The organism is Pseudomonas cremoricolorata, assembly GCF_000759535.1.
In the GTDB taxonomy this organism is placed as follows: domain Bacteria; phylum Pseudomonadota; class Gammaproteobacteria; order Pseudomonadales; family Pseudomonadaceae; genus Aquipseudomonas; species Aquipseudomonas cremoricolorata_A.
In genome coordinates this window covers 3,087,575-3,202,917 of sequence record NZ_CP009455.1, presented here as the reverse complement: position 1 = coordinate 3,202,917, position 115,343 = coordinate 3,087,575, and the positions used below count along the sequence as shown (strand labels likewise).

Sequence of the window (115,343 nt, the reverse complement as noted above, 5' to 3'; positions counted from 1 at the left end):
CTGGCTCTGTCGATCCCAGCGCTGCACCTTGAACGGGCCGCTGCCGACCGGGGATTCACAGTTTTCATCACGGCTGCGCTGCAACGCCGTCGGCGATTGCATGCCGAGAAAGCCTTGGGCGAGCACTTCGAGAAACGCGGCGTAGGGCGTGGCCAGGATCACTTCGGCGGTGTAGTCGTCGATGATCCGCGTATCGCGGTACTGGCGGATGTAACCACCGGCGGTGCTGGACTGGGTCTTGGGATTGACGATGTGCTCGAGGTTGGCCTTGACCGCTTGGGCATTGAACGGCGTGCCGTCGGTGAACTTCACGTCGCGGCGAAGGTGGAAGGTGTAGCGCAGGCCATCGTCGGACACCTGCCAGTGCGTCGCCAGCCATGGGCCGATCTGCCCCTCGCTGTTCATCGACACCAGCGAGTCGAGGTACTGCAGGCCGACGAACACCTGGGGCATGTCGCCGGCCACGTGCGGATCGAGGCAGGTGGGTTCACGGTCAGTGGCGTACACCAGGGTGCCGCCGTGGATCGGCTCGGCGCTGTGCTGGGCCTGTTGCTCGGCGCGCTCGCAGCCCAGCAGGGCCAGCGCGGCGCCGAGTGGAATCAGAAGAGAAGGAATACGGTTCAAGGGCGCTCCTGCAATGACTGGGCTTCGACAGGGTCATTGCAGGACCCGTGCCGTTTTCAACTGTTTGATTTCGTTGGGGTTTGCTGGACTTTGGCTGGTGACGCCGAGGCAAACTGTCGAGCGACTGTTGCTCACGCAACAGTTGCCCTGCGGCAGTGGCGCTTGAGGATCACGGCGAAGGGTTGGGCAAACGTCGATGCACCGCTGCAAGCGCCTCCAGCACCTCATCGCTCAGCTCAACCTCGAGTGCGCTGAGGTTTTCCTGCAACTGCGCAAGGCGGGTCTGCCCGGTGATGGCGCTGGCCACGAACGGTTGGCGAATGACGAACGCCAAGGCCAGTTGCGCCGGGGTCAAGCCATGGGCGTTGGCGATGTCGACGTAGTCGGCGATGGCCTGCTGGGCCTGTTCGCTGCCATAACGGTTGAAGGTGCGGTACACCGAGGTCAGGCGTGCGCCTTCGGGCTGCGCACCGTTGAGGTATTTGCCGGTGAGGCTGCCAAAGGCCAGCGGCGAATAGGCCAGCAGGCTGACGCCCTCGCGGTGAGTGAATTCCGAGAGGCCGTTTTCATAGGTGCGATTGAGCAGGCTGTAGGGGTTCTGGATGCTGGCGATGCGTGGCAGCCCACGCTCCTGGCTATGGCGCAGAAACTGCGCGACGCCCCAAGGAGTTTCGTTGGACACGCCGATGTGGCGGATCTTGCCGGCCTTGACCTGTTCGTCGAGCACCGCCAGGGTCTCGTCGATGGTGGCGGTCTGCGGGTGGTCGTCGATGTAGGGGTAGTCGCGGGCGCCGAAGAAGTTGCTGGCACGGTCCGGCCAGTGCAACTGGTAGAGGTCGAGGTAGTCGGTTTGCAGCCGGCGCAAGCTGCCGTCCAGGGCTGCAATGATGTTCTTGCGGTCGTGGTGGCTCAGGCCATCACGGATGTGCGTCTGGCTGCCTGGCTCACGGGCTGGACCGGCGATCTTGCTGGCCAGCAGCAGTTGATCTCGCCGGCCACGGGCGGCCAGCCAGGTACCGAGGTAGCGTTCGGTGGTGGTCCAGGTTTCAGCGCGGGTGGGCGTGGGATACATCTCGGCGGTGTCGATGAAGTTGACCCCGGCCGCCACGGCGGCATCGAGTTGCTGGTGGGCGTCCTGTTCGCTGTTCTGGTGGCCCCAGGTCATGGTGCCGAGGCTGAGCAGGCTGACGTTGAGGTCGGTGTGGCCGAGTGGGCGGTAGCGCATGGTATCGGGCGTCCTTGAGGTGTTCTGGAAGTGGCGAAGCGGCACTGGCGATCAAACGGCGCGTGCCGTGCGTTGCCGAGCTTCGCTGAACTGATTGACGGCCTTGGGCAGGCCGAGGTGTTCGCGCAGAGTGCTGCCGCTGTACTCACGGCGGAACACGCCGCGTTCTTGCAACAGCGGCACCACCTCTTCGACGAATACCCGGGCACCGGAGGGGAACATGTCGGGCATGATGTTGAAGCCGTCGCCGGCACCTGCGAGGAACCACTCGGTGAGGGTGTCGGCCACCTGCTCCGGCGTGCCGACCGCCAGCCGGTGGCCCACCAGAATGCGCCGCGACAATTGGCGGATGCTGAGGTTTTCCCGCCGCGCCAGGTTCAACTGAGCTTCGAGAAAGCCTTGCGAACCGCGCTCGAATTCGGCCACCGCGCCGATCCGCTGCCAGGGCAGCGGCGCGTCCGGGTCCAGTTCACTGGCATCGATGCCGATGCGCCCGGCCACCTGCTGTAGCAGGCCATGCTCGCCATGCCAGGCATTGAGCTCATCGAAGCGGGCGTGGGCTTCAGCCTCGGTGCTGCCGATCACCGTCGACAGCCCCGGCATGATCTTCAGGTGCTGCGGATCACGGCCCCAGGCGCGGGCACGGGCTTTCATCTCCTGGTAGAAGGCCTGACCGTCGGCCAGGGTGGTCTGGGTGGTGAAAATCGCATCGGCGAAGCGCGAACCCAGCGCCTTGCCACCTTCCGACGACCCAGCCTGCACCAGCACCGGTCGACCCTGGGGCGAGCGCGGCAGGTTGAGCGGGCCTTTGACCTGAAAATGCTTGCCGACGAAATCCAGCGTGTGCACCTTGCCAGGGTCGGCGAAGCGTCCGCTGCTGCGATCACCGATCACCGCGTCTTCTTCCCAGCTGTCCCACAGTTTCAAGGTCACGTCGACGAACTCTTCGGCGCGCCCGTAGCGATCGACATGCAGCGGCGCACCGCTGAGGCCGAAGTTCTGTGCAGCGGCATCGGCGGCGTTGGTGACGATGTTCCACGCCGCGCGCCCGCCGCTGATGTGGTCGAGCGAGGCGATACGCCGGGCCAGGTTGAACGGCTCGTTGTAGGTGCTCGAGCAGGTGGCGATCACCCCGATGCGCTCGGTGGCCGCAGCGACGGCGGTGAGCAGCACGGTCGGCTCCAGCCGCCCGCCCGGCTGCGCGGCGACATCCGGTGGCAGCGCCGGGCCGTCGGCAAGGAAGATCGCGTCCAGACAGCCGCGTTCAGACAACCGCGCGATATCGCGGTAGTAGTTGACGTCGATGTAGGCATCGAGCGCCGCCTCGCCCTGGCGCCAGGCGCCGGAATGCGAGCCGAAGCCGAGGATGTTCATGCCAAGACTCATTTGTTTGGTGGTCATGTCAGGCTCCTGATCAGACTGCGCTGGCTTCATCGCCGCTGCCCTGGCCTTCGCTGGCCGCGGCATGGCGGGCACGCCAGGCCTGGGCCGGGCTGATGCCATTGAGGTAGTAGTCGCCCAGCGCCTGCTCGCGGTAGATCGCCGGGTTGTGCGAGGCCAATGTGCGGGCATTGCGCCAGTGACGGTCGAGGCGGCGGCTGTTGCTGGTGGCCGAGGCGCCGCCCACTTCGAACAGCAAGGTGCTAGCCTCCAGCACTTGGGCCAGGACGATCTGCTGGGCCTGGAAGGTGTGGATTTCCGCATCGGTGTACAGCTGCTCTGGCACCTCGCCCTGCTGGCCGGCCTCGAACACCACTTGCAGGCTCTGCGCAACCGCCGCGACCTGCGCCTGGGCAGAGAACGCCAGGCTCGACAGCCGACCGATCACCGCCTGCACCAGCGGATCGTCGCTGGGCCGCGACTGCCCCGGCACGCCGAATGCGCGGGTCCGTCCCCGGACGAAGGCCACCGCATCGGCCAGCACCGCATGGGCGATCCCGGCCAGGGTGGCCAGATGCACCGCCTGGTAGAAGGCTGTGAGGTACGACTCGGCGCGCAACTCGCCCTTGGCGAAGCGCCGCAGCACATGCTCCGCCGGCACCGCGACCTGTTCGAAGCGGGTGGTGCCGCTGCCGGTCAGGCGCTGGCCGAAGCCATCCCAGTCATCGATGCGCTGCACGCCTGAGGCGGTGGTCGGCACTGCCAGGCTGACGAAGCCCTCGCCATGGTTGGCCACCGCCGCCACCCAGTCGGCGTACAAGGTGCCGGTGCAGTAGTACTTCTCGCCATTGAGGCGGTAGCCGTCGGCGCTGTCGCTCAACTGCACGGTGTTGCGGGTGCTGTCGCTGCGCTCGGCCATGGCCGCGCCCCACAGCTCGCCGGCAGTCACGCGGGCGAACCAGTAGTCCTGCGAGGCGCTGTCGTTGCTCGCCAGGCGGCCTTCGACGAAGCCGAAGTGGGCGCGAAAGATCTGCGGCAGGTTGGAGTCGGCCTGGCCCAGGCGCTGCAACTGGCGCAGCAACTGCGGCAGGCTGGCGCCCAGGCCGCCATGGCTGCGCGGCACGCGCAACGCGCCGAAACCTGCGTCGCGCAACCACGCCACCGGTTCATGGGCCAGGCTGCGCTGTTGTTCGCGGGCCACAGCGCCTTCGGCGATAAGCGCATGAATCGGCGCGAAGCGAGCGTCGAGTTCGGCGTCGGTGAGAGGGGGTGAAGTCATAAAAGGTCCTTTCGAGTCGGCTCGGGAAGCGTGATGAGGCTGCTCGAAGGGCTATTGCAGGGGGCGTGCCAGGCGTTTGGCCGCCTGTTTGCAGGGGATGGCGCTGCTTGAGGTTGTGCCGGCCAGGCAAACTGTTCGACCGCTGTTGCAACGCCAACAGTGTGCGCAGTGCACAGCGCCGAGGGTGCTGCGCAGACCTCGCCTGACTGGGTCACCTGCGTAGCTGTTGCAGCGGCAACAGTGACGCAACAAAACGTCGTGTTATTGCCATTGCATCAGGCCCTGGCACACCGCTTTGCGCGGCTTCGACGGGCTGCGGCCAGTGGCACGGAAACTGCTCTGACCGTTCATGGCAGGCCTGACTATTCCCATAGAACGCCGAGGACCTACGATGACTTTGAAGGAATATGACAATGCGTGCGATCCATCCCCACCCCCTGCGCGTGGCCATCCGCCACGCCGCCCTGGCCACCGCCGCCGCAGCCTGGCTCACCCCGGCCACCCTGCTCGCTGCTGACCAGACCCTCGGTACGGTCACGGTACAAGCGGCCAAGCAAACTGAAGTGCAGAACGCCGCCAGTGCCCTGGCCGAAGTGCCGGGCGGCACCAGCGTGGTCGACAGCGAAGAAGTGGCCAAGGGCCGCACCGCGACCCTGCAAGACACCCTCGCCTACCAGCCCGGCGTGTTCGTGCAGTCCACCGGCGGCAACGATGCGGCGAAGATTTCCATCCGCGGTTCGGGCGCCAACACCGCGCCGGGCTATTTCCGCGAAGGCATCAAGTTTCTCTTCGACGGCCTGCCACTGACCGGCCCCGGCGGCACGCCCTACGAGTTGCTCAATGCCAGCGGGGTCAACTACAGCGAGATCCTGCGCGGCGCCAACGCTTTCAAGTATGGCGCGCTGACCCTGGGCGGGGCGGTGAACTTCGTCAACCACAGCGGTTACAGCGCCCCCGGCCTGCGCGTGCGTGCCGAGGCCGGCAGCTATCGCTATCAGAAGCAGAGCATCAGCTACGGCGGCGTCGAGGGCGGGCTGGATTACTACCTGCAAGCCGACAACTACCGCAACCAGGGCTATCGCGAGCACAGCCTGTCGCAGAGTTCGGGCATCGTCGCCAACGCCGGCTACCGCTTCAGCCCCAAGCTTGAAACGCGACTGCTGCTGCGCTACCGCGACGAAGTGCACAACGACCCCAGTGCCACCACCCTCGACGCGGCCCTCAAGCACCCGCGCCGAGCCAGCGCCACCGCCGTCACCAGCGGCGCCGGCGCGCGCCGGCCAGGTACGATCTGGTTGGGCAGCAAGACCACCTACACCTTCGATGACGATGCGCGGCTGACCGTCGGCCTGACCTACCATGACTATCGCCACACCAATAACCCACGCAGCCCGAGCAACCCCAGCTATTGGGACTGGCACGACCTGGGCCTGCTGCTGAGCTACGACCGTATCGACCAACTGTTCGGTCGCGAAAGCCGCAGCAGCATCGCCTTCACCTCGACCCAGCACCTGCGCGGCGGGGTCAACTCGGCCAACGACGACAAGCAAACCTTGAAGCAGGTCGACTACAAGGATTCGTTCGACCGGGTGATCTCGCTGGGCAACGATTTCAACCTGGTCGACAGGCTGTGGCTGACCAGCGGCGTGTCGTTCATCAATGTGCGGCGCAAGGTCGACATCGACCGCGCGGTCAACCCCAACACCACCGACTTCCCGCAGCACGTCGACTACGACAACTGGAGCGCCGCACCGCGCCTCGGCCTGCGCTACGAGCTCAATCCCAACCTGCAACTGTTCACCAACTTCAGCCGCAGCATCGACCCGCCAGCGTCATGGGAATATTCCGGCTCCGGCCCGACCCTGGCCTACGCCCGGCCATTGGTGGAGCAGAAAGGCAACACCTTCGAGGTCGGCATCAAGGGCTCGCACGGCATTTTCGACGGCAGTCTGGCGTTGTACCGCTCGTGGCTGCGTGACGAGCTGCTGAACGTGCAACTGATTCCCGCCACCGGCAACTCCGTCGCGGTGACCGGGGCCTTCAACGCGTCGCCGACCATTCACCAGGGCGTCGAGGCTGGCCTCAACACCCGTCTGTGGGAAAACGACCAGGGTGATCAGGTGCGCTGGCGTCAGGTGTATACCTACAACGACTTCTACTACCGCCACGATGAAACCTTCGGCAATAACCAACTGCCCGGTGTGCCCAAGCACATCTACCAGGGTGAGGTGCAGTACCAGCACCACAGCGGCTGGTACACCGGCATCAACACCCAGTCCGCCTCGCGTACCTCGGTGGACTACGCCAACAGCCTGTACGCACCGTCCTACACCATATGGGGTGCGAACGTTGGCTATGAGGCGCCTAAAGGCAACTGGAAAGTCTCGCTGGATCTGAAGAACCTGGCCAACAAGGCGTATGTCACCGCCGTCACGCCGGTCTATAACGCCCGTGGCCAGGATACGGCCTCGTTCTGGCCTGGGGATGGGATTGGCGCCTACGTGGGGATCGAAGCTCGCTATTGAGTAGCCCCCTCCCGCCCACGTTCAAGAAAGGACCGCAGTGCGGTCCTTTTGTCTTGCTGCAGACCCGCCCGTAACGGCTAGCCCGAGTTCACCCAACTATCAGAAATCCACCGAAGCGCTGAGCGACAAGGTACGCGGAGCACCCAGCACCAGGTAGTTCTGGCCGGGGTAACCGCCGGTTGAAGCCCAGTAGTCGCGGCCTGCGACGTTGTCCAGGCGCGCACGCAGGGTCACGTCCTTGTCATCGACCTTGAAGCCGTAGCGTGCGCCGAGGTCCAGGCGTGTCCACGATGGAATGTCGAGCGTGTTGGCGGTGTTCACATACTGACGCCCGGTGTAGATGACTCGGCTGGTCAAGGTCAGGCCGTCGACACCCGGCACGTCCCACTCGCCGCCGATATTGGCCTGGACCTTGGGCACACCGATCGCCCGGTTGCCGTCGTCCACGCCGTTCTGGGTCTTGGTCAGCTTGGCATCGAGCAAGGTCACCCCGCCCAGCAGGCGCACGCCCTGGGTCGGCTCGCCGAACATCGACAGCTCGACGCCGCGGTTACGTTGCTCGCCGCCATCCTTGAACACCAGGTTGTCGACGATGGCCACCGGTTTGCGCGTTTCAAACACCGCCAGGCTGCCGCCCAGGCCACCGCCGTCATACTTGAGGCCCAATTCGGTCTGCTTGGCGACGTAGGGGGCGAGTGAGGCGCCTGGGTTGAGGATTGGCGCGGTGGAGCCATCCGGCAGTGTCGTAGTGGCCCCGGCGGTATCGCCCTTGGTCAGGCCCTCGATGTAGTTGCCGTAGACCGACCACCGCTCATCCAACTGATAGACCACGCCGGCAACCGGGGTGGTCTCGTAGCGGTTGTACTTGGAGGTCTTGTTGCCGGTTTCATAGTTGTAGCCGGTCACGTCAAGGCCCTGACGACGCGCGCCCAGAGTGACCTGCAGCTGGTCGTCGAAGAAGCCCAGGGTATCGGCGATGGCGAGGCTTTGGGTGTGGGTGCGGGCAACAATTTTAGGGTCGGACAGCGATCCACTGAAGCTCACATTATCGGGTTTGGCAAAACCAACCGGGTTGTACAGATCATCGGTGAAGCCGCCGAAGTTACCGGCCCAGGCATTGCGCTCCTTGGTGTCGTACATCGACCCGGAAACCACCCACTGATGAGAGACAGGCCCGGTTCGCACGTTGTAGCGCATACCGACTTCTCCCGTGGTGACAGTGTCTTCGCGGTAGTTGTCGAAGCGGTTGGCTCGGGTTACGCCCGCAGCGTCGGACGACGGGTTGGCCAGCACGTTCTTCTCTTCGCCCTTGCGCATGCCGACGGCAGCCCAAGTGGTGACCGCGTCGGTAAGGTCGTACTCGGCGCGCAGCGTGCCGAATGCCTGTTTCTCCTTCGAGTAGGTCCACGACTGGCCGTAGTTCTTGTCGGCATCGGGTGGGCTAGGCACCCCACCACGCGGCGTCACGCTCGGCTGCGGCGTATCGATGAAGTGGTACTGCTGGCCAATGTCACCCGACAAACGCAGCCGATCACCCTGGTAGTCCAAACCCAACGCGAACATATCCAGGTTGCGGTCCTGATCTTCCACCGCCGTCTCGCCACCGCGCTTGGCGGCATTGACCCGTACTCCGAAACGATCACCTTCGCCAAAGCGCCGCGCCACGTCCGCCGACACCGTGCCGAAGCCACGGTTTTCCGCACCGACAGTCAGGCGCGTCAACGGCTCATTGGGCGCTCGCTTGGGCAGAATGTTGATTGCCCCACCGATGCCGGTGCCACCCGGCGCCGCACCATTGAGGAAGGCACTGGCGCCGCGGAACACCTCGACCCGCTCGATGAACTCCGCCGCAACGTACTGCCGAGGCAGCAATCCGTACAAACCGTTGTAGGCAATGTCATCGGAGTACAGCGGAAAACCGCGCACTACGTACAGCTCCTGGAAATTGCCGAAGCCCCGCGCCGTGCGCACCGACGGGTCGTTCTGCAAGATGTCCGCAACGCTGTGCGCCTGCTGGTCCTGAATCAGCTGGTGGGTGTACGACGTCGACGTGAACGGCGTCTCCATGTAGTCCTTGTTGCCCAGAATACCGACCCGCCCACCGCGAGCGACCTGCCCGCCCTCGTACTCCGGCACCAGCCCGTCGCGCGACGCATCGGCACTGGCCGAAATCGCCGTTTCCTCCAGTTCCATCACCACCCCACTACCCTGACCGACCGCTTGCGCTTCTTCCACCGGAATCTCCAGCCCCGCCTGCGCCGACAGCACCTGCGGCGAGCTGAAGCTGGCGATCAGCCCGATAGGCAACCAGATGGAAGTCAGAGCGTTCTTGCGAAGAAAGTGGGGAGTGGGCATGGGCAGACCTGTTTATCGTTATGAACACGCGCCCCGGCGAGCGCAGAGCAGAGAACCCGCATCATAGCGAATAGGAATCTTTCTCGTATTGTTTTTATTTTCGTTATGTGTACCACCGCGCCGCCGCCTACAACAGCCCGACGCAACCTAAGCCAGCTCCGGTATAGAGGAACGCCGTCTGATCAGTCGCCAACCCGCCCAAGGCGAAACCGATGGCTGTGGGTATGAGCGTGATGGCTATGTTGGCGAAGGGCTTTCTCGGTTCCATGGCCGTTGGATACCTCTTGTCTGCGGGCATGATTGAACCCTAGAACCAAGTTGTTCCCAGAGAGAAATCCGTTTGGGACAGAGAGCTCGGGGCGCTGCATTTCGCCCCCCAAAAACGCAAAAACCCCTGATTGCTCAGGGGTTTGAATGTGGCGGAAGCGTAGAGATTCGAACTCTAGGATAGTTGCCCATCGACGGTTTTCAAGACCGTTGCCTTAAACCACTCGGCCACGCTTCCAGCTGTTTTGCGGGCGCCATCATACCGTAACGAAACACGCTGTCAAACTCTCTATGTCGCCCCCGAGAGCGGCTCTGGTATGCTCATGCGACTATTTGTTACAAACCCCTCAGTTGTGAACCACAGGAGTTGCGCCATGCGCGAACAGGATTACGCCGTACACGGCCAGCAGATCGAGCAGCAGGAGGTCAGCAAAGTCCTGCGTAACACCTACAGCCTGCTGGCGCTCACCCTCGCCTTCAGCGGCATCATGGCCTTCGTGGCCCAACAGATGCGTGTCGGCTACCCGAACGTTTTCGTGGTGCTCATCGGCTTCTATGGCTTGTTCTTTCTCACCGCCAAGCTTCGCGACTCGGTCTGGGGTCTGGTGTCGACCTTCGCCCTCACCGGCTTCATGGGCTTTATCCTCGGCCCGATCCTCAACCGTTACCTGGGCATGTCCGGTGGCGCTGAAGTGGTCAGCTCGGCCTTCGCCATGACGGCGCTGGTGTTCGGCGGTCTGTCCGCGTACGTGCTTATCAGCCGCAAGGACATGAGCTTCCTGAGCGGCTTCATTACCGCCGGCTTCTTCGTCCTGCTGGGCGCCGTGGTCGCCAGCTTCTTCTTCCAGATCAGCGGCCTGCAGTTGGCCATCAGCGCTGGGTTCGTGCTGTTCTCGTCGGTCTGCATCCTGTTCCAGACCAGCGCGATCATCCATGGCGGTGAACGTAACTACATCATGGCGACGATCAGCCTCTATGTATCGATCTACAACCTGTTCGTCAGCCTGCTGCAACTGTTTGGTCTGATGGGCCGTGACGACTAAGCCCTGACTACACAGCTCCCAGAAAGCCCGCCCCATGGCGGGCTTTTTAATGGGCGTGGAAAACAGCCCAAGCGTGCTGTACTACCGCAATCACGTGCCGGGCCTTAGAATGCGATCCTTTTTTCAGCAGCGGCAGCACGTCCATGAGTTCACAGCACGACCCACACCCGTCGCCCCGCCCCCATGACCTGGTTCTGGGCCTGGAAGACAAGCCAAGGCCTCTGATCGGCCTGCTCGCCGCGCTGCAGCATTTGCTCGCGATCATCGTTCCGATCGTCACGCCGGGGCTGTTGATCTGCCAGGCGCTTGGTGTGTCGACGCGCGATACCAACCTGATCGTTTCAATGTCGCTGGTTATCTCCGGCATCGCCACCTACGTGCAGTGCAAGCGCTTCGGACCATTCGGCGCCGGGCTGCTGATCGTGCAAGGCACCAGCTTCAACTTCGTAGGCCCGCTGATCGCTGGCGGTTCGCTGATGGTCACGCAAGGCACTCCGGTAGAGGCGGTGATGGCAGCGATCTTCGGCGTGGTGATTGCCGGATCGTTCATCGAAATGGGCGTGTCACGCATCCTTCCCTTCATCAAACGTCTGATCACACCGCTGGTGACCGGCATCGTCGTACTAATGATCGGACTCACGCTGATCAAAGTCGGGCTGATCAGCATGGGCGGCGGCTTCTCGGCCATGGCCAATGGCACCTTCGCCAACGGCGAAAACCTGCTGCTGTCTGGCGTGGTGCTGGCCATCATTGTGCTGCTCAATCGCATCGCGATCGTCTGGCTGCGCAGCTGCGCAATCGTCATTGCGCTGGCAGTGGGCTACGCGCTGGCCGGCTACCTGGGCCGGCTCGACTTCACCGGCATGCACGAGGCGGCGCTGTTCCAGGTGCCGACGCCGTTGCATTTCGGTCTCGGTTTCTCTTGGGCGCTGTTCATTCCCATGTTGGTCATCTACCTGGTGACCTCGCTTGAAGCCATCGGCGACGTCACCGCGACCAGCAAAGTCTCGCAGCAGCCAGTCGAAGGCCCGCTGTGGATGAAGCGGATCAAGGGTGGCGTGCTGGTCAACGGCGCCAACTCGCTGCTCGCCGGCCTGTTCAATACCTTCCCCAGCTCGATCTTTGCGCAGAACAACGGCGTCATTCAGCTGACCGGCATCGCCAGTCGGCACATCGGTATCTGGATTGCCGCGATGTTGGTGCTGCTTGGCTTGTTCCCAAGCGTTGCCGGGGTGATCCAGGCAGTGCCGGAACCCGTTTTGGGCGGTGCGGCGATGGTGATGTTCGGTGCGGTGGCCGCTTCAGGGATCAATATCCTGGCCAGCACCACCCTCGATCGCCGCGCCCTGCTGATCATCGCGGTCTCGCTGGCCTTGGGCCTTGGCGTCGCACAGGTGCCTGAATTCCTTGCGCACATGCCCTCGGCTGTTCGCGCCGTGCTCGAATCAGGCGTGGCCACCGGCGGTATCTGTGCCGTGGTGCTGAACTGGTTCCTGCCTGACAGCGCCGCGAAAGGCTGACCCTCAGCGCCTGGCCTGGACTGCCGCGGTAGGCATTTTGCTCTATCATGGCGGCAGTCCATTTCCAGAGTCGCCCATGAAATTCGCTATTGCGGTTTTTTCTCCCGCCCATGCGCCCTCCTCCAGGCGCGCCCTGCGTTTCGCTGAAGCCGCGATACAGTCCGGGCATCAGGTGGCCAGGCTGTTCTTTTACCAGGACGGCGTGCATAGCGCTTCGGCGAACATCGTCACGCCGCAGGATGAGGTGGACATCGCCGCCCAGTGGCGGTCGTTCGTCGAACAGCATCAGCTCGATGCAGTGGTGTGTATCGCCGCTGGCTTGCGTCGGGGCGTGTTGAATCAGGAGGAAGCCACGCGCCACGAGCGCCCCGCCGCCAACCTGAGCTCGCCCTGGGATCTGTCTGGCCTGGGCCAGTTGCACGAGGCTGCACAACTGGCCGATCGCCTGATCTGTTTCGGAGGTGATTGACATGTCCAAGTCGATGCTGATCATCAGCCGGCGCAGTCCGTGGAGCGGACCCAGCGCGCGTGAAGCGCTGGATATCGCCCTCGCCGGCGGAGCCTTCGATCTGCAGGTGGGCATGCTGTTTCTCGATGACGGCGTGTTGCAACTGACCGAGGATCAACGACCCGCGTTGCTCGAGCAGAAGAACCTCGGGGCCAACCTGCAAGCTCTGCCACTGTTTGGCGTGGATGCACTGTTCGCCTGCGCGACCAGCCTGACGCAGCGCGGGCTGAGCGAGACAAATCTGACCCTGCCTGTCGAAGTACTGGACGACGCGGCCCTGCGTAGCCTGATCGGGCGCTTCGACCATTTGGTGACCCTCTGATGAGCACGTTGCACGTCATTTCCCATTCCCCTTTTGCAGATGATCGTCTCGACAGTTGCCTGCGTCTGCTGGCCAGTGACGACGCTCTGCTGTTGTGCGGCGACGCTGTCAATGCCTTGCGCGCGGGTAGCCCTGTAGAGGCTCGCCTACGCGGTGCAGATTTGCAGCAACGCCTGTTCGTACTGGCCGAGGACGTCCAGGCACGTGCGATTCACAGCGAACTGGCGCAGGCGCTCGACTACATCGCCTTCGTCGAACTGACCCTGAAGTACGACAAGGTCAATTCATGGCTATGACAGTGCCAGCGAGTGACGACCCGGCCATCGCGCTGGACAAGGATGGGTTTCTGGTCAACCTCTCGGACTGGTCAGAGCCCGTTGCGCAATGGCTTGCGCAGCGCGACGGGGTAACGCTTGGCGCCGATCACTGGGAAGTGCTCACTGCGCTCAGGGCATTCTACGATCAGTACCAGCTGTCGCCCGCTACCCGGCCATTGATCAAGTACCTGGCCCTCACACTAGGGCCGGAAAAAGGTAACAGCGCGCATCTTAACCGCCTGTTCAACGGCACTCCTGCCAAGCTCGCCGCCAAGTTCGCCGGCCTTCCGAAACCGACCAACTGCATATGACCGATGTGAAGCCCCTGACCCTGACGACACCCAGCGAACACCCCTTCGCCGAGTTCATTCGTATTCTCGGCAAAGGCAAGCGCGGTGCGCGCGGCTTGACCCAGGAAGAAGCGCGTGCGGCCATGCTGGCGTTACTTGCAGGCAAGGTCGAAGAGGCTCAACTGGGTGCCTTCCTGATGTTGCTGCGGCACAAGGAAGAAACCCCGGAAGAACTTGCCGGGTTTACCCAAGCAGTGCGTCAGCACATCGGTGCCCCGACGATTAAAGTGGATATCGACTGGCCGAGCTATGCCGGCAAGAAACGTCATCTGCCGTGGTACTTGCTGGCGGCCAAGTGCCTGGCAGCCAACGGTGTACGAATTCTCATGCATGGCGGTGGCGCGCACACCGCTGGCAGGCTGTACACCGAGCAGTTGCTGGATCTGCTGTCGATTCCTCTGTGCCGCAGCTGGCAGGCAGTCGCAAGCGGCCTGGAGCAACATGGCCTGGTGTTCTTCCCCTTGCAAGACTGGGCTGCACCTCTGCAGCATATGATCGATCTACGCAATACTCTGGGTTTGCGCTCGCCTATTCATTCGCTGGCACGAGTGCTCAACCCGCTGGCAGCCCACTGCAGCCTACAAAGCATCTTCCACCCCGGCTATCAGGCCGTGCATCGCGAGGCCAGCCGCCTGCTTGGAGACCACGCCATCGTCGTCAAAGGCGATGGTGGCGAGATCGAAATCAACCCCGACGTGATCAGCCACCTGTACGGAGCCAGCGAGGGCCAGGCATGGGACGAATCCTGGCCAGCACTCAGCGAGCAGCGGCACGTCAAGCCCGCCAGCCTGCAGCCAGATCACCTACTGGATGTCTGGCGGGGTCATGCCGAGGACAGCTACGGCGAACTGGCGGTAGTGGCAACGATGGCTTTGGCATTGCGCGGTCTCGGCAAATCCCATGATGAGGGCTTTGCCATCGCCCGGCAGTACTGGTCCGCACGCCAACGTATCGAGTAAACCGATCAGAACGACCCAACCTTTACGCTATTGAGTCGAACATCGACTTCTAAACTGAGCTCCAATGACCGTTAACACGTATTCAGGAGTCGAAGATGGGTCTTTTGATCGAAGGCCGCTGGCATGACCAGTGGTATGAAAGCGATGAAGACGGCGCGTTCAAACGCGAGCAGGCACAGCGCCGCGACACGCTGCCCAAGGCTGAAGCGGGCCGCTATCACTTGTATGTTTCACTGGCCTGCCCTTGGGCTCACCGAGCGCTGATCATGCGTGAACTCAAGGGCCTTGCACCACTGATCGATGTTTCCGTGGTCAGTTGGCTGATGGCCGAACATGGCTGGACATTCGATCAACAACAAGGCTCAACGGGCGATCGTCTCGATGGGCTGCAGTACTTGCATGAGCGCTACACACGCGACGATCCGACCTACACCGGACGAGTGACGGTGCCGGTACTGTGGGACAAACACGAGCAACGCATCATCAACAACGAGTCGGCAGAGATCATCCGCATTTTCAACAGTGCCTTCGACGACCTGACCGGAAATCGCCTCGATTTCTACCCGCAAGCGCTGCGTACAACCATCGACTCGCTCAATGAGCGGATCTACCCGGCAGTCAACAACGGTGTCTACCGCGCGGGGTTTGCAACGACTCAGAAGGCCTATGAAGCGGCGTTTGACGATGTATTCGGCGAACTGGACGCTCTCGAAGCGCATCTGCAGCAATCTCGCTACCTGGCCGGCGAATACCTGACTGAAGCCGACGTGCGTCTGTTCACTACCTTGATTCGCTTCGATGCCGTCTACCATGGCCACTTCAAATGCAATCTGCGACGGATTGCCGACTACCCCAACCTGTCCAACTGGCTGCGCGAGCTCTACCAATGGCCGGGCGTTGCGCAGACCGTCGATTTTGAACACATCCAGAAGCACTACTACCTGAGCCACACCACCATCAACCCGAACGGTATCGTGCCCAAGGGGCCTGCGCAGAACTTCAACGCCACGCATGATCGTGAACGGCTACCTGGCCGGGGTATCTGGCATGCCAAGTAGACGAGCAGCTTTGCCCTCGCAACCGAACAGGGGCGCTTGAACCATGCATCTCTAGGGGCTTTTGCTGTGTCGTGTGTTGTGGCCGCTGTGCATTGTGCTGGGCCTGGGCGCCTGCGCCTCTCACCACGACACTCATTCGATGATGGTCAACGTGGTAGGTATCGATACGCTGCCAGGCGACGATCTGGAACTGAGGCTGGCGGTAAAGTTACGCGTTCAAAACCCTAACGACGCACCAGTGCAGTATCGAGGGGTCGCATTGAATCTGGACGTGAACGGACGGCCTTTCGCGACTGGGGTCAGCAAGCGCACGGGTGCAATTGGGGGTTACAGCGAACAAGTCATCTCTGTGCCGATGAGCGTGAGTGCATTCAGCATGCTCCGGCAGGCCTTGGCCGTGAATGACTTGCTGTCGCTCGAAGGGCTGCCTTACTCATTGCGCGGCAAGCTTGCAGATGGCCTATTTGGCACCACGCGCTTTCACGATGAAGGAATACTGGATTTCAAGGGCCCAACGCCACCTTGAGAGGGTCAGCGCTTGTTCGCTGCGGCCATCATTTTGTTCACTTCCAGGCGTACGAGACTTGCGTATTCGTGGGGATTGAGCGCATCCAGCTCACCTCGGACCCATTCGGCCCACTTGCCCTTGCGCCTGGACTTTTCTGAGATCAGACGCGAAGCCTCAGCTTTTGCCTTGCCGAGGTTACTTTGCCAAAAGGTGAACAGCCGCGATTTCTCCGCCTCGATCTGTGCGCGTTCGACATAGGGCATGTTGGCGAGATTGAAGCTCATGGGTGTAGGTCCTGCGGTGAAGAATTCGCGGCCATTTTACACAGCCGTTCGCGGTTCTATGCGACTGATTGCAACTTTCAAGCGGGCGTGGCATCAATCACTAATACCATTCAAACCAAGAGGACGTCTCAATGGCCAGGAAATCCACTGCGCAAACCGAAAGCGAGCAAATCAAGGATCAGGTTTTCAGCGACCTGCAATCGCTGATCGAGGAGTCAGAAAAACTGCTGACTCAAAGCGCTTCTCTGGTAGGTGAGGAAGCTGAAACCCTGCGCAGCCAGATCAGCGCAAAGCTGCGCGAAGCCCGCGATGCAGCGGGGAACCTGCGTAGCAAGGCACAGCCTGTGGTTGAAGCCACCCAAGACTACATCGGCGGACATCCGTGGCAGACCGTTGCCATTTCTGCAGGTTTCGGCTTGGTCGTTGGCCTGCTGCTGGGCCGCCGCTCTTAAATAGCGACGTGACAGGTGCCGCATGACCGCGTCATGCGGCCTTGGCCATCGGAATACCGCTGTGAAACCGCAGCTCTTGATCTGGAGAACTGATCAACTCTGCCTCTGCCTCACGAACTCTCCCGATCACTCTATCAATGTCGTCTCGCTCACCGTAGCGCTCAGCCAGCTTGAGATAACCTTGGTAGTGCCTAGCTTCGCTCTTCAACAAACCGTGATAGAACTTTGCTAGGTCCTCATCCAAGTGGGGTACCAATGCCGCGAAGCGCTCACAGCTACGTGCCTCAATGAATGCACCGACAATCAAGGTATCGACCAACTTGACCGGCTCATGCGCCCTGACGAGCTTTCTCAAGCCTGATGCGTATCGCCCTGCAGATACCGGACGCAGTGAAAGACCTCGACGCTTCATAATGCGCAACACCTGCTCATGATGGACCAGCTCTTCTCTGGCAAGACGCGACATCATGTTGATCAAGTCGAGATGACCGTTGTATTTCGCAATCAGACTGAGCGCAGTGCTGGCCGCTTTGAACTCGCAATTCTTATGATCAATGAGCAGCGTTTCCTGGTCAGCAAGGGCAGCCTCGATCCAGGCATGCGGCGTTGCGCAGCCAAGAAAAGCATCGATTTCAGGGGTCAGGGACATGGTTCTCACAATCACTCGGAACTCTACAAGCCGGTGATTATACCTGCCAGCTTTCTCGATCATAGCCTCGCCCGGCAGTAATGGCACAGAAGCTCGTGCGTAAAAGAAGAGAACCAGAAAAGACAAAACCCCTACCTGCTTGCGCAGATAGGGGTTTTGCGAAATGAATCTTGACGATGACCTACTCTCACATGGGGAAACCCCACACTACCATCGGCGATGCATCGTTTCACTGCTGAGTTCGGGATGGGATCAGGTGGTTCCAATGCTCTATGGTCGTCAAGAAATTCGGTAGCCGGTGCGTTCTGAGAACGTGCCAGCGCATTCGGATATGTGATGTCTGTGAGCTGCGAATTTTCGGTTTCAGCGTCTTCACCACCACAATCTGCGTTGCAGATTGCTTGGGTGTTATATGGTCAAGCCTCACGGGCAATTAGTATGGGTTAGCTCAACGCCTCACAGCGCTTACACACCCCACCTATCAACGTCGTAGTCTTCGACGGCCCTTCAGGGGATTCAAGATCCCAGTGAGATCTCATCTTGAGGCAAGTTTCCCGCTTAGATGCTTTCAGCGGTTATCTCTTCCGAACATAGCTACCCGGCAATGCCACTGGCGTGACAACCGGAACACCAGAGGTTCGTCCACTCCGGTCCTCTCGTACTAGGAGCAGCCCCTCTCAAATCTCAAACGTCCACGGCAGATAGGGACCGAACTGTCTCACGACGTTCTAAACCCAGCTCGCGTACCACTTTAAATGGCGAACAGCCATACCCTTGGGACCGGCTTCAGCCCCAGGATGTGATGAGCCGACATCGAGGTGCCAAACACCGCCGTCGATATGAACTCTTGGGCGGTATCAGCCTGTTATCCCCGGAGTACCTTTTATCCGTTGAGCGATGGCCCTTCCATACAGAACCACCGGATCACTAAGACCTACTTTCGTACCTGCTCGACGTGTGGGTCTCGCAGTCAAGCGCGCTTTTGCCTTTATACTCTACGACCGATTTCCGACCGGTCTGAGCGCACCTTCGTACTCCTCCGTTACTCTTTGGGAGGAGACCGCCCCAGTCAAACTACCCACCATACACTGTCCTCGATCCGGATGACGGACCTGAGTTAGAACCTCAAAGTTGCCAGGGTGGTATTTCAAGGATGGCTCCATGAGAACTGGCGTCCCCACTTCAAAGCCTCCCACCTATCCTACACAAGCAAATTCAAAGTCCAGTGCAAAGCTATAGTAAAGGTTCACGGGGTCTTTCCGTCTAGCCGCGGATACACTGCATCTTCACAGCGATTTCAATTTCACTGAGTCTCGGGTGGAGACAGCGCCGCCATCGTTACGCCATTCGTGCAGGTCGGAACTTACCCGACAAGGAATTTCGCTACCTTAGGACCGTTATAGTTACGGCCGCCGTTTACCGGGGCTTCGATCAAGAGCTTCGCTTGCGCTAACCCCATCAATTAACCTTCCGGCACCGGGCAGGCGTCACACCCTATACGTCCACTTTCGTGTTTGCAGAGTGCTGTGTTTTTAATAAACAGTCGCAGCGGCCTGGTATCTTCGACCGGCATGAGCTTACGGAGCAAGTCCTTCACCCTCACCGGCGCACCTTCTCCCGAAGTTACGGTGCCATTTTGCCTAGTTCCTTCACCCGAGTTCTCTCAAGCGCCTTGGTATTCTCTACCCAACCACCTGTGTCGGTTTGGGGTACGGTTCCCGATTGTCTGAAGCTTAGGAGCTTTTCTTGGAAGCATGGCATCAACCACTTCGTCGCCTAAAGGCAACTCGTCATCAGCTCTCGGCCTTGAGATCCCGGATTTGCCTAAGATCTCAGCCTACCACCTTAAACTTGGACAACCAACGCCAAGCTGGCCTAGCCTTCTCCGTCCCTCCATCGCAACAATCGGAAGTACAGGAATATTAACCTGTTTTCCATCGACTACGCTTTTCAGCCTCGCCTTAGGGACCGACTAACCCTGCGTCGATTAACGTTGCGCAGGAAACCTTGGTCTTTCGGCGTGCGAGTTTTTCACTCGCATTGTCGTTACTCATGTCAGCATTCGCACTTCTGATACCTCCAGCAAGCTTCTCAACTCACCTTCACAGGCTTACAGAACGCTCCTCTACCGCATCACCAGAGGTGATACCCGTAGCTTCGGTGCATGGTTTGAGCCCCGTTACATCTTCCGCGCAGGCCGACTCGACTAGTGAGCTATTACGCTTTCTTTAAAGGATGGCTGCTTCTAAGCCAACCTCCTAGCTGTCTAAGCCTTCCCACATCGTTTCCCACTTAACCATGACTTTGGGACCTTAGCTGACGGTCTGGGTTGTTTCCCTTTTCACGACGGACGTTAGCACCCGCCGTGTGTCTCCCATGCTCGGCACTTGTAGGTATTCGGAGTTTGCATCGGTTTGGTAAGTCGGGATGACCCCCTAGCCGAAACAGTGCTCTACCCCCTACAGTGATACATGAGGCGCTACCTAAATAGCTTTCGAGGAGAACCAGCTATCTCCGAGCTTGATTAGCCTTTCACTCCGATCCACAGGTCATCCGCTAACTTTTCAACGGTAGTCGGTTCGGTCCTCCAGTCAGTGTTACCTAACCTTCAACCTGCCCATGGATAGATCGCCCGGTTTCGGGTCTATACCCAGCGACTAAACGCCCTATTAAGACTCGCTTTCGCTACGCCTCCCCTATTCGGTTAAGCTCGCCACTGAATATAAGTCGCTGACCCATTATACAAAAGGTACGCAGTCACCTAACAAAGTAGGCTCCCACTGCTTGTACGCATACGGTTTCAGGTTCTATTTCACTCCCCTCTCCGGGGTTCTTTTCGCCTTTCCCTCACGGTACTGGTTCACTATCGGTCAGTCAGTAGTATTTAGCCTTGGAGGATGGTCCCCCCATATTCAGACAAAGTTTCTCGTGCTCCGTCCTACTCGATTTCACCGCCAAGAGATTTTCGTGTACGGGGCTATCACCCACTATGGCCGCACTTTCCAGAGCGTTCCACTAATCTCAAACCGGCTTAAGGGCTGGTCCCCGTTCGCTCGCCACTACTAAGGGAATCTCGGTTGATTTCTATTCCTCAGGGTACTTAGATGTTTCAGTTCCCCTGGTTCGCTTCTTGCACCTATGTATTCAGTACAAGATACCTAGGTTATCCTAGGTGGGTTCCCCCATTCAGAGATCTCTGGATCACAGTCTGTTTGCCGACTCCCCAAAGCTTTTCGCAGGCTACCACGTCTTTCATCGCCTCTGACTGCCAAGGCATCCACCGTATGCGCTTCTTCACTTGACCATATAACCCCAAGCAATCTGGTTATACTGTGAAGACGACATTCGCCGAAAATTCGCGTGCTCAAGGAGCACTCACAAATTTTACCTTAGCCTGATCCACCAGCAGTGAAACTGGTGTTCAGTCTATTTCTATCACATATCCGAATTTTTAAAGAACGATCTGACAAAAGTCAGAAATCAACATTCACTTCACTCGCTACCCGAGTGGAATGTTCATTTCTGTATTCTGAACAGTGCGACGATCAAGCGTACACTTCAGCAAAAGGTGGTGGAGCCAAGCGGGATCGAACCGCTGACCTCCTGCGTGCAAGGCAGGCGCTCTCCCAGCTGAGCTATGGCCCCGTATCTCTAGGCTGCACCATGAAATGGTAGGTCTGGGCAGATTTGAACTGCCGACCTCACCCTTATCAGGGGTGCGCTCTAACCAACTGAGCTACAGACCTATAACAGGGTCGCGTTACAGCATCGTCTTCGTACAAAGAATCAAGCAATTCGTGTGGGAGCTCATCAGCAGGCTGATGTCTTCGATTAAGGAGGTGATCCAGCCGCAGGTTCCCCTACGGCTACCTTGTTACGACTTCACCCCAGTCATGAATCACACCGTGGTAACCGTCCCCCCGAAGGTTAGACTAGCTACTTCTGGTGCAACCCACTCCCATGGTGTGACGGGCGGTGTGTACAAGGCCCGGGAACGTATTCACCGCGACATTCTGATTCGCGATTACTAGCGATTCCGACTTCACGCAGTCGAGTTGCAGACTGCGATCCGGACTACGATCGGTTTTGTGAGATTAGCTCCACCTCGCGGCTTGGCAACCCTCTGTACCGACCATTGTAGCACGTGTGTAGCCCAGGCCGTAAGGGCCATGATGACTTGACGTCATCCCCACCTTCCTCCGGTTTGTCACCGGCAGTCTCCTTAGAGTGCCCACCATAACGTGCTGGTAACTAAGGACAAGGGTTGCGCTCGTTACGGGACTTAACCCAACATCTCACGACACGAGCTGACGACAGCCATGCAGCACCTGTGTCAGAGTTCCCGAAGGCACCTATCCATCTCTGGAAAGTTCTCTGCATGTCAAGGCCTGGTAAGGTTCTTCGCGTTGCTTCGAATTAAACCACATGCTCCACCGCTTGTGCGGGCCCCCGTCAATTCATTTGAGTTTTAACCTTGCGGCCGTACTCCCCAGGCGGTCAACTTAATGCGTTAGCTGCGCCACTAAAATCTCAAGGATTCCAACGGCTAGTTGACATCGTTTACGGCGTGGACTACCAGGGTATCTAATCCTGTTTGCTCCCCACGCTTTCGCACCTCAGTGTCAGTATCAGTCCAGGTGGTCGCCTTCGCCACTGGTGTTCCTTCCTATATCTACGCATTTCACCGCTACACAGGAAATTCCACCACCCTCTACCATACTCTAGCTTGCCAGTTTTGGATGCAGTTCCCAGGTTGAGCCCGGGGCTTTCACATCCAACTTAACAAACCACCTACGCGCGCTTTACGCCCAGTAATTCCGATTAACGCTTGCACCCTCTGTATTACCGCGGCTGCTGGCACAGAGTTAGCCGGTGCTTATTCTGTCGGTAACGTCAAAACAACCAGGTATTCGCTGATTGCCCTTCCTCCCAACTTAAAGTGCTTTACAATCCGAAGACCTTCTTCACACACGCGGCATGGCTGGATCAGGCTTTCGCCCATTGTCCAATATTCCCCACTGCTGCCTCCCGTAGGAGTCTGGACCGTGTCTCAGTTCCAGTGTGACTGATCATCCTCTCAGACCAGTTACGGATCGTCGCCTTGGTGAGCCATTACCTCACCAACAAGCTAATCCGACCTAGGCTCATCTGATAGCGCAAGGCCCGAAGGTCCCCTGCTTTCTCCCGTAGGACGTATGCGGTATTAGCGTCCCTTTCGAGACGTTGTCCCCCACTACCAGGCAGATTCCTAGGCATTACTCACCCGTCCGCCGCTGAATCGAAGAGCAAGCTCTTCTCATCCGCTCGACTTGCATGTGTTAGGCCTGCCGCCAGCGTTCAATCTGAGCCATGATCAAACTCTTCAGTTCAATACTGCTTGGGTTTTTAAGAAACCCTAAACTTGGCTCAGCAATCTCAAATGACTATGTGATTTCTCGCATGGCCACTTGTGATGCTGATAATCTATGCGACGATCAGTCCGTACTCACAAGCACCCACACGAATTGCTTGATTCAATTTGTTAAAGAGCGTTTGGTTAAGAGCCTTTCGTCTCAACCGAGGCGCGCATTCTACGCTTTCCTCTAAGTCTGTCAAGCGTTTATTTCGAAGTATTTTGCGAGAATCTCGTTCAACTTCAAACACTTGGCTCGCTGCGATCACTCGTAGCGGGAGGCGAATCATACAGCGTTAAACACCGCTGTCAACCACCTTTTTCACCGCTGCCGATCAGCAGATCGAAGCACCTCCAGCACTGCCAGAACATCTAACTCATTGAAACTCAAGGAGTTTTCCGTTCCGTTTGCCCCGGAAGTGGTGCGCAGTATAAAGAGATTCAGAGAAGGGTCAAGCACTTATTTGCACATCAAGCGTTTGAGCTCGTCGTCCCTATCCGGCGTGGATGCCACTTGAGTGCTTGAGTGACATTGCGCACTATAATGCGCACTCAATTCCAATGGACTGCCCACCCGCAATGAATACCTACACGCGCAACCTGACCAGCATGCTGTTTCCGGTCGGCTTGCTACTAATAGCGATGATTTCGATCCAGTCGGGGGCCTCCCTGGCCAAGAGCCTGTTTCCCCTGGTTGGCGCTCAGGGCACCACTGCGCTGCGACTGATCTTTGCCAGCATCATCATGGTTGTCCTGTTAAGGCCCTGGCGAGCGCGAATGGACCGTGCAGCCCTGCGCAGCGTCATTATTTATGGGATGGCCCTGGGTGGAATGAACCTGATGTTCTATATGTCAGTCAGAACGATCCCGCTCGGCATCGCGGTAGCGCTCGAATTCACCGGCCCCTTGGCAGTCGCCTTGCTTGGCTCCCGGCGCGCTCTGGACTTTGTATGGATCGTCCTGGCAATCATGGGCCTGTTGCTGCTTGTGCCATTGGGCAATTCTACAGCTGCGGTCGACCCTGTCGGAGCCTGCTATGCATTGGCCGCCGGCGCCTGCTGGGCACTGTATATATTGTATGGACAGAAAGCCGGCGCCGAGCACGGGGTACAGACCGCTGCCCTGGGTGTAGTGATCGCCGCCCTCTTCATCGCTCCGGTTGGCATCGTGCATGCAGGTACTGCGCTCCTCAATCCAATACTCATACCGGCTGCTCTGGGTATTGCCGTACTGTCCACGGCCCTGCCTTACAGCCTCGAAATGATCGCCCTGACGCGCTTGCCTGCGCGCACCTTCGGCACACTCATGAGCATGGAGCCTGTCATCGCAGCATTGTCCGGACTGATTTTTCTGAGCGAAATGCTGACCAACATCCAATGGCTGGCAATCCTGGCCATCATCACCGCCTCGGTAGGCGCCACCTTGACGATGAAGCGCCAAGGACCAGCGCCCGTCCCGGCAGATTGAGGTGAGAATCGTTTACTTCTGAAACAAAACCTTTGTCTCAACCAGGAGCCTGTCTTAAGCTGTCTGCCACTCGAAACACCTCAGGCTGTACGGAGCGCGGCCTTAGTTGCAGCTCGATTACACGCGCTGCGATCACCATAACCTGGGCCGATGCGCGGTCAGTATTAAGGACAGGAATGAAACGTCTGATGCTCATCCTGGCCATCCTGGCTATAGCTGGGTGTGCCGCCACTGCAAAAACCGAAGTGAAACGAGGCAAGAAAGGGCTGCACATAAATTGCTCCGGCCTTTCTTCCTCCTGGGACAAGTGCTATGACAGGGCGCAAACCGCCTGCAGCAGCAAAGGCTACCGGGTGGTGGCACGCTCCGGTGAGGCCGACGGCGAGCCGGGTGATTACCTGTTTGGCATCAATCCCGCCGGGTATACCAGCCGCAGCATGATCGTCATCTGCAAGTAATCGATGAAAAGGCAGCCATGCGCTGCCTTGTATCTGGCTGTACTAGACCTGCTGCGTGTTTCGCTCAAGCCACACCAGTGCGTCACGCTCCAGCAGCGGTGCAAGACGCTGGAATACCTCTCGGTGATAGTCGTTCAACCAGGCTTTTTCGCGGGCATCGAGCATCTCTATCATCAGGCATCTGATATCGATGGGGCACAGCGTGAGCGTTTCGAAGTCGAGGAAAGTGCCAAAATCGCCCGTTCCAGCGTTTCGCGTAGCCACCAGGTTCTCGATTCTCACGCCCCACCTTCCTGGACGATAAGTGCCCGGCTCGATCGAGGTGATCATCCCCGGATGCATCACCGTCTGCTCTGTGGCACTCGCCCGAAATGCAATGCTCTGCGGCCCTTCATGGACATTGAGGAAGTAGCCCACGCCGTGCCCAGTCCCATGACCGTAGTCGACCATTTCCGACCATAGCGGCGCCCGCGCAATGGCATCGAGCATCGGCGAGCGAATACCTTTGGGGAAGCGCGCGCGAGACAAAGCGATCATTCCCTTCAAGACTCGCGTGCAGTCCTGCCTTTGCTCGATACCGGGGGTGCCCACGGCCACCATGCGAGTGATGTCGGTAGTACCGCCCAGGTATTGACCGCCAGAATCCACCAACAGCAGCCCATCGCCCTCGATGACTGCATGGGACTGCGGCGTCGCGCGGTAATGGGGCATGGCGCCGTTGCTATTGAATGCTGCGATCGTTGCGAAACTGGGGGACACGAACCCCTCGCGCCGAGCGCGGGCAGCGGTGATCTGCTCGTCCACGGTCAGTTCAGTGATCGTGTCTTTGCCTTGGTGGGACTCGAACCAGGCAAAGAACTCGCACAGCGCAGCACCATCCTGCTCCATCACATGGCGAACGTGCTTGAGATCCTGCTCGGACTTGCAGGCCTTAGCGAGTACTACTGGACTGACGCCTTCGACCAGCACTACGCCGCCGGCCAGATGCTCGATCAGGCCGGCGGTGACCCGGCCTGGATCGATCAACAGGCGCACGCCTTGGCGCACCTGCCCGAGCACCTCGGAAACAGCCTCGTAATCACGCAATTCCACACCATCGCCTTCCAGTGCGCGGCGTAGCGGGTCAGCGATCTTGCGCCTGTCGACGAACAACGTCGCGCGGTGCTCTTCGACGAGCAGAAACGCCAGGAACAAGGGGTTATAGGCAATATCACTGCCGCGAAGATTCAACAGCCAGGCGATATCATCGAGCGCAGCGATCAGATGCGCATCACTGCCTGTCTCGCGCAGACCGTCACGCAGTGCATCGAGCTTCTGGTTACGTTTGAGACTCACATACGGCGCCGCGTGCTCATAGACAGGTGCTGCGGGTAGCGCAGGCCGATCGGACCAGACCTCAGCGAACAGGTCGACATGGGTAGACAACGTGATATCGCGCTTGCGCAATTGCCCGGTGAGCCAGCGCGCCGTCGTCACAGCGAGGACTTGACCGTCGACGCCGACCACCCCTCCCTGCGGCACATGGTCGACCAGCCACTGAGGGGCATCCGGCTGATCCTGGCCTGCCTTGACCAGCTCGATACCGCTACCCCCGAGCTCGGATGCAGCCTGCTCCCAATAGCGACTATCGACCCAGAGACCTGCGAAATCCGCGGTCACGACCAGCGTACCGACCGATCCATGAAAGCCCGACAGCCACTGACGGGTCTGCCAGTGTCCAGGCAGATACTCGGAGAGATGGGGATCGGCGGAAGGCACAAGCAGCGCGTCGATCGTTTCTCGCAGCATGACGCTACGCACCTGCTGGAGACGCTGGGGCACCGTTGACGAGACAGACGACTGATTGTTCATGCACACTCCGACTACGATTTGATCAAGCGCCCTACTCTAGCAGCGCAGAGCACGCGGATACCTCATAGCGGGTGGCTAATGCTTAATAAAGCAGATTCAACAGCACTTAGCGTAATTTCCTACAGAAGTGCCCCACACTGAAAACCTGCGGCACCGCTTCAAGCGCTTCTCAAATCACCACATTGCGTACGAAACGCACCACGGACGGGTCGGCATTCCAGTAGCTGTAACGGCAATTACTGGCGAAGACGTAGAATTCTCCGGCAAGCACTCGCCGCTCGATATCCTCGATGACCAATGTCAGGCAACCTTCTGCGACATAGATCTGCTCACTCCAACCTTCGGCATCGGCTTCGCTGAAATAGCGCTCACCTGGCTCGAGTCGCCACTCCCATAGTTCGACCTCACGCGTAGCCTGACTCGCACCCAACAGCAGCGCCCGACTGCCAGGCGACTGGCCGGCCCAGGCCAGTTCATTGATCCGGCTCAGATCTCGCTGATCGGGTGCCTGCACCAATCGACTGAAAGGCACCGCGAGAGCCGTTGCGATCAAGTCCAGCGTGGCAAGGCTGACGTTTTTCTCTCCCGCTTCGATGGCTACCAGCATGCGTCGACTCACCCCTGAACGCTCCGATAGCGCAGATTGGCTGAATCCTGAGTCGATACGCAGTTGGCGGATATTGTGGCTGACGTGCTGCAGGACGGACCCTGAACGCTCGGAATGTCTGTGCATCGAATCACCCATCGATTGATAGTGCGCAGTATACTGCGCATCTCGCGGCGAGTGTCCGCCGCCCTTTTTCGAGCCTGCAACACCATGACCGCCAATACAAACCCCGGCCGCCTGGACGTGACGTTCAGGATAAGCAGAGCTGAATGCGTGCTGCTGTTCATCACCATGTTATGGGGAGGCACGTTTCTGCTGGTGCACAACGTCATGAGCATCAGCGGCCCGATGTTTTTCGTGGGGCTGAGGTTCGCCACCGCCGCGTTGTTCGTCGGCCTACTGTGCATGCGCAGCCTGCCGCATCTGACGATGACAGAGCTCAAGGCCGGCATGTTGATCGGTATCACCATCATGCTTGGTTACGGCCTTCAGACCATGGGCCTGCAGACCATCAGCAGCAGCCAGTCGGCATTCATCACTGCGCTCTACGTGCCCTTCGTACCGCTTTTGCAATGGTTGGTGCTGGGACGCCGTCCAGGTCTGATGCCAAGCCTTGGAATCGCCGTGGCGTTCGTGGGGCTGGTATTGCTGGCAGGGCCTGACGGCGGCATGCTCAACCTCAACCATGGCGAAATGGTCACCTTGATCAGCGCCGTCGCGATCGCCGCCGAGATCATTTTGATCAGCCGCTATGCCGGTCGTGTTGACGTGCGCCGCGTCACCGTCGTGCAACTGGCCACCGCCTCGCTGCTGTCATTTCTAATGATGCTGCCGACCCAGGAGTCGATACCGCAATGGTCGACGCTGCTGGTGGCGAGCGCAATTGGTCTGGGCGCGATGAGCGCAGTCATTCAAGTAGCGATGAATTGGGCGCAGCGTTCTGTGTCACCCACACGCGCGACGTTGATCTATGCCGGAGAGCCGGTGTGGGCAGGCGTCGTTGGACGCATTGCCGGCGAGCGCCTGCCCGGCATCGCCCTGATTGGAGCGGTGCTGATCGTACTGGCAGTGATCATAAGCGAGCTGAAGTTAAGCCGGCGTGCTACGGCCAAATGCATTGAACCCAGCCAACTGAGTGGTGACAAAAAGTAGCAGCAATCCCGTCCTGCTGATGCCAATCCGTAAAGAAATGTCATAAAAAATCATTGGGTTGCCGTCGTTTTGTAGGATTCTGCGACAGGTTACGTGTTGGTTATCAACAATCCGGCACGTATTATTCCGTGCAAACTCCTGCCGATTGGAACGCTATGTCTTTGATAGTGCTATTGCTTCTGCCCTTCATGGGCAGTTGCCTGGCGGCTGTCCTGCCGCACAACGCGCGCAACGCCGAGTCCATTCTGGCGGGGCTCGTTGCCTTGGCCGGTACCGTCCAGGTAGCGCTCCTGTATCCGCAGATTGCGGACGGCGGCGTCATTCGGGAGGAGTTTCTCTGGCTGCCGAGCCTGGGCCTGAACCTGGTGCTGCGCATGGATGGCTTCGCCTGGTTGTTCAGCCTGCTGGTTCTGGGCATCGGCACGCTGGTTTCGCTCTACGCCCGCTACTACATGTCGCCGCAAGATCCCGTGCCACGGTTCTTCGCATTCTTCCTGGCCTTTATGGGTGCCATGCTCGGCGTGGTGATCTCGGGCAATCTCATCCAGTTGGTATTCTTCTGGGAGCTCACCAGCCTGTTCTCGTTCCTGCTCATCGGCTACTGGCACCACCGTAGCGATGCGCGTCGCGGCGCCTACATGGCGCTGATGGTCACCGGCGCGGGTGGCTTGTGCCTGCTGTTCGGCGCGCTATTGCTGGGTCACGTGGTCGGCAGCTACGACCTGGACGATGTGCTGGCAGCGGGCGAGGTGATCCGCCAGCACGCGCTATACCCGGTATTGCTGCCCTTGATTCTGATCGGCGCGTTGAGCAAGAGTGCGCAATTCCCGTTTCATTTCTGGCTGCCACATGCCATGGCAGCACCCACTCCGGTCTCCGCCTACCTGCACTCGGCGACCATGGTCAAAGCCGGAGTATTCCTGCTGGCACGACTCTGGCCGGTGCTCTCAGGCAGTGAAGAATGGTTCTGGATCGTTGGAGGCGCAGGCGCGTGTACGCTACTGCTGGGCGCGTTCGCCGCCATGTTCCAGAACGATCTCAAAGGTCTGCTGGCGTATTCGACCATCAGCCATCTGGGCCTGATCACCCTGTTGCTCGGGCTCAATAGCCCGCTGGCGGCCGTTGCGGCAGTGTTCCATATCCTCAATCACGCGACTTTCAAGGCGTCGCTGTTCATGGCAGCAGGCATCATTGACCACGAAAGCGGCACCCGCGACATCCGGCGCCTGAGCGGGCTGATTCGCCTCGTACCCTACACCGCTACGCTGGCCATGGTTGCCAGCGCCTCGATGGCCGGTGTGCCGCTGATGAACGGATTCATTTCCAAGGAAATGTTCTTCGCAGAAACGGTATTCATCACCTCCAGCGCGTGGGTGGAAATCACGCTGCCGGTAATCGCAACGCTGGCCGGCACGTTCAGTGTGGCCTATGCCCTGCGCTTCACGGTCGACGTGTTCTTCGGACCGCCCGCCCAGGATCTGCCGCACACGCCTCACGAGCCGCCGCGCTGGATGCGCGCCCCTGTCGAATTGCTGGTACTGACCTGTCTGGTGGTGGGGATTTTCCCCGCTCAGTCGGTCGGGCCACTGCTTGCCGCTGCTGCGCTACCGGTGGTCGGCGGCACGTTGCCGGAGTATAGCCTGGCCATCTGGCATGGCTGGAACGCACCGATGATCATGAGCCTGGTGGCGATGTCGGGCGGTGTGGTGCTCTACCTGCTGCTGCGCAAACAATTACGGCGAGGCCGCTTCCCCTGCCCTCCCCTGATCGGACGTCTCGATGGCAAGCGCATGTTCGAGCAAGGTCAGGTACGGCTGATGTTGATGGCACGACGTATCGAGGAGTTGATGACCACTCGGCGCCTGCAAACGCAACTGTTCATGCTGGTCGTCGCCGCGTTTCTCGCGGGCCTGACGCCCATGCTCTACAGCGGCCTGACGTGGGGTGAGCGGCCGAAGATTCCAGGGTCCGGCGTGTTCGTCGCGCTGTGGCTGATCGCCATTGCCTGCGCCATCGGCGCTGCCTGGCAAGCCAAGTATCACCGGCTGGCAGCGCTGATCATGGTCAGCGTATGCGGCCTGATGACCTGCATCACCTTCGTCTGGTTCTCGGCACCGGATCTGGCCCTGACCCAGCTCGTGGTCGAGGTGGTCACCACCGTGCTGATTCTGCTGGGCCTGCGATGGTTGCCACGACGCCTCGAGGGGGTCTCGCCTCTGCCCGGCAGCCTGGATAGAGCCCGCATACGCCGCCTGCGTGACCTGGTACTGGCGATACTGGTCGGAACCGGCATGGCAGTGCTTTCGTATGCCATGCTGACACGGCCGACGCCGAACGTGATTTCCTCGTTCTACCTCAGCCGTGCGCTGCCGGAAGGTGGCGGCACCAATGTCGTCAACGTGATGCTGGTGGACTTCCGCGGCTTCGATACGCTGGGGGAAATCACCGTGCTGGTGGCCGTGGCGCTGACCGTGTTCGCCCTGCTGCGGCGCTTCCGCCCCCCCAAGGAGAGCATGCAGCCACCCTCGCAGCAGCGCAGGCTGGCACCAGATGTCATCACTGACCTGGTCAACCCACGGCATTCTGCCGATACCGCACTGGGCTTCATGATGGTACCGGCGGTGCTGGTGCGTCTGTTGCTGCCTATGGCCCTGCTGGTGTCGATGTATCTGTTCATGCGCGGACACAATCAGCCCGGAGGCGGGTTCGTCGCCGGGCTGGTCATGTCGGTGGCATTCATCCTGCAGTACATGGTTGCCGGCACCCAGTGGGTGGAAGCCCAGATGAGCCTGCGACCGTTGCGCTGGATGGGAACCGGCCTGCTGTTCGCCACCCTGACCGGGGTCGGGGCGATGGTGATGGGCTATCCGTTCCTGACCACGCATACGGCTCACCTGCACCTGCCGATCCTGGGCGATCTGCACGTGGCCAGCGCGCTGTTGTTCGACGTCGGCGTATTCAGCGTGGTGGTCGGATCGACCTTGCTGATTCTTACCGCACTAGCTCACCAGTCGGTGCGCGCGTACCGCCCTGGCGGCCCCGCCAAAACCAGCCAAGCAGGAGCCGCCTGATGGAAGAAGTCATTGCTGTCGCTATCGGCGTGCTTGCCGCATCGGGGGTGTGGCTCATCCTGCGCCCCCGCACCTACCAGGTGATCATGGGCCTGTGTCTGCTGTCGTACGGCGTCAACCTGTTCATTTTCAGCATGGGCAGCCTGTTCATCGGCAAGGAACCGATCATCAAGGATGGCGTTCCACAAGACCTGCTCAACTACACCGATCCCTTGCCGCAGGCACTGGTGCTCACTGCCATCGTCATCAGCTTCGCCATGACCGCGCTGTTTCTGGTGGTGATGCTGGCCTCACGCGGCATTACCGGGACCGACCATGTCGATGGTCGGGAGCGTGACGAATGATCGGCATGAACCAGATGATCGTCCTGCCGATTCTCCTGCCGCTGCTGACCGCGGCGCTGATGCTGATGCTCGGCGAGAAACATCGGCAACTCAAGGCGCGTCTCAATCTGTTGTCCAGCACCCTGGGGCTGGGCATTGCCGTCGCCCTGCTGCTTTGGGTCAGGAGCCAGGGTGCCGCCGAATCGATCGGTGTGTATCTCCCAGGCAACTGGCCTGCGCCTTTCGGCATCGTCCTGGTACTCGATCACCTGTCTGCGCTCTTGCTGACACTCACCGGGGTAATCGGCGTAAGCGCGCTGCTGTTCGCACGAGCGCGTTGGGCCAATGCCGGGGCCAGCTTCCACGCCTTGTTCCAGGTGCAACTGATGGGGCTGTACGGTGCGTTCCTGACCGCCGACCTGTTCAACCTGTTCGTGTTCTTCGAGGTGCTGCTGGCTGCGTCATATGGCCTGCTGCTGCATGGTTCAGGAAGGGCACGGGTTAAGGCCGGCCTGCACTACATCGCCATCAACCTGTTCGCATCGTCACTGTTCCTGGTCGGCGCAGCCATGCTCTATGGCGTGACTGGCACGCTGAACATGGCCGACCTGGCATTGAAGATCCCACTGGTACCGGAGGCAGACCGCGGACTGCTTCACGCCGGCGCCGCCATTCTGGCGATGGCGTTTCTGGCCAAAGCGGGTATCTGGCCGCTGAACTTCTGGCTGGTACCTGCGTATTCATCGGCCAGCGCCCCGGTCGCCGCACTGTTCGCCATCATGACCAAGGTGGGTCTGTACGCGACACTGCGCTTGTGGACCCTGCTGTTCTCCGGCCAGGCGGGTGCATCGGCGCATTTCGGCGGGCAGTGGCTGATCTACGGGGGACTGGTAACGCTGGCGGTAGCCGCCGTATCGATCCTGGCCGCACAGCGTCTTGAACGTATGGCGGCGCTGAGCATCCTGGTCTCGGCCGGCACTCTGCTGGCAGCCATAGGTTTCGGCCAGCCGATCCTCACCGGCGCTGCGCTGTTCTACCTGGTCAGTTCAACCCTGGCACTCAGCGCGCTGTTCTTGCTGGCCGAACTCATCGAACGTTCGCGCTCAGCCAATGAACAGCCCCTCTACGAAGAGGAAGACGCACTCCCTTCACCGCTCGAGTCGCTGCATCCCCCAAAAGGCATCAACCTGGACGATCAGCAAAAGGTCGTGGTCGGCCAGATCATTCCGTGGACCATGGCCTTTCTTGGCCTGAGCTTCATCGCCTGCGCATTGCTCATCATCGGCATGCCGCCGCTCTCAGGCTTCATCGGCAAGCTCAGCCTGATCAGCGCCCTGTTCAACCCTCTCGGACTGGGTGTGGAACCGGAGCAACCGCTGTCGGCGGCCGGGTGGACACTGGTCACCCTGCTGATTCTTTCCGGGATGGCGTCACTCATTGCCTTCGGCCGAGTGGGCATCCAGCGCTTCTGGAAACCCGAGGAGCGTCCCTCACCGCTGCTGCGACGCTACGAGTACCTGCCCATCGTCATCCTGCTGGGCTTGTGCCTGATCCTGAGCGTGAAGGCCGAACCGCTGTTGCGTTATACCCAGGACACCGCAGCAAGCCTGCAAACACCTGAGCGCTACATCCAGGCCGTGCTGTCCAGCCGTCCCCTGCCAGGCCCTACTACGCAGCCTGTGGAGGTGCAGCCATGAGCCGTGTATTCCCCGCCCCGTTGCTGTCGCTGGCGCTGTTCGTCCTGTGGTTGCTGCTCAACCTCTCACTGAGCGCCGGAAACATTCTCCTGGCGGCCATCCTGGCGATACTCGCCCCGTTGCTGCTGGCGCCGCTGCGCCCTCAACACGCCCACGTGAGGCGTCCCTGGGTGATCGTCAAACTCATCGGCAGGGTCGGTCTCGATGTGCTGCGCTCGAACCTGCAGGTGGCCGCCGGTGTACTGGCGTGTGGCGTGCGCCCTCCGCGCTCGGCCTTCGTGCATATTCCCCTCGACCTGCGTGACGCCCATGGACTGGCGGCGCTCTCGATGATTACCACGGTCGTACCAGGCACCGTATGGTCGGAGCTGGCGCTGGACCGCAGCACATTGCTGCTGCATGTCTTTGACCTGGATGATCAGGCCGCCTTCATCGAGCATTTCAAGCGCGTCTATGAGCGTCCATTGATGGAGATTTTCGAATGACAGGACTGCTTGCCAACGCCGTACTCGCCAGTCTGTTCATCCTCATCATCGCCATGGCCCTGGCCCTGGTGCGACTGTTTCGCGGCCCCTCGGCGCAGGATCGGGTGCTAGCGCTCGACTACCTGTACATTCTGGGCATGTTGATGATGTTGGTGCTGGGCATCCGCTACGCCAGCGACACGTACTTCGAAGGGGCGCTGCTGATTGCCCTGTTCGGCTTCGTCGGATCGTTTGCCCTGGCCAAATTCCTGTTGCGTGGCGAGGTGATCGAATGACCCAGACCCTACCTTTCTGGCTCGAGCTGACCACCGCCGCCCTGCTCTTGGCCGGCAGCCTCTTCGCCATGCTGGGCGCGCTGGGGCTGGTGCGCCTGAAGGACTACTTTCAACGCATGCACCCCCCCGCGCTGGCCTCGACCCTGGGTGCCTGGTGTGTGGCGCTGGCGTCTATCCTGTACTTTTCCTGGCTCAAGCAAAGCCCGGTGCTGCACGCCTGGCTGATTCCGATTCTGCTGTCGATCACCGTTCCGGTGACCACCCTGTTGCTGGCCAGGGCCGCGCTGTTTCGCAAACGTGCAGCCGGTGAGGAGGTCCCGGAAGAGGTCAGTGGCCGCGACGGCGGCAATTAATCCTGGTGCCCAGCCAGGCGCTGCAACTCACGCCGAACCATGGCGGCGAAAGCTGCAGGGGTCAGTTGATACAACTGACCCGCTACCCAGTCGAGCCAGGCGCCGCGCAGCTCATCTCGGCGCGCCAACCATTGCTCTGCCAGCGCGGTGGCCTGGCGCTGGTGCTGCATATGAAACGCAGCGCGTCCTGACGGAGCATCTGCAGGGTCACTCATTCGCTGGCCTTGAAGGTGGTCATCTCGCCCTTGCGCCACTTCGCGACCTTGCCGGTAACCGCCTTGAGCAGCTTGCCCAGGCCCTCGGTGATCTGCTCCTGCGCCGCGAATACGAGCATCACGCTATTACCGTCGCGCAGCACCAGACCATCACCTTGCGGTACTGACACGAAGGCGTAATCGCCAATATCGTAGACATTGAATTTCAGATCCCGGAAACGCACTTCCAGTTTGCCGCCCTCCCGGCTGGGCAGTACGGCGGCTCGAAAGTGGTCACCGACCTTTAGCTCCAGATGCTGTTTGTCATCTACCACCAGTGCGCTTTGCAGATCGATTTCGGCCATGTACAGACCCTCGGGGTTCTGCTCGGTCACGTACACGAAGCGCCCCTGAAACAACCTGACCATTCTGGCGCGCACATCGCCCAGAACGAACAGCGCGTGGGTATCCAAACTACTGACTGCCAATGAACGAATCCTCGAGACGGTTCTAGCCAACCTGGCGATGCACCCACGCATCCGCCAAAGGGCCGAACTTCATAATGAAGTGTGGAAGACTACTGATCCCTGTCTATAGCGTCAGTCGAAGTCGACGACGCATCTCGCAAGAATGATTACATCCTCACGCAAGCCTCTTCCTAAAATAGGGCCTTGGAGTTTTTCTATCAGGAAGAAGCGCAATGTCTGACAACATACCGGTCAGGAAAGATGCGATAGATGTGCCCCGCTTCAGGCAGTAACCGCCCGGGGCATTCATTCATCCGTTGCAGGGGAACGAATATGCACGAAAACAGCGAAAGTCGTCGAGAGGTTCGAGACTTTTCTTACAACCCACATGGAAAAGCCTTGCCGCAGTTCATAGTAGTTCCTGCGGGTATCGAGTTTTTCCACATCACGGAGCAGGCCACTGGCCGGGTCAAGGGCTTTCGTCGCCGGCACTTGGACGCGTGCCTGTTGGCACGCGCTCTGGAGTGCTGAGCAGTACCCACCCGGCGCGCGTAGCCCAGTCCTCCAAAACGCAAAAGCCCCAGAGTTCGCGCTCCGGGGCTTTTGTCAACGCAGGCGCTTCAGACCTGACGCAAATGACGATCCAACTGCTCGTGGCGCTCTTGGGCTTCGATGCAGTACTTGGTCGTCGGGCTGATCAGCAGACGTTGCAGACCGATCGGCTCACCACTGTCATCGCACCAGCCGAAACTTTCGTCGCCGATGCGGCCCAGGGCCATTTCCAGCTGTGGCAGCAGGCGCTGGTCGCGTTCGATGGCGTTGACCAGCCAGTGCCGCTCCTCCTCGACCGACGCGACGTCGGCGGGGTCGGAAGGGGTATCGAGGCTCTCGATGGTATCGCGGCTGAGTTGGATACGCTCGTGGGTTTCAACTTTCATCGCTTGCAGCAGCGACGTGAAGAATGCGAGCTGATCGGCATTCATGTAGTCATCGGCCGACATGGCCAGTAACTGTTCCTTGGTCATCGACTTCTCTATGAAAAAAGGTGCATTTGGGCGATTCGGATGTCGCGGGCGACGGGCGCCCGTGACGGAATTCTTCAAGCGCCAATCCGGCACTCTTTTGCAGGGGGCGGCAGTCTAAGGTGCCACGTCGCAGTGGGCAACCTAAATGAACGCCAATTGGCGGATTTGCCCACTCTCTCGGCCGGGCGGCAAGCACTCAGCCCAACAGCTGACTCAACACCGCACGCAGTTTGCCGGGTTTGACCGGTTTATTCAGCAAAGGGGCCATCAGGGCTTGAATGGCGCGCTGGCTCTGTTCGCTGCGATCGGCAGTGATCATCACGGCGGGGATAGGACAGGCAAAGTGGCTGCGCAGTTCACGCACCACATCGCATCCCGTGCGTCCGTGGTCCAGATGGTAATCGGCCAGCACCAGCTCCGGGGGCACGCCGTCGAGCGCTTCGAGCGCTTCATCGAGGTCGGTGGCCGTGAGCACCTGGCAGCCCCACTGGGACAACAGCGCGGCCATGCTCAGGCGAATGCTTAGCTCATTGTCCAATACCAGCAGACGCCGCCCCGGCAGCGGGTCACCGAGCAAAGGCGCAGGCAGCAGGTTCAAGCGCTGTGACGCAGGCTCACTGGAGAGCGGAATATCGATGGCGAACACCGAGCCACGCCCTGGCCACGAGCGCACTGTCACCGCACAGTGCAGGATACGTGCGATACGCTCGACGATGGCCAGCCCCAGCCCAACCCCTTTGCGGTCTGCTGCGCGCCCGACATCCAGTTGGTTGAACTCGAGAAAAATCGCCTGCAAGCGATGCGAGGCGATCCCCAGCCCGCTGTCCCACACCTCGATGCGCACCTGCGTGCCGCGCCGGCGCCAGCCCAGTAGCACCCCGCCGCGCTGGGTGTAACGGCAAGCGTTGCTGAGAAAGTTGCGCAGAATGCGCGTCAACAGGCGCAGATCGGTTTGCAGCACCGCCTGCCCACCCCTGACCCGCAGTGTCAGGCCGGCGGCTTCGGCCACAGGCTGGAATTCCGACGCCAACGGCAGCAGCACCTCATCGAGCCGGTACAAGTCCAGATCAGGGGTGATGCTGGCCTGATCCAGTCGGGAAATATCCAGCAGGTCAGTCAGCAGATCTTCGGCGCCTTCCAGTGCCTGCTGGGCACGCTCAACCAGCAACTGCTCGGCCGTCGCCAGGTGCCGTTCGCGTAGGGTCGAAATCAGCAGACGCGCGGCATTGAGCGGTTGCAGCAGATCATGGCTGGCAGCGGCCAGGTACTTGTCCTTGCTAAGGTTGGCCGCCTGCGCGGCGTCGCGCGCCTCGATCAGCTCGTTGGTGCGCTCGGCCACGCGCTGTTCGAGCTGGTCATTGAGCTGCTGCAAGCGCGCCTGGGCCTGCTTGCGTTCGGTGATGTCGGCGACGAAGCCCTCGACCACACCCGGCTCATCCGGTCGCATCAGCAGGTTCATCAACACGTCCAGGCAACTGCCGTCGCGCCGGCGCAAGCGCGTCTCGTAACCGAGCAAGGCCTGCTCACGCTGCAGTACCTCGACGATGGCCGACAACTCGGCGGCGCCCCCTTCGAACAAGCGACCCGCCAGTTCGGTGCGGGAAAACATCACCGCCAGCGGATCACGGTACCCAAGCATGCGCGCCAGGGCCGGGTTGGCCGCGCGCATGCCGTCGGCGACGCTGGCCTGAAAAATGCCATGCACGGCGTGTTCGAACAGCCACTTGTAGCGATTGCGCTCGGCTTCCAGCTCCTCCAGCCGCACGGCCAGTTCCGGATAGTGGCTCTTGCGAACGGTATGGTTGGAAAGCCCCAGCAACCCGGCCAAGGCATCTGCGCTGGGCTCAGAGGGCCTCGCCATACACCACCTCGACATCACGCAGGCTCGAGCTGCGTGGGTTGGTGAGGATGCACGGATCGCCCATGGCATGGCGCGACAGGAACGGAATATCGCTGCTGCCCACCCCATGCAGGCCGAGGGTTTCGTGGAAGCCCACCGCTCGCTTCAAGGCGATCAGGTGTTCGACCAGACGCTGGCGCACCTGATTGTGAGTCAGGCCACGGCAATCGATGCCCAAGGTCTGGGCAATCAGTTTGAAGCGGTCGGGCGCTGCGCTGTAGTTGAACGCCACCACGTGCTCGACCAGTACCGCATTGCACAGGCCATGGGGCAGATCGAGAAAGCCGCCAAGGCTGTGGGACATGGCGTGCACGGCACCCAGGATGGCATTGGAGAAGGCAAGTCCTGCCTGCATGCTGCCCAGCATGACCTTTTCCCGCAGGGCGATATCAGCCGGGTTGGCGATCATCTCCACCAGGTTACCGTTGATCAGGCGCATGGCCTCCAGCGCGTGGGGATCGGTCAGCGGTCCATGGCCAGTAGAGACGAATGCCTCGATGGCATGCACCAGCGCGTCGATGCCCGTGCAGGCGGAGAGGAACGGGTCCATGCTCAACGTGGTTTGCGGATCGATCAACGACACGTCAGGCACCACCGCCTTGCTGACGATGGAGAACTTCATGCGCTCCTGCTGATTGGACAGAATGACGAACTGCGAGACATCGGCCGAGGTACCGGCCGTGGTGGGAATCAGAATCAGCGGAGGGCTCGGCACACGGATGGTATCGACGCCTTCGAACTCGAGAATGTGCCGACCATGGGCGACCACGATGCCAATGCCCTTGGCGCAGTCCATGGGACTTCCGCCGCCGACTGCAACGATGACATCGCACTGCTCGCTGCGATAACGCTCGGCCCCGGCCATGACCTCCTCGATGCGCGGGTTGGGCGACACGGTGCTGTACAGGCAGTAGTCGATGCCTTGGCCTTGCAGACTGCGCTCGACGTCCGCGACCCACCCGGCAGCGGTGACGCCTGGGTCGCTGACCAGCAACACCTTGCGCGCGCCGAAGGTGCGTGCGTAATTGGCAACATGGTGTCGGCAGCCGGCGCCAAAGATGATTTCCGGTGAAACGAACTTACGCAGCAGACTCAGATTCGCGCTCATGCGACGCCTTTTATTGTTGTTCTGTCCTTGTGAGCGTCAGCCTAAATCATCTCCAGCGCTTTGCAATCAGACCTTGGCGGGGGGCGAACCGTCACACGGCTCGCCCTGAGCCCGTGCTCAACGATTGGCGAAGTACATCGTCACTTCAAAGCCGATACGCAAATCGGTGAAGGCCGGTTTTTTCCACATGGTCTTGTCCTCCGAAGCTACCGCGACGGTGCGGTAGCAACAGTGATACACCTTTGGCGCGCTGCTGGCTTTGCTACTTTGGCACTGCCAAGTCCAATAGCCAGAACGGTTGCACAGATGCCACTTTGCGGGCTCATGAAGCCAGTCGAGGACTCAAGGCCGGTCCGTAATCGGTAGCGTCAACCGATAGCTCGGCCCCAGCTGTCACCTGTCCTTGAAGTGCGCCTGGCGTTTGGCGATGAACGCAGCCATGCCTTCCTTCTGGTCCTGGGTGGCGAACGCCGCATGGAACACGCGACGCTCAAAACGCACACCTTCGCTGAGGGTCACTTCGAAGGCGCGGTTGACGCTTTCCTTGACCATCATGCTCACCGGAATCGACTTGCTGGCAATGCTGGCAGCCACCTTGAGCGCCTCTTCGAGCAGTTGCTCCGCCGGAACGATACGGGCAACGAGCCCGGCACGTTCGGCTTCCTCGGCCCCCATCAAGCGGCCAGTCAGGCACAGTTCCATGGCCTTGGCCTTGCCCACCGCCCGAGTCAGACGCTGGGTACCGCCCATACCTGGCAAGACGCCCAGATTGATTTCCGGCTGGCCGAACTTGGCCGTATCGGCAGCGAGAATGAAGTCGCACATCATCGCTAGCTCACAGCCCCCCCCCAGGGCGAACCCCGACACGGCGGCGATGATCGGCTTGCGCCGACTGGCGATACGGTCGGCATCGCTGAACAAGTCTTCGGTGTAGATCTGCGGATACCCGAGCTCGGCCATCTCCTTGATGTCGGCGCCGGCAGCAAAGGCTTTGGCTGAACCTGTGAGCACCACGCAGCCGATCTGTGGATCGCGCTCAAGCTGATCGAGGGCCTGATTGATTTCAGACACGATCTGCGCATTCAGCGCATTGAGTGCCTGCGGGCGGTTCAAGGTGATCAGGCCGACTTTGCCGTGGATGTCCAACAGAATGCTTTCGAATGCCATGGGAACTCCTTCAGAGATTGCGCGCAATGACCATGCGCTGAATGTCGCTGGTGCCTTCGTAGATCTGGCAGACCCGCACGTCGCGGTAGATGCGCTCTAGCGGGAAGTCGCTCAGATAGCCATATCCGCCAAGGGTCTGCAAGGCATCGGAACACACCTGCTCGGCCATTTCCGAGGCGAACAGCTTGGCCATCGACGCCTCGATCAGTGCAGGTTTTCCAGCATCGCGCAGCGCGGCGGCGTGCAGCACCATTTGCCGCGCCACGGCGATGCGGGTGGCCATGTCGGCCAGCCGAAAAGCCACGGCCTGGTGCTCGATCAGTATCTTGCCGAAGCTCTGCCGCTCGCGGGCGTAATCGCGCGCCACCTCGAAGGCGGCACGCGCCATGCCCACTGACTGCGCAGCGATGCCGATCCGCCCGCCTTCCAGGTTGGCCAGTGCGATGCGATAACCCTCGCCCTCCTCGCCCAGACGGTAGGCCAGTGGCACGCGTACGTCATCGAAATGGATCTGACAGGTATCGGAAGCATGCTGGCCGAGCTTGTCTTCGACCCTGACCACCTGATACCCCGGCGTGTCGGTGGGCACGATGAAGGCGCTGATGCCGCGCTTGCCGGCCTCGGGCTCGGTGACCGCGAACACGATGACCACGCCGGCGCTTTGCCCCGAGGTAATGAACTGCTTGCTGCCATTGAGCACATAGTGATCGCCGTCGCGCCGGGCGCGGGTCTTCAGGCTACTGGCATCGGAGCCGGCCTGCGGTTCGGTGAGGGCGAAGGCGCCCAGCATGGCACCAGTGGCCAGCGGGGTCAGAAACTGCGCCTTTTGCGCGTCACTGCCAAAGCGCAGGATCGGCACGCAGCCGACCGAGTTGTGCACGCTCATGATGGTCGAACAGGCGCCATCGCCTGCGGCGATCTCTTCCAGGGCCATGGCGTAGGCTACATAGCCAGTGTCACTGCCGCCCCACTGCTCGGGAATCAGCATGCCGAACAGGCCCAGTTCGGCCATCTCATCGATGGCTTCGCGGGGGAAGCGATGCGCTTTGTCCCACTGCTCGGCAAACGGTCTGAGGCGTTCCTGAGCGAAGCTGCGTACGGCATCGGCAATCTGTTGTTGTTCGTCGCTGACCAGCATGGCTCACCTCTTCACAGGCATTGAAGGGCAACGGCAGTGGCCTCGCCACCGCCGATGCAGATCGCCGCGACCCCGCGGCGCAGGTTGCGTTGACGCAGCGCGGCGATCAGCGTGACCAGAATCCGCGCCCCCGAAGCGCCAATAGGATGGCCCAGCGCGCAGGCGCCGCCGTTGACGTTGACCTTGTCGTGGGGCAGCTGCAGCTGCTTCATCGCGGCCAGCGTGACCACGGCGAAGGCTTCGTTGATTTCGAACAGATCGACCTGATCGAGGCTCCAGCCGGTGCGCTGCATGAGTTTTTCGATGGCGCCAATGGGTGCGGTGGGGAACAGCGCCGGTTGGTCGGCGAACGCCGCGTGGCCGTGAATCACTGCCAGCGGCTTGAGGCCGCGGCGCTCAGCTTCGGAGCGTCGCATCAGCAGCAAGGCTGCAGCGCCATCGGAAATGGAGCTGGCATTGGCCGCGGTCACCGTACCACCGTCGCGGAAAGCCGGGCGCAGCTGCGGGATTTTATCCAGGCGCGCTTTGGGCGGTTGCTCGTCATCGCTGACCATACGGGTCTGGCGGGCTTCGGTGACCTGCACCGGGACGATCTCGTCGGCGAAGCGCCCTTCGCTGATGGCCAACTGCGCGCGGGTCAGTGAGGCAATGGCGAAATCGTCCTGATCCTGACGACTGAAGTCATGGGCCTGGGCACAGTCTTCGGCGAAGGTGCCCATCAGGCGGCCCTTGTCGTAGGCATCTTCCAGGCCGTCGAGAAACATGTGATCGAGCACCTGGCCGTGGCCCATGCGGTAACCCGCGCGGGCCTTTTCCAACAGGTAGGGCGCGTTGCTCATGCTTTCCATGCCGCCGGCGACCACCACGTCGGCAGAGCCTGCCAGCAGCAGGTCGTGGGCGAGGATCAGCGCCTCCATGCCCGAGCCACACATCTTGTTCAGGGTGGTACAGGTGGTTTGCGCCGCAAGTCCGGCGCCCAGCGCAGCCTGCCGCGCAGGTGCCTGACCGAGCCCTGCGGACAGCACACAGCCGAACAGCACCTGATCGACCGCCTCTGGCTCGACGCCACCGCGCTCGAGCGCAGCGCCGATGGCGGCAGCACCCAGTTGCGGAGCACTGAGGGATTTGAGCTCGCCCTGCAGGCCGCCCATGGGCGTGCGCACGGCGCTGACGATGACGATAGGGTCGCTAGCGAGGGTCATGGGAGTGTCCTTGATTATTTGGCGGCCATGCGCAAGGCGCCGTCGAGACGGATCACCTCACCATTGAGCATGCTGTTTTCGATGATGTGTCGCGCCAGCGCGGCGTATTCTTCCGGGCGGCCCAGACGCGGCGGGAACGGCACACCGGCCGCCAGCGAGCTGCGCACCTCTTCGCTCATGCCGGCCATCATCGGGGTTTCAAAAATACCCGGGGCGATGGTCATGACGCGGATGCCGAAACGCGCCAGTTCCCGCGCCACGGGCAAGGTCATGCTGGCGACGGCGCCTTTGGACGCCGAATAGGCAGCCTGGCCGATTTGCCCGTCGAAGGCGGCGACCGACGCAGTATTGATGATGACGCCGCGCTCGCCACCCCCATCGGCGCTGCCTTCGGCCATGGCTGCGGCGGCCAGGCGCAACAGGTTGAAGCTGCCGATCAAATTGACGTTGATCATCCGCGTGAAGCTAGCCAGCGCATGCGGGCCTTGCTTGCCGAGGACCTTTTCGCCGGCGACGATGCCTGCACAGTTGACCAGCCCACGCAGGCCACCAAACGCCCGCACGGCAGCATCGACCGCGGCCTTGGCAGCCTGCTCGTCACTGATGTCGGCGACTGCAAAACGCGCGTTGCCGCCCAACTCAGCGGCCTTGGCCTCGACGGCCGCGGCATTGAGGTCGACCAGCAGCACCTGGGCGCCGGCCTCGATCAGCATCTGCGCAGTGGCGGCACCGAGCCCTGAGGCGGCACCGCTGACGATGAAGGGGGTATTGGCAATGTGCATGGTGTCGTCCTTCAGGCCCGACGACGGTTGGCGAGAACACGGGCAACGGGTGGGTTGGCTGGAAAGAGGCTGAACCGTCGTGACCAGGATAGTCGCGCGGGTCGTGGGCAGCGGCAATGGCCAAAGCTGTCAGGCGCGCTGACCGCTTTGGCCGGACGCGATCAGACGTCGACACCGCCGGCGTCTTGTGTATCCAGTGCATCTTCGGTCAGACGCAACCGCAAGGCGTCCAGCGCACTCTCCCGCCGCACGGTGAGGTCTTGCCAGCGCTGCCGGTAGACCTCGCTGCTCAGACTCTCTTGCTGCTCGTCCAGCTGCGAGCCTTCATCGGCGTACTGTTCGTGCAATTGCGTGAACACCGCAGGGTGACGAACCTCCAGGTAGCGCCTCCAGAACGTGCGCTGACTGAGACTGTCGGCCAAGGCTTCTCGGGTCTCGTGGCTATGGACGAATTCGCGGGCCGCCTGCAATTGTTGAGGCGTGACCCGGGCCACGGTTTCGTAGTGCATGCTGCGCGGCTGGAAAGGCAGGTCGAGCGCTTCGGCCAAGTGAATGCGGTAGTACAGACTTACCTCGATTTCATCGACGCCGCGTCCGTCTGCGCTGCGCTGGACCATATCCTGACGAGCGAAGCGCTCCACTTGAGCCAGCCGCCAAAGACGCCGGCCGAGGGTGATCAAGCGCGGGCCGCGTTCGTGATACGCCGCGTCGGCGGTGGCCTGCGATTCCAGCACCAGCACCTGCAGATCGCTGAAGCGCTCGGCCACACTGTCTTCACAGGCCAGCGGCTCGTTGGCGCGCACGAACACCTGCTCGCGCAGGTCGGCATCGGCATCCAGTGCGCTGAGCATCGTCCAGACCTGCTCGCTCAGGTACTCAGGCGCACGGGTGAAATCGGCGGTGCGCTGAAGCTCGCCAAGCAGGGTGAGCAGACCTTCATGCTGTGGCAATGCGAATACCGTATCCCACAGTGCTTCACGGCTCGCCTGCAACTCGCTGGCGCTGCGGCTCAGCCAGAGCGTGCGCGTCGCTGCAGGCGTAGGGGGTTCGAACGGCGCAGCCGATGCTTGCTGGTGAAGCAAGTCATGCTCGGTGATGCTGAAGAGTTGATCGAGCTGCTGTGCCGGCAATGGGTTGTTTTGCACCACCAAAGCCCGGCGATACGACAGCGGCATCTGTAAAGTGGTGTCGGGGATGTCGGCCAGAAGGTTGTTGCGCAGGTCGGCGGTTTCCAGAGAGGTGCACAGTTCCAGGCCGGAGGGCCATGTCGTCAGTTGGCAGTAACGCAAGCTCACCCAAGCCAGACGCGACAAGTAATGGAAGCGCAGGCGGAAGTTGCCGAGCGGGTTGTAGCTCAGGTTCAGCGAGTTGAGATGCGGCAGGCCTGCCAGCGTGCCCTCGCCTGCCTCATCGAGCCGAATCAGGTTATGGTCCAGGTTGACGATGCGCAGGCTGGTGATATAACCCAACGCTTCTGGAATCCGGCTCAAGGCGTTGCCGCCCAGATTGATACGACTCAACTGGCTGAAGCCGCGCAAGAAACTCACGGGAAGCTCCCGCAGGCGCATACTTCTGAGTATCAGCACCGAGACATGCCCCATCTCGATACCCGCCGGCAGCTCGGGCAGGTCGAGCACACCCAGTCCGCTCAGATCCAGCCGCATGCCCAAGACCTGACCATTTCCACCGATGTCCAACTCTCCCTGTATGCGCCAGCACTGACGCAGCCTGTTCGCAGCATGCTGGCGCACACCGGTCACCCATCCAGGGGCCTGCGCGGCGGCCCACCGGTTCAGGTCACTGTCCATACGCTGGTAATGGGCCTCCTGCTGCATGAGGATTTCAAAAGGATTGCCGTCCGACTCCTCCATGATCCGCAGATACTGCTCAACCCGACGGTCACTGAACCCGGGATACAACGCACGGACTCGATCACGCAGCAAGCGATCGGACGACGATCCTTGGCCCCTGCCACTGAGCAGATACCCTACGCGGCCGTCGGGCAGGCGCTGACCCGGGTTGAACCAAGGGGCTTCTGCGCGCCAGCCGAGCAATTGCAGACGCCGGGTCGTCTGCACTGGTAGCGATTGCAACACGTGCTCACGCAACTGCCCGGCAAGACCGCCTTCGCTCAGGCCCAACGCCTGAACGTGCTCGGGCGTCAGCAGCGCCGCCAGCGCTTCGAACAAACCCTGCGGCTCATCGATGTCCAGCTCCAGTGCGTACATCTGCGCATCGTACACCCTGAAGTATCCATTGACGCGGGCCAGCACCCTGAGGGCTGCATCGGCTCCCTGAGGGTTCATGATCGCGATCCTGCGTCCCCAGACACTGTCATCACGGATCTCGATGTTCAGCGCCAGTGGCCAGTTCGGCAACCGACGCAGCAGCGCGACGACCAGGTCGGCGCTGTCGTTGCCGTATGCACTGTCGAAAGTCAGCCCCTCCACCGCTCGGCCTAGCCGCGCCAGCTGACGCAGACTGCGCGCACGCTTGGCCAGTGCCAGCGGCACGCGCTGTTCGACCAGGGCTAGCTGACGCTGTACCGTATCGACGCCTTCCAAGGCTTGCTCGGCGTACACGTCGGGCAAACCTGGGAAGTCGCGCTGCACCAACGTGCGCAGCGCGTCGTCAGGCAATTGCGCAGCGCTCAGGTGTTCCAGCAATGGCTGGGTAAAACTGGCTTGCCGCTCAAGCAGCGTCTCGCGCAGCGTTTGCGCATCGAGCCCGCTGATGCCCGGTTGTGCCAGGCACCAGGCCTGGATCTGCGGGTCAGGTTGAGGATGTTGCTCGGCGAGGTGGACGAAGAAGCGCTCGATGCGCTTGCGCGCCTGGAAACGCCGCAGGGCATCGTGCAGATTGGCCGGTGCCGGACGGTTCTCCACCAGCAGCCCGCGCAGTTCGTCGCCGTCCATTCCGGCGATGCGCAGCACCTGCAGGGTCTGTGCCGAGTCCAGCGACGGTACGTGAGGCCAAAGGGTCGAGAGCATGCGGGCCGTGTTATGCCACTCCAGGGGACGCGCCAGACGCATGCGCCAGCCACGCTGACCGTTGCTTTCCACCACCGGTCCATAGGCTTCGGGACGCTGTGGGTGACGCAGGCGCCAGGGTTCGGCAGCGTCAGTGCGGCGCAGTCGATACCAGGCATCACCGATGCGCATCCAGCGTTGTTCACCAACGCCATACAGGCCATTGTCCAGAGCCACAGGCTCTTCTGGCAGGTCTTCGTAGGGAGTGCGGTCCGGCGACCACAGACGTCTGTCGCCATTTTCCAGCTCCACTGGCTGCAAGGTGTCGACCAGGCTGCTGCGAGCGAAGCCCCTGGCCACGGCCGTCCCGCCGGCGGTCACCACTGCCGCCACTGCCACGGTTTCAGCCACGCCCAGGAAGTGATCGAGCGCCTCGTGCTGATGGCCAAGACTCCAGTCTTCGACGCCCTCATAGATTTCCGAGGCCACCTGCACCACCAGTTGGCCAAGTAACACCGCACCCACCACCGGAATGAAGAACCCGGCCAGGGTCACCAGGCTCATGCCAGCGTCTTTCCAGAGTGCGTGGCGCGCTCGCGCAGCAGCAGCATCGGCCAGTGCCGATGGCACCAGCAGCAACTTGGCATCGGCCTTGATGCCAGCGACCTGCTCGTTGACCAGGCTGGCGAACAGATTGCCCTCGATCAGCTCACCCCGCACTGCAAGGTCGGGGTGATCGTCCAGCAAACGCTTGCCCAGCAAGGTGAGAAATGCTGGTCGTTGCTCGAGTCGCACCCGTTGGCTGAAGACCTGGCGATAGCCTGGGCGGCGCAGATCGGTCAGCAGTGCGGCGGCAAGCGCCGACCAGTTGGCAAAGCTGCGCAGTGCCTGGGTACTGTCGCTAGGCAGGTACAGCACCACGCTATGCACACCGCCATCGGTGTCGCGCAGTTCGATGGCCAATGCATCTGCCAGACGCTGCCCAAGGACGTGGACCCACTGCGCGGTGGCGTGCAGGCAATCGGTACAAGGGGCGTCCGTCACCTGGCTCAAACGCTGCACTGCGGCATGCGCAGCGTCGGAGATCTGCCCCTTGAGGGCGGCGATCTGCGCCGCCAGGAGAAAGCCCGCGCGCTTGTCGGCGCTCAGCAGGTCCAGGGTCTGGGTGACGAACACCCGGTCCAGCAGTTGCTGGTAGCGGCTGCCGACATCCTGCTGGCGGCAGTCGGCGATCAGCGCATTGGTGTCGCTGACGAGCAGATCGTAAGTACCGGGGCGCACCACTCCGGTGCCTTGAAAATAGGAGGTGTTGGCCGGGAAGTTCTGCATCAGCCGCAACAGCGCCGGTTCACGACGATACTCCGGTTGCAGGATGGTCCAGCCTGGCAGTGAGATTGGCGCAATACTTGGCGTGACCACCAGCCATTCCAGCTGACTGAGGCTGTCGTGCGACTCAAGGTAAGGTGCCAGCAACTCCGTGAAATGCTGCCGGGCGAAGGCCTGCAGTGAGATCAGTTCGACGGTCGCCTGGTGGGCTTGCTCGTGCGTGCCACGGTAGGCCTGGAACCGATCCCGCAGGCTGTTGATTTGTGCAGGCGTGGCCTCGGTCAGCCAAGGTCGCAGTTGCGTGCGGATGAACGCATCGGTGGGATGCAGCTTTGACGCAGAGGTTGGGGTGTCGGTCATGGGAGGCTCCTGTTGGTAAGGAGCGCACAGTGAGCGGATGTCAATGGCGACAGCAGGGGGAACTGCTGCCGGGCGCGGTCAGGGTTTCGTCGCGCCGGCACTCAGCATCCGGTAGTGACCGGGATTGCAGCCGAACCATTTGCGGAAGGCTTTGTAGAACGAGCTGCTGTCGGCATAGCCGAGGCGTTCGGCGATGGTGTCCATGGCCGCGCCCTGCTCGGCCAGCCAGGCCACTGCCAACTGGCGCCGCACGCTGTCTTTCAGGCCCTGGTAGGTCTGGCCCTCGTCGGCCAGACGGCGGCGCAGGGTCGATACCGATAGGCACAACTGGCGCGCCAGCCGCTCGGCGTCGGGCCAGAGCGCCGGGTCCAGCCTCAGCAGGTCGGCTCGAATCCGCCGCCCCAGACTGCTCGGATCGCGGTATCTGACCAGGATGTTGCCTGGCGCCTCGGCCAGAAACTGCTGCAACTCATCGGCCGTACGCCGAATCGGCTGGTCGAGGCAGCCACCTTCGATGATCAACCGCGTGTTGGGCATGGCAAAACGCAGGTTCTCAGAGAACATCACCTGGTAGTCATCACAGTACGCCGGGCGCTGCGCCCGCAGGTCTACGGCAAGGATTGCGATACGCCGGCCCGACAGCCAACAGGCGAGGCCGTGAATGAGCATGAACAGGGTGAAATAGGTAAAGGCCCGAGCCGGTTGCCGATGGGCTTCGAGCAGCACGATCTGTGCCACGCTGTGCTCGCGTGCCAGCCGTGGCTTGCACCCCTCCAGCGCCAGCGACAGGTACGCCAGGGCAGTCTCGATACCCTCGCCCACACTGGCCTGGGCCAGGCTCGCCCGCCCCATGAACGCCAGGCTGCCGGGGGGCAGCCCGCGGGCGTCCATGGCGAAGAGTTCATCACGGCAATGGCGCGCCAATTGTCGCCACAAAGCCGCGTAGGTTTGGCTGGGCACTCGCGCGTCGCGCACGTGCAGCTGACTGGGATCGATGCCCACCCGGGTCAGCAACGCTTCGGTGTCGGCCCCAGGTTGGCAGCTCTGCAACAGGGCCTCGCGCACCAGGTGCATGGATATGGTGTCTTTATCACTCATCAACGAGGCGCCGGGATACTGGTGCTGGCCATCTTACCCAGCGCCGCCGCGCAGACAAGCCTCCAATCAAACTGCGCGGTTGAGTTTGACCCAGCCGGCGAAGCGATCGATGAACGCTTGCAAGAATGGACGGGTCTTGTCATTGAGCTTGCCAGCGTCGTCGAACAGGTTGGCAGCCCCACCCACGTAGGCCTCAGGCATCTGCATGCACGGCATGTCGAGGAACACCAGGGTCTGGCGAACGGCGTGGTTGGCACCGAAGCCGCCCAATGCGCCGGGGGAAACGCTGACCACCGCCGTGGGCTTGCCGCCCCAGGCGCTTTCCCCATAGGGACGCGAGCCGACGTCGATGGCGTTTTTCAGGCAGCCAGGCATCGAGCGATTGTATTCGGGAGTAACGAACAGCACGGCATCGCTGCCACGGATCTCGTCGCGAAAGCGTTTCCAGGTTTCTGGGGCATTGGCTTCGACATCTTCGTTGTACAACGGCAGGTCACCGATCTCGACGATCTTCAGCGACAGACTCGACGGCGCCAGTTCTGACAACGCTCGCGCAACCTTGCGATTGTAGGAATCCTTGCGCAGGCTGCCGACGACGACCGCTACGGAATACTCATGGCTCATGGTGATCTCCAACCTCTGCTGTGAATGGAACGCTGTAGTTATAGATGACCACCATTACGCCTCGGGGTTTTTTTCCTTTGCCTGGAAAACTTCCCGTCGTTACCGCAGGTCTATGTCTACAGACATTTCTTCATATTTCAGAGGTTTCCTCGCACATGGCAGCAGTAATGGTCGGCCAGTTCCACGCCCGTGACGCCGAAGGCCGTATCTACCCCGTTCACGAGTTCCAGGAGTCCACCCTGCAGGCCGATGGCAATGCCGTAGGCGCGCCGATCGTCACCTACCGCCTGGCGATAGGTGACCGGGTCAATCATCTGGGGGAAAACCGCTTCGAGCTGGTGGCCAGCGGTGTCGAACTGATTCGCGTGCCTTGAGCGGTTTCAATCGGCCTCGTGACGAGGCCGGCACAGGCAGATTCTCGTAACGCGCTTCAGCCTGCCTCGATGGTCTGCCACAAGGCAGGTGCCCCTGCCGCTTTCGCCACCGCTGCCAGACGTTCGGCATGGGCTTCAAGCTCTTGTGCGCTGGCCAGCAGCACCGGGCCCGGCTGACGGCCGGTGACTCGCCGGATTTCGCTAGGCGCTGCCTGTTGGCCGTCCTGACGCTCTGCACCACTTCCAGCCAGTGAAAGGCTGGTCTGCCCACCGGTCATCGCCAGGTAGACATCGGCCAGCAACTCGGCATCGAGCAGCGCGCCGTGCAGCTCGCGCCCGGAGTTGTCGATGCCATAGCGCTTGCACAGCGCATCGAGGCTGTTGCGCTGCCCCGGATGGCGCGAGCGCGCCATCATCAGGGTGTCGAGGATCGGGCAATGTTGGGAGATATCGGCGCGCTGTGACTGGCCGACCAAGGCGAACTCGTTGTTGATGAAGCCAACGTCGAACGCTGCGTTGTGGATGACCAGCGTTGCGCCTTCGATGAACGCGAAGAATTCGTCAGCCACCTCGGCAAAGCGCGGTTTGCCGATCAGGAAGGCATCGGTGATGCCGTGAACGCCAATGGCGCCCTCGTCACTCTCGCGGTCGGGCTGCAGATAGACGTGGAAATGCCGCCCGGTGAGGCGCCGACCGACCACCTCGACACAGCCGATTTCGATGACCCTGTGGCCTTCGGTAACCGGCATACCGGTGGTTTCGGTGTCGAGAATGACCAGACGCTTGTCTTGCTGCTGCTCCACGGGGGGTGACTCCAACTTGCATCACGGGAAAGGTGGCGATTGTACCTGATCGGACCTGTCAGGCTCAGCGCAACTCGTCGACGCCGCGGTTGGCCAACTGGTCGGCGCGCTCGTTGCCGGGGTGACCGATGTGGCCGCGCACCCACTTCCAAGTGACCTTGTGGCGGTTGACCTGCTCATCGAGCAGACGCCACAGGTCGGCGTTCTTCACCGGTTCCTTGGCTGCGGTCTTCCAGCCGCGCTTCTTCCAGTTGACCATCCACTCGGTGATGCCTTTCATCACGTACTGCGAGTCGGTGGTCAGCACCACCTCGCATTCACGGGTCAGGACCATCAGCCCCTGGATCGCGGCCATCAGTTCCATGCGGTTGTTGGTGGTGTTGCGCTCGCCGCCCCACAGTTCCTTTTCCTGGCCCTTGTAGACGATCAGGACGCCCCAGCCACCCAGGCCAGGATTGCCCTTGCAGGCCCCATCGGTGTAGATCTCGACGCTATCGCTCATGTACCGCTCATTGACTAGAAATTATCGATCCTCGGTGGCATCGCCGGGGCATCGCTGCGCCGGCGATTGACCTTGGCCAGTGGCAGTGGCAGCAGCTTGCCCATCGGCTCGCGACGCTCCTGGGGCAGCGGCCTGAGGCCAATCACCATCTTGCGCGCCACCAGTACGTAGACTCCGCCGCCGCCGAGCTGCCAGGCCCCGGCCCGGCGCTCCCAGCCGCTCATGCGCTGCTGCCAGGCCGGCGAGGCAAGCGGCGGACGATAGCACCCGAACCGACGTTTCTCCAGCGCGAAGCCCAGCAGGTTGAGCCAGTCACCGACGCGCGATGCGCCGATGCAGCGCGCCTTGCGCAGTGCACCTTTGCCCAATAGATGACGCAGACCCCAGCCACTGTAGGGGTTGATGCCCACGATCAACAGGTGCCCGCCCGGTCGCACCGCCTTGGCGGCTTCGCGCAGCAGGCCGTGGGGGGAAATGCTGAAGTCCAGGCCATGCTGCAGCACCACTACATCGGCGGCGTGCTCGCCGAGCGGCCAGGCCTGCTCTTCACAGACGATTTCCACACCTGGAAATGGCGCCCCCAGACGCACGGTTCGTTGCACCTGTGGGGCGCTGGGCGGTGCTTCGGCGCACGGGCCGTAGTGCACCAGAAAGCCTCCGAAGAACCGTTGCAGCTCGTTTTCGAGCAGCGCCTGTTCTTCTCTGAGCATCAATTGCCCCACAGGCCCGTCGAACCAGTCACGCGCCTGGGCAGTCAATTCAAGCCACTGCGCATCGGCCTGGGCAAACGCTTCATCGCTCATCGCACTCTCCGTCAAAGGTTTCTTGCACCGCGCCATCGCAGCTAAGATGCCTTCATGTCCCGCCAGGTGAATCGGATAACCGCACATGATACAGATCGACGCTCTACCCGCTTTCTCCGACAACTACATCTGGTTGTTACAAGATACTGCCACACAGTGCTGCGCCGTGGTCGACCCGGGCGACGCCCAGCCGGTGCTCGACTGGTTGAGCGCGAACCCGCAGTGGCGCCTGACCGATATTCTCATCACCCATCACCACCACGATCATGTCGGCGGCGTCGAAGCGCTCAAGGCCGCCACAGGGGCTCGCGTCCATGGTCCGGTCGCCGAATCGATTCCAGCCCGCGATGTGGCCCTGAGCGATGGCGATCATGTGCAGACGCTGGGCCTGGACTTCGAAGTGCTGGAAGTGCCCGGGCATACCCTGGGGCATATCGCCTTCTACAGTGCAATTCCCCGGCCCCTGCTGTTCAGCGGCGACACGCTGTTCGCCGGTGGCTGCGGACGTTTGTTCGAAGGTACGCCGGGGCAGATGCATGCTTCGCTACAGCGGCTATCGGCCTTGCCGGAGGGGACGCAAGTGTACTGCGCCCACGAGTACACGCTGAGCAACCTGCGCTTCGCCCAGGCAGTCGAACCTGACAACGCGGTACTGCAGCAACGTCTGGCTGACGTCGAGCGGCTGCGCGCCGAGCAGCGCATCACCCTGCCCTCGCGCATTGGTCTGGAACGTCAGACCAACCCTTTTCTACGCACGACTGAAACATCTGTTAAACAAAAAGCAGACGAATGGACGGGCGACGCAAACCTCACTCCCGTATCGGTTTTTGCTGCGTTGAGGTCATGGAAGAACCAGTTCTGATAACCCCAAGATATATCTGAAGGCGGGGGAAAGGTTGACCGGGCGGGAAGCGGTTCCTAGAATCGCCCCACTTTTTTGCCCGGATGAACGTACCCGCCGATGTCATTGCGCAGCCGCAGAACCTCTCATTCCCTCGCCCTGAGGCGCCTGGCGCAAGCCAGCGCACTGGCCCTGACAGCCACCCTGGTGGGCTGCCAGAGCGCGCCGAAGGTCGCGGAGACCGACAGCGTTCGCGCGCCCGACTACCAGGCGCGGATCAAGCACAGGCCGGCACCGCGGGTGATCGCCCCTGCGGTCAAGCCACCACCGGAGGATGTCTGGGTGCGCATGCGCCAGGGCTTCGTCCTGCAGGACATCGACGTCAATCCACGCATCGAACAGCAGCGCCTGTGGTTCGCCAGCAACTCGCGTTCGGTGGAGGCGCTGGGTGAGCGTGGCAGCCTGTACATGCACTTCATCGTAGAGCGTCTCGAAGAGCGCGACATGCCGCTGGAGCTGGCGCTGCTGCCAGCCATCGAGAGCGCCTACAACCCCATGGCCTACTCGCGTGCCCATGCGGTCGGCCTGTGGCAGTTCATCCCGTCCACCGGGCGCAGCTTCAACCTGCGCCAGACCCATTTCTACGACGGCCGACGCGACATCACCGCCTCGACCAACGCCGCGCTCGACTACCTCAGCCGCCTGCACGACATGTTCAATGGCGACTGGCTGCTGGCCCTGGCGGCCTACAACGCCGGCGAAGGCACGGTGAGCCGGGCCATCGAGCGCAACGAGCGCCTGGGCCTGCCGACCGACTACTGGAACCTGCCGCTGCCGCAGGAAACCCGCGACTACGTGCCCAAGCTGCTGGCGCTGTCGCAGATCGTCAACACCCCTGAAGCCTACGGCGTGAACCTCAGCCCGATCGCCAACCAGCCGTACTTCCAGGCAGTGACGATCAACGAGCGACTCGACCTGTCGCGGGTGGCCGCCTTCGCCGACATCGACGAAGACGAACTGATCCAGCTCAACCCGGCGTTCAAGAAGCGCATGACCGTCGACGGCCCGCAGCAGTTGCTGGTGCCGACGGCCAAGGCCCAGTTGCTGGCCGCCAGCCTGTCCAACCTCAATCCCGAGCAACTGGTCAGCCTGCAACCGAACAAGGCCGTGTTCCAGGCCGCCCTGGCCGAAGCCAAGGCGCCTGCTGCCGCGCCAGCCGGCACGCGCAGCTACCGGGTCAAGCGTGGTGACAACCTCGGTGCCATCGCCAAGGCCAACCGCGTGTCGGTACGTGACCTGCAGCGCTGGAACCGCTTGTCGGGCAGCAGCCTGCGCGCCGGCCAGGTCCTGGCGCTGCGCGGTGGCAACGCACCTGCCGCCTCCAGCGCTGCCGCCAACCGCGTGGCCGCAGCACAGAAGCGCTCAACGCAATACAAGGTACGCAAGGGCGATTCGCTGTACCTGGTGGCCAAGCGCTTCAACGTGGAAATGCAGCACCTCAAGCGCTGGAACCCTCGCAGCGGCAAAGCTCTCAAGCCAGGCCAGACGCTGACCGTTTACCTCGGTCACTGATAGCCGTCGGGCAGCACCGTGCCCGCTGTTCATCACGCCCCGCCACGCGGGGCGCAGATGCCCTCGCGCAACGCCGCGCCAGCCCTGGCGCAACGCCTTTCCCGGGTCTCTTTTTCCATCCCTGACAAGCTGTTACTGTAGCCCGACCCAAGCCCAACGCCTCTGGATCGGATGCCGACTTGATACGTCCCCTCCTGCTGTCAATCAGCCTGGCCTTGAGCTTCCCTGCGGGCGCTACAGTGAGCGAAAGCCACGGATATGCGCAGTTCGGCACGCTCAAGTACCCAGCCAGCTTCACCCACTTCGACTGGGTCAATCCGCAAGCGCCCAAGGGCGGCACGTTGCGGGCCATGGCCTTTGGCACCTTCGACACCCTCAACCCCTACACCTTCAAAGGCTCGAGCCCGGTCACCACGCCGAACTTCCAGCAGTACGGGGTCAGCGAGCTGAACGAAACGCTGATGGTCGGCACCGGACAGTACGACCCTTCCGGTGACGAGCCGACCTCTAGTTATGGGCTGATCGCCCGCTCGGTGGAGTACAGCGAGGACCGTAGCTGGGTGGTGTTCAACCTGCGCCCGCAGGCACGCTTTCATGATGGCAAGCCGATCACCTCGGCCGATGTGGCGTTCTCCTACCGCACTTTGCTCAAGCAGGGCCATCCGCTGTACCGCACCAACCTGCAGGAAGTGCAGCGCGTCGACATCCTCGGCCCGCTGCGCATTCGCTTCGTCTTCAAGCGCGCCGGCAACCCGCTGCTGATCCTGCGCCTGGGCGAAATGCCGGTGCTGCCCAAGCACTACTGGGAAAAGCGCGATTTCAAGGCCACCACCTTCGAGCCGCCGCTGGGCAGCGGGCCGTACCGCATCAGCGAGGTGCAGCCCGGCCGGCGTCTGGTGTTCGAGCGGGTGAAGAATTACTGGGGCAAGGACCTGCCGGTCAATCGCGGCAAGTACAACTTCAACCGCGTGGAATTCGAGTTCTACCGCGACGCCACGGTGGCCTTCGAAGCGTTCAAGGCCGGCGAATTCGACATCTACATCGAGCATCAGGCGAAGAACTGGGCCAATGGCTACAACTTCCCGGCGGTGCGCCGCGGCCAGGTGATCAAGGCGCAGATTCCGCACCGTATCCCCACCCAGACCCAAGGGCTGTTCATGAACAGCCGCCGCGCGCCGTTCGACAACCCCGACCTGCGCCAGGCGCTGGGGCTGATGCTCGATTTCGAGTGGGCCAACCGTGCGTTGTTCAGCAGTGCCTATCAGCGCTCGACCAGCTATTACCCCAACAGCGAATTCGCCGCGACCGGCCTGCCGGTGGGCAAGGAATGGCTGCTGCTCAAGCCGTTCCGCGATCAATTGCCAGCCAAGCTGTTCACCGAGCCCTACCAGGTCAGCCGCACAGAAGGCAGCGGCATCGGCCGGCAGACCCTGCGTGAGGCGCTGGGCCTGTTCGCCAAGGCCGGGTATCGCCTGGACGGCCAGCGTCTGGTGGACGCCAAGGGCCGGCAGTTGCGCCTGGAAATCCTTTTGGTCAATCCAAATCTGGAGCGCATCTTCGGGCCCTACGTGGAAAACCTGGCCAGCATCGGCATCGCCGCCGGGCTGCGCACGGTCGATCGCGCGCAGTACAAACAGCGCCTGGACCAGTTCGATTTCGACATGATTCTGATGACCCTCGGCCAGACCCTCAGTCCGGGCCTCGAGCAGTGGCAGTACTTCCACTCAAGCCAAGCCTCGATCAAGGGCAGCAAGAACTACGCCGGGATCAACGACCCGGTGGTCGATCACCTGCTCGACACCCTGCTGGGCGCGCAGAGCCGCGATGACCAGGTCGCCGCTGCGCGCGCCCTGGACCGCGTGCTGTTGTGGCACAACTACATGATTCCCAACTGGTACCTCGACAATCACCGCCTGGCGTACCGCAACCGTTTCGCCTTCGTCGCCACACCGCCCTACACCTTGGGGCTGAACAGCTGGTGGCTCAAGAAGACTCCGGAGAAAGCCCCATGACGCCCATCCACCGCTTCGGTGCGCTGGCCGCGAGCCTGTTGCTCGCCTGCCTGGCCTTACCTGCCGCAGCCGCCCCGCAACATGCCCTGACCCTGTACGACGAGCCGCCCAAGTACCCGGCCGACTTCAAGCACCTCGACTACGTCAACCCCAAGGCGCCCAAGGGCGGCACTTTCCGCCAGTCCAGCTTCGGCAGCTTCGACAGCCTCAACCCGTACATCACCAAGGGCGTGCCAGCCGATGGTATCGAGCTGATCTACGACACGCTGATGACCCAGAGCCGCGACGAGCCGTTCACCGAGTACGGCCTGGTCGCCGGCAAGATCGAAAAGGCCCCGGACAACACCTGGGTACGCTTCTACCTGCGCCCGGAAGCACGTTTCCACGACGGCCAGCCGATGCGCGCCGAGGATGTGGTGTTTTCCTTCAATGCGCTGACCAAACAGGGCGCGCCGCTGTATCGCCAGTATTACGGTGACGTCACCCAGGTCGTGGCAGAAACCCCCTTGCAGGTGCGCTTCGACTTCAAGCACGGCGGCAACCGCGAGCTGCCGATGATCCTCGGCCAACTGCCGGTGCTGCCCAAGCACTGGTACGCCGAGCGTGATTTCACCCACGCCAGCCTCGAATTGCCCTTGGGCAGCGGGCCGTACCGGGTCGCCCAGGTCAAGCCGGGGCGCTCTATTCGCTATGAGCGGGTCAAGGACTACTGGGCCAAGGACCTGCCGATCAATGTCGGCCAGTACAATTTCGACGCCATGACCTTCGACGTCTACCGCGACAACGTGGTGGCCCTCGAAGGGCTCAAGGCCGGGCAGTTCGATTTCCGCGAAGAGCGTACGGCGAAAAGCTGGGCCACCGCCTACAACACCCCCGCGGTGCGCGATGGCCGGCTGATCCGCGAAGAGTTGCCCAACGGCAACCCATCCGGCATGCAGGGCTTTGTCTTCAACCTGCGCCGGCCGATCTTCCAGGACATCCGCGTGCGCGAGGCGCTGAGCCAACTGTTCGATTTCGAGTGGACCAACAGGCAGCTGTTCAACGGCGCCTACAGGCGCACCAACAGCTACTTCGAGAACTCCGACATGGCCGCCCGCGGCGCGCCCAGCGATGCCGAGCGGGCGATTCTCGAACCGCTGCGCGGAAAAATCCCCGAGCGCGCCCTGAGCACCGCCTTCAGCACCCCGGTCACCGACGCCAGCGGCATGATCCGCGAGCAGCAACGCACCGCCTATCGCCTGCTGCAAGAGGCCGGCTGGAAGATCGTCGACGACAAGATGGTCGATGCCCAGGGCAAGCCGGTGAGCATCGAGTTTCTGCTCGCGCAGCCGGACTTCGAGCGCGTGTTGCTGCCGTTCAAGCGCAACCTGGCCGAACTGGGCATCGACCTGGTGATACGCCGGGTGGATGTCTCGCAGTTCGTCACCCGCATCCGCCTGCGCGATTTCGACATGATGGTCGGCAGCTTCCCGCAGACCAGTTCGCCGGGTAACGAGCAGCGCGAGTACTGGTCGAGCGTGTCGGCCGACAACCCCGGCAGTCGCAACTACATCGGCCTGCGCGACCCGGCCATCGACCAGCTGGTCGAGTCGCTGATCGGCGCTGATTCGCGCCAGTCGCTGATCGAGCACGCCCATGCCCTGGACCGCGTGCTGCTGTGGGGCTTTTACGTGATCCCCAACTGGTACATCAGCACCTACCGGGTGGCGTACTGGAACCACATCGGCCACCCCGAGGTGTCGCCGACCTTCGACCTGGGCATCAACACCTGGTGGATCAAGCCGAACGTCACCCCGGCGGTGAGCGACGTCACTCCACCGCCTGCCGAGGGCAACTGACATGCTGGCCTATACCCTGCGGCGCCTGCTGCTGATCATTCCGACCTTGCTGGGCATCCTGGTCATCAACTTCATCATCGTCCAGGCCGCGCCGGGCGGCCCGGTCGAGCAGATGATCGCCAAGCTCGAAGGCTTCGAAGGCGCCACCAGCCGCATCGCCGGCGGCGGCGCGGAAGTTTCGGTAGCCGGCTCCAACTACCGGGGTGCGCAAGGCCTGGACCCGGCGCTGATCGCCGAGATCGAGCACATGTACGGCTTCGACAAGTCGGCGCCGGAACGGCTGTGGATCATGATCAAGAACTACGCCACCCTGGATTTCGGCGACAGCTTCTTCCGCGATGCCAAGGTCATCGACCTGATCATGGAAAAGATGCCGGTGTCGATCTCGCTGGGGCTGTGGAGCACGCTGATCATGTACCTGGTGTCGATCCCCTTGGGTATCGCCAAGGCGGTGCGCCATGGCAGTCACTTCGATGTCTGGACCAGTTCGGCGATCATCGTCGGCTACGCTATTCCAGCATTCCTGTTCGCCATCCTGCTGATCGTGCTGTTCGCCGGTGGCAGCTATTTCGACTGGTTCCCGTTGCGCGGGCTGACCTCGAACAACTTCGATGAGCTGTCGACCACGGGCAAGGTGCTGGACTACTTCTGGCACCTGGTGTTGCCGATCACCGCCCTGGTGATCGGCAACTTCGCCACCATGACCCTGCTGACCAAGAACAGCTTTCTCGACGAGATCAACAAACAGTACGTGGTCACCGCCAAGGCCAAGGGCCTGAGTCGGTCGCGGGTGCTCTACGGCCATGTGTTCCGCAACGCCATGCTGCTGGTGATCGCCGGCTTTCCGTCGGCGTTCATCAGCATCTTCTTCACCGGCTCATTGTTGATCGAGGTGATTTTCTCGCTCGACGGCCTGGGCCTGATGAGCTTCGAGGCGGCGATCAACCGCGACTACCCGGTAGTCTTCGGCACCCTGTTCATCTTCACCCTGCTTGGGCTGGTGGTGAAACTGATCGGCGACCTGACCTACACCCTGGTCGATCCACGCATCGACTTCGCCAGCAGGAAGCACTGACATGGCTCTTTCTCCCCTCAACCGGCGGCGCTTCGAGCGCTTCAAGGCCAACCGTCGCGGCTGGTGGTCGCTGTGGCTGTTCCTGATTCTGTTCGGCCTGAGCCTGGGCGCCGAGCTGATCGCCAACGACAAGCCGATTGCCGTGCACTACGACGACCAATGGTATTTCCCGGCCTTCAAGCGCTACCCGGAAACCACCTTCGGCGGCGAATTCCCCCTGGAAGCCAACTACAAGAGCCCATACATCCGTGAGCTTCTGGCCAAACACGATGCCTCGGTGCTGTGGGCGCCGGTGCCGTTCAGCTACCAGAGCATCAACTACGACCTCAAGGTGCCGGCCCCGGCGCCACCGTCGACGGACAACTGGCTGGGCACCGACGACCAGGGCCGCGACGTGCTGGCGCGGGTGATTTATGGCTTCCGTATTTCCGTGCTGTTCGCCCTGACCCTGACCCTGGCCAGCTCAGTGATCGGCGTCATCGCTGGCGCCTTGCAGGGCTACTACGGCGGCTGGGTAGACTTGGCCGGTCAGCGTTTTCTGGAAATCTGGTCGGGTCTGCCGGTGCTGTACCTGCTGATCATCCTCGCCAGCTTCGTGCAGCCGAACTTCTGGTGGCTGCTGGGCATCATGCTGCTGTTCTCGTGGATGAGTCTGGTGGATGTGGTGCGCGCCGAGTTCCTGCGCGGGCGCAACCTGGAATACGTGCGCGCCGCCCGCGCGCTGGGCATGGGCGATGGTTCGATCATGTACCGGCACATCCTGCCCAACGCGATGATCTCGACCATGACCTTCCTGCCATTCATCCTCACCGGCGCCATCGGTACCCTCACCGCGCTGGATTTTCTCGGCTTCGGCCTGCCCGCTGGGGCGCCGTCGCTGGGCGAACTGGTGGCCCAGGGCAAATCCAACCTGCAGGCGCCATGGCTGGGCATCAGCGCCTTCGCCGTGCTGGCGGTGATGCTCAGCCTGCTGGTGTTCATCGGCGAATCCGCCCGCGATGCCTTCGATCCGAGGAAATGACATGAGTGAACAGACCCTGATCGAAGTCCGCGACCTGGCGGTGGAGTTCGTCACCGGCGAACAGGTCAACCGCGTGGTCGATGGCATCAGCTTCGACATCCGCAGGGGCGAAACCCTGGCCCTGGTCGGCGAAAGCGGCTCGGGCAAGTCGGTGACGGCGCATTCGATTCTGCGCCTGCTGCCCTACCCGCTGGCGCGCCACCCCAGCGGCAGCATCCGCTATGGAGGACAGGACCTGCTGCACCTGGGCGAAAAGCCCATGCAGCGTATCCGCGGCAATCGCATCGCGATGATCTTCCAGGAGCCGATGACCTCGCTCAACCCGCTGCACACCATCGAAAAGCAGATCAACGAAATCCTCCTGCTGCACAAGGGCCTGACCGGCAAGCAGGCCACCGCGCGCACCCTCGAGCTGCTCGAACTGGTGGGCATCCCCGAACCTGCCAAGCGCCTCAAGGCCCTGCCTCACGAGTTGTCCGGGGGTCAGCGCCAGCGGGTGATGATCGCCATGGCCCTGGCCAACGAGCCGGAGCTGTTGATCGCCGACGAACCGACCACCGCGCTCGACGTCACCGTGCAGATGAAAATCCTCGAGCTGCTGAAATCGTTGCAGGCGCGTCTGGGCATGGCGCTGCTGCTGATCAGCCACGACCTCAACCTGGTACGGCGCATCGCCCACCGGGTGTGCGTGATGCAGCAGGGACAGATCGTCGAGCAGGCCGATTGCGCGACCCTGTTCAGCGCCCCGCAGCACCCCTACACGCAGATGCTGATCAATGCCGAGCCCAGTGGCGCGCCGGCCAGCACCGCAGTCGGCCCGGCGCTGCTGGAGGTCGATGCGTTGAAGGTGTGGTTCCCGATCAAGCAGGGCTTGCTACGGCGCACGGTCGACCACGTCAAGGCGGTGAATGGCGTGAGCTTCAGCCTGCCCCAGGGGCAGACCCTGGGCATCGTCGGTGAGAGCGGCTCGGGCAAGTCGACCCTGGGCCTGGCGATTTTGCGACTGATCGCAAGCCAGGGCAGCATCCGCTTCGACGGTCAGGCGCTCGATGGCCTCGAGCAGCGTCAGGTGCGGCCGTTGCGCCGGCAGATGCAGGTGGTGTTCCAGGACCCGTTCGGCAGCCTCAGCCCGCGCATGAGCGTGGCCGACATCGTCGGTGAAGGCTTGCACATTCATCGCATCGGCACGGCTGAGGAACGGGAAGCTGCGATCATCGCGGCGTTGCAGGAAGTCGGCCTTGACCCTGCCAGCCGTCACCGCTACCCCCACGAGTTCTCCGGCGGTCAGCGCCAGCGCATCGCCATCGCCCGTGCCCTGGTGCTCAAGCCGGCGCTGATTCTGCTCGATGAGCCGACCTCGGCCCTCGACCGCACGGTGCAGCGCCAGGTGGTGGAACTGCTGCGTTCGCTGCAGCTCAAATACAACCTCACCTACCTGTTCATCAGCCACGACCTGGCGGTGGTCAAGGCGCTCAGTCATCAGTTGATGGTGATCAAGCAAGGTCAGGTGGTCGAGCAAGGCGCGGCCCACGAGATCTTCCGCGACCCGCAGCACCCCTACACACGGCAGTTGCTGGCGGCGGCGTTCCTCGAGCCTGCCAGCGAGGCTTAATCGCTCAACAGGCGATAGCCGACCCCCACCTCAGTGACGATGAAGCGCGGCGCCGCCGGATCGTCACCGAGCTTTTGCCGCAGGTGGCCGACCACGATGCGCAGGTAATGGGTGTCGTGGACATGGCTTGGCCCCCAGATGTCCTTGAGCAGCTGCTGCTGGGTGATGACCCGCCCCGGATGCCGCGCCAGTTGCGCCAGCAACGCGTATTCCTTGCGGGTCAACTCGACGTCACGGGCGTCGAGGCTGACCTTGCGCAGGGCCAGGTCGATGCTCAGCGGGCCGACGCGCAGCAGCGGCTCGCTGCCGCCACTTGGCGAGGTCGCGGCGGCGGCCTGGCGCAGCAGGGCACGCACCCGAGCGAGAAACTCCTGAATGCCGAAGGGCTTGGTCACGTAGTCGTTGGCGCCACCGTCGAGGGCGTCGACTTTCTGCAGCTCACTGGCGCGCACCGACAGCACCATCACCGGCACCGCGCTCCACTCGCGCAGTTCACGCAGCACCTGCTGGCCGTCCATGTCCGGCAGGCCGAGGTCGAGCACCACCAGGTCGGGACGCGCCAGCGCCGCCTGAGCCAGGCCTTCGCGGCCGGTGCCTGCCTCGACCACGTGATAGCCCTGCGAGCACAGGCTGATGCGCAGGAACTTGCGAATCTGCGGCTCGTCGTCGATCACCAGCAAGGTGGCAGGCAGGCTCATGGCGCCTCGGCATCAGCATCGGGTTGGGCGGGCAGCGGCAAGCATAGAGTGATGCAGGTCCCTTGGCCATCCGCGCCGTCGTCGACCTCGATACGGCCGCCATGCGCGCCGATCATGCCCTGGCAGATGGCAAGCCCCAGGCCTGTGCCCTGCCCGCCACGGTCGCCGCGGGCGGCGGTGTAGAACATGTCGAAGATCTTGCTGCGTTCGGCCAGCGGAATGCCGGGCCCCTGATCACTGATCGCCAGACGCAACTGCTCGCCCTCGACCGCCACCTGAAGAAGAATGCGGCCGTCGCGCGGCGAAAACCGCGCGGCGTTTTCCAGCACATTGACCAACGCCTGCTCGATCAGCGCGGCATGCACGTACAGCAGCGGCAGGTCGCCAGCCATCTGCCGTTCGACGCGCAACGGTGCCAGCAGCGTGCGCAGCCTGTGCAAGGCGCTGCCGACGATGTCGGCCGGCGCTACCCAATCGCGCGCCAGGGCCAGGCTGCCGTGACCCAGGCGGGTCATGTCGAGCAGGTTCTGAATATAGCGATCGAGGCGTTCAGCCTCATCACGGGTGCCCTCGAGCAACTCGCGGCGGTCGGCGCCACTCAACGCCTGGTCGAGGGCAAGCAGGCTGTCGATGCTGCCGCGCATGGCCGTCAGCGGGGTGCGCAAGTCATGCGACACCGACGCCAGCAGCGCGCTGCGCAACTGCTCGGTTTCCCCTTGCAGCCGTGCAGCCTCTAGTTGCTCGGCCAGCTCGACCCGGGCCAGGGCCTGCGCCAGCGGCTGGGCCAAACCGCGCAACAGGCGCAGGCGGCGGCGACTGAGCGCTGCCGAGGGCGCAACCTTCACCCCGAGCAAAGCCAACGGCCGATCCTCGACCCGCAACGGCCACCACCAGAATGGGCTATCGGGCAGCGTGTCGGTGCCGGCACCGGCGGCCTGGCCGTGTTGCCAGGCCCAGTGCGCAGCCGCCTGGGCGCTGACCGGCAGGGCCTGCGCCGGGCCACTGAGCGGGCTAAAGCCACCATCGGCGAGGCGCTGCACCACCGTTACCGGCTGCCCGGCGGCCTGTTCCAAGTGGGTGACGGCAGCCGCCAGCACGGCCTTGCGGTCGGTGGCAAGCGCCAGGTGTTGGGACAGTTCGAGCAACTGCCGGGTCTCGTCCTGGGTGTCACGCAGCACCTGCAACTGGCGGCGCTGGCGTGCAGCCAGCTTGCCGGTCAGGGCCGCCATAAGCAGAAAGAACAGCAAGGTCAGCACGTCTTCTTCGCGGCGGATGCTCAAGGAGTAACTGGGGGCGATGAACAGGTAGTCGTAGGCGAGAAACGACAGCAGCGCGCAGACCAGCGCCGGACCCAGGCTGCTGCGCACCGCCACCAGTAATACCGCAGCGAGAAACACCAGGGAGATGTTCGGCAGTTCCAGCACGCTGGACACGGCCCAGGCCAGGCCAGCGGCCAGCGCCGTGGCGAGGATGGCCAGCAGGTAGTGCCCGGCGACCCAGCGCCCAGGTTCGCCACGGACTCGCGCAGGCCGCGCCGCCTGCCCATCGAGCACGCTGATCTCTAACCCCGAAGGTTCCCGCAGCAAGCGCTGCGCCACCCCACCACTGAGCCAGCGCCGCCACCAGCGGCGGCGGCTCTGCCCCACCAGCAACACGCTGGCGCGACGCTCGGCAGCGTGGCCGAGCAGCGTGCGCGCCACCTCCCCCGCACGCAGCACCACCACCTCGCCACCCAGCCGCTCGGCCAGTTGCTGGGCCGCTTGCAGGCACTGCCGGCTGCCTTCATCGCGCGCTGCACCGCGCTCGACGTGCACCACGCTCCACGGCAAGTGCCGGCGCTGGGCGACCCGGCTGGCGTGGCGCACCAGTGCTTCGGCCTGATCGTCGCCATCGACCCCGACCAGCAAACGCCCCTGCAACGCCGGGGCCTGCTCGCCGCGTTGCCGATAGCCCTGGGCGACATCGGCATCGACCTGCGCCGCCGCCGTCTGCATGGCCAGCTCGCGCAGGGCGCCGAGGTTGGTCTGCGAGAAGAACGCATCGATGGCCGCGCGCGCCTGTTCGGGCACGTACACCTTGCCCTGGCGCAGGCGTTCGAGCAGCTCGCGCGGCGGCAGGTCGATCAGCACCAGTTCGAAGGCTTCCTGCACCACCCAGTCGGGAACGGTTTCGCGCACCTGCACGCCGGTGATGCCGCACACTTTGTCGTTGAGGCTCTCCAGGTGCTGGACGTTGACCGTGGTGTAGACGTCGATGCCGGCGGCCAGCAACTCCTGCACGTCCTGCCAGCGCTTGGCATGACGACTGCCGGGTACGTTGCTGTGGGCCAGTTCGTCGACCAGGGCCAACTGCGGCGCAGCAGCCAGCACGGCGTCGAGGTCCATCTCCTCGAGCAGCACGCCGCGGTACTCGTGGCGCAGCAGCGGCACCTGCGGCAGACCCAGCGACAGTGCTTCGGTCTCGCTGCGGCCATGGGTCTGCACCACCGCTGCCAGCAACCTGACGCCCTGGCGCTGGCGCTCATGCGCAGCCTGGAGCATGGCGTAGGTCTTGCCGACCCCAGGGGCGGCGCCAAGAAATACCTTCAAACGGCCCCGCCCCTGGGCTGGCAGCGCCGTCAGCAGTGCATCGGCGCGCAGTGCAGCGGCGCCCGACGCGGCGGCGCCCGAAGAATCAGTCATCGATCATCCTTCATGGGGAGTAGGCGCCAGATGGTCCAACGCCTGGTTGAGCAGCAGCACGTTGACCACAGGCGGCCCGACCCAGGGCCGCAATGTGGCCTGATCGAGCAGCGCTTGCAAGCGCTGCACCGGCACGCCGCGCGCAGCTGCCACGCGCGGCAGTTGCCAGGCCACGGCCGCCGGTGGCAGGTGCGGGTCGAGGCCGCTGGCCGAGGTAGTCAACAGGGCCAGTGGCACTGGCACCTGGCCCTGGGTCGATTCCAGCGCAGCTTCACGCTTGATGCGCGCGGCCAGCTGCGGATTGCTCGCCGCCAGGTTGCTCGCGGCGCTGGGCAGGGTTGCGTAGTCGCCGGCGGACGGCCGCGAGTGGAACCACTGCGCGCCGCTCAACGGCTGGGCGATCAGTTGCGAGCCGCGCACCTGGCCGTGGTCGTCGCGCAGCAGACTGCCATTGGCCTGAAGCGGGAACGCCCATTGCCCCAGGGCGGTGACCAGCAGCGGGTAAAGGCCGCCGGTGAGCAGTGTGAGTAAAGCGAGCAGGCACAGCGCCGGACGCAGTGAAGCAAGCATGGCAGTCTCCTTCAGACCAGGTGCAAGGCGGTGAGCAGCAGGTCGATCAGTTTGATGCCGGCGAACGGCACCAGCAGCCCACCGAGCCCGTACAGCAACAGATTGCGCCGCAGCAACTGCGCAGCGCTGGTGGCGCGCACCGACACGCCGCGCAGTGCCAGCGGAATCAGCACGACGATGATCAGCGCGTTGAACACGATGGCCGAGAGAATCGCGCTTTGCGGGCTATGCAGTTGCATCAGGTTGAGCGCGCCCAGCTGCGGATAGATGGCCGCGAACAGTGCCGGGAGGATGGCGAAATACTTGGCCACATCGTTGGCGATGGAAAAGGTGGTCAGCGCGCCACGGGTGACCAACAGCGCCTTGCCGACCTGCACCACATCGAGCAGCTTGGTCGGGTCGCTGTCCAGATCAACCATGTTGGCCGCCTCGCGGGCGGCCTGGGTGCCTTCGTTCATGGCCACGCCGACATCGGCCTGGGCCAGCGCCGGGGCATCGTTGGCACCGTCGCCGCACATCGCCACCAGACGCCCTTCGCTCTGCTCCTGGCGAATGCGCGCCAGCTTTTTCTCCGGGGTGGCTTGCGCCAGCACATCATCGACCCCCGCTTCGGCGGCGATGGCTGCGGCGGTCAACGGGTTGTCGCCGGTGATCATCACTGTGCGAATGCCCATGGCGCGCAACTGCGCGAAGCGCTCGGCAATGCCCGGCTTGACCACGTCCTTGAGGTGGATCGCCCCCAGCACCCGCTGCTCGCTACAGACCAGCAGCGGCGTGCCACCACTCTGGGCGATGCGTTGCACCTCGGCGGCCAGGGCCGGCGGCAGTTGCTCGGCTGGCAGGCCGGCGTAGGCCAGCACCGCATCCACCGCGCCCTTGCGGTAGCGCCGCGGGCCCAGGTCGATGCCTGACAGCCGCGTCTCGGCGCTGAAGGCAATGGCCTGGAACTGCCCGGCCGCAGGTTCGACCAGCGCGTGCAGGCCACGCACGTACTCCAGCACCGACTTGCCCTCGGCGGTGTCGTCGGCAAGCGAGGCGTACAGCGCAGCTTCTGCCAGCGTCGTCGGGGCAATGCCCGGCGCGCAGTGCAGGGCCGCGCAACGGCGGTTGCCGAAGGTGATGGTGCCGGTCTTGTCCAGCAGCAGGGTCTGCACATCGCCGGCCGCCTCCACCGCGCGGCCCGAGCGGGCGATGACGTTGAGCCGCACCAGGCGGTCCATGCCGGCGATGCCGATGGCCGAGAGCAACCCGCCGATGGTGGTTGGAATCAGCGTCACCAGCAACGCGGCGAGGAAGATCAACGGCAAGCCCCCGCCAGACAGCCGGGCGAACGGCTGCAGCGTCACCACCACGATGAGAAACACCAGGGTCAGGCCGATCAGCAGCAAATCCAGCGCGACCTCGTTGGGCGTCTTCTGCCGCCGTGCGCCTTCCACCAGCGCCACCATGCGGTCTACGGTCGACTCGCCGGGGTCGTTGCTGATGCGCACCAGCAGTTGGTCGGACACCAGGCGCGTATTGCCGGTGACCGCCGAGCGATCGCCGCCCGATTCGCGGATGACCGGTGCCGATTCACCGGTGATGGCCGCCTCGTTCACCGCGGCGATGCCTTCGAGCACCTCCCCGTCGGCGGGAATCAGCTCACCGGCCAGCACCTGCACCACGTCACCCTTGCGCAGGGTTGCGGCGGGGACTGTGCTAAAGCCCCCGTCGCCTTCAAGGCGGCGCGCGGTAAGGCCCTGGCTGCCGGCCCTGAGGCTGTCAGCACGGGCCTTGCCACGGCCTTCGGCCAGCGCCTCGGCAAAGTTGGCGAACAGCACGGTGAACCACAGCCACAGGCTGATCTGCACGGCCACGGCGGTACTCACGCCGCTGTCCGGCAGCACGCTCAGCACACTGGTCAGCAGCGCGCTGACGGCCACCACCAGCATCACCGGCGAGCGCCGCAACTGACGCGGATCGAGCTTGACGAAGGCCTGGCGCAGCGCTGGGCGCCACAGCCGGCCGAAGCGGGTGGCCTGACTGGCGTCGGGCACAGGGCCGGTTTGCGCGATAGGCAGGTTCATGGGGCGACTCCTTGGAAACCTTGGCTGAGGTGGTCGGCGAGCGGCCCGAGGGCCAGGGTCGGCAGAAAGCTCAGGCCGCCGACCAGCAACACCGTCACCAGCAGCAGGCTGGCGAACAGCACGCCGTGGGTGGGAAAACTGTCGGCACCGCAGGCCACGCAGCGCTTGGCCGCGAGACTTCCGGCCAGGGCCAGCACCGGCAGGATGTAGCCAAAGCGGCCGATCAGCATCGCCAGGCTCAGCAGCAGGTTGTGCAGCACGCTGTTACCGGCAAAGCCGGCGAACGCCGAGCCGTTGTTGGCGGTGGCCGAGGTATAGGCATACAGCAGCTGGCTGAAGCCATGCGGGCCGGGATTGCTCAGCGCCGTTTGCGCACCCGGCAGGCTCGCCGCGATGGCGCCGAGCACCAGCGCGCCGAGGGGCATCACCAGCAAGGTCGCCACCAGCAGCTTGACCTCGCGCGCCTGCAACGACTTGCCCAGGTAATGCGGGGTGCGGCCGATCATCAATCCGGCAAGAAATACCGCGATCAGCACGAACAGCAACATGCCGTAGAGCCCGGCACCGACGCCGCCGAAGATCACCTCGCCGACCATCATGTTGCCTAGGGTCACCAGCCCGGTCAGCGGGTTGAGGCTGTCGTGCATGGCGTTCACCGAGCCGTTGGAGGCGGCAGTGGTGGTCACCGCCCACAACACCGAGCCGGTGGTGCCGAAACGTACTTCCTTGCCCTCCAGCGGCGCGGTGTGCTCCACCTGCGGGTCGAGCAAGGCCGGGTTGGGCTGGTATTCGGCCCACAACGCCGTGGCGCCGCCGAGCACGAACAGCGCCAGCATGCAGCCGAGAATCGCCCGGCTCTGGCGCAGGTCCTTGACGTAATGGCCGAAGGTGAACACCAGCGCCGCCGGAATCAGCACGATGGCCACCAGCTCGAACAGGTTGCTCCAGGCGGTGGGGTTCTCGAACGGGTGCGCCGCGTTGACGCCGAAGAAGCCGCCGCCGTTGGTGCCCAGCTGCTTGATGGCGATCTGGCTGGCCACCGGCCCGAGCGGCAGGGTTTGCCGATCACCGCTCAAGGTCAGTGCCTGCACGCTGTCGGTGAAGGTCTGCGGCACCCCTTGCCAGACCAGCAGCAACGCCAGCAGCAGACTCAGCGGCAGCAGGCCGTACAGGGTGGCACGGGTCAGGTCGACCCAGAAGTTGCCCACGGTGCTGGCCGAACGCCGGGCGATGCCACGGCACAGCGCCACCAGCACGGCAAGGCCGGTGGCGGCACTGAGAAAGTTCTGCACGGTCAGGCCGAGCATCTGGCTCAGCGCGCTCAGCGAGCTTTCGCCGCTGTAAGCCTGCCAGTTGGTGTTGGTGACGAAGCTCACCGCCGTGTTCAGCGCCAGCGACCAGTCCTGACCCGGCAACTGCCGCGGGTTGAGCGGCAGATGGCCCTGCAGCAGCAGGATCGCCAGCAGTAGCATGAAGCCCGCCAGATTGAACGACAGCAGCGCCAGTGCATAACGCTGCCAGCTCTGCTCTTGCGCGGGGTCGACGCCAGCCAGGCGATAGCAACCGCGCTCGAGCGGCGCCAGCAACGGCGACAGCCAGGTGCGCTGGCCTTCCATCACTTGGTAGAAAAAGCGCCCAAGCAACGCCGCCGGCGCCAGCAACAAAACGAAGAAAGCGATCAGCAAGGCATAGTCATAGCTGTGCATGGCCGCTCCTATTGGCGACCGGTGCGCAGCAGCGCGACCAGCAGATACCCCGCCAGCGCCACTGCCAGCAGCAGCGACGCACCGTCAATCATGGACATCGGTCGATTCCCCAGGGTTGAATACCGTAGGGGAATTTTCAGAGACCGGTGCGTAAAGGTGCGAGAGCGAAACGTCTGGCGACGCGTAAAGGACGCGTAAAAAAACGTGTCTACGGGCGTCAGGCGCCAGGCTGTCGTCCAGTGCCGTCGCGCACAGCGCGCCATCACCCTAGATGGCGACCAGCCCGCGCACACCCTCGGCCTCCATCTGCGGCCCAGCGCCACGCTGGACGATTTCACCCCTGGACATGACCAGGTACTGGTCGGCCAGTTCGGCGGCAAAATCGTAGAACTGCTCGACCAGCAGAATCGCCATGTCGCCACGCGCGGCGAGGGACTTGATCACGCTGCCGATTTCCTTGATCACCGAAGGCTGAATGCCTTCGGTGGGTTCATCGAGAATCAACAGCCGAGGCCGGCTGGCGAGCGCTCGGCCAATGGCCAACTGTTGCTGCTGCCCCCCAGACAAATCACCGCCACGCCGATGCTTCATATCCAACAGCACCGGGAACAGTTCGTAGATGAACGGGGGAACTTGCCTGGCCTGCGGGCCTGTGAAGCAGGACAGCCCCATCAACAGGTTCTCTTCCACGGTCAGGCGGGCGAAAATCTCCCGCCCCTGGGGCACGTAGGCGATACCGGACTGCACGCGGCGGTGCGGTTTGGCGGCGGTGATCGAGCGCCCCTCCCACCTCACCACCCCTTCCCTTGCCGGCAGCAGGCCCATCAGCACCTTGAGCAGCGTGGTCTTGCCCACGCCATTGCGCCCCAGCAGGCAGGTGACTTCGCCGATCCTCACGTCGAACGACAGCCCGCGCAGGATGTGGCTGCCGCCGTAGTACTGGTGAAGCTTTTCTACTTGCAACATGTTCGAACGCTCCAATGACCACTGCCCAGACACCGCCGGGTCATGGTCGATGTGTGGTGTCAGCGGCCGAGGTAGACCTCGATCACTCGCTCATCTGCCTGCACCTGCTGCAGCGACCCCTCGGCCAGCACGCGGCCCTGGTGCAGCACGGTGACGTGGTCGGCAATGCTGCCGACGAAGCCCATGTCGTGCTCCACCACCATCAGCGAATGCTTGCCGGCCAGACGCTTGAACAGCTCGGCGGTGAATTCGGTCTCGGCGTCGGTCATGCCGGCCACTGGCTCGTCGAGCAACAGCAGTTGTGGGTCTTGCATCAGCAACATGCCGATTTCGAGAAATTGCTTCTGCCCGTGGGACAGCAATCCGGCAGCACGGCCACGCGCAGCTTGCAGGCCGATCGTGCCGAGCACGTCGTCGATGCGCCCGCGCTGCTCCTCACTCAGTCGCGCGCCCAGGCAGGCCCACACTGATTTGTCGGTCTTGAGCGCCAGCTCAAGGTTGTCGAATACCGTCAGCGCTTCGAACACCGTGGGTTTTTGGAACTTGCGGCCGATGCCGGCCTGGGCGATCTGCACTTCACTCATGCGGGTCAGGTCGAGGGTATCGCCGAACCAGGCCTTGCCACGGGTGGGACGGGTCTTGCCCGTGATGACGTCCATCAGCGTGGTCTTGCCCGCGCCGTTGGGGCCAATGATGCAGCGCAGTTCGCCGACGCCGATGTAGAGGTCGAGGGCGTCGATGGCTTTGAAGCCGTCGAAACTGACGGTGATGTCTTCGAGGGTCAGCACCGTCCCATGGCGCGCATCCAGACCCGGCGCAGCCACATGGCCAAGACCAATGGCTTCCCGCCCTTGGCCGGCATCGATGATCGGCTCGAGCATGCAGTGAGGATGAATCGGCGCAGGTCTCATGGCTCGTCCCTTTTCTTCAACAGGCCGACCAGCCCTTTGGGCAGGAACAGCGTGACCACGATGAACAGCGCGCCGAGGAAGAACAGCCAGACTTCCGGGAACGCCACGGTGAACCAGCTCTTGAAGCCATTGACCAGGCCCGCACCCAGCAGCGGCCCGATCAGCGTGCCGCGACCGCCCAGCGCGACCCAGACCGCCGCTTCGATGGAGTTGGTCGGCGACATTTCGCCGGGATTGATGATGCCCACCTGCGGCACGTACAACGCCCCGGCCAGGCCACAGAGCACGGCGCTGAGCACCCAGATGAACAGCTTGAAGCCTCGCGGGTCGTAACCGCAGAACATCACGCGATTCTCGGCGTCGCGCAGGGCGGTCAGTACCCGACCGAACTTGCTCTGGGCCAGGCGCCAGCCGAGGTAAAGGCTGCTCGCCAGCAGCGCCACGGTGAGCAGGAACAGCACAGCGCGGGTGCCCGGTGCGGTGATGTCAAAGCCGAGCACGCTGCGAAAGTTGGTGAAACCATTGTTGCCGCCAAAGCCGGTCTCGTTACGGAAGAACAGCAGCATCCCGGCAAAGGTCAGTGCCTGGGTCATGATCGAGAAATACACCCCCTTGATCCGCGAGCGGAAGGCGAAGTAGCCGAACACCAGGGCCAGCAAGCCCGGTGCCAGCACCACCAGGCACAAGGCCCAGGCGAAATGCTGGGTGCCGGCCCAGTACCAGGGCAGCTCCTGCCACGACAGAAAGTTCATGAAGGCAGGCAGGCCATCGCCTGCGGCTTGGCGCATCAGGTACATGCCCATGGCGTAGCCGCCGAGGGCGAAGAACAGCCCGTGCCCGAGCGACAGCAGCCCGGCGTAACCCCAGACCAGGTCGAGTGCCAGCGCGACGATGGCGTAGCACAGGATCTTGCCGACCAGGGTCAGGGTATACGCCGAGACGTGCAGGCTGTGACTGTCGGGCAACAGCGACAGCAGCGGCAGTGCGATCAGCATCAGCAGCACCATGGCGCCGATGGCCAGGGATAGCCGGGGCCCGGCTTTTTGCGTGGCAGTGACAAGCAGTGGCTGGTTCATCAGTCGATTACCCGTCCTTTGAGGGCGAACAGGCCTTGCGGGCGCTTCTGGATGAACAGAATGATCAGCGCAAGGATGAGGATCTTGCCGAGCACCGCACCGATCTGCGGTTCCAGCAGCTTGTTGGCCACGCCCAGGCCAAAGGCGGCCCACAGGCTGCCGGCCAGTTGTCCGACGCCGCCAAGCACCACCACCAGGAACGAATCGATGATGTAGCTCTGGCCCAGATCAGGGCCAACGTTGCCGATCTGGCTCAGGGCCACGCCGCCGAGGCCGGCAATGCCGCAGCCCAGTCCAAAGGCGAGCATGTCGACCCGCCCGGTCGGCACGCCACAGCAGGCTGCCATGTTGCGGTTCTGCGTCACCGCCCGCACGTTCAGGCCCAGCCGAGTGCGGTTGAGCAGCAGCCAGGTCAGCAGCGCCACGCACAGGGCGAAGCCGATGATGACGATGCGGCTCCACGGCAGCATCAGGTTCGGCAGCACCTGGACACCGCCAGAGAGCCAGCCCGGGTTGGCCACCTCGACGTTCTGCGCACCGAAGATCAGGCGCACGGCCTGGATCAGGATCAGGCTGATGCCCCAGGTGGCCAGCAGCGTTTCCAGGGGCCGTCCGTAGAGATGGCGAATCACCGTACGCTCCAGGAGCATGCCGACCCCGGCACTCACCGCGAACGCCACCGGCAGGGCCAGCAGCGGATAGAACTCCAGCGCACCGGGCGCGTAGCGCTGGACCATGATCTGCACCCCATAGGTGCTGTAGGCGCCGAGCATGAGCATTTCGCCATGGGCCATGTTGATCACCCCCAGCAGGCCGAAGGTGATCGCCAGCCCCAGCGCCGCCAGCAGCAGCACCGAGCCCAGTGACAAACCGCTGAACGCCTGGCCAAGCAGCTCGCCGATCAACAGTTTTCGCTCGACCTGATCGAGGCTGGTCCTGGCTGCAGTGCGCACCCCCTCGTCGCGTTCGACCGCAGGTTCAAGCAGTGCCTGCAGGCGCGTGCGGGCCAGCGGATCGCCGCTCTCTCCCAACAGGCGTACGGCGGCCAGGCGCACGGACGGTTCGGCTGCCACCAGTTGCAGATTGGCCAGGGCCAGGCCGAGGGCGGCGTGCACGGCGGCGTCGGTCTCGGCTGCATAGTGCCGTTCGAGCAGGGCGAGCTGGGTCGGCTGCGCACGCCTTTGCAAGTGCTGCGCGGCCTGAAGCCGAACCTGCGCGTCGTCACTGAGCAAACGCTGGCTGGCCAGCGCGTTGTCCAGCAGACCGCGCAGGCGGTTGTTCAGGCGCAGCGTGCGCGGCTGGTCAGGGCCGATGCGGCCTTGCTGCAGCGAATCGAGCAGGCTGAGCCGCGCGGGGTCAGGCTGCGCCGCCCACTCCTGCAGCAGACGCGCACGGTCGTTGGCACTGGCACTGGCGAAATCTTGCGCTTCACTGGCGTTGGCCGCGAACGGCAGCCATAGGCACAGGCAAAGCAAAAGGCGATAGAGGGCCTTGGGCATGGCGCGTAGTCCCTGTGTGGAAATGATCGATGGTGTGCGGTCCGGGCCTGGACGCCAGCTGAGAGGCGCGCAGGCCCCGGGCCTCATTGCCCTTTCACGGCGTGCTGCGGGCGCTGCTCGTTACCCGGAATGAACGGGCTCCAGGGCTGGGCGCGCAACGGCGCTTCGGTCTGCCAGACCACGTCGAACTGCCCGTCATCCTGAATTTCGCCGATCATCACCGGTTTGTGCAGGTGGTGATTGGTCTTGTCCATGGTCAAGGTGAAGCCCGATGGCGCCTCGAAACTCTGCCCGGCCAGCGCTGCGCGAACCTTGTCCACATCGGTGCTGCCCGCCTTCTGCGCCGCCTGCGCCCACAGGTGCAGGCCGACGTAGGTGGCTTCCATCGGATCATTGGTCACAGCCTTGTCGGCGCCCGGCAGGCCTTTGGCTTTGGCGTAGGCTTTCCAGTCGGCGACGAACGTCCGGTTGACCGGGTTATCCAGCGACTCGAAGTAGTTCCAGGCCGCCAGGTGGCCCACCAGTGGCTTGGTGTCGATGCCACGCAGCTCTTCTTCGCCCACCGAGAAAGCCATGACCGGCACGTCGGTGGCCTTCAGGCCCTGATTGGCCAGCTCCTTGTAGAACGGCACGTTGGAGTCGCCGTTGACGGTGGAAACCACCGCAGTCTTGCCCCCGGCGGAGAACTTCTTGATGTTGGCGACGATGGTCTGGTAATCGGCGTGACCGAACGGGGTGTAGACCTCTTCGATATCCTTGTCCGCCACGCCCTTGCTGTGCAGGAAAGCGCGCAGGATCTTGTTGGTGGTGCGCGGATACACGTAGTCGGTGCCCAGCAGGAAGAAACGCCGAGCGCCGCCGCCGTCTTCGCTCATCAGGTATTCAACCGCCGGGATCGCCTGCTGGTTCGGCGCGGCACCGGTATAGAAGACATTCGGTGACATCTCTTCACCTTCGTACTGCACCGGGTAGAACAGCAGGCCGTTGAGCTCTTCGAACACCGGCAGCACCGACTTGCGCGACACCGAGGTCCAGCAGCCGAACACCACCGCGACCTTGTCCTGGGTCAGCAATTGACGGCCCTTCTCGGCGAACAGTGGCCAGTTCGAGGCCGGGTCGACCACCACCGGTTCGAGCAACTTGCCGTTCACACCGCCCTTGGCGTTGATCTGGTCGATGGTCATCAACGCCACATCCTTGAGCGACGTTTCCGAGATCGCCATGGTGCCGGACAGCGAGTGCAGGATGCCGACCTTGATCGTCTCGGCGGCCTGGACGGTCCAGGTCAGGCCCAAGGTGGCGATCGATGCGGACAAGGTGAAGGCTTTGATCAGACTGCGACGTTTCATTGAGATGCTCCATGGTGTTGGTCATTGGCGTTCTGGGCAGTGCTCGGCAGTTGCATCAAGGGTTCGGTCACCCAGCGTCTTGAGCTGTGCGCGCTGGCGGGCGACATGCAGCCTGTGCAGGGTGATCTTGCGTACTTCTTTCTTGCTGACCTCTATGTGGGCCTTGAGCAACTTCTGTGCGTGATCCGCACGACGCTGGAGGATGGCGCCGAGGATGCGCCCGTGCTCCTCGTAGGTGGCGGCGATACGCGGCTGCTGGGTGAAGTCGAGTCGGCGGATGATGCGAATCTTTTCCGTCACCTCGAAGTGCAGGCGCGCCATTTCGGCATTGCCGGTGGCTTCAACCAGCTCACAGTGGAAACGCTCATCCAGCTCCGAGACCGTCGCTGCATCGCGCAAGCGGTCGCAGTCGGCGACCAGCCAGGTGGCTTTCAACGCTTCGAGCACCGGATGGCTGTGGGCCTGGCTCGAACACAGGCGGCCCACGGCAGCCAGTTCGAGCACGGTGCGCACGTCGTACAGCTCTTCGAAGTAGTTGAAGTCGAACGGTCTGACCTGCCAGCCACTTCGGAAATAAACCTCCAGATACCCTTCACGTTCGAGGCGATACAACGCCTGACGCACCGGGGTGCGGCTGACGCCCGTGCGCTGGGCCACCTCCCCTTCGCTGAAGCGATCACCTGGCAGCAGGCGGAACTCGAAAATATCGCGCTTGAGCTGCTGATAGATTCGTTCGACCAGGTTTTCCGGGCGCACGGGGGGCTTTTTCAACGATGAAATCTGCATGGCGGATCACTCAATGGCGAGCAGGGTGTCGAGGCCTGCTCGATCGCTGTTCACGCGTCGGCCATTGCCTGCGCGTCGAGGTAGACCAGTACATCACCCGGTATCACCGGCCGCCCGGGTACACAGCGAACGGCGGCCACCCTGCCGTCCACGGGTGCGAGTACTGCGAGCTCCATCTTCATCGCCTCGATGATGAGCAACTTGTCTCCCGCCCTGACCGTTTGCCCTGGCTCGACCAGCACTTTCCACACATTGCCGTTGAGATCGGCACAGACCGGGTGCCCCGCGTGCTCTGGCTCTTCACTGGGCATGGGCTCAGCAAGCGCCAGTGGTTGGTCGAAGCCCGCCTCTTTCCAGCGCTCGACTTCTGCTTCGTACGCCTGTTTCTGACGCGACTGGAACTGGGCGATGCTCGGTGCGTGGGTTTGCAGGAACTGGGTGTATTGGGCGAAATCGAACTCGGTTTGCTCGATGCGGATCTCGGCGCGCCCTTCGCGGAAGGCCTCACGAAACGCGTTGAGCTCATCTTCTTCGACGAGATGGAACTTGACCTGGTCGAAGAAGTGCAGCAGCCATGGGTTGCCATCCTTGAACTGCGCGTTCTTCGAATACTTGTTCCAGATCGGCAAGGTACGCCCAACCAGTTGATAGCCACCGGGTGAGTCCATGCCGTAGATGCACATGTACATGCCGCCGATGCCCACCGTGCCCTCGGCGGTGTGCGTGCGTGCGGGGTTGTACTTGGAGCTGAGCAGACGATGACGAGGATCGAGTGGCACCGCGCAGGGCGCGTCGAGGTAGACGTCACCCAGGCCGAGAATCAGATAGCTGGCCTCACAGACGATGTCCCTGACCTGATCGCGATGTTCCAGACCATTGATGCGCTGCAGGAAATCGACGTTGTTGGGCAACCACGGCGCTTGAGCGCACACGGTTTCCTGGTAGCGGGTGACGGCATCCAGCGTGGCGCTGTCCTCGAAGGCAATGGGCAAGTGCACGATGCGTGTCGGCACCTTCACGTTCGCCACATCGCCCAGCGCCTGTTCAAGCTCGAGCAGATGCTCGATCAGCGCGCGCTGGTGCAGCACCTGGCCGTCGTAGCGCACTTGCAGGGAACGCACGCCAGGGGCCAGCTCTTCGATGCCCGGCAACGGCCGTGCATCGAGCGCCTGCATCAGCAGGTGAATGCGCAGGCGCAGGGCGATGTCGAGCACGTTGTCGCCGTACTCGATCAGGATGTAGTTATCTCCGGCTTGCCGGTAGACGACCCGCGGGCGGCTGTCATCGGCAGCGAGTTCGGCCAGTATGGCGGCGGAGGACGTCGCCGCGGGCAGCAACGATGGCACGGGCAAGGTCTGCGCCTTGACCGCCGTCAACGTGGCAATGCTCTGCTCCTGGGCCTGCTCCAGCTGTCGTGCCTGCTCGAAGCTGATCGGATGAAAGCGCAGCTTGTCCCCCGGCTTGACCTGCCCCACCTTCCACAACTCGGCCTTGGCGATCGTGACCGGACACACGAAGCCGCCCAGGCTCGGGCCATCCTTGCCCAGAATCACCGGGAAATCACCCGTAAAGTTGATGGCGCCGATCGCGTACTCGCAATCGTGCACATTCGAGGGGTGCAGTCCGGCCTCCCCACCATCGATTCGCGCCCAGCCGGGCTTGGGCCCGGACAGGCGCACGCCGAGGCGGTTGGAGTTGTAGTGCACTTCCCATTGCGTGGCGAAGAAGGTCTCGATGGACTCGGCAGTGAAGAAATCCGGGGCGCCATGGGGACCGTAGAGCACGCCGATGTCCCATGTCGTGCCGTACTGCGCAATCATCGCTGCCGGTGCCGCACAGGGCGCACTGACCGGTGCCGGGGTGGTGCAGGCCGCCCGCTCGGGTTGCGAGATGGCCAGCATGTCGGCGGTGCGCAGGGTGCGCCCCGCATGCCCGCCGAATTGGCCCAGGGCAAACGTCGAGCGGCTGCCCAGGTACATCGGCACATCCAGACCATTGCGCACGGCCAGGTAGGTGCGACAGCCGTCCAGCGCACGACCGAGGGTGAGCACCTGGCCAGCGTTGACCTGTACCGGGGTCCAGTAGGGAATCGCTGCACCGTCGAGCTGCGCCGGGCATTCTGCGCCCGTCAGCGCGATCAGCGCAGCGCAGTGAAAGCGCAGGGAAGGACCTTGCAGCGTGAACTCCAGACCGGCCGCCGTCGCAGGGTTGCCGACGATCCGGTTGGCCAGGCGCAAGGCGTAATCATCCATCGGCCCTGAGGGCGGCACGCCGATGTTCCAGTACCCCAGACGGCCTGGATAATCCTGCACGCTGCTGTAGGTTCCGGGTTCCAGCACTTCGATGACGCTTGCCGTGAAGGCACAGGTGTCGAGCATGCGCGTCCACACCTGGCCGGCCAGAAAACGCGGCTCGGCAACGATCTGGCGCAAGTAGTCGAGGTTGCTGGCGATGCCGTGCAGACGGGTGGCATCCAGCGCGGTCTGCAACTTGCCGATCGCTTGCTGGCGGTTTTCGCCGTGCACGATCAGCTTGGCGATCATCGGATCATAGAACGCCGACACCTCGGTTCCACTGCTCACCCAACCATCGACACGCACATCGTCAGGGAAGAACACCTCGGTGAGGGTGCCAGGGCTTGGCTGAAAGCCCTTGAGCGGATCCTCTGCATAGAGACGCACTTCGATGGCGCAACCTTGCGGCGGCCGTTCCATCGCCTGCCAGTCCAGCGCATCGCCGGCGGCGACCTGCAGCATGCACGCGATCAAGTCCAGGCCGGTGACCATTTCCGTGACCGGATGCTCGACCTGCAAACGGGTATTGACCTCGAGAAAATAGAAGGCGTCACTGGCAGCGTCGTAGATGAACTCCACCGTCCCGGCACTGCGGTAGTTCACCGCCTGGCCGAGGTTGACCGCCGCGCGATGCAGCGCCTCGCGAGTCGCGGCTGGCAGGTGCGGTGCCGGCGTTTCTTCGACCACTTTCTGATTGCGCCGCTGCAGCGAACAGTCGCGCTCACCCAAGGCCACGACCTGGCCTTTGCCGTCACCGAAAATCTGCACTTCGATGTGCCGCGCCTGGTCGATGAAGCGCTCGACGAAGGCGCCCGAGTCGCGGAAGAACTGCTCGCCCATGCGCTTCACGCCGTCGTAGGCCTCACGCAGGGTGACGGCGTCATCGCAGCGCGTCAGGCCGATCCCCCCGCCTCCCGCCGTGCTCTTGAGCATCACCGGGTAGCCGATGCGCTCGGCTTCTGCCAGGGCATGCTCCACGCTGTCGAGCAACGCCGAGCCTGGCGTCATGGGCACGCCGGCGGCCGCGGCCAGCTCCCTGGCCCTGTGCTTGAGGCCGAACTCACGGATCTGCCCGGCGGTCGGGCCGATGAACGCGACACCCGCCGCTTCGCACGCTTCGGCGAACTCCGCGCTTTCCGACAAGAAGCCATAGCCTGGGTAGATCGCCTGGGCTCCGGTTTCTTGCGCGGCGGCGAGGATCTTGTCGATCCGCAGATAGCTGTCGCTCGCTTTCTCGCCGCCCAAGGCGATAGCGACATCAGCCATCAGCACGTGCGCGGCGTTGCGGTCAGGCTCGGAATACACGGCCACGGCCTTGACCCCGAGGGTCTTGAGAGTACGAATGGCACGCACGGCGATCTCGCCGCGGTTTGCGATCAGGACGGTATGGAACATGCTGCGCTCCCTGTGGTGGGGCCGATGGCTGGCTGAGCCTTCCGCTTGCCGGAAGGCGGGTGTTCAGGCGTTCTGCAGGCTGGCGATGTAGGCGCGCCAACCGCCGAACTCGGTGATGTCACGGGCGTCACTCAGTGCCCATGGTTCGCAGATGAAACCTTTCACGCTGCGCCCGTCGGCCAGGTTCAAGGTGCCGATGCCAAGCGGTGCCGGGATCTCGGCGACGAACTCGCCGAATCGCGCGATGGGCAGGTCCCACAGCTCGACGATGATCGAGCTGCCGCTGTCGGAACGGGCCAGGCCCGGCTTGGGCGGAACGGTGCCTGCCAAGGCATAGAGGCGATAGTGGTCGGCGGTCAGGGTCTGTTCGACAAGCACCGCGTTGCGCGTGGTCAGCTGGAAATTGAGCGGCATACCGGTCAGGTGAGCACCGACCACCGCGACGCGCACACTGCCCTCGCTCGGTCCTGCGCAAGGTGGCAACGGCGCGGACAGGGTACGTCCCGTCGCACCCAGGGGCAGATTCAGGTGGTTCTGCCAGCGCTTGCCCAGATCCGCCAACGCCCTGTCATGCCAGGCCGGAGCGATCAGTGTGATGCCGGCAGGCAAGCCATCGCTGCGCAAGCCGGCGGGCAGCGCCAGCGCCGAAAGATCTGCCAGGTTGGTGAAGTTGGTGTAGTAGCCGAACTGGGCGTTGTACAGCACCGGCTCTTGCTGCATTTGCTCGAGCGTGCGCAGGGTTGGCGAGGTCGGCACCAGCAGCGCGTCGAAGCCCGCCAGGCTGTCGTTGATCTGGCGGCTGAGCGCCGCGCGCAGGTATTCGGCCTCATAGGCATCGCAGGCGGTGTAGGCGCGGCCATTTTCGACAATGCCGCGCACCACCGGGTCCATCGCTTCAGGCATGCGAGCCAGCACGTCCTGCACCGCGACGGTCCGCTCGGCCACCCAGGGCCCGTAGTACAGCTGCTCGGCCAGTTGTTTGAAGGGCGCGAAATCGATCGTGCAGATGTGCGCGCCCAACGCTTCGAACGCCGCCAGAGACCGTTCGAACACGGCGCGATTCTGGCTATCGCCAAAGAACTCCAGCGTGTCAGGGATCGCCAGGCGGATCTGGCTGCCAACGGCAACGGGCGCAGTGTTGGGGTTGGGCCGCGAATAGGGATCGGTGGCGTCATAACCGCCAGCGATGGTAGCCACCGTTTGCGCATCGCTGACCGTCAGGGCGAACACCGAGATGCAATCGACGGTCCGGCAGGCAGGCACCAGCCCTGTGGTGGAAAGCAGCCCTTTGCTCGGTTTGAGGCCGACGATGTTGTTGAAGCCAGCCGGGACACGCCCCGAGCCTGCGGTATCGGTACCCAGGGAAAACGCTACCCAGCCACGGGCAACCACCGACGCCGAGCCTGAACTCGACCCGCCACTGACATAGTCGGGGTCGAAGCTGTTGGGCACTGCACCATAGGGCGAGCGCGTGCCCACCAGGCCGGTGGCGAACTGATCCAGATTGGTCTTGCCGATGAGGATCGCACCGGCAGCGCGCAACTTGCCAACCACGGTGGCATCGCGCTCGGCGCTGTAGGCGAACGCCGGGCAGGCGGCGGTAGTGGTCCAGCCGGCCGCATCGATGTTGTCCTTGATCGCGAACGGCACGCCATACAGCGGCAGTTGCTCGAGGTCGCCCTGTACCGCCGTCAGACGCTGCTCCAACTCCGCCAGTTGCAGCGCCAGTTGCTCGCGCTCGACCAGGCTTATCCACGCAGGATCACCCGCGGGAAGCGCCTCCAGCAGCGTCAGCAGGCTGTCCGGGGTCAGCGATCGCTCGCGGTAGGCCGTGGCCCAGTCACGGACAGTCCAGCCGAGGAAAGGTGAGTGTTCGATGTGCATGGCGCATTCCATCTTGTATCCAAGTATGGAAGCGTTAGAGCAAGCATCAGGCCAACTCTGAAATTGCCATTAAAATCATAGAGTTGTATCGAATCCACTGAAACTGTGAGGCCAACCGCCAACCGATGGGTGCACATCGACGGGGCAGGTGCATCAATCTGGTGACCCCAGCGTGGCTGGTCGGCTGAGACTGATCGCTACGCGAGGGGCGGCCTGGTGCTGGCCTGCCGACTCCAGTCGAGCAACAGGCTGTAGCCCACCGCCAGCAAGGTCGGACCGATGAACAAGCCAATGAAGCCAAAGGCGATCAGGCCGCCGAACACCCCGAGCAGCACGATCACCAGCGGCAGGTTGCCGCCGCGGCTGATCAGGTAGGGTTTGAGCACGTTGTCGACACCGCTGATGATGAAGGTGCCCCAGATGCCGAGGAACACTGCCATGCCGTATTCACCCTGCCACACCAGCCAGGCGGTCGCCGGTATCCACGCAAGCGGTGGCCCCATGGGGATCAGGCTGAGCATGAAGGTCACCAGGCCCAGGACGATCGCCCCGGGTACGCCGGCAATAAGAAAACCGATCAGCGCCAGCAGGCCTTGGGCCGCTGCGGTGCCGATGACGCCGTTGACCACCCGTTGCACGGTGCCGGCGACCAGTTCCAGGTAGTACTCGGCGCGTTCACCGATCAGCCGCTGCAACAGACGCAGCACGAAGGCCGCCAGGCGCGGCCCGTCGCGGTAGAAGAAGAACACGAATACCAGGCTCAGGCTCAGCTCGAGAATGCCGCCGCCGATCTGCGCGCTGCGCGCCAGCAGCCAGTTGCCGGTCTGGCCCAGGTACGGCTTGACCGAGGCCAGCAAGGCCGGGCCCTGCTGATCGACGGTGTCCCACATCGCCACCAGACGTTCCCCCACCAGCGGTAGACCGGCCAGCCAGGACGGCGCCTCGGGCAGGCCATCGACCTGCACATCGCGCACGAAGGTGGTGGCATCACGGATATGGTCGGCCAGGTTGAAGCCCAGCCACACCAGCGGCAAGGCCACCAGGAGAATCCACATGCCGGTCAGCAGGCCCGCTGCGAGTGTCTCGCGGCCACGCAACAGGCGCGTCAGCAAACGCATCAGCGGCCAGCTGGCAAACGCCAGAATGGCCCCCCAGAGCAGTGCGGAAATGAACGGTGCCATCACCCACAAGGCCGCGCCCAACAGCGCCAGCAGAAGGATTTGCACCAGCAGACGATCATGGTTGGGCATCGACAGGTTACTCAGCGGATCAGCTCCAGGTGCAGACCCTCGGTAGGCGCATCGCCCACCTCCAGGCGGGCACTGCGTACGCCGGCCTTGGTCAGTTGCTCACGCCAGGCCTCGGCCTGATCGCCACTGAGCGAGGCACGCAAGGTGCTGTCGAGGTTCAGGCTGCGTGCCAGCAGCCCGACCCAGGCCGGTTGTGGCGCACGCAGATCAGGGTAGTCGAGCTTGCCAGTGTCGCGCATTTCGCGCAGCACCGTGGCGGCAGTGGGCAACAGCTCACCCAGCGGGCTGGCGGCGACGAACTCTTCGACATGCAGGTAGGCACGGCGATTACCGCGGGTGACGCTGTACAACGCCACCAGGGTGTCGGCCTGCTCGGCTGAGCGGCGCAGGAGGATGAACGCCTGCTGTTCGTCACCGCCATTGAGCCGGGCATTGCCGAAGACATCGTTGGCCCACAGGCTGGCCTCGCCGCAATCACGGCCCTGGCACCAGAACAGTGGGTAGCCACCGTCCTGCTGCAAGGCTTCCCGAGCACTGGTAAAGGCCTCGCGAGCGCTGCGTTCGACCGGCAGTTCGTAGGTCTGCGAACTGACCTGGCCGCGCGCCTCGACCTTGTTCTCCAGGCGCAGTCGGCCGCTGATCTTGCGCAGCGGCCCCATGGGGTAGACGCGCTCCTGCTCCATGGCCGAGCGCTGGTCGACGACCTTGGCATCCTGCGGTACGGGAAGGGTTTCGGCGAGCCCCCAGGGGCTGGCGAAGGCGAGGCACAGGCCAAGGGCACTGCGCAGCGAAACGACGATGCTCATCGGCCACCCTGGCGGCATGCATGGCCGTTGTGATGCATGTGAATGTCTGGCGTTGGCATGGAACTCTCCCTGATCGACCCGGCAAGCCTCGGCACTTGCCCGGTGCAAGTCAAGGAAAGCCAAAGAAGCGATTGAAACAGTCTGCAACAAGGGCGGCGCCCGCTTCGTCATTTACATGTAAATGATGCCCACCCGGCAGCCGCACCTGTTCGAAGGGTAGCTGCTGCAGCAGTGCATCGTGCGCCAGCAGCAGGCCGTCTGCAGCCACCACCAGGCAAGCAGGGCAACGCACACGCTCGACGAAGGCCCAGGCCTGCCGCTGGCTCAGGCGCACGGCCGATGGCAGGGTCAGACGGCTGTCGCTGCGCCAGCTGTAGCCGCCCGCCACGGGCATCAGGCCGCGTTGGGCGAGCAATTCGGCCGCTTCGCGGCTGACCGCGACCATGCCCTTCATGCGCGCGGTGATGCCGGCATCCAGCGTCGGGTACACGGTCTTGTGTCGCGCGCCACGGCGCAGTTGCGCGCTAAGGGCCAGGCCCAGGCGCTCGGCAGCGTCGTCGGGCTCGCCGGTCGGCGGGATCAGGCCATCGATCAATGCCAGGTGGCTGACCCGCTCGGGCAGCGCGGCGGCCAATTGCACACTGATCACCGCACCCAGCGAGTGTCCGAGCAGGGCGAAGCGCTGCCAGCCGAGCTGTTCGGCCACCTGCAGTACATCATGGGCATAATCGGCCAGGGTATAGCTGGCCCCCAGTGGCCGGTGGGCCGAGTGGCCATGCCCGGCCAGATCCAGCGCCACCACCCGCAGCCCGCGCAGACGCGGGGCCAGGCGCGCGAAGGTGTTGGCGTTGTCCAACCAGCCATGCAGGGCGATGAGCGGCAGGCCGTCGACGGGGCCGAACACGTGCGCGGCCAACTCGATATGACCCAGGTCCAGGCGCAGTTCCTCGACCTGCACGCTCATGCCTGCCCCCAACGAGCCAGCAGGCCCTTGAGCAATTCGGCGGTGGCGGTGGGTTGCTCGAGGGGGAACATGTGTCCGCCAGGCACGCTGATGTATTCACCGCGGGGCAAGCCGCGGGCAGCCAGGCCATGATGATGACGCACCACGCCACTGCTGGCTCCGCGCACCAGCGCCACTGGCAATTGCAGCAGCCGTGCAGGCGTGGGGCTGGCATGCGGAATAGTGCGGTAGATGCTGATTTCGGTGGCCGCATCGAAGCGCAGCCGCACGCCCTGCTCCGCCGGCTGCAGGCCATGGTCCAGGTAGGCTTCCAGGCATTCGGGGTCGAACTGGCCGAACAGACGCTTGCTGGCAAAGTAGCCGCGCGCCGCGTCGCGGTCGGCGAACGTTTCGCGCCGTCCCAGGGTTCGCCCTGCCGGGGTGATGCGGTCGATCAGGCCCAGGCGCTTGGCCAGACGGATCATCCATTGATCGACACGGGTCAGCAGCGGCGAGTCGAGCATGACGATGCCCCGGTAGAACTGCGGCGCACGCAGCGCAGCATGCAGGTGCAGCACACCGCCCAGCGAATGCCCCACGCCCCAGACCGGTCCTGCCTGCTGGGCCAGGTGGTAGAGCAGTTCCTCGACCAACTGCTGCCAGTTGTCGTCTACCGGGAAGCGCGGGTCATGGGCGTGTTGCTCGAGGTGATGCACCTGGTAGTCCGGGGCCAGACCTGCGAACAACTTGCCATAGGTGGCAGAGGGAAAGCCGTTGGCGTGGGCGAAGAAGATCTGCTGCGACATGGCGCACCGGGCAATGGCGAAAAGATGGCCCATTGTCGGCGCGGCAGACAGCGCCGGCAATGCTCAGAAAGGTCATCACCGAGGGCGATCAGGTCATTGAGGGTCAGTCGAAGTTGATCAGCGAGCGTTGCAGACAGGCTTGCATATAGGCCAGTTGCGCCGCCAGGGCCTCGCGGGCCAGGCGTTTGTCCCGCGGTTCCAGGTCGAGCCGGCGCAGCGCCAGGCAACTGCTTTGCAGCAGATGCGCCATGCGTACGCTGGTCAGGCGCAGTTCTTCGAGATCGTGGGGGTGTTGGTGCTTGCGCAGCAACTGATCGAGTTTAGCGTTGGCACTGTCCTGAAGCAGACGGTATTCGGCAAAATCGAGGGTCTGGTTGTTCTCTATCTTTTCCAGCGTGGGTCGCAGGTCTGCAGAACCAGCCAACTCCAGATACCGAATGCTCATTGCGGTTACTTCCCTGGGCTTTGCCCTCGTATTGAGTACAGACGCTAGCAAGCCCAGGGAAAGCCCGGCAACTGACAAAAATGTCAGTTGCGCAGCGTTCAGGGATGATGGATTGCCTGCAGTGTCATCAGCCCCGCCAGTGGCCACTCGCCGTCCAGCTCGGCCAGACTCGCGGTACCCATGGCGGCCGGTTGCTGGCGATGGCCCTGGTGCAAGAGGCTGACCAGAGACCCTACCAGCGGCTGGTGACTGACCAGCACGACGTGCTCGTGGCCGCAGCGCTCCAGCTCGGCGATGACCTGCAACGGGTCGCTGTCCGGCGTCAGCCAGGGCGCTTCGACCACTGCTTGCGGGAAATCCAGCGCAGCGTGCAGCAGCGCGGCGGTCTGCTGGGCGCGCACATAGGGGCTGGCGAAGATGGCCTGCACCGGCTCGCCCAGCAGGCGCGCTGCGCTGCGCAACACCTGCTCGCGGCCTGCCGCAGTCAGGCGCCGCTGCGCATCGCTGGCAGCCGTGGCCTCTGCCTCGCCGTGGCGCAGCACCCACAGTTTCATGGCTTGGGCCCTTCACTGCCTGGCGCCTGCGGCTCGACAGTGTGTGGCGCCTCACCCTCGGCAGGACGTGGCGCCGGCCAGTCGGCGAATGGCCAGGGTTTCTGTTCGGTGTGGAAAGTGCCGAAGCGGCCGATCTGCGCCAGGTACTGGCTGAGGCTGTCGCCGGCATTCATCACGCTGCCGTTGGGCGCGCCGTAGACCAGGCGGTAGATCACCTGCACCAGTACCAGTGCGCCCAGCATCAGTTCGGCCAGGTGCCAGACCAGCAGGAAGAACAGCATCCACAGCACGCGCAGGAAAAGCGATTCGTGCTGGCCACGTTCCGGGGTTGGGCTCATGTGTCGCTCCTTGGATCAGTTGAAACCGCTGGTGGAAATGAAATCGACGTCGGTCTTTGGCTCGGCGTGCATCAGGTGGGCAATCACCTGTTCCAGGGTACGCCCCTCGAAGAGAATCGCGTGCAGGCCAGCGACCAGGGGCATGTACACCTGCACTTCCTGGGCCTTGGCCTTGAGCACCTTGATGGTGTTGACCCCCTCGGCCACCTCGCCGAGGCGCTCGACCGCCTCGGCCAGCGACAGCCCCTGGCCGAGCGCCTGGCCGATCTGGTAGTTGCGGCTCTTGGGCGAGGAACAGGTGACGATCAGATCGCCCACCCCGGCAAGCCCGAGGAAGGTCATCGGGTTGGCGCCCTGACTGACCGCGAAGCGGGTCATCTCGGCCAGGGCGCGGGTAATCAGCATGCTCTTGGTGTTTTCCCCCATGCCCAGCGCTGCCGCAAGGCCGGCGATGATGGCGTAGACGTTTTTAAGCGCGCCGCCCAGTTCGACACCGAAGCGGTCGCTGCTGGCATAGACGCGGAAGGTCGGGCCATGCAGCACGTCCTGAACCCATTGGCACAGGGCTTCGTCTTCGCTGGCCACCACCGTTGCGGTCAGCGCGTGCTCGGCGATTTCCCGGGCCAGATTCGGCCCCGAGAGCACGGCGATGCGTGCCTGCGGGGCAATCTCTTCGAGAATCTGGCTCATCAGCTTGAAGCTTTGCGCTTCGATGCCCTTGGTCAGGCTGATCAGGCCCTTGCCGGCCAGCACTTGCGCATGGGGCGCCAGCACACTGCGCAGGGCGCTCGATGGCAGGGCAACGAACAGCAGCTCGCAGGTCTGCAACGTGGCCAACAGGTCAGTCACTGGCTCGACGGCATCGTGCAGACGCACACCTTTGAGGTAGCGCGGGTTTTCCCGATTGACGCGCATCGCCTCGGCCTGCTGCGCATCGCGCATCCACTGGCGTACCGGCACACCGTTCTCGGCCAGCAGGTTGGCAACGGCGGTGCCGAAGCTGCCGCCCCCCAGCACCGCGACAGGTTGCTGTTCAGTCATAGTTCATCCATCAAAGCCGTTGAGTTGTTTGCGCCTGGCGCATTATACGGGCCAGGCCCCTGCTCACCAGCGCTTCTTGCCTGCGTCCGCGCCTCTGCAAAGCTCGCTCCAGGGCCACTGGCAAAAGCCGCAGGCTGGTTTACCATAGCCGGCTAACTCCCGAATCAAGGCCGTACCGTGTCCATTGGCGCGTCCCCTGCCCCTCGCCTGCTGCTGCTCGCCACTGCCCTGCTCGGCGGACCGGTGCTGGGCGACGATCTGTTCATCGATGACCAGGCGCTGCCAGAGGTTCTGACCGCCACTCGACTGAAACAGTCCCCGGCCGCCGTACCCGGCAGCATGACCGTGCTCGACGAAGCGCTGATCCACGCCAGCGGCGCCCGCGACATCCCCGAACTGCTGCGCCTGGTGCCCGGCATGATGATCGGCTACGGCGCGGGCAACCAGCCGACGGTCAACTACCATGGCAGCAACGTCAGCGACGCCCGGCGCATGCAGGTGCTGATCGACGGCCGCTCGGTGTACCGCGCAGGGCTGGCCACGGTCGACTGGAGCGACATTCCCCTGGCCATCGAAGACATCGAGCGCATCGAGGTGTTTCGCGGGCCGAACACCGTGAGCTACGGTGCCAACGCGTTGATGGCAGTGGTCAACATCCTCACCCGGCGCCCCGCCGACAGCCATGGCACGCGGCTGAAGATCACCCGCGGCGAAAACGGCATCGACGATTTCTACGCAAGCCAGGGCCTGGGCTGGGACGGCGGTGACCTGCGCCTGTCGATGTCGGGCATGGCCGATGACGGCTTCGACCACGACCAATTCGGCCAGCCTTACCGCGACAGCCGACGTCTGACCCGTTTCAACCTCAGTGCCAGCCATACCCTGACCCCGAACCAGTCGCTGGACTGGCAACTGGCGGCCAAGGAAGGCAGCAACCAGCGTCCCTACACCTACCAGCCGGTGTTCCCCTACGTCACCCAGCGTGGACCCGACGCCGATGCCATCGCCAAGGACTACGCCGCCTCGCTGCGCTGGAACATCGATTTCAACGCCGGTCACAGCCTCTACGTGCAGGGCTCGGCGCAGCACTTCGACCGCCAGCAAGTATGGCGCGCCTGTGACGCCAGCCTGGCCTTCAGCCCCGAGCTGACGCGCCTGTGGCAGCTCAACCCGAACTACGCCGAGCAGGTCGCACGACGCGCCAACGATCCGCCGCCGAGCAACGATGCCGAGCAGCGCGCGCTGGTCGATGCGATCAGCCAGCAATGGCGCAATGGCGCCAGTGAAGTGGTGTGTGGCGACGTCGACCAGAGCACCCGCGAAACCCGCTACGACCTGGAAATTCAGGACACTGTCAGTCTCAGCGACAGCGTGCGCCTGCTCAGTGGCGCCAACCTGCGCTACGACCGCGCCGACTCGGCCACTTACTTCAACGGCAGTCTCGACGACCAGACCTGGCGCCTGTTCGGGCAGTTGGAGTGGCGTGTCGACGAACACTGGATCGTGCAGGGTGGCGCGATGTTCGAAGACAGCCGGCTGACCGGCAGTTCGCTGACCCCGCGCGTGGCGGTCAACTACCTGATCACCCCGCGCCACGGCCTGCGCGCGGTGTACTCCGAGGCGGTGCGTTCGCCGGACATGTTCGAGAACAACGTCAACTGGAGCTACACCGTGCGCAACCTCAGCCGTAACGTCTACGGCTTGCAGAACGGTGAATATTTCGTCAAGACCCGTGGCCCCGGCAACCTTGACCAGGAACGCATGCGCTCGCGCGAACTGGGCTACAACGGCTATTTCAGTGACCTCGACCTGAGCGTCGATCTGAAACTGTTCGCCGATGAGATCACCGGCATGATCAGCGAGCCGCTGCGCAACAACCAGTTCATCGCCAGCAACGCCAACAAGGCGCGCTTCACCGGCAGCGAGACGCAACTGGACTGGCAACTCAACGCCCGCGATCGCCTGCGCCTGACCTACGCCTATGTCGATGCCTGGGCCAGCAACCCCGCCGACCGTCGTCTGAGCGCCCGCAACAGTGGTTCGGCCGGGTGGTTGCGCGAATGGGGTCGTGGCTGGTCCAGCGGCCTGTTCTATTACGGCGATGACGCGCTCAACCAGTACCGCTACGAGCGCCTCGACCTGCGCCTGGCCAAACAGCTGCGCATCCACGGTAGCCGCCTTGAACTGGCTGCACTGTGGCAGCAGCGCCTGGACGACCAGCCCATCACCCTGGAGCAGAATCGCTACGACAGCCGCCACCGCCTGCTGTTCAGCGCCGAGCTGGAGTTCTGATGCGCCGCCTGCTCTGCTGGCTGGCGTTGTGCCTGTGGCCCCTGACGGGTGTGGCCGGCGATGATGTGCTGCTGGTCGGCGGTGAGGCGCAGTCGGGCTATCGCAGTTTCAGCGAAGGCTTGCAGGCGCGCCGCGAACACGACCACGTGCAGTTGCGCACGGTCGCGCAGTTGCCCCGCCCCTCACAGTTGCCCCCCCACACCCGCCTGGTGCTGCTCGATGCGGCAGCACTGGAGTGGCGCCTGAGCGAGACGCCCGGCCCTGCGGCCCTGGCGCTGCGGGTCAACCGCGTACAGATCCAGCAGCGCCTGGGTGACAGCCGCCCGGACTACCTGAGCCTGCTGTGGAGCGACCCGGAGCCGGCGCGCCAGTTGCGCCTGACCCGTTACCTGCTGCCCCAGGCCAGGCGCGTGGGCGTGCTGTATGGCGAGCACAGCCGCTTTCTGCTCGCCGAGTTGCAGCAGGCGGCCCGCCATCTGGGCCTGGAACTGGTCAGCAAGGCCTGGGACGATCCCCGCGACAGCCGCCCCTTGCAGCAACTGCTGAGCAGCAGCGATGTGCTGCTGGGCCTGGACGACCCTGATCTGTACAACTCCAAGACCGCCAAGACCCTGCTGCTGAGCAGCTATGGCCGGCAGATGGCGCTGATCGGCCCAAACGCAGGTTTCGTCCGCGCAGGCGCGCTGGCCAGCACGTACAGCGACCAGACCGACTGGCTGGAGGTGCTCGATCACCTGCTCGATCAGCCTGCGAGTCATTGGCCGCGCAGTCTTTACCCCAGACCCTTCGGCGTCAGCGGCAACCAGCAGGTGGCCCGCGCGCTGGGCCTCGAGCCAATCGACCCGAGCGCCGCTGCCCAGGCGATCGGCGCAGGAGCATCCACCCCATGAGCAAGCGCCTGAGCTGGGATATCCATACCCGCACGCAGATCATCAGCCTCGGCCCGGCCCTGCTGCTGACGTTGCTGCTGATCGGCTTCTTCACCTTCGTGCGTCTGCAGGATTTGCGTCAGGAGCTCAATCACACCGGTCAGCTGATCGCCAACCAGCTCGCGCCGGGTTCCGAATACGGGGTGATCTCGGGCAACAACGAAGTGCTGGAAAGCCTGATGCGCGCCACCCTGAGCATTCCTCATGTGCGCTTTCTCGAGGTGCAGGACAGTCGCAATCATATTCTGGTGTACGTCGAGCAGTCCGACGAGAGCACCAACCGGGCGCAGCGCGTGGAGGTGTTCCAGGCGCCGATTCGCCTGCAGCAGATCCGCCTGGACAACGACTTCCTGCAGCCTGGGCAAGACACCGCCGGCGACGTCAGCGATGACTACCTGGGTCGGGTGATCGTCGGCATGTCCGATGATGCCTTCAGCGAGCGGCAACAGGAAATCGTCATCAAAGCCGGTATCCTCGCCCTCTTCGCCCTGGCCTTCACCTTCATGCTGGCGCGGCGCCTGGCCATGAGCCTGTCCAAGCCGATCAGCGACATGGGCGAAGCGGTGCGAGCGATTCAGCAAGGCGACTTCACCTCGCATGTGCCGGTGGTCGATGACAGCGAATTGGGGCACCTGGCGGCGCACATCAACAACCTGGCCTTCGCTCTCGAACAGGCCAGCGACGAACAGCGTCAAGCCATGGCGCAGATGACCCAGGCGCGCGAGGAGGCCGAGCAGGCCAACCGCGCCAAATCCGACTTCCTGGCCATGATGAGCCATGAGCTGCGGACCCCGATGAACGGTGTGCTGGGCATGCTGCAATTGCTCGATACCACCGAGCTCACGCCGGAACAGGCCGAATACACCAGCGTGGCCAGCGAGTCGACCGGGCATCTGCTCAAGGTCATCAACGACATCCTCGACTTCTCGCGCATCGAGCGCACCACCCTGCAACTGGAATCGATCGACTTCAACCTGGGCGAGCTGATCCGCAGTTGCGTGCAATCGTTCCAGCACAGCGCCCGCCAGCGCGGGCTCACCCTGCGCCTGCAGTTGTCCGCAGGGTGCGACGAGTTGCAGGTGGTCGGCGATCCGACGCGTATCCGCCAGATCCTGCTCAACCTGATCGGCAACGCACTGAAGTTCACCGAGCGCGGCGAGGTGGCGATCGAGGCCACCTGGCAGTTGCTCGACGCCGAGCGGGTGCATCTGACCTGCGCCGTGCGCGATACCGGCATCGGCATCGACGCCGAACGCCTGGAAATGATGTTCGTCGCCTTCCAGCAAGCGGACAGCTCCATTTCCAGGCGCTATGGCGGCACCGGCCTGGGCCTGTCCATCGCGCGCACCCTGGCCGAACGCATGGGTGGTCAGTTGCAGGGTGAAAGCCGCGCCGGGCTGGGCTCGACCTTCACCCTCGACATGCCGCTGACGCTTTCAGCGCTGCCGGTGCTGGCCGTCGGCGCGCCCCCGGACAATACCCTCGACGGAGGTGGTCGGCCGATCCTGCTGGTCGAGGACAACCCGGTCAACCGCAGTGTCGTCGAGGGCATGCTGCGCAGCTTCGGTTTCCAGACCTGGGTAGCCGTGGACGGTCAGCAAGCCCTGGACCGGGTTCAGCAACAGACCTTCGCCGCCGTGCTGATGGACTGCCGTCTGCCGCTGATCGATGGCTACGAAGCGACCCGGCGCATCCGCGCGCTGGGCCCTGCGGGGCAGATGCCGATCATAGCCCTGACCGCCAATGCCTTGCAGGGCGATCGTGAACGCTGCCTGGCCGCGGGCATGGATGACTACCTGAGCAAACCGCTCAAACGCAGCGAACTGCTCGAGGTGCTGCGACGCTGGCTGCCCGATCAGACGCTCACGACTGGCGGTTGATGGAGAAATCCGGCAGTCTTAATGTTCGGCCTGGCACTGGACAGGACTGCCATAGAACCTGAAAATGCACGTTTCAGTGAACACCTGTACTTCATTTGCCAGGTGCACTGTGACTTTCACCACAACGCAATAGTCTACCTGTAGGCTGCCGCCCCTGACCGTCATGGCTCTCGGGGATGGACGGGAAGATTCATCCCCTGCCACAGGGGGTTATTGAGGAGCTCGCATGACCAAACAAAACGCCTTTACTCGGGAAGACCTGCTGCGCTGCAGTCGCGGTGAGCTGTTCGGCCCAGGTAATGCGCAACTGCCCGCCCCCAACATGCTGATGGTCGATCGCATCACCCTCATCAGCGCCGAAGGCGGCAAGTACGGCAAAGGTGAATTGGTCGCCGAGCTGGATATCACGCCTGACCTGTGGTTCTTCGCCTGCCATTTCGAAGGCGATCCGGTCATGCCGGGCTGCCTGGGCCTCGATGCCATGTGGCAACTGGTCGGCTTCCACCTCGGCTGGCAAGGCCTGCCGGGCCGTGGCCGTGCGCTGGGTTCAGGTGAAGTGAAATTCTTCGGCCAGGTACTGCCGACCGCTAAAAAGGTCACCTACAACATCCATCTCAAGCGCGTCCTCAAGGGCAAGCTGAACATGGCCATCGCCGATGGCTCGGTCAGCGTCGATGGTAAAGAGATCTACACCGCCGAAGGCCTGCGGGTCGGCGTGTTCACCTCCACTGACAATTTCTAAGGGTTATTCGCATGCGCCGCGTCGTTATCACTGGTCTGGGCATCGTTTCGTGCCTGGGCAATGACAAAGCTACCGTCACCGAAAACCTGCGCAACAGCCGTCCGGGTATTCGTTACAACCCGGAATACAAGGAAATGGGGCTGCGTAGCCAGGTTTCCGGGTCCATCGACCTCAACCTCGAAGAACTGATCGACCGCAAGGTGTTCCGCTTCGTCGGTCATGCGGCCGCCTATGCCTACCTGGCCATGCAGGACGCCATCAAGGACTCCGGTCTGACCGAAGAGCAAGTCTCCAGCCCGCGTACCGGCCTGGTCGCAGGCTCCGGTGGTGCTTCCACGCTGAACCAGATGGAAGCACTCGACACCCTGCGCGAGAAAGGCGTCAAGCGCGTTGGCCCGTACCGCGTCACCCGTACCATGGGCAGCACCGTTTCCGCTTGCCTGGCGACCCCGTTCAAGATCAAGGGCATCAACTACTCGATCTCGTCGGCCTGCGCCACCAGCGCCCACTGCATCGGCACCGCACTGGAGCAGATCCAGTGGGGCAAGCAGGACATCGTCTTCGCCGGTGGTGGCGAAGAAGAGCACTGGAGCCAGTCGTTCCTGTTCGATGCCATGGGCGCTCTGTCGACCAAGCGCAACGATTCCCCGGAAACCGCCTCGCGCGCCTATGACGCCGACCGTGATGGCTTCGTCATCGCCGGCGGTGGCGGCATGGTGGTGGTCGAGGAGCTCGAGCACGCCCTGGCCCGTGGCGCCAAGATCTACGCCGAAATCATCGGCTACGGTGCCACCTCCGACGGTTACGACATGGTCGCCCCGAGCGGCGAAGGCGCCATCCGCTGCATGCAGCAGGCGCTGTCGACCGTCGACACCCCTATCGATTACCTCAACACCCACGGCACTTCCACCCCGGTCGGCGACGTCGCCGAGATCAAGGGCATCCGCGAAGTGTTCGGCGACAAGGCCCCGGCCATCAGCTCGACCAAGAGCCTGTCCGGTCACTCGCTGGGCGCTGCCGGTGTCCACGAGGCGATCTACTGCCTGCTGATGATGGAAAACAACTTCATCGCAGGTTCGGCCAACATCGACGAGCTCGACCCAGCGGTTGCTGATCTGCCCATCCTGCGCAAGACTCAGGAAAACGCCACGATCAACACCGTCATGAGCAACAGCTTCGGCTTTGGCGGCACCAACGCCACCCTGGTTCTCAAGCGCTGGGAAGGCAAGTGATCTTCTGATCGCTGAGCTGAAAACGCCCCGACTGGTTCGGGGCGTTTTCATTTCTGCCAGCTGCCCTGCCTGCTCAGCGCGCCTTGGGCAGCACCGCAAGGAAGTTATCCCGTGCGACCTTGCGCGCGACGTCTTCGGGCAGCGCATCGAGAAATGGCGTGAAGCTTTTCAACTGCTCGCCCATGCTGCCGAAGCGCCCGACCACATCGGAACCGAGCATGAAGCGTTCGGGGAAGCGCTTGACCAGATCGACCCAGGCCTGGCGCGGGCTGCCCTGCTTGTCCAGCAGGTAAGGCTCGAGCACGCTCCATGACAGGTCGACATAGAGGTTCGGATAGCGCTCCAGCATGCGCGTCAGGGTCGGCAGGAGAAAGTCCATCTTGGTCTGGTGCCGGTGAATTTCCAGGCTGCTGCCGGCATGGGCCCAGATGAAACGGGTGTGCGGATGGTCGCGTAGCGGCTCTTCGATTTCAGCCAGGTACAGCGGATTGCGCTCGCGCTTGGAAGTGATGTTGGAATGCACCAGCACCGGAAGGTCATGCTCGGCGGCCAGGCGATAGACGCGATTCATCGCTTCGTTGTTGGCCCGCGGGGTGTCGCCACTGGTCAGCGCGGTGAGATCGTCATGGCGGGTGAACACCTCGCCAATGCCCTGCCACAAGCCTGGATTGAGCTCGAGCGTGCGTTCAATATGACTGGCAGCGTTCTTGTCTACCGGGTTGAACCCACTTAGAAACGGATGAAAGCGTTGGCGTTGTTCGGGGCTGAGCTTTTGCAGCGCCGCAGCGACCAGCACGTCAGTGGCACTGTACCAATAGGCCGCCGCATCATCGCCAGCGTAGTAGCGCGGACGCTTGGGCTCATCTTCATGCCACTTCTTGGCCACCGGAATGCCGGAAATCATCGACTGATAGATACCAGCGGCATCCATAGCCTCGAGCAGCGCCGGCATGCCTTCGCTTTCCTGGAAGAAATCCACGTAATGCAGATGGGCGTCGCTGTATCGGTACTCGCGAGCCTGGCAAGGCTGCAGCAGCAGGCCGACGCACAGCGTGGCGGCAAGCGCTCGGACGATCATGGCAAAACTTCCTGGTCTGAATTCGAGCTGGGTAGACCGCACGATCCTCAGCCGGGTTCAGCCAGCCAGTGACCGTGCACGTCGTGCACGGTCGGGCCTCCCTGCCCTGGTCCGATCAGCGCTGGAACACTTCATCCAACAGGTTGTGCATGGCCCTGAACGCGCGCTCCGAAACCTTGCGGTTGTACTGGGCGGTGCCTGGCATGTTGGCCTCGGGATCGGTGAACGAATGCACAGCACCGCCATAGCTGTGCAACTGCCAATCGACCTTGGCGGCGGTCATTTCCGCCTCGAAGGCCGGCAACTGCTCGGCAGACACCAGCGGGTCTTCAGCGCCGTGCAGCGCCAGCACCGCACCTTTGATGTTGCGCGCATCAGCGGCATCGGGGGTGTCCAGCGTGCCATGGAACGACACCGCCGCACGTAGATCCGCGCCACTGCGCGCCAGCTCCAGCGCACAGCAGCCGCCGAAGCAGAAGCCGAACGCCGCCGCCTTGCCTGGTGCCAATCGCGCCTTGGACTGCCCAAGCAATTGCGCCAGGGCTTCAGCCATGCGCTTGCGCAGCTCAGTGCGGTTGTTCTTGAGCGGCATCATCGCTGCCGCCGCTTCATCGGCATTGCTCGGACGCAGCGATTGCCCATACAAATCGGCGATCAGCACCACATACCCCTGACTGGCCACCTCCCGGGCGATACGTACGGCGCCTTCAGTGACACCCATCCAGTTCGGCACCATCACCAGTGCCGGCTGCTCGCCAGCATCGAGGGTGTACACCAGGCGACTCTCGTAGGTGTCGCCCGAGAGATGATAAGTCAGTGATTCGACGATGACCTTGCTCATTGTGCACTCCTTAAGGCATTCGACAGTAGCCGGCGCCGCCACTGCGCCGGCACCATGAAAAAAGCCCGCCGAAGCGGGCCCTTTTCAGCAACTGCATTCACTCAAGCAGACAGCTCGACCAGCAGCTTGTTCAGCCGGCGAACATAGGCAGCCGGGTCTTTCAGGCTGTCGCCCGCCGCCAGTGCCGCCTGGTCGAAGAGGATATGCGACAGCTCGGCGAAGCGATCCTCGCTCTGCTCGTGATCGAGCTTCTCGATCAGCGGGTGGCTAGGGTTGAACTCGAAAATCGGCTTGGAATCGGGCACCTTCTGCCCGCTGGCTTCCAGAATCTGACGCATCTGCAAGCCAAGGTCCTGTTCACCGATGGCCAGAATCGCCGGCGAATCGGTCAGGCGATGGGAGACGCGCACTTCGGCAACGCTCTCGCCCAGGGCAGACTTGAGGCGCTCGACCAGGCCCTCTTTATCCTTGGCGACTTCTTCCTGGGCTTTCTTGTCTTCCTCGGAGTCCAGCGAACCCAGGTCAAGATCGCCACGGGCCACATCGACGAAGCTCTTGCCCTCGAATTCGCTCAGGTAGCTCATCAGCCATTCGTCGATACGATCGGTGAGCAGCAGCACTTCGATGCCTTTCTTGCGGAAGACTTCCAGGTGAGGGCTGTTCTTGACCTGCGCGTAGGATTCGCCGGTCAGGTAGTAGAACTTGTCCTGACCTTCCTTGGCGCGGGCCAGGTAGTCGGCCAGGGAAACATTCTGCTCGCCGCTGTCGTCGTGGGTGGAGGCGAAGCGCAGCAGGCCGGCGATTTTCTCCTTGTTGGCGAAATCTTCTGCCGGACCTTCCTTGAGCACCTGGCCGAAGTTCTTCCAGAAGCCTTTGTATTGCTCGGGGTCGTTCTTGGCCAGCTTCTCGAGCATGTCCAGCACGCGCTTGGTCAGCGCCGATTTCATCGAATCGATGATCGGGTCTTTCTGCAGGATTTCCCGCGAGACGTTCAGCGACAGGTCGTTGGAATCGACCACGCCCTTGATGAAGCGCAGGTACAGCGGCAGGAACGACTCGGCCTGATCCATGATGAACACGCGCTGCACATACAGCTTCAGACCACGCGGTGCTTCACGCTGGTACAGGTCGAACGGTGCACGGGCTGGCACGTACAGCAGCGAGCTGTATTCGAGCTTGCCTTCGACCTTGTTGTGGCTCCAGGCCAACGGGTTCTCGAAGTCATGGCCGATGTGCTTGTAGAACTCCTGGTATTCCTCGTCCTTGATCTCGGTACGTGGGCGGGTCCACAGGGCGCTGGCACGGTTGACGGTTTCCCACTCCTGGGCGGGTGCTTCTTCGCCTTCGGCAGCCTCGGCCTGCTCCTTGGGCAGCTCGATAGGCAGGGCGATGTGATCGGAGTACTTCTTGACCACATTGCGCAGACGCCAGCCATCGGCGAACTCGTCTTCACCCGCTTTGAGGTGCAGCACGATGCGCGTGCCGCGCTGCGGTTTGTCGATGGTGGAGACTTCGAAGTCGCCCTCGCCTTTCGACGACCAGTGCACACCCTCGGAAGCGGGCTGACCGGCACGGCGGCTGTAGACGTCAACCTTGTCAGCGACGATGAACGCCGAGTAGAAGCCGACGCCGAACTGGCCGATCAGGTGCGAGTCCTTCTTCTGGTCGCCGGTGAGATTCTTCATGAAGTCGGCAGTGCCGGACTTGGCGATGGTGCCCAGGTGGGTGATGACGTCCTGCCGGCTCATGCCGATGCCGTTGTCTTCCAGGGTGACGGTATTGGCCGCCTTGTCGAAGCTGACGCGGATCTTCAGATCGGTGTCGCCTTCGAACAGCTCAGGCTTGGCCAGGGCTTCGAAACGCAGCTTGTCGGCGGCGTCGGAGGCGTTGGAAATCAGCTCGCGGAGGAAGATTTCCTTGTTCGAGTACAAGGAATGGATCATCAGGTGCAGCAGTTGCTTCACTTCGGTCTGGAAGCCCAGGGTTTCCTTTTGAGTATCCACACTCATGGTCTTCAAAACTCCAATCGATTGGCGGGGTTCGCCGTGACGGCCAGGGCCGGCATTCAGGGCGGGATGAGCAACAGATGGGGGCACGCCGGGGCATTTCAAGGGGCGCCGCCTTGATAGGCCCCTCATCCTGGGTCGATCAGCCGCCAGGCGATGGCGCAGACGCTTGGCAAAGGGTCGTCGACAGGCGCCGGATCAATCCCGCCGCAAACAACGCGCAGTCGCCATTAACGACGTGCAGATGTATATGTGCGAACCGTGTGGAACTTCTTTCACAGCGTACAACTCGAAGGTACAAGTCGATTATTCCACCAATGGAGATACACACTCATGCGTAAACCTTTTGCTTTTGCTCTGATGCTGGCCGCCACCATGGGCTTGGCCGCTTGCGATAAAGCGAGCGAAGACAAAGCCCAAGACGCACAACAACACGCCGAGAAAGCCCAGGAAAAAATGGGTGACGCTCAGGACAAAGTCAACGAAGCCAACGAAGAAAAAGCCAAGGCTGCTGCCGACCAGGCTGAAGCTCAGCAGAAGGCCGCCGAAGAAGCTCGCGACAGCTCCTCGCCGACCAACACCCCGCCAGGCTCGGTTCCTGCCGAACCTGCCAAGCAGTAATTCTGCTTGTAAGAAAACCCGGCCTGGCCGGGTTTTTTTATGCCTGGAAACTTTAACTAAATTGGATCAGTTCACGCTTGCAGAGTTGTCCGCAGGGTGCTCTAGCGCCGAACTTTGCGTGGGGGTGAAGACCATCACTTCCAACACGTCGGAGTGAAACTCACGCCGGTAAAGAATCAGTACCACGCCGACACTGGTGAGCATGAACATCCACGGGCTGATGAACCAGGTCAACAAGGCCATGCCGAAATAATACGCGCGCAATCCCAAGTTGAACTGGTTGGCGGCAAGCGACAGCACTTTCGCTGCACGGGTAGCGAAGGCTCTGCGTTCAGGCTCGTTGACCTGACGCTCGCCGATCATCGGCGCCGAACCTACCAATACCGCAGCGAAATTGTACTGACGCATGCACCAGCTGAAGGTGAAGAAGGCATAGACGAAGACCATCGCCAGGCACAGCAGCTTGATTTCCGACATGCCTTGGGAAGCCGGCTGCACCCAGGGCAGATCAGCCAGCAATGACAGCGCCCGGTCCGAGGCCCCGAGCACGGTGAGGACGCCGGCGAGGATGATCAGCGTGCTGGAGGCGAAGAACGAGGCGTTACGCTCGAGGTTGCCGATCACGCTGGCATCGGCGATACGGTTGTCGCGCAGCAGCATGCGGCGCATCCAGTCTTCCCGGTAGAGGTGCAGCACGCTGGCCAGGCACGCCGTGTCGCGGCCCTTCCAGATGGCATAGCGGGTATAGCCGCCCCAGGCGAGGCCGAACCAGCACACGGCCAATAGATTGCTCAGGTTGTTCTGGATGAAACTCATGCCGTCTCCGCGCAGGTGGACAAACCAGGATTTACACCGCCTTTCGACGTCGGTTCTGCGCAAAAGGCACGCACACTCGGCAGTGCAGGCAAAAAAAAACCCCGCATTGCCATGCGGGGTCATCTGGCGCGATTGGCTGCCGGGCTCAGTGGCTTGTGACCTGCCCCGCAGCCTGCACTCAGCGCATCAGGCGATCGCCTGGTGCGGGCTACCCAGCAGTCGGTCGACGGTGACGCACACGGCCAGGGCAATCACCGACGGCACCAGCCAGGCCAGGCCCTGTTCGCTCAGCGGCAGATTGGCGGCGGCGTCTGGCAGCAGGTGGGCAAGTTCGCTGCCTTTGAGGGCATCGACGATACCGAACAGCAGCGATACCAGCATCACCGGCGCCATCACCCGTACCGGTGAGTTCCACACGCCGTTGACGAAGCTCAAGGCAATCATGACGATGCACGGCGGATAGATAGCCGTCAGCACGGGCACCGAGAACATGATCAGCTTGGTCAGGCCCAGGTTGGAGACCAGCAACGAGAACCCGGCGAGCAACACCACCAGCACCCGGTACGACAGTGGCAGAATCTGGCTGAAGTACTCGGCGCAGGCGCACGTCAGGCCGACTGCAGTGACCAGGCAGGCCACGGTGATCAACACGGCCAGGAAACCACTGCCCAGCGAGCCGAAGGTGTGCTGCACGTAGGCGTGCAGCACCGTGGCGCCGTTGGCGGCGTCCATGGCGATCGCGTGGCTGCCCGAGCCGAGACGGAACAGGCTGACGTAGACCAGCGCCAGGCCGACACCGGCGATCAGGCCGGCGATGATTGCGTAGCGGGTGATCAGTTGGGGTGACTCGACGCCACGGGAACGGATGGCGTTGACGATGACGATGCCGAACACCAGTGCGCCCAGGGTATCCATGGTCAAGTAGCCATTGATGAAGCCCTGCGAGAACGGTGCGCTCACATACGCCTGCTTCGCCTGACCAATATCGCCGGCCGGCAGCATGAAGGCAGCGATGCCCAGCGCAGCCAGTGCGATGATCTTCAGCGGCGCCAGGAAGCGTCCGACGGTATCGAGCAGCTTGCCCGGATACATCGACACTGCCAGCACGATCAGGAAGTACACCACGCTGTAGATCAACAGCGCCAACCAGCCTTCCATGCTGTCACCGACCAGCGGCGCGACACCGACTTCGAACGACACAGTGGCCGTGCGCGGTGTGGCGAACAGCGGGCCGACCGAGAGGTAGCACACCGCCGCCAGCAGGCCGCCGAAGAACTTGCCGATCGGGCTGCTCAGCGCGTCCATGCCACCGCCGACCTTGGCCAGCGCCACGACGGTGATGACCGGCAGGCCGACCGCCGTGACCAGGAAGCCCAGCGCTGCCATCCACACGTTCGGCCCGGCCTGCAGGCCGACGATGGGTGGGAAGATGATGTTGCCCGCGCCCACGAAAAGGGCAAACGTCATGAAGCCAAGTGCCAGGATGTCCTGGCCTTTTAACACTTTCATTTGGGGAAGTACCACACTGCTGAAATCGGGATTCGAGAAGGGATTGCCCTATGGATGAGGGAAATGCTGCCCGGCTTGATGAGCCAGACCCGTTTAGCGTGTCGGTCCCTTTTGGGGATCGGGCACAAAATGGCGCGTAGATTACCGAATTTGTACCAGGAGCGCACTGCGAGCGAGCGGTCTGTCCGCTGTGCGACTGTTCTTGTCGTATAAACGACTGAAGATGTGCGAAATCTACTCTTCGCTACAGAAAAGGTCTGTACGAAAATTCCTATCGTGCTGATCGGTGCAATCCATACGCACGGCGAATTGTCCTGACAGGCCGTCCTCACAGGCCGTCCTGAAACACAAAAACCACCCGAGGGTGGTTTCTGTGTTGCGTGGGGGGTGCTGCCTATTAGTGCTTCACTTCCCAGCCAGTCAGCTCGGCCAGGGCCTTGCCGATGTCAGCCAGCGAACGCACGGTTTTCACACCGGCGTCCTGCAGGGCGGCGAACTTCTCGTCGGCAGTACCTTTGCCGCCGGAGATGATCGCGCCAGCGTGGCCCATGCGCTTGCCAGCAGGTGCAGTTACACCGGCAATGTACGAAACCACAGGCTTGGTGACGTTGGCCTTGATGTAGGCAGCCGCCTCTTCTTCAGCCGAACCGCCGATCTCACCGATCATGACGATCGCTTCGGTCTTCGGGTCTTCCTGGAACAGCTTGAGGATGTCGATGAAGTTCGAGCCCGGAATCGGGTCGCCACCGATACCCACGCAGGTCGACTGGCCGAAGCCGGCGTCGGTGGTCTGCTTGACCGCTTCGTAGGTCAGAGTGCCGGAACGCGAAACGATACCGACCTTGCCTGGCAAGTGAATGTGACCTGGCATGATGCCGATCTTGCACTCGCCCGGGGTGATGACGCCTGGGCAGTTAGGGCCGATCAGGGTCACGCCCAGCTCGTCGCACTTGACCTTGGCGTCCAGCATGTCGAGGGTCGGGATGCCTTCGGTGATGCAGACGATCAGCTTGATGCCGCCGAAAGCCGCTTCCAGGATCGAGTCCTTGCAGAATGGAGCCGGAACGTAGATGACCGAGGCGTCGGCGCCAGTGGCAGCGACGGCTTCCTTGACGGTGTTGAACACCGGCAGGCCCAGGTGGGTGGTGCCGCCTTTGCCTGGGGTCACGCCGCCAACCATCTTGGTGCCGTAGGCGATGGCTTGTTCGGAGTGGAAAGTACCCTGCGAGCCGGTGAAGCCCTGGCAGATGACTTTGGTGTCTTTATTGATCAGGACGCTCATTACTTGCCCTCCGCAGCTTTGACAACTTGTTGAGCAGCGTCGGTCAGGCTGGTTGCAGCAATGATGTTCAAACCGCTTTCTGCCAGTACTTTAGCGCCCAGTTCGGCGTTGTTGCCTTCGAGGCGAACGACCACCGGAACTTTAACGCCAACTTCTTTCACTGCGCCGATGATGCCTTCGGCAATCATGTCGCAACGAACGATGCCGCCGAAGATGTTGACCAGAACGGCCGCGACGTTGCTGTCGGACAGAATGATCTTGAACGCTTCGGTCACGCGCTCTTTGGTGGCACCGCCGCCCACGTCGAGGAAGTTGGCTGGCTTGCCGCCGTGCAGGTTGACGATATCCATGGTACCCATGGCCAGGCCGGCACCGTTGACCATGCAGCCGATGTTGCCTTCCAGGGCAACGTAGTTCAGTTCGAACTTGGCAGCGTGGGCTTCACGGGCATCGTCCTGCGACGGGTCGTGGAAGGTTTTCAGCTTCGGCTGACGGTACATGGCGTTGGCGTCGATGTTGATCTTGGCATCGAGGCAATGCAGATCGCCGTCGGCCTTGATCACCAGCGGGTTGACTTCCAGCAGGGCCAGGTCGTGGTCCTGGAACAGCTTGGCCAGGCCAACGAAGATTTTCGCGAACTGGGCAACCTGCTTGCCTTCCAGACCCAGCTGGAATGCCAGCTCACGGCCCTGGAACGGCTGCGCACCGACCAACGGATCGATGGTGGCCTTGATGATCTTCTCGGGAGTGTCGTGAGCCACTTTCTCGATGTCCACGCCACCTTCGGTGGAGGCCATGAACACGATGCGACGGCTGGAACGATCGACTACAGCGCCCAGGTACAGCTCTTTGGCGATGTCGGTGCAGGACTCGACCAGGATCTTGGAAACTGGTTGACCGTTGGCATCAGTCTGGTAGGTGACCAGGTTCTTGCCCAACCATTGTGCAGCGAACGCCTTGGCGTCTTCCTTGCTGCGAACCAGCTTGACGCCACCCGCCTTACCGCGACCACCAGCGTGGACCTGGGCTTTGACGACCCACTCCGAACCACCGATCTTGTCGCAGGCTTCTGCTGCAGCTTCAGGGGTGTCGACTGCGAAACCCTTGGAAACTGGCAGGCCGTATTCAGCGAACAGCTGTTTGCCCTGATACTCGTGAAGATTCATGCTTTTTACCGTCTTCGTTAGGTACTGCGCTTCGGCGCTGCACCGTTGCCGGTGCCGCGCCACCTGTGACCCTCAGTCCCGGGGAAACCCGGTGACCTGGTCCGGCGAACATTCCGCGGTGAGTCGTGCACGCAAGACTCACGACGGGCAGCCCGCCGTGGTTTCTTATAATTAACGCTTTTTACGGTTGGCGACGTGAATGGCACCGCCATTCACCGCCAGCGCTGCTTCGTGCAGCGCTTCGGACAGGGTTGGATGGCTGAAGACCATCATGCCCAGGTCCTCGGCACTGGTGCCGAATTCCATGGCGATCGCGCCTTGCTGAACCAGCTCGGCCGCCGACGGGCCAATCACGTGAACGCCCAGGACACGGTCGGTCTTGGCATCGGCGATGACCTTGACGAAACCACCGGTGTCGTTGGCAGCCATGGCACGGCCGCTGGCAGCGAACGGGAAGGTACCGACGTTGACTTCGACGCCTTCGGCTTTGAGCGCCTGCTCGGTCTTGCCGACCCAGGCGATTTCCGGGTGGGTGTAGATGACCGACGGGATCAGGTCGTAGTTCATCTGAGCCTTGTGGCCCTTGATGCGCTCGACCACCATGATGCCCTCTTCCGACGCCTTGTGCGCCAGCATCAGGCCGCGGACCACGTCACCGATGGCGAACACACCCGGCACGCTGGTGGCGCACTGGTCATCGACATAGATGTAGCCGCGCTCGTCGATGTCCACGCCCGAATCGCTGGCCAGCAGGTCGGTGGTGACCGGACGACGGCCAACCGCGACGATCAGGCGATCGAAGGTGATCTTCTGCTCGCCATTGGCATCGGTGTAGGTGACTTCGACTTCATCGCCATTGACGCTGGAGCCGGTGACGCGAGCACCCAGCTTGATGTCCAGGCCTTGCTTGGTGAGAGTCTTGTGCGCTTCCTTGGAGACGGCGCTGTCAGCAGCCATCAGGAAGGTGTCCAGCGCTTCGAGTACGGTCACCTGGGCGCCCAGGCGCGACCATACCGAACCCAGCTCCAGACCGATGACGCCAGCGCCGATCACGCCCAGACGCTGCGGTACGCTCTGGAATTCCAGGGCGCCGGTGGAATCGACGATGACTTTCTGGTCGACCGGAGCCGGCGGAATGTCGATCGGACGCGAACCGGAAGCGAGAATCACGTTGTCGGCTTCGACGACTTCAGTGCTGCCGTCGGCCTTGGTGACTTCGACCTTCTTGCCTGCCAGCAGCTTGCCGTGGCCCTGGATCGAGGTCACACCGTTGGCCTTGAACAGGGTGGCGACGCCACCGGTCAGGTTCTTCACGATGCCAGCTTTGCGGCCGATCATCGCGGCGACGTCCATCTTCACTTCGCCCGTGGAGATGCCGTGGACGTTGAAGGACTCTTTGGCTTCCTTGTACTTCCAGGAGCTGTCGAGCAGCGCCTTGGACGGAATGCAACCGACATTCAGGCAGGTGCCACCCAGGGCCAGTTTGCCCTCGGCGTCGGTGTATTCCTCGATGCAGGCGGTTTTCAGGCCCAGTTGAGCAGCCTTGATGGCGGCCACATAGCCGCCAGGGCCGGCACCGATGACAACAACGTCGAATTTCTGGGTCATAAAAGATTCCTTTTCAGCGTCAAGCTTCAAGCTGCAAGCCGCAAGACAGCACGCTTCAACTTGAAGCTTGCCGCTCGCGACTTGCAGCTATTGTTTAGATGTCCAGCAGCAGGCGGGACGGATCTTCCAGCAGGTTCTTGATGGTAACCAGGAAGGTGACCGCCTCTTTGCCATCGATCAGGCGGTGATCGTAGGACAGCGCAAGATACATCATCGGGCGGATGACCACCTGACCATTGACCGCCATCGGGCGCTGAATGATGTTGTGCATGCCGAGGATAGCAGCCTGCGGCGGGTTGACGATCGGGGTCGACATCATCGAGCCGAAGGTACCGCCGTTGGTGATGGTGAAGGTACCACCGGTCATTTCCTCGATCGACAGCTTGCCGTCGCGAGCCTTCTTGCCGAAGGTGGCGATGCCGTTCTCGATTTCCGCCAGGCTCATCGATTCTGCGTTACGCAGTACCGGAACCACCAGGCCACGGTCGCTGGAAACCGCAACGCCGACGTCGGCGAAACCGTGGTAGACGATGTCGTTGCCATCGATCGAGGCGTTGACGGCCGGGAAACGCTTGAGCGCTTCGGTCGCCGCCTTGACGAAGAACGACATGAAGCCCAGGCGCACGCCGTTGTGGGTCTTCTCGAACAGATCCTTGTACTTCGAACGCAGGGCCATGACTTCAGTCATGTCGACTTCGTTGAAGGTGGTGAGCATGGCCATGTTCGACTGGGCTTCGACCAGACGCTCGGCGATCTTGGCGCGCAGACGGGTCATCGGCACGCGCTTCTCGGTGCGGTCGCCATTGGCAGTGACCACGGCAGCCGGGGCCGCAGCGGCAGGCTTGGCAGCCGGGGCCGCGGCAGGTGCCGACTTCTTGTTGGCGACGGCGGCAACGACGTCTTCCTTGGTCACGCGACCGCCTTTGCCGGTGCCGGCGACCGACGCCAGGTCGATGCCGTTCTCTTCGGCCAGCTTGCGCGCGGCAGGTGCGGCAACCGGGTCGTCTTCGCCGGCGTCAGCGCCAGCAGCAGCGGCCGGCGCGGCAGCCTGGGCAGCAGCGGCCGGTGCCGCAGCACCAGCGCCACCCTGGACGATGGAGCCCAGAACTTCGTCGGACAGCACGGTGTCGCCTTCGGCCTTGACGATATCGCCCAGCACGCCATCGGCGGTGGCCAGCACTTCCAGGACCACTTTGTCGGTTTCGATGTCGACGATCAGCTCGTCACGCTTGACGGCTTCGCCCGGCTGCTTGTGCCAGGTGGCAACGGTGCCGTCGGCAACCGATTCCGGGAAGGTTGGGGCTTTGATCTCGATAGCCATTAGCAGTGTTTCCTTAAATTCGGTTTCAGTGCGCTAAGCGTTAGACGGTGAACGCGTCTTGCAGCAGTTTTTCCTGCTGCTCGGCGTGCTTGGAAGCATAACCACACGCAGGTGCGGCAGACGCGTCGCGACCGGCGTATTCCAGAACCAGTGACGGGTTGTGGCGACCGAGGATCCGACGCATATGGTGCTGGCTGCTGTACCAGGCGCCCTGGTTCATCGGTTCTTCCTGGCACCACACCGCGGCCTTGAGGTTGGTGTACGGCGCGAGGATTTCCACCAGGTCATCTTCCGGGAACGGATACAGCTGCTCGAGACGCACGATGGCGATGTCTTCACGGCCTTCGGCGCGGCGTTTTTCCAGCAGGTCGTAGTAGACCTTGCCGCTGCACAGCACGATGCGCTCGACCTTGGACGGCTCGAGGGTATCGATTTCCGGGATGACGGTCTGGAACGAGCCTTCGGCGAGGTCTTCCAGGGTGGAAACGGCCAGCTTGTGGCGCAGCAGCGACTTGGGCGTCAGCACGATCAGCGGCTTGCGCAGCGGACGAATGACCTGACGACGCAGCAGATGGTAGATCTGCGCCGGCGTAGTCGGGACGCACACCTGAATGTTGTGCTCGGCGCACAGCTGCAGGTAGCGCTCCAGACGCGCGGAGGAGTGCTCCGGCCCCTGCCCTTCGTAACCGTGTGGCAGCAGCATGGTCAGGCCGCACAGACGACCCCACTTGTGCTCGCCGCTGGTGATGAACTGGTCGATCACCACTTGCGCACCGTTGGCGAAGTCGCCGAACTGGGCTTCCCAGATCACCAGCGCGTTCGGCGTGGTGGTCGAGTAACCGTATTCGAACGCCAGCACGGCCTCTTCCGAGAGGAACGAGTCGTACAGGTCGAATTTCGGCTGGCCCGGGTACAGGTTCTGCAACGGCAGGTAGGTGCTGGCGTCCTTCTGGTTGTGCAGCGCCGCATGACGGTGCGAGAAGGTGCCGCGACCCACGTCCTGACCGGTGATACGCACCGGGTGACCTTCGAAGATCAACGTGGCGTAGGCCATGGTTTCGGCGTAGCCCCAGTTGATCGGCAAGCCACCGGCCTGCATCTTCTGGCGGTCTTCGTAGATTTTCGCGACCTGACGCTGAACCACGAAGCCTTCAGGAATTTCCAGCAGCTTGCCGGACAGCTCCTGCAGGGTCTTGAGTTCGATGCCGGTGTCGTGACGCGCGGTCCAGGCATGGCCCAGGTACGGACGCCAGTCGACGAACAGCTCGCGGTTCGGCTCCTTGACCAGGCTCTTGACCACGTGCAGGCCGTTGTCCAGCGCGCTGCGGTAGTCGTCGATCTTGGACTGGGCGCGTTCGGCGTCGATGCGACCGGCCTGGATCAGCTTGTCGGCATACAGCTCACGGGTGGTACGCTGCTTGCTGATCTTCTGGTACATCAGCGGCTGGGTGCCGCTCGGCTCGTCGGCCTCGTTGTGGCCGCGGCGACGGTAGCAGACCAGGTCGACCACCACGTCACGCTTGAACTGCATGCGATAGTCGATGGCCAGCTGGGTGACGAACAGCACCGCTTCCGGGTCATCGCCGTTGACGTGCAGGATTGGCGCCTGAATCATCTTGGCAACGTCGGTGCAGTACTCGGTGGAGCGCGAGTCCAGCGGGTTGCTGATGGTGAAACCAACCTGGTTGTTGATCACGATGTGCACGGTACCGCCGGTCTTGAAACCGCGGGTCTGCGACATCTGGAAGGTTTCCAGGACCACGCCCTGACCGGCGAAGGCCGCGTCACCATGGATGGAAATCGGCAGGACCTTGTCACCGGAGGTGTCGTTGCGACGGTCCTGACGGGCACGTACGGAACCCTCCACCACTGGCGAGACGATTTCCAGGTGGGAGGGGTTGAACGCCATGGCCAGGTGGACTTCGCCGCCCGGGGTCATCACGTTCGACGAAAAGCCCTGGTGATATTTCACGTCACCCGAGCCCAGCTCGTTCATCTTCTTGCCTTCGAACTCGTCGAACAGCTCGCGCGGGTTCTTGCCGAAGGTGTTGACCAGCACGTTGAGGCGACCGCGGTGGGCCATGCCGATGACCACTTCCTTGGTACCGTAGGAGCCGGAGCGCTGGATCATTTCGTCCAGCATCGGGATCAGGCTCTCGCCACCTTCCAGACCGAAGCGCTTGGTGCCCGGGTACTTGGTGCCCAGGTACTTCTCGAGGCCTTCGGCAGCGGTTACGCGCTCGAGCAGGTGGGCCTGCGCGTCGGCGGAGAAATCAGGACGGCCACGCACGCTTTCCAGGCGTTGCTGGAACCAGCTGCGCTGCTCGGAATCGACGATGTGGGTGAACTCGGCGCCGATGGTGCGACAATATGTCTTCTCCAAGGCATCGAAGATTTCCCGTAGGCTCGCCTCCTCTTTGCCGATGAACAGGTCGCCGGCACGGAAGGTCGTATCAAGATCGGCACTGGTCAGGCCGTAGTGATTGATCGACAGGTCTACAGGTGCGGGACGCTGCCACAACCCCAACGGGTCAAGCTGGGCAGCTTGATGACCGCGCATACGATAGGCCTGGATCAGTCGCAGCACTTCAACCTGCTTCTTCTCGTGTTCACTGCTCACGCTCCCGGCAGATACCGGTTGGGCGCGGCGCTGGTTCTTTGCCAGCAGTACGAAATGGTCGCGGATCGTCGAGTGCGAGACATCGGTAGCGGTGCTGCCGTCGGCGGGCAACTTCTGGAAGTAGGTGCGCCACTCTTCTGGCACAGCGTTAGGGTCGTGCAGGTAAAGCTCGTAGAGCTCTTCCACATATGCAGCGTTACCACCTGAAAGGTGGGCGCTATCCCACATGCGCTGCATCACGCTTTCTTGCATGCTTGGTCACCCTCGGTTAGGGGACTGATCGGCAAGCGCCTCAGCAAACGTAGGAAGCCCAATACCGCGGCCGAACCACGTCACCGAAGATCCTGCAGATTTTCCGGGTACCAGCCCGGAAGCCCCTGCTGGTCTCATATCTTCATAGGTACGAGCCGGGGCTTTGTGAGCCCTTGCTCGGGTTTCACCTCGGCGCGGGCTCACCACCCGCGCTTCGGCGTCTTGCAGTTACAACACTTGCTGAATCAGGTGCCGCTTTGCAGCAGCATGTTGCGCACGTGACCGATTGCCTTGGTCGGGTTCAGACCTTTCGGGCAGACGTTCACGCAGTTCATGATCCCGCGGCAGCGGAATACGCTGAACGGATCGTCCAGCGAAGCCAGACGCTCCTGGGTCTTGGTGTCGCGGCTGTCAGCCAGGAAACGGTAGGCTTGCAGCAGCGCGGCAGGGCCGAGGAACTTGTCGGGATTCCACCAGAACGATGGGCACGAGGTCGAACAGCAGGCGCACAGGATGCACTCGTACAGACCGTCGAGCTTCTCGCGCTCTTCCGGCGATTGCAGGCGCTCGATGGCCGGTGCCGGGGTGTCGTTCTGCAGGAACGGCTTCACCTTCTCGTACTGCTTGTAGAAGATGCTCATGTCGACGACCAGGTCACGGATCACCGGCAGGCCAGGCAGTGGACGAACCACCAGCTTGTTGCCCTTGACCACCGCCGACAGCGGAGTGATGCAGGCCAGGCCGTTCTTGCCATTGATGTTCATGCCGTCGGAACCGCAGACGCCTTCACGGCAGGAGCGACGGTAGGAGAACCCTTCGTCCTGCTCCTTGATCAGCGCCAGCACGTCGAGCACCATCAGGTCCTTGCCACCGGTATCGACTTCGAACACCTGGGTTTTAGGCGCCGAATCGGTATCCGGGTTGTAGCGATACACTTCAACTTTCAACATTGCGGCCACCCCTTAGTAAGTCCGGACTTTAGGCTCGAAGGCCGGAACGGTCTTCGGCGCGAAGTTGACGCCACGCTTGGCGACGCGCTTCTCACCCGGGTAATACAGGGTGTGGCACAGCCAGTTCTCGTCGTCACGGTCTTCGAAGTCTTCACGGGCGTGGGCGCCGCGGGACTCTTTACGGGCTTCAGCGGCGATCGCCGTCGCTTCAGCGACTTCCAGCAGGTTCTGCAGCTCCAGCGCTTCGATACGCGCGGTGTTGAAGGCCTGGGACTTGTCATTGATCTTGACGTTGGCGATTCGTTCACGCAGACCTTGCAGCTGGGCGATACCCTTCTGCATGTATTCGCCGGTACGGAACACACCGAAGTAGTTCTGCATGCAGCTTTGCAGCTCGCGCTTGAGGGTGGCCACGTCTTCGCCGGTGGTACGCTCGTTGAGCTTGGCCAGACGATTCAGGGCAACGTCCACGTCGGTGTCGCTTGCGTCGCGGTACTCGATGCCTTCGCTCAGCGCCTTCTCCAGGTGCAGGCCGGCAGCACGGCCGAACACCACCAGGTCGAGCAGCGAGTTGCCGCCCAGGCGGTTGGCGCCGTGAACCGATACGCACGCCACTTCACCGACCGCGAACAGACCCGGGATGATGTGGTCGACGCCTTCGGCGTCCATGGTGATGGCCTGGCCATGAATGTTGGTGGCAACGCCGCCCATCATGTAGTGGCAGGTCGGTACGACCGGAACCGGCGCGACCACAGGGTCGACGTGGGCGAAGGTCTTGGACAGCTCGCAGATGCCTGGCAGGCGGCTGTGCAGGACTTCTTCGCCGAGGTGGTCGAGCTTGAGCAGGACGTGGTCCTTGTTCGGGCCGACACCGTTACCGGCGATGATTTCCTTGACCATGGAACGGGCGACGACGTCGCGGCCGGCAAGGTCTTTGGCGTTCGGGGCGTAACGCTCCATGAAGCGCTCGCCGTGGGCGTTGATCAGGTAACCACCTTCGCCACGGCAGCCTTCGGTGACCAGTACACCTGCGCCGGCAATGCCGGTCGGGTGGAACTGCCACATTTCGATGTCCTGCACCGGCACGCCAGCACGCAGCGCCATGCCGACACCGTCGCCGGTGTTGATCAGGGCGTTGGTGGTCGAGGCGTAGATACGGCCAGCACCGCCGGTGGCCAGTACAGTGGCCTTGGCCTTGATGTACAGGGTTTCACCGGTTTCGATGCAGATGGCGATGACACCGACGAACGCGCCGTCCTGGTTCTTCACCAGATCGACCGCGTAGTACTCGTTGAGGAAGGTGGTGCCGGCTTTCAGGTTGCCCTGATACAGGGTGTGCAGCAGCGCGTGACCGGTACGGTCGGACGCTGCGCAGGTACGGGCCGCCTGGCCGCCCTTGCCGAAGTCCTTGGACTGGCCACCGAACGGACGCTGGTAGATGCGGCCGGTTTCGGTACGCGAGAACGGCAGACCCATGTGGTCGAGCTCGAACACCGCGGCAGGACCTTCCTGACACATGTATTCGATGGCGTCCTGGTCACCGATATAGTCGGAGCCCTTGACGGTGTCGTACATGTGCCAGCGCCAGTCATCGTTCGGGTCGGCCGAAGCGATGGCGCAGGTGATGCCACCCTGGGCCGAAACGGTGTGCGAACGGGTCGGGAAGACCTTGGTGATCACGGCAGTCTTGTGACCACCCTGGGCCAGCTGCAGCGCAGCGCGCATGCCGGCGCCGCCACCACCGATGATGATGGCGTCGAACGAAATAGTAGGAACACTAGCCATGAATCAGATACCCCAGAGAATCTGTACACCCCAGACGAAGTACGCGAACATCGCGACGCCGCAGACCGCCTGGAACAGGAAACGTACCGCCGTAGCCGATTTGCCCAGCGCCATCGGCGTCAGGTAGTCGGTGGCAATGGTCCACATGCCGACCCAGGCGTGAGCGCCGAGGGCCACGAGGGCGAGCAGACTGAAGATACGCATCGCGTTGTTGGAGAACAGCGCGTGCCACTGGACATAATCGATGCCCGGGTGCGCGACGAGGTATCCGATCAGGAAGATGAAATAAGCCGCGAGAACGACCGCAGAAACACGCTGCGCCATCCAGTCATAGAGGCCCGAACGCGAAAGGTTCGTGACGTTGGTTACCATATCCAAACTCCTGCCAGCACGATCAACACCACGGAAACGGCGATGATAATTTTCGAGCCCAGTCTTCCGCCTTCCAGCGTTTCACCGACGCCCATGTCCATGATCAAGTGGCGCACACCGGCAACCAGGTGATACAGCAGGGCAGACAGCAGCCCCCACGCCACGAACTTGGCCAGCGGGCTGGTCATGTACGCCTTCACTTCGCCGAAGCCTTCCTCGGAACCCAGCGAGTTGGACAATGCATAAAGCATGATGCCCAGCCCCAGGAAGAGGATGATGCCGGAGACGCGGTGAAGAAATGACGTTATGCCGGTAATGGGGAGTTTGATGGTCCTTAGGTCTAGGTTTACAGGTCGTTGGCTTTTCACGGCTTTTTTCACACTGAAGAGCCCCTAGCAAGCAGGGCAAAGTTGTTGGTAAGTGTACTGGTCAGGTACCCACCATTCAGAGAGCACGACACCCATCACAGCGGGCCTGGGAAAGCCCTTGGGAGTCGGCTGCCGAGTATAGACAGTTAGGCTGCTCATGACAACGTGAGGGTCTCGCCCAAAGAGCGCATTGCCTTCTTCCTGCAAAAGGCGTAAATGGGCGGGAATTTCTTGAAAAATCAACGCTCAGGCAGTGTTTCAAGCAGCCTTTAGGCAAATTGACATCTGAATTTATCCCTCTATAGTGGTGCGGGCCCTGCGTGGGGGGTCTGTCAGATGATTTCAAGCATTAATAGGAGGCCACATGGCTGACAAAAAAGCGCAGTTGATCATCGAGGGCGCTGCCCCCGTCGAGCTGCCGATTTTAACCGGCACCGTTGGTCCCGATGTCATCGACGTCCGCGGGTTGGGGGCATCCGGTCACTTCACCTTCGACCCTGGCTTCATGGCCACTGCCTCGTGTGAATCGAAGATCACCTACATCGATGGCGACAAGGGCGTGCTGCTGCACCGCGGCTATCCCATCGAGCAACTGGCCGAACAGTCCGACTACCTGGAAACCTGCTATCTGCTGCTCAACGGCGAACTGCCGAACGAAGAGCAGAAGGCCAAGTTCGTCAGCAATGTAAAGAACCACACCATGGTTCACGAACAGCTGAAGACCTTCTTCAACGGCTTCCGTCGTGATGCTCACCCCATGGCGGTGATGTGCGGCGTGGTCGGCGCCCTGTCGGCGTTCTACCACGACTCGTTGGACATCAATAATCCGCAGCACCGGGAAATCTCGGCCGTGCGCCTGGTCGCGAAGATGCCGACCCTGGCCGCGATGGTCTACAAGTACTCCATGGGCCAGCCCATGATGTACCCGCGCAACGACCTGACCTACGCCGAAAACTTCCTGCACATGATGTTCAACACCCCGTGCGAGATCAAACCGATCAGCCCGGTGCTGGCCAAGGCGATGGACCGGATCTTCATCC

At 62.6% G+C, this 115,343-nt stretch carries 96 protein-coding genes, 3 tRNA genes and 3 rRNA genes (2 of these 102 running past the window's edge); 35 read left to right on the top strand and 67 right to left on the bottom strand.

What is annotated here, in order from left to right; genetic code table 11:
- From LK03_RS14355 to LK03_RS14340, 4 genes are all read right to left on the bottom strand, one after another.
- On the bottom strand, positions 1-624 hold the 5' end (the start) of the coding sequence (locus tag LK03_RS14355) for an ABC transporter substrate-binding protein (RefSeq protein ID WP_156109534.1). The gene continues 1,011 nt to the left of window position 1, outside the view; 624 of the gene's 1,635 nt are visible here — the first part of the coding sequence; its start codon is at positions 622-624; the stop codon falls past the left edge of the window.
- A gap of 169 nt (positions 625-793) precedes the next feature.
- Positions 794-1,849, bottom strand: a complete 1,056-nt coding sequence (locus tag LK03_RS14350) for an NADP(H)-dependent aldo-keto reductase (RefSeq protein WP_038413030.1) — start codon at positions 1,847-1,849, stop codon at positions 794-796.
- A 51-nt stretch (positions 1,850-1,900) separates the two neighbouring features.
- Positions 1,901-3,250, bottom strand: a complete 1,350-nt coding sequence (locus tag LK03_RS14345; RefSeq protein WP_038413029.1) for an LLM class flavin-dependent oxidoreductase — start codon at positions 3,248-3,250, stop codon at positions 1,901-1,903.
- A 13-nt stretch (positions 3,251-3,263) separates the two neighbouring features.
- Positions 3,264-4,508, bottom strand: a complete 1,245-nt coding sequence (locus LK03_RS14340) for an acyl-CoA dehydrogenase family protein (RefSeq protein WP_038413028.1) — start codon at positions 4,506-4,508, stop codon at positions 3,264-3,266.
- A 413-nt stretch (positions 4,509-4,921) separates the two neighbouring features.
- On the opposite strand from LK03_RS14340, the gene LK03_RS14335 reads away from it, so the two are divergent.
- Positions 4,922-7,033: a TonB-dependent receptor family protein gene (locus LK03_RS14335; protein WP_038413027.1), complete on the top strand. Its 2,112-nt coding sequence runs from the start codon at positions 4,922-4,924 to the stop codon at positions 7,031-7,033.
- A 99-nt stretch (positions 7,034-7,132) separates the two neighbouring features.
- Here LK03_RS14335 and LK03_RS14330 read toward each other — a convergent pair whose 3' ends face one another.
- Together LK03_RS14330 and LK03_RS14325 are read right to left on the bottom strand one after the other, a co-directional pair.
- Positions 7,133-9,388 carry a TonB-dependent receptor gene (locus LK03_RS14330; RefSeq protein ID WP_038413026.1) on the bottom strand — a complete coding sequence of 752 codons (2,256 nt, stop codon included), beginning with the start codon at positions 9,386-9,388 and terminating at the stop codon, positions 7,133-7,135.
- 417 nt (positions 9,389-9,805) lie between these two features.
- Positions 9,806-9,893 (bottom strand) — tRNA-Ser (locus LK03_RS14325).
- Between the two features lie 136 nt (positions 9,894-10,029).
- On the opposite strand from LK03_RS14325, the gene LK03_RS14320 reads away from it, so the two are divergent.
- From LK03_RS14320 to LK03_RS14280, 9 genes are all read left to right on the top strand, one after another.
- Positions 10,030-10,698: a Bax inhibitor-1/YccA family protein gene (locus tag LK03_RS14320; protein ID WP_028696146.1), complete on the top strand. Its 669-nt coding sequence runs from the start codon at positions 10,030-10,032 to the stop codon at positions 10,696-10,698.
- Positions 10,699-10,841: 143 nt separating this feature from the next.
- A complete protein-coding gene (locus LK03_RS14315) occupies positions 10,842-12,218 on the top strand; it encodes a nucleobase:cation symporter-2 family protein (protein WP_038413025.1) in 1,377 nt (458 codons plus the stop codon).
- A gap of 76 nt (positions 12,219-12,294) precedes the next feature.
- Complete coding sequence (gene tusD, locus LK03_RS14310; RefSeq protein ID WP_038413024.1) at positions 12,295-12,687, top strand: sulfurtransferase complex subunit TusD; 393 nt, start codon at positions 12,295-12,297, stop codon at positions 12,685-12,687.
- Between the two features lies 1 nt (position 12,688).
- A complete protein-coding gene (gene tusC, locus LK03_RS14305) occupies positions 12,689-13,048 on the top strand; it encodes a sulfurtransferase complex subunit TusC (RefSeq protein ID WP_038413023.1) in 360 nt (119 codons plus the stop codon).
- Entirely contained in the window at positions 13,048-13,344 is a 297-nt protein-coding gene (gene tusB / locus LK03_RS14300) for a sulfurtransferase complex subunit TusB (protein WP_038413022.1), read from the top strand. Before tusC ends, tusB begins: the two co-directional genes overlap by 1 nt.
- Complete coding sequence (locus LK03_RS14295; protein WP_038414731.1) at positions 13,341-13,676, top strand: TusE/DsrC/DsvC family sulfur relay protein; 336 nt, start codon at positions 13,341-13,343, stop codon at positions 13,674-13,676. The genes tusB and LK03_RS14295 overlap by 4 nt, the downstream gene beginning before the upstream one ends.
- Complete coding sequence (locus LK03_RS14290) at positions 13,673-14,674, top strand: glycosyl transferase family protein (protein ID WP_038413021.1); 1,002 nt, start codon at positions 13,673-13,675, stop codon at positions 14,672-14,674. Before LK03_RS14295 ends, LK03_RS14290 begins: the two co-directional genes overlap by 4 nt.
- Positions 14,675-14,769: 95 nt before the next feature.
- Positions 14,770-15,732, top strand: a complete 963-nt coding sequence (locus LK03_RS14285) for a glutathione S-transferase family protein (RefSeq protein WP_038413020.1) — start codon at positions 14,770-14,772, stop codon at positions 15,730-15,732.
- A gap of 139 nt (positions 15,733-15,871) precedes the next feature.
- Positions 15,872-16,258 carry an LEA type 2 family protein gene (locus LK03_RS14280; RefSeq protein WP_081951604.1) on the top strand — a complete coding sequence of 129 codons (387 nt, stop codon included), beginning with the start codon at positions 15,872-15,874 and terminating at the stop codon, positions 16,256-16,258.
- A gap of 5 nt (positions 16,259-16,263) precedes the next feature.
- On the opposite strand, the gene LK03_RS14275 is transcribed toward LK03_RS14280, so the two are convergent.
- Positions 16,264-16,524 (bottom strand): hypothetical protein, encoded by a 261-nt coding sequence (locus LK03_RS14275; RefSeq protein ID WP_028696155.1) that lies wholly within the window; start codon positions 16,522-16,524, stop codon positions 16,264-16,266.
- Positions 16,525-16,655: 131 nt separating this feature from the next.
- On the opposite strand from LK03_RS14275, the gene LK03_RS14270 reads away from it, so the two are divergent.
- A complete protein-coding gene (locus LK03_RS14270) occupies positions 16,656-16,976 on the top strand; it encodes a DUF883 family protein (RefSeq protein ID WP_038413019.1) in 321 nt (106 codons plus the stop codon).
- Between the two features lie 31 nt (positions 16,977-17,007).
- Here the strand turns inward: LK03_RS14270 and LK03_RS14265 are convergent, their stop codons facing one another.
- The 6 genes from LK03_RS14265 to LK03_RS14240 all read right to left on the bottom strand — a co-directional run bounded on the left by LK03_RS14265 (position 17,008) and on the right by LK03_RS14240 (position 22,994).
- Positions 17,008-17,625: a tRNA-(ms[2]io[6]A)-hydroxylase gene (locus LK03_RS14265; RefSeq protein ID WP_038414729.1), complete on the bottom strand. Its 618-nt coding sequence runs from the start codon at positions 17,623-17,625 to the stop codon at positions 17,008-17,010.
- Positions 17,626-17,793: 168 nt separating this feature from the next.
- Positions 17,794-17,909 (bottom strand): 5S ribosomal RNA (gene rrf / locus LK03_RS14260).
- Positions 17,910-18,037: 128 nt separating this feature from the next.
- Positions 18,038-20,929: ribosomal RNA gene (locus LK03_RS14255) — 23S ribosomal RNA — on the bottom strand.
- A 265-nt stretch (positions 20,930-21,194) separates the two neighbouring features.
- A tRNA-Ala gene (locus LK03_RS14250) sits at positions 21,195-21,270 on the bottom strand.
- A gap of 24 nt (positions 21,271-21,294) precedes the next feature.
- Positions 21,295-21,371: transfer RNA gene (locus tag LK03_RS14245), tRNA-Ile, on the bottom strand.
- Between the two features lie 86 nt (positions 21,372-21,457).
- A 16S ribosomal RNA gene (locus LK03_RS14240) occupies positions 21,458-22,994 on the bottom strand.
- Together the 16S, 23S and 5S rRNA genes with 2 tRNA genes alongside form the textbook arrangement of a ribosomal RNA operon.
- 602 nt (positions 22,995-23,596) lie before the next feature.
- On the opposite strand from LK03_RS14240, the gene rhtA reads away from it, so the two are divergent.
- Both rhtA and LK03_RS14230 read left to right on the top strand, forming a co-directional pair.
- Complete coding sequence (gene rhtA / locus LK03_RS14235) at positions 23,597-24,484, top strand: threonine/homoserine exporter RhtA (RefSeq protein ID WP_038413018.1); 888 nt, start codon at positions 23,597-23,599, stop codon at positions 24,482-24,484.
- A 176-nt stretch (positions 24,485-24,660) separates the two neighbouring features.
- Positions 24,661-24,942 (top strand): hypothetical protein, encoded by a 282-nt coding sequence (locus tag LK03_RS14230; protein WP_038413017.1) that lies wholly within the window; start codon positions 24,661-24,663, stop codon positions 24,940-24,942.
- Between the two features lie 42 nt (positions 24,943-24,984).
- Here LK03_RS14230 and LK03_RS14225 read toward each other — a convergent pair whose 3' ends face one another.
- The gene (locus LK03_RS14225; RefSeq protein ID WP_038413016.1) at positions 24,985-26,793 is read right to left on the bottom strand and encodes an aminopeptidase P family protein; all 1,809 of its coding nucleotides are present in this window, start codon (positions 26,791-26,793) and stop codon (positions 24,985-24,987) included.
- 169 nt (positions 26,794-26,962) lie between these two features.
- The gene (locus tag LK03_RS14220) at positions 26,963-27,526 is read right to left on the bottom strand and encodes a helix-turn-helix domain-containing protein (RefSeq protein ID WP_038413015.1); all 564 of its coding nucleotides are present in this window, start codon (positions 27,524-27,526) and stop codon (positions 26,963-26,965) included.
- 84 nt (positions 27,527-27,610) lie between these two features.
- Here LK03_RS14220 and LK03_RS14215 point away from each other — a divergent pair, with 84 nt between their 5' ends.
- The 7 genes from LK03_RS14215 to LK03_RS14185 all read left to right on the top strand — a co-directional run bounded on the left by LK03_RS14215 (position 27,611) and on the right by LK03_RS14185 (position 34,756).
- On the top strand, positions 27,611-28,552 hold the full coding sequence (locus tag LK03_RS14215) for a DMT family transporter (RefSeq protein ID WP_038413014.1): 942 nt from the start codon (positions 27,611-27,613) through the stop codon (positions 28,550-28,552).
- A gap of 155 nt (positions 28,553-28,707) precedes the next feature.
- Positions 28,708-31,623 (top strand): monovalent cation/H+ antiporter subunit A, encoded by a 2,916-nt coding sequence (locus tag LK03_RS14210; RefSeq protein WP_038413013.1) that lies wholly within the window; start codon positions 28,708-28,710, stop codon positions 31,621-31,623.
- Positions 31,623-31,967, top strand: coding sequence for a Na+/H+ antiporter subunit C (locus LK03_RS14205; RefSeq protein ID WP_038413012.1), 345 nt, complete (start codon positions 31,623-31,625; stop codon positions 31,965-31,967). Before LK03_RS14210 ends, LK03_RS14205 begins: the two co-directional genes overlap by 1 nt.
- Positions 31,964-33,643 carry a monovalent cation/H+ antiporter subunit D gene (locus tag LK03_RS14200; RefSeq protein WP_038413011.1) on the top strand — a complete coding sequence of 560 codons (1,680 nt, stop codon included), beginning with the start codon at positions 31,964-31,966 and terminating at the stop codon, positions 33,641-33,643. The genes LK03_RS14205 and LK03_RS14200 overlap by 4 nt, the downstream gene beginning before the upstream one ends.
- A complete protein-coding gene (locus LK03_RS14195; protein ID WP_038413010.1) occupies positions 33,640-34,128 on the top strand; it encodes a Na+/H+ antiporter subunit E in 489 nt (162 codons plus the stop codon). The genes LK03_RS14200 and LK03_RS14195 overlap by 4 nt, the downstream gene beginning before the upstream one ends.
- A complete protein-coding gene (locus tag LK03_RS14190; protein ID WP_028696320.1) occupies positions 34,125-34,403 on the top strand; it encodes a K+/H+ antiporter subunit F in 279 nt (92 codons plus the stop codon). Before LK03_RS14195 ends, LK03_RS14190 begins: the two co-directional genes overlap by 4 nt.
- On the top strand, positions 34,400-34,756 hold the full coding sequence (locus LK03_RS14185) for a Na+/H+ antiporter subunit G (protein ID WP_038413009.1): 357 nt from the start codon (positions 34,400-34,402) through the stop codon (positions 34,754-34,756). The genes LK03_RS14190 and LK03_RS14185 overlap by 4 nt, the downstream gene beginning before the upstream one ends.
- Here the strand turns inward: LK03_RS14185 and LK03_RS14180 are convergent.
- The 13 genes from LK03_RS14180 to LK03_RS14125 all read right to left on the bottom strand — a co-directional run bounded on the left by LK03_RS14180 (position 34,753) and on the right by LK03_RS14125 (position 50,116).
- Positions 34,753-34,971 carry a hypothetical protein gene (locus LK03_RS14180; protein WP_038413008.1) on the bottom strand — a complete coding sequence of 73 codons (219 nt, stop codon included), beginning with the start codon at positions 34,969-34,971 and terminating at the stop codon, positions 34,753-34,755. The genes LK03_RS14185 and LK03_RS14180 overlap by 4 nt on opposite strands.
- A complete protein-coding gene (locus tag LK03_RS14175) occupies positions 34,968-35,438 on the bottom strand; it encodes a hypothetical protein (protein ID WP_038413007.1) in 471 nt (156 codons plus the stop codon). Before LK03_RS14175 ends, LK03_RS14180 begins: the two co-directional genes overlap by 4 nt.
- A gap of 599 nt (positions 35,439-36,037) precedes the next feature.
- The gene (locus tag LK03_RS14170; RefSeq protein WP_028696316.1) at positions 36,038-36,442 is read right to left on the bottom strand and encodes a TraR/DksA family transcriptional regulator; all 405 of its coding nucleotides are present in this window, start codon (positions 36,440-36,442) and stop codon (positions 36,038-36,040) included.
- 196 nt (positions 36,443-36,638) lie between these two features.
- The gene (locus LK03_RS14165; protein ID WP_038413006.1) at positions 36,639-38,303 is read right to left on the bottom strand and encodes an ATP-binding response regulator; all 1,665 of its coding nucleotides are present in this window, start codon (positions 38,301-38,303) and stop codon (positions 36,639-36,641) included.
- Positions 38,287-39,450, bottom strand: a complete 1,164-nt coding sequence (gene ercA / locus LK03_RS14160; protein WP_038413005.1) for an alcohol dehydrogenase-like regulatory protein ErcA — start codon at positions 39,448-39,450, stop codon at positions 38,287-38,289. The genes LK03_RS14165 and ercA overlap by 17 nt, the downstream gene beginning before the upstream one ends.
- A 117-nt stretch (positions 39,451-39,567) precedes the next feature.
- Complete coding sequence (gene pqqA, locus LK03_RS21980) at positions 39,568-39,639, bottom strand: pyrroloquinoline quinone precursor peptide PqqA (protein WP_009394664.1); 72 nt, start codon at positions 39,637-39,639, stop codon at positions 39,568-39,570.
- A 204-nt stretch (positions 39,640-39,843) separates the two neighbouring features.
- Positions 39,844-40,617: an enoyl-CoA hydratase gene (locus LK03_RS14155; protein WP_038413004.1), complete on the bottom strand. Its 774-nt coding sequence runs from the start codon at positions 40,615-40,617 to the stop codon at positions 39,844-39,846.
- A 10-nt stretch (positions 40,618-40,627) separates the two neighbouring features.
- On the bottom strand, positions 40,628-41,755 hold the full coding sequence (locus LK03_RS14150) for an acyl-CoA dehydrogenase (protein WP_038413003.1): 1,128 nt from the start codon (positions 41,753-41,755) through the stop codon (positions 40,628-40,630).
- Positions 41,756-41,766: 11 nt separating this feature from the next.
- On the bottom strand, positions 41,767-42,957 hold the full coding sequence (locus LK03_RS14145; RefSeq protein ID WP_038413002.1) for an acetyl-CoA C-acyltransferase: 1,191 nt from the start codon (positions 42,955-42,957) through the stop codon (positions 41,767-41,769).
- A gap of 14 nt (positions 42,958-42,971) precedes the next feature.
- Complete coding sequence (locus LK03_RS14140; RefSeq protein WP_038413001.1) at positions 42,972-43,739, bottom strand: SDR family NAD(P)-dependent oxidoreductase; 768 nt, start codon at positions 43,737-43,739, stop codon at positions 42,972-42,974.
- A 161-nt stretch (positions 43,740-43,900) separates the two neighbouring features.
- Positions 43,901-48,394, bottom strand: a complete 4,494-nt coding sequence (locus LK03_RS14135) for an NEL-type E3 ubiquitin ligase domain-containing protein (RefSeq protein ID WP_049870493.1) — start codon at positions 48,392-48,394, stop codon at positions 43,901-43,903.
- A gap of 78 nt (positions 48,395-48,472) precedes the next feature.
- Positions 48,473-49,492, bottom strand: a complete 1,020-nt coding sequence (locus LK03_RS14130) for an AraC family transcriptional regulator (protein ID WP_038413000.1) — start codon at positions 49,490-49,492, stop codon at positions 48,473-48,475.
- Between the two features lie 66 nt (positions 49,493-49,558).
- Positions 49,559-50,116 carry an NADPH-dependent FMN reductase gene (locus tag LK03_RS14125; protein ID WP_038412999.1) on the bottom strand — a complete coding sequence of 186 codons (558 nt, stop codon included), beginning with the start codon at positions 50,114-50,116 and terminating at the stop codon, positions 49,559-49,561.
- A 155-nt stretch (positions 50,117-50,271) separates the two neighbouring features.
- Here LK03_RS14125 and LK03_RS14120 point away from each other — a divergent pair, with 155 nt between their 5' ends.
- Positions 50,272-50,490 carry a hypothetical protein gene (locus LK03_RS14120; protein ID WP_038412998.1) on the top strand — a complete coding sequence of 73 codons (219 nt, stop codon included), beginning with the start codon at positions 50,272-50,274 and terminating at the stop codon, positions 50,488-50,490.
- Positions 50,491-50,546: 56 nt separating this feature from the next.
- Here the strand turns inward: LK03_RS14120 and dnaQ are convergent, their stop codons facing one another.
- The 3 genes from dnaQ to LK03_RS14105 all read right to left on the bottom strand — a co-directional run bounded on the left by dnaQ (position 50,547) and on the right by LK03_RS14105 (position 52,598).
- Entirely contained in the window at positions 50,547-51,293 is a 747-nt protein-coding gene (gene dnaQ / locus LK03_RS14115) for a DNA polymerase III subunit epsilon (RefSeq protein ID WP_038412997.1), read from the bottom strand.
- A 64-nt stretch (positions 51,294-51,357) separates the two neighbouring features.
- Positions 51,358-51,795, bottom strand: a complete 438-nt coding sequence (gene rnhA, locus LK03_RS14110; RefSeq protein ID WP_038412996.1) for a ribonuclease HI — start codon at positions 51,793-51,795, stop codon at positions 51,358-51,360.
- 14 nt (positions 51,796-51,809) lie between these two features.
- Positions 51,810-52,598, bottom strand: coding sequence for a class I SAM-dependent methyltransferase (locus LK03_RS14105; RefSeq protein WP_038412995.1), 789 nt, complete (start codon positions 52,596-52,598; stop codon positions 51,810-51,812).
- An 85-nt stretch (positions 52,599-52,683) separates the two neighbouring features.
- Here LK03_RS14105 and gloB point away from each other — a divergent pair, with 85 nt between their 5' ends.
- The 7 genes from gloB (at position 52,684) to LK03_RS14070 (ending at position 62,569) form a co-directional block, all read left to right on the top strand.
- Complete coding sequence (gloB, locus tag LK03_RS14100) at positions 52,684-53,460, top strand: hydroxyacylglutathione hydrolase (protein ID WP_038412994.1); 777 nt, start codon at positions 52,684-52,686, stop codon at positions 53,458-53,460.
- Between the two features lie 99 nt (positions 53,461-53,559).
- Complete coding sequence (locus LK03_RS14095; protein WP_038412993.1) at positions 53,560-55,011, top strand: lytic transglycosylase domain-containing protein; 1,452 nt, start codon at positions 53,560-53,562, stop codon at positions 55,009-55,011.
- Positions 55,012-55,190: 179 nt separating this feature from the next.
- Positions 55,191-57,023 (top strand): extracellular solute-binding protein, encoded by a 1,833-nt coding sequence (locus LK03_RS14090; RefSeq protein ID WP_038412992.1) that lies wholly within the window; start codon positions 55,191-55,193, stop codon positions 57,021-57,023.
- The gene (locus tag LK03_RS14085) at positions 57,020-58,861 is read left to right on the top strand and encodes an extracellular solute-binding protein (RefSeq protein WP_038412991.1); all 1,842 of its coding nucleotides are present in this window, start codon (positions 57,020-57,022) and stop codon (positions 58,859-58,861) included. Before LK03_RS14090 ends, LK03_RS14085 begins: the two co-directional genes overlap by 4 nt.
- A 1-nt stretch (position 58,862) precedes the next feature.
- A complete protein-coding gene (locus LK03_RS14080; protein WP_038412990.1) occupies positions 58,863-59,936 on the top strand; it encodes a microcin C ABC transporter permease YejB in 1,074 nt (357 codons plus the stop codon).
- Position 59,937: 1 nt separating this feature from the next.
- On the top strand, positions 59,938-60,957 hold the full coding sequence (locus LK03_RS14075) for an ABC transporter permease (protein WP_038412989.1): 1,020 nt from the start codon (positions 59,938-59,940) through the stop codon (positions 60,955-60,957).
- 1 nt (position 60,958) lies between these two features.
- Positions 60,959-62,569: an ABC transporter ATP-binding protein gene (locus LK03_RS14070; protein ID WP_038412987.1), complete on the top strand. Its 1,611-nt coding sequence runs from the start codon at positions 60,959-60,961 to the stop codon at positions 62,567-62,569.
- Here LK03_RS14070 and LK03_RS14065 read toward each other — a convergent pair.
- From LK03_RS14065 to LK03_RS13960, 22 genes are all read right to left on the bottom strand, one after another.
- Positions 62,566-63,267 carry a response regulator gene (locus LK03_RS14065; RefSeq protein WP_038412986.1) on the bottom strand — a complete coding sequence of 234 codons (702 nt, stop codon included), beginning with the start codon at positions 63,265-63,267 and terminating at the stop codon, positions 62,566-62,568. The two genes, LK03_RS14070 and LK03_RS14065, sit on opposite strands and share 4 nt — an antisense overlap.
- A complete protein-coding gene (locus tag LK03_RS14060; RefSeq protein ID WP_038412985.1) occupies positions 63,264-65,948 on the bottom strand; it encodes a sensor histidine kinase in 2,685 nt (894 codons plus the stop codon). Before LK03_RS14060 ends, LK03_RS14065 begins: the two co-directional genes overlap by 4 nt.
- A 3-nt stretch (positions 65,949-65,951) precedes the next feature.
- Positions 65,952-66,518 carry a potassium-transporting ATPase subunit KdpC gene (gene kdpC / locus LK03_RS14055; RefSeq protein WP_038412983.1) on the bottom strand — a complete coding sequence of 189 codons (567 nt, stop codon included), beginning with the start codon at positions 66,516-66,518 and terminating at the stop codon, positions 65,952-65,954.
- 11 nt (positions 66,519-66,529) lie between these two features.
- Positions 66,530-68,584, bottom strand: a complete 2,055-nt coding sequence (gene kdpB, locus LK03_RS14050; protein ID WP_038412982.1) for a potassium-transporting ATPase subunit KdpB — start codon at positions 68,582-68,584, stop codon at positions 66,530-66,532.
- A complete protein-coding gene (kdpA, locus tag LK03_RS14045; RefSeq protein ID WP_038412981.1) occupies positions 68,581-70,290 on the bottom strand; it encodes a potassium-transporting ATPase subunit KdpA in 1,710 nt (569 codons plus the stop codon). Before kdpA ends, kdpB begins: the two co-directional genes overlap by 4 nt.
- An 8-nt stretch (positions 70,291-70,298) precedes the next feature.
- Complete coding sequence (locus tag LK03_RS14040; RefSeq protein WP_038412980.1) at positions 70,299-70,388, bottom strand: potassium-transporting ATPase subunit F; 90 nt, start codon at positions 70,386-70,388, stop codon at positions 70,299-70,301.
- Between the two features lie 169 nt (positions 70,389-70,557).
- Complete coding sequence (gene urtE / locus LK03_RS14035) at positions 70,558-71,256, bottom strand: urea ABC transporter ATP-binding subunit UrtE (protein WP_038412979.1); 699 nt, start codon at positions 71,254-71,256, stop codon at positions 70,558-70,560.
- A gap of 59 nt (positions 71,257-71,315) precedes the next feature.
- On the bottom strand, positions 71,316-72,167 hold the full coding sequence (gene urtD / locus LK03_RS14030) for an urea ABC transporter ATP-binding protein UrtD (protein WP_038412978.1): 852 nt from the start codon (positions 72,165-72,167) through the stop codon (positions 71,316-71,318).
- The gene (gene urtC / locus LK03_RS14025) at positions 72,164-73,243 is read right to left on the bottom strand and encodes an urea ABC transporter permease subunit UrtC (protein WP_038412977.1); all 1,080 of its coding nucleotides are present in this window, start codon (positions 73,241-73,243) and stop codon (positions 72,164-72,166) included. Before urtC ends, urtD begins: the two co-directional genes overlap by 4 nt.
- Positions 73,243-74,742, bottom strand: coding sequence for an urea ABC transporter permease subunit UrtB (gene urtB, locus LK03_RS14020; RefSeq protein ID WP_038412976.1), 1,500 nt, complete (start codon positions 74,740-74,742; stop codon positions 73,243-73,245). The genes urtC and urtB overlap by 1 nt, the downstream gene beginning before the upstream one ends.
- Before the next feature lie 83 nt (positions 74,743-74,825).
- On the bottom strand, positions 74,826-76,091 hold the full coding sequence (urtA, locus tag LK03_RS14015) for an urea ABC transporter substrate-binding protein (protein ID WP_038412975.1): 1,266 nt from the start codon (positions 76,089-76,091) through the stop codon (positions 74,826-74,828).
- A 21-nt stretch (positions 76,092-76,112) separates the two neighbouring features.
- Positions 76,113-76,877, bottom strand: a complete 765-nt coding sequence (locus LK03_RS14010) for a GntR family transcriptional regulator (protein WP_049870491.1) — start codon at positions 76,875-76,877, stop codon at positions 76,113-76,115.
- 50 nt (positions 76,878-76,927) lie between these two features.
- The gene (gene uca / locus LK03_RS14005) at positions 76,928-80,566 is read right to left on the bottom strand and encodes an urea carboxylase (RefSeq protein WP_038412974.1); all 3,639 of its coding nucleotides are present in this window, start codon (positions 80,564-80,566) and stop codon (positions 76,928-76,930) included.
- Positions 80,567-80,629: 63 nt separating this feature from the next.
- Positions 80,630-82,450: an allophanate hydrolase gene (gene atzF / locus LK03_RS14000; protein WP_038412972.1), complete on the bottom strand. Its 1,821-nt coding sequence runs from the start codon at positions 82,448-82,450 to the stop codon at positions 80,630-80,632.
- A gap of 197 nt (positions 82,451-82,647) precedes the next feature.
- Complete coding sequence (locus LK03_RS13995) at positions 82,648-83,700, bottom strand: AI-2E family transporter (protein WP_038412971.1); 1,053 nt, start codon at positions 83,698-83,700, stop codon at positions 82,648-82,650.
- 11 nt (positions 83,701-83,711) lie between these two features.
- Positions 83,712-84,506 (bottom strand): DUF4892 domain-containing protein, encoded by a 795-nt coding sequence (locus tag LK03_RS13990; RefSeq protein WP_038412970.1) that lies wholly within the window; start codon positions 84,504-84,506, stop codon positions 83,712-83,714.
- Positions 84,507-84,615: 109 nt separating this feature from the next.
- On the bottom strand, positions 84,616-85,470 hold the full coding sequence (locus LK03_RS13985; protein WP_038412969.1) for an alpha/beta hydrolase: 855 nt from the start codon (positions 85,468-85,470) through the stop codon (positions 84,616-84,618).
- On the bottom strand, positions 85,467-86,255 hold the full coding sequence (locus LK03_RS13980; protein WP_038412968.1) for an alpha/beta fold hydrolase: 789 nt from the start codon (positions 86,253-86,255) through the stop codon (positions 85,467-85,469). Before LK03_RS13980 ends, LK03_RS13985 begins: the two co-directional genes overlap by 4 nt.
- Positions 86,256-86,358: 103 nt before the next feature.
- Positions 86,359-86,700, bottom strand: a complete 342-nt coding sequence (locus LK03_RS13975) for a hypothetical protein (RefSeq protein WP_038412967.1) — start codon at positions 86,698-86,700, stop codon at positions 86,359-86,361.
- A gap of 98 nt (positions 86,701-86,798) precedes the next feature.
- Positions 86,799-87,254: a phosphohistidine phosphatase SixA gene (sixA, locus tag LK03_RS13970; protein WP_038412966.1), complete on the bottom strand. Its 456-nt coding sequence runs from the start codon at positions 87,252-87,254 to the stop codon at positions 86,799-86,801.
- Positions 87,251-87,592: a DUF4389 domain-containing protein gene (locus tag LK03_RS13965; RefSeq protein ID WP_038412965.1), complete on the bottom strand. Its 342-nt coding sequence runs from the start codon at positions 87,590-87,592 to the stop codon at positions 87,251-87,253. The genes sixA and LK03_RS13965 overlap by 4 nt, the downstream gene beginning before the upstream one ends.
- A gap of 15 nt (positions 87,593-87,607) precedes the next feature.
- On the bottom strand, positions 87,608-88,633 hold the full coding sequence (locus tag LK03_RS13960; protein ID WP_038412964.1) for an NAD(P)H-dependent glycerol-3-phosphate dehydrogenase: 1,026 nt from the start codon (positions 88,631-88,633) through the stop codon (positions 87,608-87,610).
- 177 nt (positions 88,634-88,810) lie between these two features.
- Between LK03_RS13960 and LK03_RS13955 the strand changes: the two genes are divergently transcribed.
- From LK03_RS13955 to fabB, 5 genes are all read left to right on the top strand, one after another.
- Positions 88,811-90,925 carry a TonB-dependent receptor plug domain-containing protein gene (locus LK03_RS13955; protein WP_038412963.1) on the top strand — a complete coding sequence of 705 codons (2,115 nt, stop codon included), beginning with the start codon at positions 88,811-88,813 and terminating at the stop codon, positions 90,923-90,925.
- Positions 90,925-91,815 (top strand): ABC transporter substrate-binding protein, encoded by an 891-nt coding sequence (locus tag LK03_RS13950; protein ID WP_038412962.1) that lies wholly within the window; start codon positions 90,925-90,927, stop codon positions 91,813-91,815. Before LK03_RS13955 ends, LK03_RS13950 begins: the two co-directional genes overlap by 1 nt.
- A complete protein-coding gene (locus tag LK03_RS13945; protein WP_038412961.1) occupies positions 91,812-93,734 on the top strand; it encodes an ATP-binding protein in 1,923 nt (640 codons plus the stop codon). The genes LK03_RS13950 and LK03_RS13945 overlap by 4 nt, the downstream gene beginning before the upstream one ends.
- 226 nt (positions 93,735-93,960) lie before the next feature.
- Positions 93,961-94,476, top strand: a complete 516-nt coding sequence (gene fabA / locus LK03_RS13940) for a 3-hydroxyacyl-[acyl-carrier-protein] dehydratase FabA (RefSeq protein ID WP_038412960.1) — start codon at positions 93,961-93,963, stop codon at positions 94,474-94,476.
- A gap of 11 nt (positions 94,477-94,487) precedes the next feature.
- On the top strand, positions 94,488-95,708 hold the full coding sequence (gene fabB / locus LK03_RS13935) for a beta-ketoacyl-ACP synthase I (RefSeq protein WP_028693881.1): 1,221 nt from the start codon (positions 94,488-94,490) through the stop codon (positions 95,706-95,708).
- A gap of 73 nt (positions 95,709-95,781) precedes the next feature.
- On the opposite strand, the gene LK03_RS13930 is transcribed toward fabB, so the two are convergent.
- The 3 genes from LK03_RS13930 to htpG form a co-directional block, all read right to left on the bottom strand.
- Positions 95,782-96,786, bottom strand: coding sequence for an amidohydrolase family protein (locus LK03_RS13930; protein ID WP_038412959.1), 1,005 nt, complete (start codon positions 96,784-96,786; stop codon positions 95,782-95,784).
- 115 nt (positions 96,787-96,901) lie between these two features.
- Positions 96,902-97,627 carry a dienelactone hydrolase family protein gene (locus LK03_RS13925; protein WP_038412958.1) on the bottom strand — a complete coding sequence of 242 codons (726 nt, stop codon included), beginning with the start codon at positions 97,625-97,627 and terminating at the stop codon, positions 96,902-96,904.
- 101 nt (positions 97,628-97,728) lie between these two features.
- Entirely contained in the window at positions 97,729-99,636 is a 1,908-nt protein-coding gene (gene htpG, locus LK03_RS13920; RefSeq protein ID WP_038412957.1) for a molecular chaperone HtpG, read from the bottom strand.
- Between the two features lie 330 nt (positions 99,637-99,966).
- Here htpG and LK03_RS13915 point away from each other — a divergent pair, with 330 nt between their 5' ends.
- Positions 99,967-100,254, top strand: coding sequence for a hypothetical protein (locus LK03_RS13915; RefSeq protein WP_038412956.1), 288 nt, complete (start codon positions 99,967-99,969; stop codon positions 100,252-100,254).
- Positions 100,255-100,320: 66 nt separating this feature from the next.
- Here LK03_RS13915 and LK03_RS13910 read toward each other — a convergent pair whose 3' ends face one another.
- From LK03_RS13910 to sdhC, 11 genes are all read right to left on the bottom strand, one after another.
- A complete protein-coding gene (locus LK03_RS13910) occupies positions 100,321-101,070 on the bottom strand; it encodes a DUF599 domain-containing protein (protein ID WP_038412955.1) in 750 nt (249 codons plus the stop codon).
- Positions 101,071-101,256: 186 nt separating this feature from the next.
- Positions 101,257-102,579: a branched-chain amino acid transport system II carrier protein gene (gene brnQ, locus LK03_RS13905; protein ID WP_038412954.1), complete on the bottom strand. Its 1,323-nt coding sequence runs from the start codon at positions 102,577-102,579 to the stop codon at positions 101,257-101,259.
- A gap of 397 nt (positions 102,580-102,976) precedes the next feature.
- Entirely contained in the window at positions 102,977-103,861 is an 885-nt protein-coding gene (sucD, locus tag LK03_RS13900) for a succinate--CoA ligase subunit alpha (protein ID WP_028693888.1), read from the bottom strand.
- Positions 103,861-105,027: an ADP-forming succinate--CoA ligase subunit beta gene (sucC, locus tag LK03_RS13895; protein ID WP_038412953.1), complete on the bottom strand. Its 1,167-nt coding sequence runs from the start codon at positions 105,025-105,027 to the stop codon at positions 103,861-103,863. Before sucC ends, sucD begins: the two co-directional genes overlap by 1 nt.
- A 171-nt stretch (positions 105,028-105,198) precedes the next feature.
- Positions 105,199-106,635, bottom strand: coding sequence for a dihydrolipoyl dehydrogenase (lpdA, locus tag LK03_RS13890; RefSeq protein WP_038412952.1), 1,437 nt, complete (start codon positions 106,633-106,635; stop codon positions 105,199-105,201).
- 94 nt (positions 106,636-106,729) lie between these two features.
- A complete protein-coding gene (gene odhB / locus LK03_RS13885; RefSeq protein WP_038412951.1) occupies positions 106,730-107,956 on the bottom strand; it encodes a 2-oxoglutarate dehydrogenase complex dihydrolipoyllysine-residue succinyltransferase in 1,227 nt (408 codons plus the stop codon).
- A 40-nt stretch (positions 107,957-107,996) separates the two neighbouring features.
- Positions 107,997-110,828, bottom strand: coding sequence for a 2-oxoglutarate dehydrogenase E1 component (locus LK03_RS13880; RefSeq protein WP_038412950.1), 2,832 nt, complete (start codon positions 110,826-110,828; stop codon positions 107,997-107,999).
- 245 nt (positions 110,829-111,073) lie between these two features.
- Positions 111,074-111,778, bottom strand: coding sequence for a succinate dehydrogenase iron-sulfur subunit (locus LK03_RS13875; protein ID WP_038412949.1), 705 nt, complete (start codon positions 111,776-111,778; stop codon positions 111,074-111,076).
- A gap of 12 nt (positions 111,779-111,790) precedes the next feature.
- Entirely contained in the window at positions 111,791-113,563 is a 1,773-nt protein-coding gene (gene sdhA, locus LK03_RS13870) for a succinate dehydrogenase flavoprotein subunit (protein WP_038412948.1), read from the bottom strand.
- A 3-nt stretch (positions 113,564-113,566) separates the two neighbouring features.
- The gene (gene sdhD / locus LK03_RS13865) at positions 113,567-113,935 is read right to left on the bottom strand and encodes a succinate dehydrogenase, hydrophobic membrane anchor protein (RefSeq protein ID WP_028693895.1); all 369 of its coding nucleotides are present in this window, start codon (positions 113,933-113,935) and stop codon (positions 113,567-113,569) included.
- Complete coding sequence (sdhC, locus tag LK03_RS13860; RefSeq protein WP_033727462.1) at positions 113,929-114,315, bottom strand: succinate dehydrogenase, cytochrome b556 subunit; 387 nt, start codon at positions 114,313-114,315, stop codon at positions 113,929-113,931. The genes sdhD and sdhC overlap by 7 nt, the downstream gene beginning before the upstream one ends.
- 352 nt (positions 114,316-114,667) lie before the next feature.
- Between sdhC and gltA the strand changes: the two genes are divergently transcribed.
- Positions 114,668-115,343: the 5' portion of a citrate synthase gene (gltA, locus tag LK03_RS13855; RefSeq protein ID WP_028693897.1), read on the top strand. It continues 614 nt past the right edge of the window; the window shows 676 of its 1,290 coding nt (coding positions 1-676); the start codon lies at positions 114,668-114,670; its stop codon lies off the right edge, out of view.

Excerpts from the sequence above, each read along its gene's own strand:
- LK03_RS13915 (WP_038412956.1), top strand. The coding sequence starts at position 99,967 with ATGCGTAAACCTTTTGCTTTTGCTCTGATGCTGGCCGCCACCATGGGC.
- sdhA (WP_038412948.1), bottom strand. The coding sequence starts at position 113,563 with ATGGCTAGTGTTCCTACTATTTCGTTCGACGCCATCATCATCGGTGGT.
- LK03_RS13985 (WP_038412969.1), bottom strand. The coding sequence starts at position 85,470 with ATGAGCGTGCAGGTCGAGGAACTGCGCCTGGACCTGGGTCATATCGAG.
- LK03_RS13880 (WP_038412950.1), bottom strand. The coding sequence starts at position 110,828 with ATGCAAGAAAGCGTGATGCAGCGCATGTGGGATAGCGCCCACCTTTCA.
- rnhA (WP_038412996.1), bottom strand. The coding sequence starts at position 51,795 with ATGAGCGATAGCGTCGAGATCTACACCGATGGGGCCTGCAAGGGCAAT.
- LK03_RS13950 (WP_038412962.1), top strand. The coding sequence starts at position 90,925 with ATGCGCCGCCTGCTCTGCTGGCTGGCGTTGTGCCTGTGGCCCCTGACG.
- LK03_RS14070 (WP_038412987.1), top strand. The coding sequence starts at position 60,959 with ATGAGTGAACAGACCCTGATCGAAGTCCGCGACCTGGCGGTGGAGTTC.
- LK03_RS14145 (WP_038413002.1), bottom strand. The coding sequence starts at position 42,957 with ATGACCCTCGCTAGCGACCCTATCGTCATCGTCAGCGCCGTGCGCACG.
- urtE (WP_038412979.1), bottom strand. The coding sequence starts at position 71,256 with ATGTTGCAAGTAGAAAAGCTTCACCAGTACTACGGCGGCAGCCACATC.
- LK03_RS14230 (WP_038413017.1), top strand. The coding sequence starts at position 24,661 with ATGAAACGTCTGATGCTCATCCTGGCCATCCTGGCTATAGCTGGGTGT.
- LK03_RS14080 (WP_038412990.1), top strand. The coding sequence starts at position 58,863 with ATGCTGGCCTATACCCTGCGGCGCCTGCTGCTGATCATTCCGACCTTG.
- LK03_RS14205 (WP_038413012.1), top strand. The coding sequence starts at position 31,623 with ATGGAAGAAGTCATTGCTGTCGCTATCGGCGTGCTTGCCGCATCGGGG.
- LK03_RS14210 (WP_038413013.1), top strand. The coding sequence starts at position 28,708 with ATGTCTTTGATAGTGCTATTGCTTCTGCCCTTCATGGGCAGTTGCCTG.
- LK03_RS14350 (WP_038413030.1), bottom strand. The coding sequence starts at position 1,849 with ATGCGCTACCGCCCACTCGGCCACACCGACCTCAACGTCAGCCTGCTC.
- LK03_RS14185 (WP_038413009.1), top strand. The coding sequence starts at position 34,400 with ATGACCCAGACCCTACCTTTCTGGCTCGAGCTGACCACCGCCGCCCTG.
- LK03_RS14010 (WP_049870491.1), bottom strand. The coding sequence starts at position 76,877 with ATGCAGATTTCATCGTTGAAAAAGCCCCCCGTGCGCCCGGAAAACCTG.
- htpG (WP_038412957.1), bottom strand. The coding sequence starts at position 99,636 with ATGAGTGTGGATACTCAAAAGGAAACCCTGGGCTTCCAGACCGAAGTG.
- LK03_RS14095 (WP_038412993.1), top strand. The coding sequence starts at position 53,560 with ATGTCATTGCGCAGCCGCAGAACCTCTCATTCCCTCGCCCTGAGGCGC.
- sdhD (WP_028693895.1), bottom strand. The coding sequence starts at position 113,935 with ATGGTAACCAACGTCACGAACCTTTCGCGTTCGGGCCTCTATGACTGG.
- tusC (WP_038413023.1), top strand. The coding sequence starts at position 12,689 with ATGTCCAAGTCGATGCTGATCATCAGCCGGCGCAGTCCGTGGAGCGGA.
- LK03_RS14075 (WP_038412989.1), top strand. The coding sequence starts at position 59,938 with ATGGCTCTTTCTCCCCTCAACCGGCGGCGCTTCGAGCGCTTCAAGGCC.
- LK03_RS14340 (WP_038413028.1), bottom strand. The coding sequence starts at position 4,508 with ATGACTTCACCCCCTCTCACCGACGCCGAACTCGACGCTCGCTTCGCG.
- LK03_RS13910 (WP_038412955.1), bottom strand. The coding sequence starts at position 101,070 with ATGAGTTTCATCCAGAACAACCTGAGCAATCTATTGGCCGTGTGCTGG.
- uca (WP_038412974.1), bottom strand. The coding sequence starts at position 80,566 with ATGTTCCATACCGTCCTGATCGCAAACCGCGGCGAGATCGCCGTGCGT.
- LK03_RS14200 (WP_038413011.1), top strand. The coding sequence starts at position 31,964 with ATGATCGGCATGAACCAGATGATCGTCCTGCCGATTCTCCTGCCGCTG.
- LK03_RS13960 (WP_038412964.1), bottom strand. The coding sequence starts at position 88,633 with ATGACTGAACAGCAACCTGTCGCGGTGCTGGGGGGCGGCAGCTTCGGC.
- tusB (WP_038413022.1), top strand. The coding sequence starts at position 13,048 with ATGAGCACGTTGCACGTCATTTCCCATTCCCCTTTTGCAGATGATCGT.
- LK03_RS13965 (WP_038412965.1), bottom strand. The coding sequence starts at position 87,592 with ATGAGCCCAACCCCGGAACGTGGCCAGCACGAATCGCTTTTCCTGCGC.
- LK03_RS14085 (WP_038412991.1), top strand. The coding sequence starts at position 57,020 with ATGACGCCCATCCACCGCTTCGGTGCGCTGGCCGCGAGCCTGTTGCTC.
- LK03_RS14170 (WP_028696316.1), bottom strand. The coding sequence starts at position 36,442 with ATGACCAAGGAACAGTTACTGGCCATGTCGGCCGATGACTACATGAAT.
- kdpA (WP_038412981.1), bottom strand. The coding sequence starts at position 70,290 with ATGCACAGCTATGACTATGCCTTGCTGATCGCTTTCTTCGTTTTGTTG.
- kdpC (WP_038412983.1), bottom strand. The coding sequence starts at position 66,518 with ATGCTTGCTTCACTGCGTCCGGCGCTGTGCCTGCTCGCTTTACTCACA.
- LK03_RS13875 (WP_038412949.1), bottom strand. The coding sequence starts at position 111,778 with ATGTTGAAAGTTGAAGTGTATCGCTACAACCCGGATACCGATTCGGCG.
- LK03_RS14280 (WP_081951604.1), top strand. The coding sequence starts at position 15,872 with ATGATGGTCAACGTGGTAGGTATCGATACGCTGCCAGGCGACGATCTG.
- gloB (WP_038412994.1), top strand. The coding sequence starts at position 52,684 with ATGATACAGATCGACGCTCTACCCGCTTTCTCCGACAACTACATCTGG.
- LK03_RS14225 (WP_038413016.1), bottom strand. The coding sequence starts at position 26,793 with ATGAACAATCAGTCGTCTGTCTCGTCAACGGTGCCCCAGCGTCTCCAG.
- ercA (WP_038413005.1), bottom strand. The coding sequence starts at position 39,450 with ATGAGCGCGAATCTGAGTCTGCTGCGTAAGTTCGTTTCACCGGAAATC.
- LK03_RS14180 (WP_038413008.1), bottom strand. The coding sequence starts at position 34,971 with ATGAGTGACCCTGCAGATGCTCCGTCAGGACGCGCTGCGTTTCATATG.
- LK03_RS14060 (WP_038412985.1), bottom strand. The coding sequence starts at position 65,948 with ATGACTGATTCTTCGGGCGCCGCCGCGTCGGGCGCCGCTGCACTGCGC.
- LK03_RS13980 (WP_038412968.1), bottom strand. The coding sequence starts at position 86,255 with ATGTCGCAGCAGATCTTCTTCGCCCACGCCAACGGCTTTCCCTCTGCC.
- LK03_RS13945 (WP_038412961.1), top strand. The coding sequence starts at position 91,812 with ATGAGCAAGCGCCTGAGCTGGGATATCCATACCCGCACGCAGATCATC.
- urtA (WP_038412975.1), bottom strand. The coding sequence starts at position 76,091 with ATGAAACGTCGCAGTCTGATCAAAGCCTTCACCTTGTCCGCATCGATC.
- lpdA (WP_038412952.1), bottom strand. The coding sequence starts at position 106,635 with ATGACCCAGAAATTCGACGTTGTTGTCATCGGTGCCGGCCCTGGCGGC.
- urtB (WP_038412976.1), bottom strand. The coding sequence starts at position 74,742 with ATGCCCAAGGCCCTCTATCGCCTTTTGCTTTGCCTGTGCCTATGGCTG.
- LK03_RS14270 (WP_038413019.1), top strand. The coding sequence starts at position 16,656 with ATGGCCAGGAAATCCACTGCGCAAACCGAAAGCGAGCAAATCAAGGAT.
- LK03_RS14130 (WP_038413000.1), bottom strand. The coding sequence starts at position 49,492 with ATGAGTGATAAAGACACCATATCCATGCACCTGGTGCGCGAGGCCCTG.
- LK03_RS14065 (WP_038412986.1), bottom strand. The coding sequence starts at position 63,267 with ATGAGCCTGCCTGCCACCTTGCTGGTGATCGACGACGAGCCGCAGATT.
- LK03_RS14120 (WP_038412998.1), top strand. The coding sequence starts at position 50,272 with ATGGCAGCAGTAATGGTCGGCCAGTTCCACGCCCGTGACGCCGAAGGC.
- LK03_RS13990 (WP_038412970.1), bottom strand. The coding sequence starts at position 84,506 with ATGAGCATCGTCGTTTCGCTGCGCAGTGCCCTTGGCCTGTGCCTCGCC.
- LK03_RS14215 (WP_038413014.1), top strand. The coding sequence starts at position 27,611 with ATGACCGCCAATACAAACCCCGGCCGCCTGGACGTGACGTTCAGGATA.
- sucC (WP_038412953.1), bottom strand. The coding sequence starts at position 105,027 with ATGAATCTTCACGAGTATCAGGGCAAACAGCTGTTCGCTGAATACGGC.
- rhtA (WP_038413018.1), top strand. The coding sequence starts at position 23,597 with ATGAATACCTACACGCGCAACCTGACCAGCATGCTGTTTCCGGTCGGC.
- sucD (WP_028693888.1), bottom strand. The coding sequence starts at position 103,861 with ATGAGCGTCCTGATCAATAAAGACACCAAAGTCATCTGCCAGGGCTTC.
- atzF (WP_038412972.1), bottom strand. The coding sequence starts at position 82,450 with ATGCACATCGAACACTCACCTTTCCTCGGCTGGACTGTCCGTGACTGG.
- LK03_RS14165 (WP_038413006.1), bottom strand. The coding sequence starts at position 38,303 with ATGGCGAGGCCCTCTGAGCCCAGCGCAGATGCCTTGGCCGGGTTGCTG.
- brnQ (WP_038412954.1), bottom strand. The coding sequence starts at position 102,579 with ATGAAAGTGTTAAAAGGCCAGGACATCCTGGCACTTGGCTTCATGACG.
- LK03_RS13925 (WP_038412958.1), bottom strand. The coding sequence starts at position 97,627 with ATGAGCAAGGTCATCGTCGAATCACTGACTTATCATCTCTCGGGCGAC.
- LK03_RS14040 (WP_038412980.1), bottom strand. The coding sequence starts at position 70,388 with ATGTCCATGATTGACGGTGCGTCGCTGCTGCTGGCAGTGGCGCTGGCG.
- sixA (WP_038412966.1), bottom strand. The coding sequence starts at position 87,254 with ATGAAACTGTGGGTGCTGCGCCACGGCGAGGCAGAGGCCACGGCTGCC.
- kdpB (WP_038412982.1), bottom strand. The coding sequence starts at position 68,584 with ATGAACCTGCCTATCGCGCAAACCGGCCCTGTGCCCGACGCCAGTCAG.
- LK03_RS14295 (WP_038414731.1), top strand. The coding sequence starts at position 13,341 with ATGACAGTGCCAGCGAGTGACGACCCGGCCATCGCGCTGGACAAGGAT.
- urtC (WP_038412977.1), bottom strand. The coding sequence starts at position 73,243 with ATGAACCAGCCACTGCTTGTCACTGCCACGCAAAAAGCCGGGCCCCGG.
- LK03_RS14330 (WP_038413026.1), bottom strand. The coding sequence starts at position 9,388 with ATGCCCACTCCCCACTTTCTTCGCAAGAACGCTCTGACTTCCATCTGG.
- LK03_RS14190 (WP_028696320.1), top strand. The coding sequence starts at position 34,125 with ATGACAGGACTGCTTGCCAACGCCGTACTCGCCAGTCTGTTCATCCTC.
- LK03_RS13975 (WP_038412967.1), bottom strand. The coding sequence starts at position 86,700 with ATGAGCATTCGGTATCTGGAGTTGGCTGGTTCTGCAGACCTGCGACCC.
- LK03_RS13995 (WP_038412971.1), bottom strand. The coding sequence starts at position 83,700 with ATGCCCAACCATGATCGTCTGCTGGTGCAAATCCTTCTGCTGGCGCTG.
- LK03_RS14105 (WP_038412995.1), bottom strand. The coding sequence starts at position 52,598 with ATGAGCGATGAAGCGTTTGCCCAGGCCGATGCGCAGTGGCTTGAATTG.
- LK03_RS14125 (WP_038412999.1), bottom strand. The coding sequence starts at position 50,116 with ATGAGCCATGAGTATTCCGTAGCGGTCGTCGTCGGCAGCCTGCGCAAG.
- odhB (WP_038412951.1), bottom strand. The coding sequence starts at position 107,956 with ATGGCTATCGAGATCAAAGCCCCAACCTTCCCGGAATCGGTTGCCGAC.
- LK03_RS14220 (WP_038413015.1), bottom strand. The coding sequence starts at position 27,526 with ATGCACAGACATTCCGAGCGTTCAGGGTCCGTCCTGCAGCACGTCAGC.
- LK03_RS14285 (WP_038413020.1), top strand. The coding sequence starts at position 14,770 with ATGGGTCTTTTGATCGAAGGCCGCTGGCATGACCAGTGGTATGAAAGC.
- fabB (WP_028693881.1), top strand. The coding sequence starts at position 94,488 with ATGCGCCGCGTCGTTATCACTGGTCTGGGCATCGTTTCGTGCCTGGGC.
- LK03_RS14275 (WP_028696155.1), bottom strand. The coding sequence starts at position 16,524 with ATGAGCTTCAATCTCGCCAACATGCCCTATGTCGAACGCGCACAGATC.
- LK03_RS14315 (WP_038413025.1), top strand. The coding sequence starts at position 10,842 with ATGAGTTCACAGCACGACCCACACCCGTCGCCCCGCCCCCATGACCTG.
- LK03_RS14320 (WP_028696146.1), top strand. The coding sequence starts at position 10,030 with ATGCGCGAACAGGATTACGCCGTACACGGCCAGCAGATCGAGCAGCAG.
- LK03_RS14155 (WP_038413004.1), bottom strand. The coding sequence starts at position 40,617 with ATGGCATTCGAAAGCATTCTGTTGGACATCCACGGCAAAGTCGGCCTG.
- LK03_RS14140 (WP_038413001.1), bottom strand. The coding sequence starts at position 43,739 with ATGCACATTGCCAATACCCCCTTCATCGTCAGCGGTGCCGCCTCAGGG.
- LK03_RS14195 (WP_038413010.1), top strand. The coding sequence starts at position 33,640 with ATGAGCCGTGTATTCCCCGCCCCGTTGCTGTCGCTGGCGCTGTTCGTC.
- LK03_RS14135 (WP_049870493.1), bottom strand. The coding sequence starts at position 48,394 with ATGACCGACACCCCAACCTCTGCGTCAAAGCTGCATCCCACCGATGCG.
- fabA (WP_038412960.1), top strand. The coding sequence starts at position 93,961 with ATGACCAAACAAAACGCCTTTACTCGGGAAGACCTGCTGCGCTGCAGT.
- LK03_RS14290 (WP_038413021.1), top strand. The coding sequence starts at position 13,673 with ATGACCGATGTGAAGCCCCTGACCCTGACGACACCCAGCGAACACCCC.
- LK03_RS13930 (WP_038412959.1), bottom strand. The coding sequence starts at position 96,786 with ATGATCGTCCGAGCGCTTGCCGCCACGCTGTGCGTCGGCCTGCTGCTG.
- LK03_RS14150 (WP_038413003.1), bottom strand. The coding sequence starts at position 41,755 with ATGCTGGTCAGCGACGAACAACAACAGATTGCCGATGCCGTACGCAGC.
- LK03_RS14265 (WP_038414729.1), bottom strand. The coding sequence starts at position 17,625 with ATGTCCCTGACCCCTGAAATCGATGCTTTTCTTGGCTGCGCAACGCCG.
- urtD (WP_038412978.1), bottom strand. The coding sequence starts at position 72,167 with ATGAGACCTGCGCCGATTCATCCTCACTGCATGCTCGAGCCGATCATC.
- LK03_RS14345 (WP_038413029.1), bottom strand. The coding sequence starts at position 3,250 with ATGACCACCAAACAAATGAGTCTTGGCATGAACATCCTCGGCTTCGGC.
- tusD (WP_038413024.1), top strand. The coding sequence starts at position 12,295 with ATGAAATTCGCTATTGCGGTTTTTTCTCCCGCCCATGCGCCCTCCTCC.
- LK03_RS14335 (WP_038413027.1), top strand. The coding sequence starts at position 4,922 with ATGCGTGCGATCCATCCCCACCCCCTGCGCGTGGCCATCCGCCACGCC.